Raw genomic sequence first — 113,825 nt, forward strand, 5'->3', positions numbered from 1 at the left:
GTTAAGAACCGGTCGCTCACTCAAAGCTGACAGGAATATGAATCACTTCATAAACCTGACTTACTTTAGTGTGAGACTCTTGATACTTTTGCCATCTGATCCGAGGATCAGCTCGCTTTCATCAAGCGCCCACACTTATCGGCTGTTAATTTTTAAAGAGCATTTCTGCGAGAAACTCCGTGTTTCCCAGCAGCGCCGCGTTTTCAGCAGCAGAGAAGCGAGATTATCAACCGTTTTTTGAGACTCGTCAACAACTTTTTTAACTACTTCGTTGCGACGACTGCGGTTTAATTTCGCGTGCACTGGAATCGATAAAACCGACTTCAACAGTACCGCTTCCCTCTTCTTCCCCCGCGCCGTGTTTCCGTTAGCGCGAAAGAGGCGTGATTCTATGCATCCGCCCCGGTCTCCGCAACCCCTTTTGTGAAATATTTTTGACATGCTATGGCGGGGACCGCCGAGCACTTCCCAGTGCTCATATATAGGCGACACGGCAGGCGCAGTCTCGGTCGCCCGTGAACAGCCCCGCCGCATCGAACGCAACCTTCCGTCGATTACCGCCCCACCATCGCCCTCACCACGCCGTCCCGTCGAATCAGCCCGTGATACAGCGCCGCCGCAAAGTGCGCGAGGAACGTCAGGAAGAACAGATAGGCCAGCACGCGATGCGCAACCCGCAGCCACGCGAACGTCACCGGATCAGCCGATACCAGCGCCGGCAGTTGCACGCCGCCGCCCAGCGTCACCGGATACCCGCCCGCCGACAGCATCGCCCAGCCGATCAGCGGCATCGCGACCATCAGCGCATACAGCACGAGATGCGACCCGTGCGCGGCCACCTTCTGCCACCACGGCAGATCCTCGGGCAACGCCGGCGGCTTCGACAGCATCCGCACCACGATCCGCACACACACCAGCACCAGCACGGCCACACCCAGCGGCTTGTGAATCGCCACCAGGATCTCGTGCCGCCCGGAAACCGACGCCACCATCCCCACCCCGATGAACAGCATCGCGAGGATCATCGCGGCCATCACCCAATGCAGCACCCGCGCCGGCAAGCTAAACGTCGTCGAAGCCTTCATCATCGTCCCTCCCCACTCACTCGCGCCACGCCTGCCACGCCGGCCTCTTCACTCGTGCGCCGCAGATACGAATCCGCATACGCGGCCGAGCGCGCCGCCAGCAATGGATCGCCCGACACCTGGATCCCCTGCGGCAGCACCGTCGGGTCGTAATTCACGTCGCGGCACGGGCCGCTGTCCTGCGCCTCCACGCGGTCGAGCACGAGCGTGCCCGCATCGATCGTCGTGCGCTGCGCGGGCCAGATCTTCGTCGCGTCGTCCACCGGGTCGCCGGGCTCCGCCAGCGTGACCAGCAGCTTCCACTTCTGCGGGCCGGCCGCGATGCGCTGCGTCACGTCCTGTTGCAGCACGTTCGGATCCGCGGCCGTCGCGACGTCGCCGGCGCCCGCCGTCTGCTCGGGCACGACGCGCCACCGCACCGCCTGGCGCTTGCCGGCCGCATCGACGAAGTAGAACGCGTTCAACCCGTAATAGCTTTCGGTGACGTAGCTCGCGCTCGGCTTCGCACCCTTGACCCATTGCAGGAACGCACCCGCTTCCGGATGCGCGCCGAAGAACGCCTTCACCTTCGCCGGATCGGGCTTGCCCGTCTTCGGATCGGGCCGGGTCGCGAGCGTCTGCTCGTAGAACGCCTGCGGCGTCGCCACCGGAAACACCGGCATCGCGTTCATCCCGGTCCGCCATTGCTCGCCGTCCGGCGCGGTGAGCTTCAGCGCGAGGCTGCGGATCGGCACGCTGCTGTCCGGCGCATAAGGATTGCCGCCGGGCAACGCGAATCGCCCGACCACCGGCGTGCGCACCGCCTTGAAGAACGGCGCGACCGAATACGCGCTCGCCGCGCCGTTGCCTTCGAAGTAGCCGGTCACGCACACGCCCTTCGCGTGATTGCGCCGGTAGCCCGGATGGATGCCGCTGTTGGTCTGCAGCGCGTCGACGAGCCGGTGCGGGGTCAGACGCGCCGGCGCGAGCCACCCGCCTGCATACCCGAACGCCGCGGCCACGCCGGCCACCGCGCCGCCGATCACGGCCCAGCGCCACCACCCGCGCCCGGGCTCGCGCTGCGGCGAAGAAGAAGATTGCTTCATGAATGCGCTCCCGATCGTCAGATCATTGTCGAACGCGGGTAGGACGCCGCCCACGCCGCTTTATTCCACGAAGAATTTTTTCGTATGCTGGAGGGAATAACCGATGCCGGCCGGCGTCCTACGCGGCATCTACGACCCTTTCGGCAACCGGCCCGGCCATGCCCTCCACCGCCCTCGACGACGAAGCATTGCGCGAACTCATCCCCAGGCTGCGACGCTTCGCGCTCTGGCTGGCGCGCGACGTCCACGCGGCCGACGATCTCGTCCAGTCGACGCTCGAGCGCGCGCTGTCGCGCTGGACGAGCCGTCGCGACGACGCGTCGCTGCGCAGCTGGCTCTTCACGATCCTGTACCGGCAATTTCTCGACGGCAAACGCAGTGCGAAGCGCTACGCGTGGCTGCTCGGCCGCATCCGCGACGACGACGAAGCGCACTGGCCGTCCGCCGAACGCGAATTCGCGGCGCGCGCGACGCTCGAAGCGTTCGGCCGGCTCTCGGACGAACAGCGCAGCCTGCTGCTGCTCGTCGCGGTCGAAGGCTTCACCTATCAGGAAGCGGCCGACCTGCTCGAGGTGCCGATCGGCACGGTGATGTCGCGGCTCTCCCGCGCGCGCCAGGCGCTGCGCCAGCTCAGCGACGGCGAACTTCCTGCTCCTTCCTTGCGGTTAATGAAGAAATGAACACGCCTCCGAACGAACATGACCTTCAGGCCTATGTCGACGGCCAGCTCGACGACGATGCGCGCGCCGCGGTCGAGCGTTATCTCGCGCTGCATCCGGAGCGCGCGGAACAGGTGAAGCAATGGCAGCAGGACGCGCAGCGGTTGCGGGCCGCGCTGGAGAGCGTGCGGATGCCGGCCGATAACCCTGCGCTGGATCCGGCGGCGATTCGTGGCCGACGGGCCGAGCGCGCGCGGATGCGGTTCGCGATGGCGGCTTCGTTCGTGTTCTGCGTCGGGCTCGGGACGTTCGGCGGATGGCAGGCGCGCGGATGGAACGCGGCGCCGCCCATCGCGCCGATGAGCGATGCGGTCAAGGCTTACCAGATGATGGTGGTCGATCGGACGGCCAAGGTCGATTACCGGCCGACCGGTGCGGGCGATTTACAGGGGTGGCTCACCGAACGCGTGGGCGCCTCGGCGAAGCTGCCGGATTTGAGCGCGGCGGGGTTCAGGCCGGTCGGTGGGCGGTTGTTCACGACGGACAGCGGGGCCACGGCCGCGATGGTGCTCTATCAGGACGATGCGGGGCGGACGCTGAGCTTCTATCTCCGGCCGGCGGAATCGAAACATCGGCTGCTGCCGAACGGGCAACGCGTGGATGGCGCGCTGCTGGCGCGGTATGGATCGGTGAACGGGCTCAACTATGCGGTGGTCGGGCCGGCCGGGAGTCTTGGCGAGAAGGCAGTCGTGCAGGCGCTCGATCAGCAGACTTGAAGTGGTACGATGCGCGCCCGACTGGTGGTCTGCGATGGCCGCCAGCGCCTTTTGTGGCGCGGCTTGGCCGGCTTGAACGGGTGCACGCTCACCACTCGAATGCACAGCGTTTCGACTGACTTTCCTCGGCTGTTATTCACATCGAAACCGCGCCGGCGCCCTCACCTTTAAAATCACAGGGTTTCGAGTCGCCGCGGGGCGGGATATCCACATCGATCATTGCGGTGATTCAGGCTGACCTCGATTGGTCTGCACAGCGTCTCTGGTTGTTTGCAGTATCGATGTCCACAATCCGGATGATTGACCGACCATCTTCGCCAGATTCCACTGCCATCACCAGCTGAATGCACAGGATTTCGAGTGACCTGGGGTAGCGATATCCACAAGGCCATCGACTTTCGAACGTCGCCGGCGATTTGTTCCCTTCTCTCTTCCATTGTCGTCAACGCCTTGCCAGGCAAGGCGTTCGGGCTGACGAGTCCGCCGAAACCGAGACACTCACCTGTCGGATGCACAGGGTTTCAACTGGATTGCTTGCCGGTTGTCCACATGCGGTTATTTCCTGCTCTGCACGAACGTACTGCCGTCATAGCGATACTCACGCGTCGCCGGGCCGGCATCGTCGATGTTCGTCCACGAAACCTCGAAGCCTGCGGGATCGGTGATCCATTCGATCGCCAGGTAAGGCGCTCGATTGCCCCCGTCGGTGTCGAGCGACACGCTATCCACGCAACTCTGCACCGGCATTGCATAGCTCGACGCCGCAGCGCTGCCCTTGATCTGCAGAACGTAGAGCGTGCTTTCCTCGCCCGCGCCGCAATAGCCCATCGGGTTGCGACTCGTCGACTGGCTCACGACGAACAGCACGAACTCCTTTCCATCGATGATGCTCGATCTCGCCGACGGGAAGCCGACGCTCGACGCCGACGCCACCGCCCGACGCAATGCAGCCGGCAACCGCACCGTACTCGTGCGGTGACGGGCGACGTCGACCTCGACCAGTCGCTTCTCGTCTTGCTGCAGTTCACGTCCGTTCGAAAGCCGCACCGCGGCCGGTGCATCGCTTGCCGCGACTGCATTCGCGGCAAGCGCGACGGCTGTCATGCAGAGGGTCCACCTGATGACCGAAGACATGATCGACATGGGAAGTCCGTGTGAGGTGTGGCATTCAAGCATGGGCGAAGCAGACCTGTCTTGCATGATTCGCGTCGATGCTCACCGATCGAACGCACAGTGTTTGGATCTGTTTGGCGGGTCGGTTATCCACACAGCGCCGTCCGCGCTTCGGGTCACTTCGTCCCGAATACACCGAGAATCTCGCCGGTTTCGGGCGCGATGACATAGTGGATCGACTTCCCGAGCCGGTTTGCATTGCCGACCCCACGCATGCCGGGAATCAGCTTCGCCATGAACGTAATGGTCATGACATCGTCGTCGGGCCTCGGATCCACCGTGGATGCCTTTTTATCCGTGATGCAGATCTCGAAGTTGCGCAGATCCTGCCCGGTCGCCGCAAAGTCTTCGTAGGCCGCTTTCAAGCCGAGCAGCGTCGCGGTGTTGAGCGTGACCGAACAGCGGTCGATCGTGCCGAAATTCAACGTGCTCATCGTGTTCTCCGAATTCATGCGTGAGTGCCGGCGGCATAAACGTCAGGGTCGCTCCGGTGTATTCATGTCGGCACGTCGCCGTTGCCGAGGTCGATGCACTTCAACGTTTCGCGCAAACAATCGGTCCCATCACCGGCTTCGTTTGCGAGCATTGCTCGCATCACCCTGCTCGGTTCTCGGTTTCATGTCGCTGATTCAAGGTTCGAGTCGGTTCATCCGGTTCACACCGTGGCGAGTCGTGCGACGATCGCCGCGATATCGTCGTCGGAGACTCGCCCGACACGCTCGACACACACCCCGTAACCCGTTCGCCGGGCCTTTGCATGCTGGATGCCGGCGATTCTACAGACATGAAGGCTCGCGCATCGATCGATGCGCTTCACAGCGTTCCGTTTCGTTTGTCCTCTCGCTGCACGCAGTGCATATCCTGAGCGGAGCACAGTCGACGGACTGTGCTTATCCAAAGGTGTTAACAGGGTTCGTATATATACGTAGTGATAGTTAACAAGCGCTGTGCCCCACAGTGGATAACCTCCGTAACGCACTGAATTTTCAACGCGAAGCGAAATGCATAACCCTGGGTGCGCGACGTGAACAGCAGCCGGCAGCACAGAACAACTTTTCGTCGATTCACAGCCGCGCCGACATATCCTCAATCGTTCCACTGTGAATCCAGAGACTTCCCGGACGGTTATCCAGAGGGCAATGTGGATAACACCACAGCACATCGACGCGTTTTGCTGTGATGCGAACAGGTGAAGCCCGCGCCGCGGGCATCGCCATGCAACATCGATCGTCAGCCCTCGTGCGGCACGTTTCAAAAAATTTTCACGAAGGGGCTTGTGCTCCCCCAAAACCCTCTCTATAATTCGCGGCTTCTTAGGCTCGTAGCTCAGTTGGTTAGAGCACCACCTTGACATGGTGGGGGTCGTTGGTTCGAATCCAATCGAGCCTACCAACGAACAAAATGAAGGGGTCCGGCAGCACAACTTGCCTACAGGCAACGCGGCTCGCCAAACATACAAACGCCACGCGGCAACTTCGCGTGGCGTTTTTCTTTTCCGGTCCGAAACAACGCAAAACAACGCATGAAGCCTCAATGCGTTGCGCGATATTCGGCCCAGCATCGCATCGTCACCGACCATCCGATCCGCCACATAACTGCCGCTGCACGGCGCGTAGAATCGTGTGCGTATCGATGCGGCGGTTTCGCGCGCCGCTCGATCTCCACCGCATCAGAACAACGACGCGCGATCCGCGCGAATGAGAGCACACGTCCATGTCCGAGGTCACAACCGTCGCATCGTCCGAAAGCAACGATGAAATCGCCGCTTACGTCGGCACGAAGGCCAGCTGGTACGAACGAAAATGGGCGATCGCCGACTCGCGCAAAAGCCGGCAGTCGTGGAACTGGGCCGCGTGCGTCCTGGGCCCGGTCTGGTTGGCGTATCGATGCATGTACTGGCAGGCGGCCGCTGTGCTCGCCGTCACGCTCGGCATCACGCTGGTCGAGTTGCTGTACTTCCCGGGATACTTCGAATCGAGCATGCTCGACCCGGCCACGATTGCGATCGCGGTGTCGATCGGCTGGTACGGGAACGGCCTCTACAAGCGGCACGTCGAACGCCAGATCGAAAAACTGCGCCCGAACGCGACGTCCCGCGAATCGTTTCTCGCGCTGCTCGAGGCGCAAGGCGGCACGAACTGGCTCGCGGCGGCCGGTTTCGCCGTCGCGACGCCGCTCCTCGGCGTACTGCTGTTCATGATGGGCAACGCCGGAGGCATGCCGTACTGATCGCTGTAGCCGGCGATCGGCAGCGCAGGGCAGAAGGAAGAGGGCGGACGGCGCCGTCGACATGTATCCACATCGCACACGGCGCATGCTCGCGCCGCCCTCAATGCAGATGCTTCAATTTGTCAGGATTCCGAACGACATAGATCGCGACGATCTTGCCGTCGTCGATCTCGAGCGCAGTCGTCTGCAGCTCGCCGTCGGCTTCCAGCGTGACGAACCCCGGCAGCCCGTTGATGAACCCGGCCCGCACGAGCTTCGACGCATGCGTCGCGAACAGCTCGGCCAGGTATGCATGCACCCGCATCACAAGCTCGAAGCCGAATACCGGCTTGCCGGCCGCCGTGCGCTTGCCTCCGCCATCGGAATGCAGGCTCACGTCCTCGGCGAGCATCGCGCCGAGCGCACGCATGTCGCCGCTGCGTGACGCCGCGAAGAACGCTTCGGCCAGTTCGATCCCGCGCTGCTTCTCGACATGAAAACGCGGCCGCGCGTCGCGCACGTGCGTGCGGGCTCGCGCGGCGAGTTGCCGGCACGCGGCCGGGTCGCGCTGGATCGTCGTGGCCACTTCGTCGAATTCGAGGCCGAACACGTCGTGCAGCAGGAACGCCGCGCGTTCGAGCGGCGAGAGCCGTTCGAGCGCGAGCAGCAGCGGCAGCGTGACGTCGTCCGGTTCGTCTTCCTCGACGACCGGCTCGGGCAGCCACGGGCCGATATAGGTCTCGCGCTGGTGCCGCGCGGACTTCAGCTGATCGAGGCACATCCGCATCACCATGCGGCGCAGGAACGCCTCCGGCACGCGCACGTCGGTACGATCGACGTGCATCCAGCGGATGAACGCGTCCTGCACCATGTCCTCGGCATCCGCGACGGAACCGAGCATCCGGTACGCGACGCGGATCAGCGTGCGACGCAGCGGATCGAAGCTCGCCGCCGCGTCGGCCCGTTCGTCGGCGCTGGCGCTGGAGCCGGCCGGGTCGAGGTTCGGCATCAGGCCACCATCTTCGCGGCGGCGGCCTTCGCGTCGGCCGGGTCGACCCACAGCCCGAAGCCGACGGCGAGCCGGTTCCAACCGTTGATCACGTTGATCATCACCGTGAGTTTCACCTGTTCCTCCTCGCTGAAATGGTCGTTCAGCGCCGCATAGGCCGCTTCGTGCGCCGCATGGCCCTCCGACAGCCGCGTGAGCGCCTCGGTCCAGCCGAGCGCCGCGCGTTCGCGGTCGGTGTAGCAGGGCGCTTCGCGCCACGCGGACAGCAGGTAGATACGCTGCTCGGTCTCGCCTTGCTCGCGCGCCTCGACGGTGTGCATGTTAAGGCAGTTCGCGCATGCGTTGATCTGCGACGCGCGGATCTTGACCAGCTCGATCAGCGTCGGCTCGAGGCTCCCGGCCGCGGCGACCGACACGGTCATCCAGCTCTTCATCAGCGCGGGGGCGGCGGCAAACGGATTGAGTTTCGCAGTCATGGTTCCTTCTCCTTTCGTGTGGGTTCCGCCGATATGACGAGCGAGCACCCCGCGGGTGTGACATCGATGCAAAAAATTTTTCGGAACCGGGGAAGCGCGCGGCGGAAAGCGAAGGGTGGAGCCGCCAAGAAGGACGCGATATCGACTGACGAATCGGCTGCATAAGGCTGCTCCTTCGACGAACGCGCGCCATCGACCTTTCACGCACGCCGGGCGGCTGTCACCGGACGTCAGTAGCAGGCCGCCGCGGGCACGCGCATTGCATCCGTCGGCCGAACCCCGTCACGACAGGCGTCGACGGTTCGTGACCCGCGCGACGCCCACATCGCACATGCTTTCATTTTTCTTTCGCCTACGTTTCACAGGAAATCCGATTCGCGACCTTCACATTTCTGGACCATACTGTTCTGCACGGGCAGATGAAGTGACGCCGCATCCGCGGCCCGGCGCGCGCGCCGGCTGCCCGACGACGCAGCAGCAAATCGCCCGTCAGCCGCGCGCACTCGAGCGCAAGGCTTTCCCTTTTCCGGCAACGCAACGCAGCGAATCGCGACGTGAACGGTAAACCGATGAGCCTTCTTGCATCCCAGCTTCAGCGCCGTTACCAGGACGTGCGCGCCCATAGCGTCGCGTTGACCGCGACGCTGTCCGCCGAAGACCAGGCCGTGCAGTCGATGCCGGACGCGAGTCCGACGAAATGGCATCTCGCGCATACGACCTGGTTCTTCGAAACCGTCGTGCTGATGCGCCGCGTGCCCGGCTACGCGCCATTCGACGACGCCTTCCAGTTCCTCTTCAATTCCTATTACGAAGCGCTCGGCCCGCGCCATCCACGGCCGCAGCGCGGGCTGCTCACGCGTCCGTCGCTCGACGACGTGCATGCGTACCGGCAATACGTCGACGACGCGATGCTGCGCGCGCTGACCGCCGCCGACGCGGCGCTGCTCGACGCGATCGCGCCCGAACTCGTGCTCGGCTTGCATCACGAGCAGCAGCATCAGGAACTGATCGTCACCGACATGCTGCATGCGTTCTCGTGCAACCCGCTGCGGCCGGCATTCCGGCCGCGCACGGGTGATGAAGCAGGAAGCGCGCTCGCCGCGGGCGACGCCGGCCCGTTGCGCTGGCTGCCGCAGCCGGGTGGGCTCGTCGAGATCGGTCACGACGGCGACGCGTTCTCGTTCGACAACGAACGGCCGCGCCACACCGCGCTCGTGCGGCCGTACGAGATCGCGAACCGCCTCGTGACGAACGCGGAATTCGCCGCGTTCATTGCCGACGGCGGCTATACGCGCCCGGAATTCTGGCTGTCCGACGGCTGGGCCACGGTGCAGCGGGAAGGGTGGCAAGGGCCCGCGTACTGGATGCCGGACGACGACGATGCGGCCGCCACGCGCGTGCGGCGCACCTTCGGCCTGCACGGCGTCGAACCGCTCGCGCCCGACGCGCCGGTGTGCCACGTGAGCTTCTACGAGGCGGCCGCGTATGCGGAATGGGCCGGCGCGCGGCTGCCGACCGAATTCGAATGGGAAACCGCGTTCGCGGCCGACGGCATCCGGCAGATGCTCGGGCACGTGTGGCAGTGGACGCGTTCGTCCTACGAGCCGTATCCGGGCTTTCGGCCGCTCGCCGGGGTAGCGGCCGAATACAACGGCAAGTTCATGGTCGGCCAGCAGGTCCTGCGCGGCAGCAGCATCGCGACGCCGCCCGGGCACGAACGGCCGACGTACCGCAATTTCTTTCCGCCGGCGGCACGCTGGCAATTCACGGGGGTGCGACTTGCGCGAGACGTCTGACCTGACGGCCACGAGCGGTGGCCTGCAACCCGCCCGCGATTCGCGGCCGAGCGCGTTCGAGCGCGACCTGATCGACGGACTGTCGCGCACGCCGCGCAGCATCCCGCCGAAATACTTCTACGATGCGACCGGCTCCGCGCTGTTCGACCGCATCTGCGAACTGCCGGAGTACTACCCGACGCGCACCGAGCTCGGCATCCTGCGCGATCGCGCGGCCGAGATCGTGCGGCGCGTCGGCCCGCATGCGGACATCGTCGAATTCGGCGCGGGTTCGCTCGAGAAGATCCGCGTGCTGCTCGACGCGTTCGCGGACAATTACGCGAACGCGCCGGCGCGCTACGTGCCGGTCGACATCTCCGCCGATTACCTGCACGGCGCGGCCGCGCGGCTGCGTGCGGCCTATCCGTGGCTCGACGTCGCGCCGCTCGCGGCCGACTACACGAAGGCGGAGCAACTGGCCGCGCTGACCGAGACGCCGCGGCGGCGCATCGGCTTTTTTCCCGGCTCGACGATCGGCAACTTCTCGCCGGAAGAGGCCGACACGTTCCTGCGCGACGCGGCGCGGCTGCTGCGCGGCGGCGGCCTGCTGGTGGGCGCGGATCTCGTGAAGGACGAGCACACGCTGCATCACGCGTACAACGACGCGCAGGGCGTGACCGCGCAGTTCAACCTGAACCTGCTTGCGCGCGCGAACGCGGAGCTCGGCGCGGATTTCGACGTCGATGCGTTCTCGCATTGCGCGTTCTACGATCGCGGGCGGCAGCGCATCGAGATGCATCTCGTCAGCGACGTCGCGCAGACCGTGCACGTGCGCGGCCACACGTTCCACTTCGAAGCCGGCGAACGCATTCACACGGAGAACTCGCACAAGTTCACGATCGACGGTTTTCATGCGGTCGCGCGCCGCGCCGGGTTCGCACCCGATACCGTGTGGACCGACGCCGACAACCTGTTCAGCGTGCACTGGCTGCGCAGCGTCGACGATATCCGCGCGTAACGCAGCGCTGCTTGCGAACCGCTCGCGCCGCAGGGTGAGGGCGGTTCGCTCCCCGCGCACACCGGTGGCGTGCGATCCGATCGCCGGTTTCGTGCCGAAAATCCCCTTTTTACCGACCCGGTGCATCGCCGCAACGGTGTCTGGAATGTCGCCTTTTCCTTGCTCCATAAGGCTTTGCGGGCACCCGTAAACGTCCGTTACCTGTCTCGCATACCCGTTTCACCTGTGTCAGCGTCCGGTGCCTAGACTCCGAACCGTAGTCACATGACGCACGACACGTGCAGGGAGTCGCGAAATGAGCAAGAAACTTATTCTCGGTGCAGTTCTCGGTGTAGCGGCGCTGGCAGCCTCGGGCGTCGCGTCGGCCCACGTCGACCTGTCGGTCGGCATCGGCGTGCCGGGCGTCTACACGGCGCCGGCGCCCGTCTACGTGGCGCCGCCTCCGCCGGTGATGTACGCACCGGTCGGCTATCGCGACGACGGTTGGCGCGGTGAAGGCTGGCGTCAGCGCGAATGGCGTGAACACGAGTGGCGCCGCCGTGAATGGCGCGAGCACGAGTGGCGCGATCGCGGCGGCTGGCGCGGCGGCCGCTGGGATTGAGCGGCCCATCTGATCGCCGCAAGAGGAGAGTGAAAACATGATGCCCGTGCGATACATCAGGCGGTGTGCCGCTGCCACTGTCGTTGCGCTCGCAACGATCGGCAGCGCGCACGCGGCGGGCTGCATGAAGGGCGCGGTAGTCGGCGGTGTGGCTGGCCACTACGCGGGGCACCACGCCGTGGTCGGCGCGGTTGGCGGCTGTATCGTCGGGCATCACATGGCGACGAAGCACGCGCAAGAGCAGGCCGCGCAGCACAAGGCCGCCTCGCAGGGCATGCAGCCGGCGCAGTAAGCGACCTCGTCACCGGGGGCGATGCCTTGGCGTCGCTCCGGTGCTTCGTTCACGCGGTTCCCGCGTGCACGTACGTCCCGGATTGATCCGACGAATGCGTGCCGCACGCGTCGTTACGATCATTTACAACGTCGTGCGGCGCGAATGTCGCGCGTTCATAAAATGCAGTCACACAAACGCGCTCCAGGGAGCACAAGATGAAACAGCAACGATATCTGTCCGTCCTGACGGCCGCGCTGCTCGCGCTCGGCTCGGTGTCCGCCTATGCGGCGGCCGGCGGCAATGGCGGGGGCAACGGTGGTGGTCATGGCGCAGGCGGCTCGGGCGGCAACGCGGGTGGCATGTCCGCCGGTCACATGAGCGGCCAGGCGCTGAGCAACTCGAACGGCATGCACGCGGGCGACCGCGACAAGGGCCTCGCGCGCGCGGCGGACCGTTCCGACACGATCGCCGATCGCGCCGGCACGCAGCCGGGCCGGGGTCACACGCACGCGCATGGCCACACCGCGCATGCGTCGGCGTCCACGCATCATTCGCATCGCAACGCATTCGGCCGCACGCTGTAAGCGCAGCCGGTGGATGCAGGAGAAGGGCGCTTCGGCGCCCTTTTTTCACGGCGAAAACGCAACGTAACGGGCGGACGAAAACATCGCGCCGGCCCGATTTGCAACCAGCGGTAACTGCGTCAGCCGCCCGCGAGAACACGAATTGCGTTCACGCGGATGACGGAACGAAAACCGGCATGAGGAACAGGCGCCGCGCGGGCACTCGGCACGATCGATAAAGGCCGAGCCACGCCAGTAAAAAAGGCGGCTCGTCGCCGCCCTTCGTCTTACCGCCCCGCGCCCGCCGTCGGCGCCGCAGGTTCGAACAACGCATCCACCTGCCTGACCCGCACGAAGCGCGCCGCGCCGTCGTCATCGACCAGCGCGCGGAAATGCGCTTCGCCGCACGCGAGCTTCGCGCGCTCGTGCTCGCTCGGCACGTGGCCGTCGGCATTCGGCGTATCGACGACGAAGTACAGCCGCTCGCCGCCGTCCTGTTCCGCGAGCACGGCCCAGTCCGGGTGATAGCTGCCGAGCGGCGTCTGCACGCGGAACCACGCCGGCAGCCTCGCGTACAGTTTCACGCCGTCGTGCGCTTCGAGCGCATCGGCAAAGGCACGTTCGGCGTCCGTCTCGCACACGACCGCCTCATGGATCGACTTGCGCGCGTCCGGCCGCAAGTTGCGCAGGTAGCCGGTCAGCGCTTCGCTCTCGAACGATTCGAGCGCATGCACGTGGCGCTCGCCGAGCTTGCGGTACGCGATGCCCGCGACGAGCGCGAGCCGCTTGCAGCGGTTGATCGCGTCGGCCGCCACCGCGATGAACTGCTGCGGATTCACGCGGAAATCGTCGAGCCGGCCGCTGTCGGCGAGGATCGTCGCGAGCGAGCGGCGCGTGAGCTGCGTACGGTCCTGCAACTCGGTGAGCAGGTCGGGCAGCGGCAATTCGCCTTCATCGAGCAGCACGGTGCCGGCGCCGGCCACCTCGATCGCCTCGATGCCGGCCTTGCCGATGTCGATCTCGGCCTTGCGCCACTGCAGCCGCGCACGCGCGATGTCCGGCGCGTCGCGCAGCGCGGCCGTGCAGTCGCGCACGAGCTTCGCGTTGTCGAACTCGACGCGGTACACGGTGCGATGACGGATGCGATCCCACAGCGCGCGGAAATCCTCGCCGAACACGACGGCCTTGCCCGACGCATCGCGCCGCAACGCGATCGCGCGGCGCTCGTCGGCATTGCGTACCGCGAAGCGGCCCGACAGCTTGCGCAGCGTCGCGACGATCGGTGCGCGCAGCCGCTCGAACGCATCCGGCAGCACGAGCGCGCTCTGGCGCAGCGCATCCTTCAGCCGGTCGAGCACCTTGCCCTGCGCGTCGACGTAGCCCTGCTCGCGCAGATGGTTCCACAGCACGCGCGACAGCTCGATGCCGAGCGCATGCGCGGGGCCGTCGTCTTCCTGCACCGGCAGCGCCGCGAACTGGTGTTCCTCGACGATCCCGAACCGGATGCCCGTATCGGCCTCGATTTCCTTCTGCAGGTTCTCCGCGAACGATTCGTAGCGCTCGGTCGCGATCACGGTGAGCGTGTTCACGCCCGCGTCGCGCACCCGTTCGCCGTCCTGGTCGACGGCGAGGCGCAGCCCGCGGCCGAGCGTCTGACGGCGCTCGCGCTCGGTCTGGATGTCGCGCAGCGTGCAGATCTGGAACACGTTCGGGTTGTCCCAGCCTTCCTTCAGCGCCGAGTGCGAGAAGATGAACTTCAGCGGCGTGTCGAACGACAGCAGCGCTTCCTTCTCGCGCATGATCAGGCCGTACGCGCGCTCCGCGTTCTCGCGGGCCGCGGCGCTGCTTTCGCTCGTGTCGGTCCAGCCGCCCTTGCGGTCGATCGAGAAGTAGCCGTTGTGCGCGCGCTCGACTTCCAGCGCGACGTCGACGCCGTCGAACAGCGCACGGTAGGCCGGCACACGCGCCGCGCGCGCATATTCCTCTTCGAAGATCAGCGCGTAGTCGCCCTTCACCGGCGCGCCGTTCTCGTCGTAGCGGCGATAGCGTTCGACCGAATCGACGAAGAACAGCGACAGCACCTTCACGCCGCGTTCGGCGAGGCGCAGCTCCTTGTCGAGATGCTCGCGGATCGTGCGGCGGATCATCTCGCGCTGCACGGCGAGCGTGTCGATGTCGCCGAACGCCTCGCCGAGCGACAGGAACGCCTCGCCTTCCGGATGGCGCAGCTCCACGTATTCGGCGCCCTTGACCGCATGCACTTCGCCGATCCGCAGCCCCGCGTACAGCGCGCGCTTAGTCAGGCGTTCGAGATCGTCGCCGTCGGTCGCCGACACGATCTGGCGCTTCACGCCGGCCGCCGTCGCGACGTCGAGCTCGACGCGCGCGCTGATCGCGCCGCGCCGGTTCGACACGCCGACGAGCCGCACGTACGGCTTGTTGTGTGCATCCTCGACGATCGCCGACGCGATCTCGATCTGCTTGACGAGCTTGCGCTCGTACGCGTCGACCGCATCGAGCCGGTACACCATGTGATGGCGGTCGACGTGCGTGGCCGAATAGCGCAGCGTGCAGAGCGGCGCCATCGCGGCGAGCGCTTCGCGCCCGCGCCCTTCGAGGCCGCCGTCGACGCTTTGCGGCTCGTCGACGATCACGATCGGCCGCGTCGCGCGGATCAGGTCGATCGGCTTCTCGCCGCCGGTTTTCTCGCTGTCCTTGTAGAGGTTGTTGATCTCTTTCTTGTTGATCGCGGCGACCGTCATCACCATGATCTGGATCGCCGCGCTCGCCGCGAAATGGCGCACCTGGCCGAGCTTCGCGGAGTCGTACAGGAAGTAGTCGTACGGCACGCCCGCGTACAGCGCGCGGAAGTGATCCTCGGTGATCGACAGCGTCTTGTGCACGCCTTCCTTGATCGCGATCGACGGCACGACGATCACGAATTTCGTGAAGCCGTAACGGCGGTTCAGCTCGAAGATCGTGCGCAGGTATACGTAGGTCTTGCCGGTGCCGGTTTCCATCTCGACGGTGAAGTCGCGCGAGCCGGGCAGGCCGGACGGCGGCAGCCCGCCGCGCAGCTGCACGTCGGCGAGATTGCGCGCGAGCGCGTCGTCGGTCAGCGACAGCCGGTTGCCGACGCCCTGCTCCGATACCGCGAAGCCGAGCGAGCCTTGCGCGGCGGCCGTCGTGCCGGGCGCGGCGTTCGCGAGCACGCTGAAGTCGCCGCGATACGATTCCTGGCCGCGAAACAGGTCGCAGACGGCGTCGATCGCCTCGCGCTGGTAGTCGAGATCCGCTTCGAAATGCAGGCGCATCACAGGCTCCGCACGCGCTTCACGCCGTGCTGTTCGAGCAGCGCGGCGAGATTGAGCTTCGCGACGTCGTCGACGAAGCCGCTGTCGCGGAACAGGCACGTGACGTCGCGCGACGCGCCGGTCGCGTCGAGCAGGTCGACGATGCCGTCGGCGAGCGGGCCCGCGTCGTCGCGCGAAATGCGCGCGTCGAAGCACGCGACGATTGCGCGGCCGATCAGGTGCACGGTCTTGCCGGCCACCTGGTGATGCTCGACCGGCGTGCACAGATCGAGGCCGAGCTTCAGCGTCAGCTCGGCGAGCAGGTCGTCTTCGGTGCGGCCGGTCTTCACGTGTTCGACGGATGCGAAGAGGGCGTGGTCGAAGTCGTCGCGGCGCGGGTCCCACTCGATCACGTTGGTCGTGTCGAGCCGGTACACGCGAAAACCGAGGTCGCCATAGCTTTCCGGATAGTCGCGCGCGACCTGTTGCGCGGCGCGGCGCAGGCGTTCCTTCGTGATTTCGGCGAGCGTCAGCGGCTTTTTCAGCTTCGCGCAGAAATCGGCGGCCGCCGTCTGCGTCTTGTCGCGGCGGTCGAGCGCCTCGGGCAGCTGCACGAGGATAGTGCGGCGCGCGCCGCCGTCGGTCGCGTTCACCTGCATCACCGCGTGGCCGGTCGAGCCGGAGCCGGCGAAGCAGTCGAGCACGATGTCGTCGCCGCGCGTGCACCAGCCGATCACGGCGGCCGCGAAGTCGACCGGCTTCGGCAGGTCGAACGGGATGCCGAGCGTCTTCAACAGCGCATCGTCGGAGCCCGCGAACGGCAGCACCGACGGCACGTTCTCGTACATGTTCTCGTCGAGGTAGTAGATCCGCTGCGGCTGCGTGGTTTCATCCGGGCCGAATTCGATCTGGCCACGCTCGAGCAGCGCCTGCATCGTCGCGGGCGGGTTGCGCCAACCGCGCGCCGGCATCGCGCACGGCTTGCCGGTGACCGGGTGGATCAGCGGCGTGAAATATTCGTCCGGCGCCTTCTTCTTGTTCGGCCACGCCATCGACACGAGGCGGTACACGCGGCCTTCCGGCGACAGCCGGTCGTACATCACCTCGCCGCCGGACAGGTTGGTCTGCGCCTTCATCCACGCGCGGTACGCCTTCTGCGCGTCTTTCGGGTTGCCGCTGCGGTACACCGCGTCGTGCGCGGCGTCGAGCATGCGCTGCGCGTTGCGCTTCGGGCGCTTGAGCGGCGCCTGTTCGAGCAGCGTCTCGGCGTTGCGCGCGAACAGCACCAGCGATTCGTGCTGATACGCGACGCCGCGCGCGTCGCCCTTCGGGTTGCGCTTGTCCCACACGGCCACGCCGAGCTCGTTTTCCTCGCCGAAGATCTCGCGCAGCATCAGCACCAGCGCATGCACCTCGTGCTCGTCGATGTGCACCGCGATCAGCCCTTCGTCGGACAGCAGCGCGTGCGCGAGCTTCAGGCGCGGATACATCATGTTCAGCCAGTCGGTGTGGAACCGGCCGTTCGCCTCGGTGTTGGTGCTGCGCTTCACGCCGCCTTCGGCCTGGCCCGTCATCGACAGGTAGTGGCGGATGCTGTCGCTGAAGTCGTCCGGATAGACGAAATCGCTGCCGGTGTTGTACGGCGGGTCGATGTAGACGAGCTTCACCTTGCCGGCGTAGCTCTTGTGCAGCAGCTTCATCACGTCGAGGTTGTCGCCCTCGATCACCAGATGGCGCGTGTCGTCCCACGCGACGCTGTCGTCGGGGCAGGGCCGCAGCGTGCCCGTCGACGGCGTGAGCGCGGCCTGGCGCGCCGCGCGCTTGCCGTGCCAATGGAAGCCGTAGCGCTCGTCGGCGTCGCCGACCGTGCGTTCGCCGACCAGCGCCTTCAGCACGTCGACGTCGACCGACGCGCCGTCCGGGCCTTCGGTCACGAGTTCGGGGAACAGCGCCTTCAGGCGCGCGACGTTGTCGGCGGTGAAATCCGTCGACATCGCCTGCGGGCTGGCCGCATCGAGTTTCTGCATCGTCTTTTCCATCGGAGCCCGGCCGCGCGCGCCAGGACGTCGGGCGCGCTCACGGCACCGGCGGCAATGGCCGCCCGGGCAAACCCGAAACGCTAGCGAGTCGGTCGGCGCAGGTCAAGCACCGATGTGAGCCGAACGTGCGGGCATCGGCCGCGATCGCCCGCCGGACGGGCCTTGCGCCGGGTCAGGCCGGTTGTCGCACGGGATGGCCGGCGGGTGCGCGGCGGACATTTGGCGGCGCCGCGAGCAGGGCGAAAGATGGACGAAAAAAAGGGCACGGTCGGCACTGCGCGCCGGCGTGCCCGCATGGAGAATCCCTGATGGAGGGTGCGGCAGGGCCCGACGGGCCCCGCCCGGATGACCGCGCCGGGTCAGAAACGCGTCCGGATGCCCGACGTCAGTTCGAGCTGGTTCTTCGCGCCGAACGTCGACGACACCGTGTAGCCGCCGTGCAGCTTCATGTAGTCGCCGGCCAGATACACCTCGGTGCGCTTGCTCAGGTGGTAGAACACCGACCCGTAGATCGTCTCCTTGAAGCCGCTGGCGACGCCGTTGGTCAGGCTGAACGCGCCGAGGTTGGCGTTCGGCGTGAAGCCGTCCGCGTTGTTCGCGGCGTTCTTGATGCGCATCTGCTGGTAGCCGAGCTCGTAGTCGAGCGCGCCCTTCGGCGCGATCTTCATCGACACCGTCCACGAATCGTCGTGACGCTGGCCGAGCGCGCCCTGGTCGCCGTTGTAGCGGAAGTAGCCGGCATTCAGGCGCACGATGTCGAACGTGTAGTTGCCGCCGACCGAGAACGTCTGGTTCCGGAAGCCGTTGTGGTTCACGTGGTTGTAGAAGCCCGACACGTTGAACGGGCCGCCGTTGTAGCCGAGCGCGGCCTGATACGCGGAGCCGGTCGCGAACGACGTCGAGTTGCTGAACTGGTAGCCGGCGCTCGCGAAGATGCCGTTGCTGAACAGCTTCTTCCACGCGACGCCGTTGTTGTAGCGCGTGCCGGTCGGGCCGGCCGCGTAGAAGATCATCTGCTTGAAGTTGTTCGAGTTGGTCCAGCCGCCTTCCTCGGTCGTCAGCCTCGCGGTGCCGTACGCGTCGCCGTAGATCGTCGCCGCGTCGCGCGCGATCGTGTTCTGGAAGCCGGCCGTCAGCTTGCCGAAGCGCTCGTCCTCGACGCCCACCCACGCGTCGCGGTCGAAGATCTGGCCTTCGTCTTCCATCTGGCCGTTCGCGACCACGAATTCGCTTTCGAGGCGGAAGATGATCTTCGTGCCGCCGCCGATGTCTTCGGCGCCGCGCAGGCCCCAGCGGCTGCCGCTGAACCACGGTTCGCCTTCGTTGCCCATCCCGATCACGTGTTTGCCGTTCGCGTCGGCGTGGGTCCGGTAGGTCGGAAAGCTCAGGTCCATCAGGCCGTAGAGCTGCACGCTCGACTGCGCATGCGCGTGGCCGGCGCACAGGCCCGCCGCCGCGATGGAAAGGGCAAGGGTTTTTCGTTTCAAGATCGTCTCCTCCGAGCTGCCGCATTGGAATCTGGTCGTTGGCAGTACGTAATGTATGCCGACGCTTGCCGGCCACAGCGAGAGGGCCGACGCATAGCATCGTAGAGGGTGCAATCCTTCACGACGCTTTCCCGGAGGAAGGAATCGGATCGGTGAAAACACCGAACGCGCCATCATCGCGAAGCCGGCGGGCAGGCGTGCGGAAGCGTCCTGCCGGATGGCCGGCGGGTTTAGACGACGATCGATTCGTGCTACGAATCGATATGAGGAGGCGTGCAAGCGCGCCGCGTCAATCGTGCGCGCGCTTCATCCGCAGGATGTAACCGAGCCCGCGCAGCGTGATGATCTCGGCCGTGCTGCCGGCGAGATGCTTGCGCAGCCGGTGGATGTAGATGTCGATCGCGTCGGCGCTCGGCTCGTCGTCGAGCGCGAACACGCTGTCCATTAGCCGCGCCTTCGATACCGTCTTGTTCTGCTGCAGCATCAGCGTTTCGAGGATCGCGTGCTCGCGGCGCCGCAGCGCGAGCACCGCGTCGCCGCAGCGGAATTCGCGCGTGCCGAACGCGTAGACGAGGTCGCCGCACACGAGCTGCGCCGTGCCGACGCCGGCCTGCCGGCGGATCAGCGCGCGGATGCGCGCCACCAGCTCGCGCGACTCGAACGGCTTCACGACGTAGTCGTCGGCGCCCGCGCCGAAGCAGTCGACCTTGTCGTCGACCGAGCCGTGCGCGGTCAGCATCAGCACCGGCACGTTGTCGTTGCGGCGCCGCAGCCGCGCGAGCACTTCCTTGCCGCTGATGCCGGGCAGCCGCATGTCGAGCAGCACCGCGTCGTAGCGTTCGGTCTTGAGCACCGTGTCGGCCCGTTCGCCGTCGCCGACGCAGTCGACCGCGAAATCCTCGCCGCGCAGCAGGTTCACGATCCAGTGCGCGAGCTCGGCGTTGTCTTCGACCAGCAAAAGTTTCATGACGGCGTTCTCTTCAATCGAAAGCGGGCAGCCGCACGGTCACGACGATCCCGCGATTGCCGGGCCCCGGCGCGAGCGACGCGCTGCCGCCGTGCGCCTGCGCGATCTCGCGGACGATCGCGAGCCCGAGGCCCGAGCCCTCGGTATCGGCCGACACACGGTAGAACCGCTTGAATACGTGCGGTCGCGCTTCGGCCGGGATGCCGGGGCCGTCGTCGACCACGTCGAGCACGATCGCGTCGCCATCGCGCCGCGCGCAGACGGTCACGCAGCCGCCGGGCTGCGTGTAGCGCACCGCGTTGTCGACGAGGTTCATCACCAGCGCGGTGAGCAGGCTGTCGCTGCCCGCGACGTCGAGCCGCTCGCCGAGATCCGCGCCGAGGTCGATGTCGCGCCGCTGCGCGAGCACGATCGTCTCTTCGAGCACGCTCGACACCACCGCGGCCAGATCGACGCGGTGGGTCAGCAGCGTCGACGGCGTCGCTTCCGCATGCGCGAGCAGCAGCAGCTTGTCGGTCACGTCGGCCATCTTGCGGCTGCTGCGCTGCATGCTGTCGAGCACCGACGCGAGTTCATGATCGTCGTTGCCGCGCTGCTGCGCGTACTGGATCTGCGTGTCGAGCACCGCGATCGGCGTGCGCAACTGGTGCGCGGCATCGGCGATGAAACGGCGCTGCGTGGCCGTATGCATGTTCAGCCGCGCGATGCACTGGTTGATCGCGTCGACGATCGGCCGCAGCTCGTGCTGCAGCCGCTCGGGGCGGATCGGCTCCAGTTCCATCGGCCCGCGGTCGGCCACGTCGTCCTTCAGCTTCATCAGCGGGCGCAGCTCGAAGGTGAGGCCGAGATAGACGAGCACCACCGCGAGCACCAGCATCAGCGACAGGCGCACGAGCTGCGGCCGCCAGATCGTCGCGACCATCGCACCGTACGAACGCGTCGTCTTCGCGACGACCACCGTCACCGTCTCGACCTGCCCTTCGTCGTACAGCTGGCGGTCGTAGGCCACCGCGCGCAGCGGCACGCCGTCGAGCGACGTGTCGTACAGCGTCGGCTCGATGCCGTGCCGCGCGGTCACATCGAGCGCCGGATTGCCGGCGAGCAGGCGGTCGTGGCCGTCGATCACCTTGTAGAACACCGAGTCGCCCGACGGCGATTCGAAGATTTCCAGCGCGGCGGGCGGCACGTCGGCCGCGGGCCGCCCGTTGCGCCATTCGACGTCCTCGCCGATCGTGCGCGCGGACGCGACGAGCGCGCTGTCCTGCACGAGCGCGGCCGTGGTCCGCGCGGTGTCGTACGACATCGCGCCGGCGATCAGCACGAACACCGCGAGCGGCAGCAGTAGCCACCACAGCAGCCGCCCGCGCAGGCTGTGCGCCATCCTGTTGCGCTCCTTGTCCGCAATGCCGAACCGCGCCAGGGGCGCCGGCGCGGTCGGAGGTGTCATGTCAGGCGCCGGCCGGCGGCGTTCAGAACGCCGCGGGGCGCCACTTCAGCAGCCGCTTCTCGATCCGCGTCAGCAGGTAGTCGGCGGCCAGCGCGACCACGGCCAGCACGATCATCGCCGCGAACACGCCGCTCGCGTTGAAAGCGCCCTGGGCGGTGGAGATTAACAGGCCGATGCCCTGCTTGGAACCCAGGAATTCGCCGACCACCGCGCCGACCAGCGCGAAGCCGAAGCTCACGTGCAGGCTCGCGAGAATCCAGCTGAGCGCGGACGGGATCACGACCGACGTGGTGATCTGCCGGCGCGACGCGCCGAGGATCTGCGCGTTCGCGATCAGGTAGCGATCCGCTTCGCGCACGCCCTGGAACGCGTTGCCGAACACGACGAAGAACACCATCACGACGGCCAGCGCGATCTTCGACGCCATCCCGAGGCCGAGCGCGATCACGAACACCGAGCCGAGCACGACGCGCGGAATCGAGTTCGCGATCTGGATGTACAGGCCGAACACGTCGGCCATCAGCTTGTTGCGGCCGAGCACGATCCCGCAGATCACGCCGGCGACCGAGCCGATCAGGAAGCCGATCGTGGTTTCCTCGAGCGTGACCCACACCTGCGTGAGCAGCGGGCCCTGCGACGTGCCGTTCACGAACCAGTCCTGGATCTGCGCGAAGATCAGCGTCGGCTGCGAGAAAAAGAACGGATCGATCCACTTCAGCCGTGCGGCGAGTTCCCACCCGCCCAGCACGATCACGAGCACGGCGATCCGCAGGCCGACGATCAGTTGCCGGCGGCGGCGCAGGCGGGTTTGAGCGGCGCGCGACTCGTCCTCGAGCGACGTCGCCGGAATGGCGGTGGGGGGAAGCGTCATGTCGGTCATGCTCCTGTCCTTGCTGTTTCTTGCCATGGCTCGCCGTAGCGTGCCGTGCGGCCGGTGCGTCAGCCGATCTGCACTTCTTCGCGCAGGTCGTGCCAGATGTCCCTGGAAATTTCGATGAAGCGCGCGTCGTAGCGCACTTCCGACATGACGCGCGGGCGCGGCAGGTCGATCTCGACCACGCGCTTGAGCGTCGCGGGGCGTGCGGTCAGCACGAACACGCGGTCGGCGAGCGCGATCGCTTCCTCGAGGTCGTGCGTGACGAACACGACCGAGCCCTTGTTCGCGGACCACAGCTGCAGCAGCTCGTCCTGCATCAGCGTGCGGGTCTGCATGTCGAGCGCGGAGAACGGCTCGTCCATCAGCAGGATTTCCGGCTGGTTGATGAAGGTCTGCGCGAGCGCGACGCGCTTTCTCATCCCGCCGGAGAGCTGGTGCGGGTAGTGCTTCGTGAACTTGTCGAGGCCGACCTTGCGGATCCATTCCTCGGCCTGCGCATACGCGACGTCCTTCGAGCGGCCGCGGAACAGCGGGCCGGCCGCGACGTTGTCGATCACGTTGCGCCACGGGAACACCGCGTCCGCCTGGAACACGAAGCCGATGCGCGGGTCGATCCCGTCGACCGGGCGGCCCATCACGCGCACTTCGCCCGACGCGGGCTTGAGCAGCCCGGTGATCAGGTTCAGCGTGGTCGACTTGCCGCAGCCGGTCGGGCCGACGATCGCGATGAATTCGCCGCGCGCGACGCTCATGCTGAAGTCGCGCAGCGCGACGGTGGCCTTGCCTTCCGGCGAAATGAAGCGGCACGACACATTGCGAAACTCGATCGCCGGTGTGCTCGGGGAAACTGCCTGGTTCATCGCATTGATCCTGCGGGTGAGGAAGGCGTCGCAGCGGGGCGGCGCCGGGCCGGTCAACCGGGCCGGAACGGGGAACGCACGGCGGCGGGATCGCCGCCGCCGGCGCGACTGCCGAGCTCGATTACTTCGCGTTCACGAAATCGTTGGTGTAAGTGCGCGCCAGGTCGATGTGCTTGCCCTTCACCGACGGGTTGAACGCCGACAGCACCTTCAGCACGATCGCCGGGCCGTCGGCCGGCATCTTCGCATCGGCCGTATACATCGGCAGCGACGCCTTCAGCGCGGACACGTACAGCGCCTTGTCCTTCTGGTAGTCGGCCGGCATCTTCGCGGCGATCTCCTCGGCGCTGTGCGTGTGGATGAACTGCATCGTCTTCGCGAACGCGTGCGCGAGCTTGGTCGCTTCGGCCTTGTGCGAATCGGCCCAGGCCGACTGCACGTACAGGCTCGCGGCCGGGTAGGTGCCGCCGAGCGCGGCGCGCGTGCCGTCGACGGTGCGCATGTCGACCAGCACCTTCGCGTCGCCCATCTTCTCGAGCGCGGACACCGTCGGCTCGGTCGTCATCCCGGCGTCGATACGGCCCTGCTTGATCGCGGCGATGAAGCTCGCGTCGGCGCCGACCGGCAGCATCGTGTACTGCGTCGACGGCACGCCGTGCTGCAGCGCGAGGTATTGCGTGAGGAAGCTCGTCGACGAGCCGAGGCCCGTCACGCCGAGCGTCTTGCCCTTCGCGTCGGCCATCGACTTGAAGGCCGGCGCGGCCTTGGTCGACACCACCTCGACTTCGCCCGGCACCTGGCACAACACGGCGATCGCCTTCACGTCCTTGCCCTTGCTCTGCAGGTCGACCGTGTGGTCGTAGAAGCCGACGACACCCTGCACGGCGCCCGCGAGCAGCTCGTTCTCGGCGTCGACGCCGGCCGGCTGCGACAGCAGCTCGACGTCGAGCCCTTCGGCCTTGAAGTAGCCGAGCTCCTGCGTGAGCCGCGCGGGCAGGTAGATCAGCTTCGCGATCCCGCCGACCATGATCGTGATCTTGCCGCCGTCGTCGGCGAAAGCGGGGCGAGCGGCGAGCGCGCAGCTGAGGCTGGCTGCCACGGCGAGGGTGCGCAGGATGGGTCGCATCGGGGTCGTCTCCTTCGTTGTATTCGTATGGCGCGATGCTTGCTGCATCGTCGTCACGAGTATAGGGAGGCGAAACCTTCCGCAACCTTTCGCGGGTGGGCGGTTCGTTTAGGGGTTTTCCAGCAATCCGATCGAAGTCAACGGCATCTCCTGCCCGCCACGCTGCGCGTCCTGCAGACGGCCGCAGGACCTTCCTGCCATCACGCGACGCGCGTATTCCCCTCGTCGTGCGATGCGTCGATCAAAGCCGGCGCGCGCCGATGCACGATTAGACCGGGCACCGGAATCCATCGGCAGCGCCAGAAACTCCCTTTCCGAATCAGCGCTCTATATCGATATTAATCGTACAAATACTATTGATTAACGATGTCGAGATATTAATACTTTGCTTTCGATGAGTTATTTAAGGTGATATTCATTTTTGTTTTATCTATTTAACATTATTGGACTTGCTTCATGACCGCAATCACTATCGCGATCGCCGACGATCATCCCATCGTCGCGGATTGGCTCACGAGCCTGCCGCACTGGCCTCCCGGCTATCGCGTCTTGCATTGCAGCACCAGTGGTGCAATGCTCGTCGAGTCGTTGATGCGAGCGCCGGCCGATATCGTCATCAGCGATTTTGCGATGAGCAGGGGAGACCGGTCGCTCGATGGATTGATGTTGCTGCGCAAGCTGCGCGAGATCGTGCCGGATGCCCGGCGCGTATTGTTCACTGCCCAATCGAACCCCAGCGTGTTCACGGCCGCGACGAAACTCGGTGTGAGCGCCATCGTCAGTAAGGAGGATGCGGCAGAGGAGATCGTCCGCGCGTGCCGCCATCTTTGCTCGGGCGGCATCTGCTATTTCTCGCCGACGGTCCGCTCGATCATCGAGCAAACCGGGTCGCTTCCGGACAGTGTCCAGCCCACGCTCAGCCGAAGGGAGCTGGAAGTCGTACGCCTGTTCGCCTCGGGTCATTCGCTCGTCAGCATCGCCGAGCAACTCGGCTCCTCCGTGAGTACCATTTCGACGCAGAAGCACACGGCGATGCGAAAGCTGCAGGCCGAGACGAACGTTCACTTGCTGCGCTATGCGTACGAGAACGGGCTCGTCTAATGGCGTCTGGCACATTACCGGTAGATGATCGTAAACGTAGCCGTGCCGTTGGCAGTGCCGGGTTTCGCGGTCGCATTGGCCTGATAGTAGCGGACGGACAGCGGCACCGAGAAATTCGACGACCTGACCTGCGACGACGGTGAATCGGCGATCTTCCACGGCGTACCGAGCTGCACCGGCTGACCGTCAGACTTCAGCAACTGAATCCCGACGCCCGATGCGTTGCTCCCCGACGACAGCGCTACCACGCCGTTCGCTGCATCGAGTGCATTGCCCTCAAGCATCATGTTGACGACGAAGTCGCCGGCAACGCCGGAGTCACACTGAATCCCGACCGCGAAACCCTTCGACGGCGACGTCGAGCCGATCCCGGAACCGATTCCGCCCGCCTTGCCCAGCGTGTGCGTGCCGAGCTCGACCTGGAGCGAAGGGGTCGTCGTCGTGCAGGTCGTCTTCTGAAATGAGACATTCTCGAACCCGACCAACAGATAGCGCGCACTGTCGGACTGTTCGTTCGGCGCGGCGATCACCCCGGCCAGCACTGACCTCATCGGGAGATCCGTCGGCGTGGACGGCGTCGCGCCGACTTTGACCAGCTCGATGTCGACCGTCGCCGTTACCCTCGCCTCGCCGGTTCGCGGGATCATCGTGCCCGTCGGAATCTCCGCGCTCCCGTGTCCGCGATTGCCGTTGTAGGTCACGTACAGCGCGATGCCGTTGGCGGTCAGCAGAGGATCGTCCAAGTATCGATAGAATATCGCCTCCATGCTGCCCGACATAGGCAGCACCTGCCAGCACCTCGCGGAAATCTGGATCCCGCTCTGCTTCCATAGGACCGTGTTGACCGGCGCATCCCATGAAATCTTCAGGTTGTCGGGCAGCGTGGCCAGTATGCCGCCGGTCAACGACTCGCACTTCGCCAAAGCGGCCGCTTGCGCGGAGCCGATGCCGGCCGTCCCGATCAGCAGCGCAGCCGCGGCCGCGCGCAGCGTCGGGCCGAATCGGCCCGGGCCGTGCATCATTCTTGTCGTGTTGCGTTTCATTCAGTGTTCTCCTGCAATCCGCGGTCGAACGGACGGACGCCGTTGCGCGCGGTTGTCGACATCGGCACGCTGTTCAGCGATTTCGCATGGTGCGTCGATGCGCTCGATTCCCGAGGGCGCTGCACGTTCGTCGAGCGAAGGCAATACAACCTTGATCGAACATTGCCATGCATCGGCGTGCCCCCATTTCACGGTGAGCCGCTCGGCCGGCCCCGACAGCCTCGCGTAGATCTGCCCGCCCTGCGACACCATCCCGACGTTGTTGCCGTTGCCGTCGAATACGGGCGCGCCCAGCGGGAGTTCCGTGCCGTCGGACGCCTGCGTCTGAATCAGTACCGGGCGCCCCGTCACGGTCGGGTAGCGCAACATCACGACCGCACCGTGGTGCGGTGCGACCTGCTGACTCGTCGACTGTAGTTCGACGTCGGCCGGCAGGCCGCGCGGATCGATCTCGATCTCGTTCAGCCGGTAGGGACTGAGGTACGGCACGACCGCGTAGCCGCGTGCGTCGAGCCGGACGCCGCCATAGCCGGACACCGTCGCGCCGTGCGCTCGCGGGGCCTCAACGATCGCCATCGTGTCGGATGCGTACGGTGTCGCGGTCACCCCGCCCGGATGCGCGACGATCGTCCCGCTCAGGCCGAACGAGGCCGACCCGTAGCCACTTCCCTTGCCGAACGCGCCATGCACCGCCGAGTATGGCGTCCGGTACTGGGCGGCGACGTTGCCGGCATAGGTGGGGCCGGCATTGCGCGAGGCCGACACCGAATAGCTCCCCTCGCTGCCGGCACCGATCAGGCCGGTTACGCTCGCCATCGACGTGACGCCGCTCGCGCCGTCGCGTGCGACGTTGACGCTCATCCGCGGCGCACGTGCCTTCGGCCCCAGCGGCATTGACACGGTCAGCATGTATTGCGTGTCGGCGACGCCGGAGAATGAACGCGAGCGGTTCGCCGACAGGTTGTAGTCGAATACGCGATAACGGTTGCTGTAGCCGGCCTGGAACTGCGTGTCGGTGCCGCCGCGCCCCCAATAGTTCTGCGTGTAACCGCTCACGTAGAGCTGGCCGCCGCGCTCGCCGAAGCGCTGGCTCGCGGTGATCGACACGCGATTGCGCGCGCGCCACGCAGGGAGCGCGGCGTTGTCCGTCAGGTTGCGTTGCACGTTGTCGACGAACGCCATCGCGTTGTTCAGATCGAGGTAGCCGGACGACGAGAAGCGGTACGCGGCCACCGAGACGTTACTGTTCGTCGCCTCGATCGTTTTGCTGTACGTGACGCGCACGCTCGTCCCGTTCATCCGCTGGCCATACTTCGACGTGAACGCGCCGGACACGTCGATCGCCAGCGCACCGATCGGCAGGTTGAACGCGCCGCCGAGCAGCACGTTCCGATAGTGCTCGTTGGCGAGCACGCCGCCGTACAGCGTCAGCAAGTTGTTGATGCCACGCGTATAGGTGGCCTGAACGATGCGCGGCATGCGCGACAGGTTCTGGTCGCGCACCGTGCCGGCGACGAAGCTGAACCGGCTCCGGCCGGGGCGCAGCGATTGCGGGACCGCCGCATACGGCACCTTGAAGCGGCGCTCGGCGCCATCCGCTTCGGTGACGGTCACGTCGAGATCGCCGCCATAGCCGGTCGGATACAGATCATCGATCACGAACGCGCCGGGCGGCACTGACGCGTCGTAGATGATTGCGCTGTTCTGGCGCACCGTCACGCGCGCGTTCGAATTCGCGATGCCGCGCACGACGGGCGCATAGCCGCGCTGCGAGTCGGGCCACATCCGGTCGTCGGTCGCGATCTGCACGCCGCGGAACGCGAAGGTGTCGAATATCTCGCCGGACGTGTTCGCGTCGCCGATCCGCACCCGCGCGTCGACCGCGTGGATGTCGCGCTGCACGTACGTGTTGATCGCGCCGTAGCGCCGGCCTTCGTGCTGTTGCCAGTTCAGTGCGCCATCGTGCCGGAAGTACCAGCCGCCGATGTTCAGCCCCGCATTCACGCCGACATACGCGGAGTTCGCGCTTTCACCGTGCGATACGTTGCGGTAGACGTTCGCGTTGTAGCCGAAGATTCCAGCGGTGACGCCCCGATCCCACATCGACGGGTCGACATAGCCGCGCGCGGTGCGGCGCAGAAGTGCCTGGGGGATCTGCGCGTCGACGCGCGCGGCTGCGGGATCGAGCGACAGCGACGCGTCGGGCACCAGTTCGTCCAGCGATACGCATGCGTGTGCATCGTCGAGCGCCGCGCGCTGTTCGGCAGGAATCCGGCCGAGGTCGAGCTCGAGCTTGTCGAGCAGACGACGGGCGACACAGACTTTCGTGACGCCGCTGCGCACTTCCCGCACCGTCACGTCGACGCGATCGAGCAGCGTGCCGTTCAGATAGAGATCGACGCGATACTGGCCGGGCCAGACGGGATTGCCTCGTTCGTAGCGCGAAAGGTCGATCGGGCTGCCGGGCTCGGACAACACGAAGTCCGGATTGAATTGCACGCCCGATGGGGTGTCCGGCGTGGCAGTGCGTTCTCCGATGGCGGGTTGCCGGTCGGGGGTGGGCGCGAGCGTGTTCGCCGCGACGCCGAACGGCATCGCGGAACACGCGAACAGCACCATCGCGTACGTGCGGCGCAGAGCGGGCGCAGACGGGCCCGCGCACGGCTCCGCCGCGCGGCATGCGTGTTCCATGATTGTGTTCCTGATAGTCGGTGCGAACGCGCCGGGCGGGCCGGCGCGACAACTGCGGGAAGGCTCCCGCGCGTTCGAGTCAGGGCGCGGGCGTGATCGCCGCTTCCCACTTCGACTCGGAGCCGAAGTCGTTGATCGTCGAGTAGCCGAGCGTCGTGCCGGCCGGCAGATCGGCGAGCGGGGCGTCGGATGCGAACGTCAGGGAGGCGCCCGGTGCGATCATCGCGCCGTCCTTCGTCGTGAACAGGCGGCCGTCGTGTTCGACTCGCGCGTTCAGCACCGTGACGTTGAACGCCGACGGATTCGTCGCGCGCAGCACACGACCTTTGCCGTCGGCGGCCGGCACGACGGACCACTCGATGGCCTTCGCCGCGGCGGCCGCGCCATCGCCATCAAGCCCGGCCGGCCGGAAGAACAGCTTGATTCGCGAGCGGAATGCGAGCTGCAGCGCGGTCGTCGACGTCGACTCCTCGACTTTCGGTGGAATGTCGAGCACGTTCAGCCAGAACACGGACTCCTTGTTCTGCGGGAGCGGATCGCCGGTGTAGACGATTCTGACCGTCTGCCCCTTTGCGGGATCGACGCGGAATACGGGCGGCATCAGCACGAACGGGACCTTCACGGTGCCCGGGCGCGACTTGATATCGCCGGCGTCGATCCATGCCTGAACGAGCGCCGGCTGCTTGCCGGTGTTGTCCATCTTGACCGTGATTTCACGATCGGCCGCCGGATAGATCACGCGCGTGCCGGAAATGATCACGCTTGCCGCCGCCTGCTGCACGAAGCAGGCAAGCGCGATGCAAACACATGCCGCGACACGGCGCGAAATGAACGAGGAAATTGGAAACATGGTGCGTGTACTCAATGGGCGGGAAACACCGGCAAGCGGGGTTTCCCGCGGTACGCAGTCGACGGCCATCGGGTGATGCGTCGACCGGCTGTCCCGCGCGGCGTCGTGCCGTACCGGCTACGATGCAGCGCGTGCGCCGACGCTTACAGGTAGTCGATCGAGTACGTGACCGACGTGCTCACGCTACCCGCGGTGGTCGCGGCCGTCGCGTAGTACTGCGCGCCATAGACGAGCGTCGCGGCATTGTTCTTGAGTGCGACCGGCGTAACGGTGCGCTGGCTGTCGTGGCCGGCTTTCAGCACGTTGCCGTACGTATCGAGCAACTGCACCGCGACATTGGTCGCGGCGTTGGTGGCCGCGCGATTGATCAGCGTGCCGTTGGAATTGTCGACGTTCGGGCCAGCTTCGAAGAATGCGCGAACCGATTCGCCTGCGTTCTGGCACTTGCTCAGTTCGATCGTGAAGTTCGTCGCGCCCGCCACCTTGCCCGGGGCACCCAGCTGGGCTGAGCCTACCGTCGGAAGCTGGACCGTGCCGTTGTTGTCGGCGCCGTTGACCTTGATTTCGCACGATGCACCGCTCAGCGCGCCGGAGAAGTTCACCGTGCCGTCGTAGGCATGCGCGGCCAGCGGCGCGAACGCCGCGATTGCCGTGGCGATCGACGCCAGGGTAAGTTTTTTGTTCATGTTTTGGTTTCCTTGAGAGTCTCTGAAAAACGCCGACTTTGGATTGTTTCGGCTCGGTAAATTTATTTCGAGGACAGCACCGACCACAATCGCAATCCGTCCAGAAACGAACCGCGGCAACGCGAACGGCGATTCGTCATCAAGCCGTATTCGCCTGATGGAGCAGGACTGCGAATCATGTCGATCGCACGAAACTCCGCCGACGAAGCTGCCTACCGGTTCGCTGCCAGCCGGAACATCGCTGCGATGCCCGTGAGCGCCGCCACGACGATGATCTTTCCGATCGTCTTGATCACGTTCATGTCGGCGCTATCGCTGGGAAACGGATTGACGTAGTCGCCGTTGGGTTTGGGCCGCAGGAGGTTTGAGATCCAGTCCTGCACGTCGCTGGTCGTCAATCCGCCCGAAACGGCTGCATGCTCGGTGTGGTTCAGTTCACGCATGATTTGATTCTCGATTGAATGGGAAACGCGCCCCACCGCTCGTCGGGGCGGGCCGTGGGGCTGCGATATCGTCCTGCCTGCGGAAAACCGCGGCTGAACGTGTCCGTCATTACTTCGGGGTCGGCGACAGCCAGTTGAAGATGTTCTCCATCAGCGTGTTGAAGAGCTTGACCGTCTGCTTCTCGTCATTGACCGCGCCATAGATGACACCGCCGATCGTACTGACCACCGCGCCGATGATCATGCCGGCGGCGCCGGTGATCAGGCCGACGCCGAGCAGGCCGCCCTGCGCCCCGCCCACCACGGCCCCCTTGGCAAGGCCCGAGATGAAGCCGGTGAGCCCACCCAGCCCCATTGCGCCGACGCGGCTGAAGAATCCGCCGCCGCTCACCTCGTTGATTTCCATCATGGTCAATTCACGCATTTAGGCTCTCCTTGAGTAGCGTGTTACCGGTCTTGACGGGCCGGACCGGCAGCGGCCGCCGTCGCGGTATGCGACGGCAATTGAGGATGCGGCAACGCGCTATGCCGGTTCGGCCGCGAACAAGGCGCCGACGTCGGCTTCCCGCGCGCGTCCCCCTGCGAGCAGGACCACCCGGTCCGCGCTGCGTATGGTTTCCGGGCGGTGCGCAACGATGATCCGGGTGATGTTCATTGCCCGCACCGCGTCGCTGATGAGCCGCTCGCGCTCGACGTCGAGATGACTCGTCGCCTCATCGAGGATCAGGATGGCGGGCTTGCGATAAAACGCACGCGCGAGCAGCACGCGCTGGCACTGGCCGCCCGACAGGGACGAACCCATGTCGCCGACGAGGGACTGATATGCCATCGGCATCGCGGTGATGTCGTCGTGAATCTGCGCGAGCCGCGCGGCCTCTTCGATGCGCGCCTGGTCGGGTTGAGGATCGAAGAAGCAGATGTTGTCGGCGATCGAGCCGGCGAACAGGATGTCGTCCTGCATCACGCAGCCGATTTGTTCGCGATATCCGTGTAGCCCCAGCTTGCGGATGTCGACGCCATCGATCGTCACGCTGCCTTGTTCCGGGGTCAGCAGCCCGAGCAGGATCTTCGCCATCGTCGTCTTGCCCTGACCCGACGGACCGACGAGCGCGACCGATTCACCGGGCGCGATGGAGAACGAGCAGTCTTCGAGTACCCACGGTTCGGTTTCCGCGTAGCGGAAGCTCACGCCCGACACGTCGACCGCCGGCGCCGGATCGCGGCCCGCGCACGCCGGCTCGCGCACGACCTTCGCTTCCATATCGGCCTCGACATCGGTCAGCACGATGTCGGCCAGACGCTCGCCGTGCAGGCGCAGCATGCGGAAATCGATGATCGTGCCGACCAGGCCCGCTCCGCGTGCCATGAATTGATCGGCGAAGCTGACGAACGCGACGAGCATGCCCGCCGAGAACTGGCCGTCGAGCACCTGCTTCGCGGCGAGCCACACCAGCACCACGCGGCCCGCGCCCGAGATCACGCCCTGCAGCGTCGAGAAGCCGATCGACAGCCGCTGGATCGCAACGTTCTTGTTGGTGGTCTCGACGACTGCATTCGCATAGGTGGCGACGCGCGCCTCCTGCTTGTTCGCGAGCTTGATCGCCTGCACGCCGCGGATCGATTCGAGCAGGTTCGACTGCGCGCGCGCGTCATAGATGATCTGCTCCTCGTTCGCCTGACGGAACGGCCGGTACGCGACCCACCGGATCAATGCGTACGTGGCGAACAGGCCAATCACGAGCCATGTCAGCGTCGTGCTGTAGACGAACAGCATCGCGAGCGTGACGATCGCCATTACGCCGTCGAGCAGCGCGCCGACGAACTGTGTGGTCAGCGTGCTCTGAATCGAGCCGATCGCACCGAAGCGCGACACCACGTCGCCGATATGGCGCTGCTCGAAATACGTCATCGGCAGCTTGAACAGGTGCGCGCAGACGTTCGCGGTCCATTGCACGCCGAGCAGGCTGGAGAACCACGTGACCACCCAGGAGCGCAGCGCCGACACCGCGTTCTGGAACAGCACGACGAGCAGGAAGCCGATGCCGAGCAGGGTGAGCAGATCGGCGTCGGCCGATACCAGCACCTGGTCCATCACCCATTGCATGTAGAACGGCGTGATGATGCCGAACACCTCCAGTGCCGCCGACAGCAACAGGACCTGCGCCAGCGTCGCGCGAATGCCGATCACGCCGCCGACCAGCTTCGCCATCGAAATCGACTCGCGTGCCTGCGCACGCTTGAACGAAGGCGAGGGCATCAGCTCCAGCGCGACACCGGTGAAGTGATCCGAAACCTCCGCGAGCGGGACGTCGCGGATGCCGCGCGCCGGATCGTGGATCGTGATCTTGCCGCGCGACACCGACTTCAACACCACGAAGTGATTCATGTCCCAATGCAGGATGCACGGGCGGCGCAACTTGCCCAGCTCGTCGAGCTCGAGCCGCAGCGCACGCGACGCGAGGCCGAGCCGGTGCGCGATCAGCATCACGTCGCCGAGCGTCGCGCCCTTCAGCGACGGGGGGAAGCGGCGGCGCAGACTGACCAGGTCGATGTCGTGGCCAAAATAGCCCGCAACCATACCGACGCAGGCAAGGCCGCATTCGGCCGCCTGGGTTTGCAGCATGTTCGGCAGTCGACGGCGCCAGCCGAACTGCAGGGCATCCATCCATTTCATCGTTCAATCAGCTCCGTAGCGAATACGTGTGTGCGTGGCAGCGCGTGGCCCCGCTGTCATGCGGAAGCCCGTCGGCCGAGTGCGTACAGCGGTTCGAGGACCCATTCGATCAACCGGCGCTTGTCGATCAGCACGTCGGCCTCCAGCGCCGTGCCGGGCCGCAATTGCTCGCGCTTGCCGTATGCGTCGATGCTTTGGCGGTCGAGCGCGACGGTCACGCGGTAAAGCTGCTCCTGCACGTTGTTGCGGCCGGTGAGATTGGCGACCTCCTGCGGCGACAAGGCGGTGCGCGACACCTCGGTCACGCGACCGAACTGCTGGCCGAATTTCTGGAACGGGTAGGCCTCGTAGCGCAATACGACGCGCGCACCGGTACGCACGAAACCGATCGCGCGGCTCGGCACCATCAGTTGTGCTTCCAGCTGCGCGCCCTGCGGCAACAGCGAGACGGCCGACTGGCCGGCGTTGACGATCTGTCCGGGCTTCGCCAGCAGCGCGGCGACGACGCTTGCCTGCGGCGCGCGCAGAATCACCGCTCGGCGCGCTTCGTTTTCCGCGATCGACTGGTCGACCTCGGCGAGCTTGCGCTCGATGTCGTTTCGCTGGCTGCGGGTGTTGAGCGGCAGCTCACGAAGTTGCTGGCGCACCTGATCGAGCTGCTGCATGACGTCGAGCCGCTGGCGCGCGAGATCCTGCAGCCTCGCCCGGGCGTCGAGCAACACGCCTTCCTGCTGTTCGACCTGGCTGTTCGACGCATAGCCTTGCTCGCGCATCGATTGCAGCTTGGCGAGCTGGCGCTCGGTGAGTTCGGCCTGGCGTGTCCGCTGGTCCTTTTGCAGTGCAATTTGTGCGAGCTGGTCGTTGAGCGCTTCCGCGCGCGCCAGCAGGCCGCGCCGCGCTTCGCCGCTCAGTTGCGACTGGCTGGCAATGTCGGTTTCGAGCCGGGAGCGCTGGAACTTCAGCTGCCGACCGACCATCTCGCGCGTACCGCCGAGTTCCGTCGCTACTTCGGCCGATACGGCCATCAGCTCGTCGCCGGCCGCGACGGCCTGACCTTCGCGTACCCGCACGTCGATCACGGTGCCCATCAGCGGCGGCGCAACCGACAGCAGGCCCGTCACCGGCAGCAACTGACCCTGGACGCGCTCGCGTTTCGTATAGGTGCCGAACACGAGAAACGCGACGATCGCGAACGTCAGCGCGGTCGCGACGCCGATCATCAGCCATCGCCACGGGGGCGAATAAAGGCTGACGGTGCCCATCAGCTTGTGCTTGGTCGCGTCGAGCGCTTCCTGCCGGAACAATGAATCAGTCATGAGCCATCGGGAAACAGTGATCGATTGAAGGGGATGCGGAAGGGGGGGCGGCCGCTCAGCAAGCGATGGCGGATACGTCGGCATCGCCGAGCGTGCCGAGCGCGGCGGACAGCTGCAACCGTGCGCGCAGGTAGCGATAGCGCGCTTCGGCAAGGTCGCGGGTCGCCTCGAAATAACGCTGCTGGGCGTTCAGCTCGTCGATCTGCGTACGCAGTCCCACTTCGCGGCCGAGATGGGTCGACCGGACCATGCCGGCCGCAGACGCGAGCGCACGCTCCCGAGCGCGGATCAGCGCCATGCCGTTGGTGATGCCGAGATGCGCGCTGCGTGCGTGTTCGCGCGCCTTGCGACGGACATCCTCGAGCGCGTCGCGCGCCTGGTTGCGCCGCCGATAGGCTTCACGGCTGGCCGACAACTGACCGCCGCCGGCAAACAACGGAATCGTGACGGTCACGCCGATCATGGACGAGCGCGTCTTCGACGTCGTGCCGAAAATGTCGTCGAGACCGTTTTGATTGGCGCCGCGGCTCCAGTTGGTTCCGTAGCTGGCCTGCAGATTGACAACGGGCAGGTTGGCGCCCGTGGAGGCAACCACGTCGGCGCTCGACTGATCGAACTGCTTCTCGGCAAGACGTACGTCGACGTTGAAGCGGGCGGCTTCGTCCATGGCTGTCGCCAGATCCACCGGCGCCACCGGCGCGGTGCACTGCCACGCGATCGGCGCGATGTCGGCCGAGGCCAGTCCGGTGAGTCGTCGCAACGTGCCTGCCGCGATCTCCAGATCCGTCTGCGCGCTGACCTTGCGTGCGAGCGCGTCGTCGAGATTCGCGCGTGCTTCGTCGACGTCGGTGCGCGTGCCATCGCCGACCGCCAGCGCGGCCTGCGCCTGGTCGAGTTGCTTCTGGAATGCCTGCCGTGCGGCGTCGGAAGCCTGCAGTACGTCGCTCGCGTAGAGCGTGTCGAAGTACGCGTCGGAAACGTCGACGAGCAACGTTTGCTCGGCCTTCTCGTATTCGATGTCAGCCTGTGCGGAAAGCGTGCCACCGCGCCTGAAATCCGCGATCCGCGTCACATCGAAAATCGGCTGCGTGAGCGTGGCCGCCATGTTGTGGCGCCGGACGGCCGCTGCGTATGCCGCGGTGGGCTGATCGTGCCGCGTGTAGCTGCCTTCGAGCTGAACACGCGGCAACAGCCCGGCGAGACCTTGCCAGCGTTTTTCCCGGCCTGCGAGCCGCGCCTCGCGTGCCGCGGCAATGCCCGAATCGAACGTGCGGGCGGCATTCACCGCGTCGAGAAGCGTGGCGGCGTGAGCCGGCAATGCGGCGGCAAGCCAGCCGAGCGCGGCAAACAATCGTATGACTCGAATGAATATCATCTGTAACAACACGCGACGACTGTCTAGTCGAACACGTTGCGATCTCTGCTTCGTCCGTAAAGGAACGCATTATTGAGGGTCGCAAAACACAGTGATATCGCAATTCGTCCATTTTGGAATACGGTTCACTCGATGTCGATCGGACACCGAAGCTATCGCCTACCGCCACCCGATCAGCACCCGCCCCATCGCATCGAGCCCCATGTCGAACAGGTGCGACACGAACGGCACCAGGTTCGGCACCATCAGTTGCACGAGCAACAGTCCGACGAGCATCGTCACCGGAAAGCCGACCTGGAACACGCCGATCTGCGGCGCCGCGCGGTTCAGGATGCCCAGCGCGAGGTTCGCGATCAAGAGCGCCGCGACCACCGGCAACGCGAGCAGCAGCCCCATCTCGAACACGGTCGCGCCGAATGCGGCGAGCGTGCGCCAGCCCGGCGCGTGCAGCAGGTCGCCCGACACCGGCAGCGACTGGAACGACGCGGCGAGCGCCGCGAACACCTGCAGGTGGCCGTCCACCGCGAGGAACGCGAGCATCGCGACCGCGTTCAGGAAGCGGCCCATCGCCGGCGTCGCGCCGCTCGTGTGCGGATCGAAGAAGGTCGCGAAGCCGAGCCCCATCGACAGCCCGATGAAGTCGCCGGCCGCTTCCACGGCCGCGAACACGATCTGCATCGTGAAGCCCATCGCGACGCCGATCAGGAATTGCGTGACGAGGATCCAGATGCCCGGCGCGGAGAACACGGTGACGTCCGGCATCGCACCGAGCGTCGGCGCGACGACCAGCGCCATGAACGCGGCCAGGCCGATCTTCGCGCGCACCGGCACCGCCGCGTGGCCGACCACGGGCGCCGTCGCGACGAGTGCGAGCATTCGCACGAACGGCCACAGGAAAGCCGTCAGCCAGCCGTTGAGCTGCGCGTAGGTGACCGAGAACATCGTCGTGGAACGGAGCCGGGCGCGCCGCTCAGCCGGCGCCGAGCGTCGCGACGTGCAGCAGCGTCTGCCGCAGGTAGTCGAGCATCGTCGTCAGCATCCACGGGCCGGCGATCACGAGCGTCGCGGCGACCGCGAGCAGCTTCGGGATGAACGACAGCGTCGCTTCGTTGATCTGCGTCGCGGCCTGGAACAGGCTCACGACGAGGCCGACCGCGAGCGCGACCAGCAGCAGCGGGGCCGCGAGCAGCAGGCCGACCATCATCGCCTGATGGGCGAGGGTCATCACTTGTTCGGGCGTCATCGCGCGTGTTCCTCCGCTTAACTGAAGCTCTGCGCGAGCGAGCCGATCAGCAGCTGCCAGCCGTCGACCAGCACGAACAGCATCAGCTTGAACGGCAGCGACACGGTGGACGGCGACACCATCATCATCCCCATCGACATCAGCACGCTCGCGACGACCATGTCGATGATCAGGAACGGGATGAAGACCGTGAAGCCGATCTGGAAGCCGGTCTTCAGCTCGCTCGTGACGAACGCGGGCACCAGCAGCGACAGCGGCACGTCGTCGGGGCCCTGCATCGGCGCGGCCTTCGAGATCTTCGCGAACAGCGCGAGATCGGTCTCGCGGGTCTGCTTCAGCATGAAGGTCTTGAACGGTGTGACGCCGCGCTGCACGGCCTGCTCCATCGGCATCGAGCCGTCGGAAAACGGCTTGTAGCCGTCGTTGTACGCGCGGTCGAGCACCGGCGACATCACGAAGAAGGTGAGGAACATCGCGAGGCCGACGAGCACCTGGTTCGGCGGCGTCGTCGCGGTGCCGAGCGCCTGGCGCAGCAGCGACAGCACGATGATGATGCGCGTGAAGCTCGTCATCATCAGCAGCATCGCCGGCAGGAACGACAGCATCGTGAGCAGCAGCATCGTCTGCACGCTCAGCGAATAGGTGGTGCCGCCGTGCGGGCCCGGGCTCGCGTTGAACGCGGGCAGGCCGTTCGCCTGCGCATACGCGAGCGCGGGGGCGAGACAGAGGATCAGCACGGGCGCGACGCGCGCCGCGCGCCGCAGGAATGCATGTTTCATCGGAATGCGAGATCGGAAAGAGGGCGCGGCGCCATGTCAGCGGTCCCTGCCGCGACCGAGGCGTTTCGCGGCTTCGCCCGCGAGCGCGTCGCGAAACCGCGCGCCGAACGTGCCGGGCAAGCCGGCGTCGGACGCATGGCCGCTGGCGGGCGCATCGGCCGATGCGGAACCCGCGGCGGCGGCCGCCGAACCGGCCGGCAGCGTGTGCAGCAGCCGCACGTTGCCCGGCGCAACGCCGAGCACGAGCCAGGTGTCGCCGATCTCGACGATCGTCGCGCTTTCCTTCGCGCCGAGCCCGACGCTCGACACGACCTTCAGCGGGCCGCCGCGTCGCGCGGGCTGGAAGCCGAAGCGGCGCGCGAGCCACGCGCACGCGAACACGAGGCCGATCACGACCGCGAGCCCGACGAACGTCTGCAGCACCGCGCCGATGCCGAGCGACGGCGCGGCCGAACCGACCGTCACGCTCGACGCGATCGAACCGGCGTGGTTCACCGCGTTCATGTCGGCGGCGCCGGCCGGCGCGCCCGCCAGCGACGCGGCGACGGCAAGCGCCGTCGCTGCAATCGCGCGGCACACGCGGCGGCCAGGCTTCACGACGTTCATCGATTCAGCTTACGGATACGTTCAGCGGGCGTGATGATGTCGGTCAGGCGAATACCGAACTTGTCGTTGACGACCACGACTTCGCCTTGCGCGATCAGGCAGCCGTTCACGAGCACGTCCATCGGCTCGCCGGCCATGCCGTCGAGCTCGACGACCGACCCCTGCGCGAGCTGCAGCAGGTTGCGGATCGCGATCTTCGTGCGGCCGAGCTCCACGGTCATCTTGACCGGGATGTCGAGGATCATCTCGATGTCGTTGTGCGTCGAGCTCGCCGCGGCCTTCGACAGCGGCTGGAACACGCCCGCGCCCGTCGCGCCAGCGGGCACCGGCTGCTCGTTCTGCTCGGCGAGCGCGGCCGCCCAGTCGTCCATGCCCGGATCTTCGTCGGCCGCGACCGGCGCCTTCGCGTCGGCGGCCGACGCCGCGAGGGCTGCATCGGCCATCGCCTGCATGTCGTCGTCGGGCGTCTGGTTCAGCTCACTCATATCCACCTTCCTTCATCGAATCGCTCGCGCCGATCATCTTCTGCACGCGCAACGCATATTGACCATTGAAAATTCCGTAGCCGCATTCCATCACCGGCACGCCGTCGACCTTCGCGGTGATCGTGTCCTCGATCTCCAGCGGCAGCACGTCGCCCGCGCGCAGGTTCAGGATCTTCTCGAACGTCGACGAGATCTCGGCGAGATTCGCGGTCAGCTCGACCTCGGCCGCCTGCACCTGCTGCGACAGCACGCGCACCCAGCGGCGGTCGACTTCGAGCGCCTCGCCCTGGATCGGCGAGCTGAGCACGTCGCGGATCGGCTCGATCATCGAGTACGGCATGCAGATGTGCAGCGTGCCGCCCGTCGGCCCGAACTCGATCGAGAACTGCGTGACGATCACGATCTCGTTCGGCGTCGCGACGTTCGCGAACTGCGTGTGCATCTCCGAGCGCACGAATTCGAACTGCAGCGGCCGCACGCTCTTCCACGCGACCGTGTAGTGCTCGAACACGAGGTTCAGCAGCTTGCCGATGATCCGCTGCTCGGTGGCCGTGAAATCGCGGCCCTCGACGCGCGTGTGGAAGCGCCCGTCGCCGCCGAACAGGTTGTCGACGACGAAGAACACGAGGTTCGGGTCGAACACGAACAGCGACGTGCCGCGCAGCGGCTTCACGTGCACCAGGTTCAGGTTCGTCGGGATCGGCAGGTTGCGGGTGAATTCGCTGTACTTCTGCACCTTCACCTGGCTGACGGAGATCTCCGCCGTGCGCCGCATGAAGTTGAAGATGCCGATCCGCAGCAGGCGCGCGAAGCGGTCGTTGATGATCTCGAGGCCGGGCATCCGGCCGCGGACGATCCGCTCCTGCGTCGCGATGTTGTAGGGGCGGACGCCCGATGTGTCGCGCTGCTCGTCGACCGCATCGGTTTCGCCCGTGACGCCCTTGAGGAGGGCATCGACCTCCTCCTGGGACATGAACTCCTGGTGACCCATACGCGCTCCTTTCGCGGCCGCGTTACTGGACGACGAACTCGGTGAACAGCACGTCGTCGACCTTCGCGCGCTGGTTGCCCGGCTGCGTCGGCTGCTCGATCAGCTCCCGCAGTTCCGTCGCGAGCGAACGTTTGCCGTCCGGCGTCGCGAGTTCCTCGGGATGCTTGTTCGACAGCGCGAGCAGGATCCGGCTGCGGATTTCCGGCATCCGCGCGGTCAGTTGCTCCTGCGCCTTCGGGTCGGTGAGCTTCAGCGACAGGCCGACGCGCAGGTAGTGCTGCGCGCCGTCGTCGGACTGCAGGTTCACGGTCAGCGGGTCGAGCGGGAAGAACACCGGCGCGGCGAGCGGCGCCGGCTCGGCGGGCGCGCTCGGATGGCCGACGCCTGCCTTGCCCAGGAACACGTACATGCCGCCGGCGGCGGCGGCAGCCGCGCCCAGCGCGATGACGGCGATGAGCGCGATGCGCTTGAACTTGCCGGAGGAAGCCGGCTTGTCGGCGGTCGGGGTTGCAGTCGTGGCCATGTGAATGCGTGCGTGATGTCTCGTAGCATGCATTGTTCGGCATCCGGGCCGAGGCCGATGGGCGGAAAAGAGGGGGGAATTGCGGCTATCTCCGCCGATGGCCGGCCGGGTGTCGGCGCGATGCAGGGCGGGAACGGAGGGGGAAACGATCAGGCGGAGGCGGGGCCGAGCGCGGCCGGCGGGAACCGGGGCCGTCAGGCAGGGAGCGCGGCGAGGCGGCCAGCGGCGCCCGCCCGCGCATCCATCGTCAGATCGGCAGCAGCGACAGCAGCGGCGCGATCAGCACCATCGCAACGCCCGCGATCATCATCGTCAGGCTCGACACGACGCCTTCCTCGCTGCCGATCTCGCGCGCCTTCGCGGTGCCCACGCCGTGGGCGGCCGCGCCGAACAGCGCGCCGCGCGCGAGCCGCGTGCGCATCGGCACGAGCGCGAGCACCAGTTCGCCGAGCAGCATCCCGCAGATGCCGGTCGCGATCACGAAGAGGGCCGTGAGGTCCTTCGGTGCGTGGATCTTGTCCGACACGGCGAGCGCGAACGGCGTCGACACCGAGCGCGTCATCAGCGAGCGCTGCAGCTCGGGCGACAGGTGCAGCAGCTTCGCGAGCAGCAGCGACCCGCACACGCCGGCGGCGATTCCGACCGCGACGCCGACCGACAGCGACAGCCAGTGCCGGCGGATCAGCTCGCGATACTCGTAGATCGGCACCGCGAACGCGATCGTCGCCGGGCCGAGCAGCCACATCAGCCAGCGCGTGTCGCGGAAGTAGACCGAATACGGGATACCGGTCAGCAGCACGAGCAGCACCAGCACGCCCGGCACGAACACGAGCGGCGAGAACAGCAGCGTCTTCTTGTACGCATAGAGCCGCTTCGACGCGAAGTACAGCACGACCGTCAGCACGAAGCAGCCGACCGAGATCGCGGTATTCACCCGGTCGGCGGGCAGGTTCGATAGCGCGGCGAGCATGGCGGCTCCGGCTCAGTGAGCGATGCTCAGCCGCGCGCGGCGGCGCTCGGCGAACACGCGTTGCGCGGCGAGCCGGCGTTCGAGCTTCGCGGCGAGATCGACCGCGACGGCCACCGCGACCATCACGAACGCGGTGCCGGCGAGCATCACCAGCGCGATGCGCCAGCCGTCCTCGCGGAACAGCCCGCCGTACTGCACGGCCGCGACGGCGGCCGGCACGAAGAACAGCAGCATGTCGGACAGCAGCCAGTTCGCGCCGTCCTTCACCCACGCCGGCGCGACGCGGCCCGAGAACAGCAGCACGAGAAGCACCGCGAGGCCGATCACGCCGGACGGAATCGGCAGCCCGATCTTGCGCACGGCCCAGTCGACCGCCATCCACAGCACGCCGAGCGCGGCGGCCTGCAGCACGATCCGGCCCGTATGCGCGAGGCTGCCCGAAGCGGCAGGGCGGGCGGCGGCAGTGGCGGTCGGCTTGTTCATGGCGGGCTCCCTACAGATGTTTCTGTCAATGGAGCAAGTATAGGGTTTCCCCTAACCATAAATAAAATGACTTGTCTCTATCCTTGTCATTCCAATTCGGAATTCGCTTTAAATTCAGCTGCACCAATCTGGGGAGTGATCGATGGAATTGCGCGCGCTGCGGTACTTCGTCGAGGTGGTTCGCCAGCAGAGCTTCACCGCGGCGGCCGACAAGCTGTTCGTCACGCAGCCGACCATCAGCAAGATGGTGAAGGCGCTGGAAGACGAGATCGGTTCGCCGCTGCTGCTGCGCGACGGCCGGCAGATGGTGCTGACCGACGCCGGGCGGATCGTGTTCCAGCGCGGCCAGGACGTGCTCGCCGCGCAGGCGCAGCTGCAGTCGGAGCTGAACGATCTCGGCACGCTCGGGCGCGGCGAGCTGACCATCGGCATCCCGCCGCTCGGCGGTTCGCTGTTCACGCCGATCATCGCCGCGTACAAGCAGCGCTACCCGAACATCGAGCTGAAGCTGTTCGAGCAGGGCGCGCGGATGATCGAGGCCGCGCTGATGTCGGGCGAGCTGGAGCTCGGCGGGCTGCTGGAACCGGTCGATCCCGGCACGTTCGAGCGGCTGCCGATGGTGCGCGCGCCGCTGTGGCTCGTCGCGCCGCGCGAGTCGCGCTGGGAGGACCACGCGGCCGTGCCGCTTGCGGATCTCGCGCGCGAATCGTTCGTGTTCTATGCGGAAAGCCTCGCGCTGCACGACGCGGTGCTCGATGCGTGCCGGCAGGCCGGCTTCACGCCGTCGATCGTGAGCCGCAGCGGCCACTGGGATTTCATGGCCGCGCTCGTACACGCGGGCGTCGGCATCGCGCTGCTGCCCGAGCCGTATTGCCGGCGGCTCGACGCGAGCCAGTTCACGTGCCGGCCCATCGTCGAGCCGGAAATCACGTGGGCGATCGCGCTCGGCTGGCTGAAGAAGGGCTATCTGTCGCACGCGGCGCGCGCATGGCTCGACGTCGCGCGGGCGACGCTGCCGCTCGCGCCGGCCGACGATCTGGCGTTTGGGGGATTGCGGGCGAGGGAGTGATGGCGGGGCCGCCGGGCGATGAAGCGAACGGTGAAACAAAAAGGGCGGCCGTGATGGCCGCCCGTCGGGTCCTCAATGCCCCATCGCCGGCCCCGCGCCCTTCTTCGGCTTCGTGATCCACACGAGCGCCGCAAGCGCGATGAACATCACCGCCGACAGGTGGAAGAAGTCGTTGGTCGCCATCATGAAGCCCTGCTGCGTGACGAGCTGGTTGAGCTGCGCATTGGCCGTCTGGCCGACGATGCCGAGCTGCGCGAGCGCGCCCTGGTAATCGGTCGTGTTCTGCGCGTAGACGCTCACCGATTCCGACAGCCGCGCATGATGGTAGATCGCGTCGTTCTCCCAGAACGTCGAGCTGGCTGCGGTGCCGATCGCGCCGGACAGCGTGCGCAGGAAGTTCGACAGCCCCGACGCGCTCGCGAGCCGCTCGTCGGAAATGCTCGACAGCGTGATCGTCGTCATCGGCACGAAGAAGCATGCGACGCCGATGCCCTGCACGAGCCGCGGCAGGATCACGTGGTTGAACGGCACGTCGAGCGTGAACGTCGCGTTCCACAGCGACACGCCCGCGAACACGATGAACGCGAAGCTCGCGACCATCCGCAGGTCGAGCCGGTGCATGTTGCGGCCGATCAGCGGCGACAGCACGAGCGCGAGCAGCCCGACCGGCGCGGTCGCGAGGCCGGCCTTGCCGGCCGTGTAGCCCATCACCGTCTGCAGCCACAGCGGGAAGATCACGACCGAGCCGAAGAACGCCATGAAGCCGAACGAGATGATCAGCGCGCCGAGCGCGAAGTTGCGGTCCTTGAAGAGCGTGAGGTCGACCACCGGCTCCTTCTCGGTCGCCTCCCACACGAGCATGAATGCGATCGACACCACCGCGATCAGCGCGAGCGCGACGATGAACGACGAGTTGAACCAGTCGCGGTCCTTGCCGAGGTCGAGCATCATCTGCAGGCACGACACGCCGATCACGAGCAGCGCGAGGCCGATCGCGTCGATCCGCTGCTTCGACGTCTTCGTCTCGCGGCCGCGCAGCAGGAAATACGCGCAGGCCGCCGAGAACACGCCGATCGGCAGGTTGATGTAAAAGATCCACGGCCACGTGTAGTTGTCGCTGATCCAGCCGCCCAGCAACGGGCCGAAGATCGGCGCGACGATCACCGTCATCGCCCATAGCCCGAGCGCGAGCCCGCGTTTCGCGGGCGGATAGCTGCGCATCAGGATCGTCTGCGACAGCGGCACCATCGGCCCCGACACGAGGCCCTGCAGCAGCCGGAACGCGATCAGCGTCTCGAAGTTGGTCGCGAGGCCGCACAGCGCCGACGCGATCGTGAACGCGAGCACCGACAGCGTGAAGAGGCGCACTTCGCCGACCCGGCGCGCGAGCCAGCCGGTGAGCGGCACCGCGATCGCGGACGCGACCGAGTACGACGAAATCACCCACGTGCCTTCGCTCGTCGCGACGCCGAGGCTGCCCGAGATGGTCGGCACCGCGACGTTCGCGATCGACGTGTCGAGCACTTCCATGAAAGTGCCGAGCGCGAGCCCGACGGTCAGCAGCGCAAGCGCGCCGCCGGTCAGCGGCGCCGGTTCGGCAGCGGGGGAGGGGGCGGATGCCGTGGTGGCGGACATCGGAATCTCCTAGATGCGGCGCGCGGGGCGCGTCGGCACAACGCACGGGCGCGCGACGCAGCGCGGCCCGGCCGGGTGGAATGGAAAAGGGGAAAAGCTGAGCGGGTGCCCTGTCATCTTCTGCCCAGACAGAGAAATAAGCGAATGTTTAAACCGGGACATGGGGGCTCCGCGCGCATCAGCAGTCGGATTCGTCGGGCTTCGGGCAGCCGGTCGAATCGAGCCCGTTGGCGATGAAGCGTTGCAGCAGGCCGGTGAGCGTCGCGAGTTCGTCGGCCGAAAAGCCTTCGAGCTGCGCGTTCAGCACGGTCGCGACCAGCGACGGCAGCGCGCGGGCGGCTTCGCTGCCGCGCTCGGTCAGCGTCAGCTCGATCATCCGGCGGTCCTGCTCGCTGCGCGTGCGTGCGATCAGCCCCTTGCGTTCGAGCCGGTCGAGCATGCGCGTCATCGAGCCGCTGTCGTACGACATCTTGCGCGACAACTCGAACGGCGTGCGCGCGTAGCCGCGCGACAGCAGCAGGATCACGCCGATCTGCTGCGCGGTGAGATCGAACGGCGCGAGCGCGCGATCCATCCGCTCGACGAGCGCCTGCTTCGCCTTCGACAGGTAATAGCCGAGGCTCGTTTCCAGCGCGATGTTCTCGGGATCGTAGAGGCCGCCGGTCATACGATTGCGCGCGCAGCAATAGTGCGTTTCGGGTTTAAACGCGCCCAGTATCTTGAAAAATGATTGCTTAGTCAATATTATTTCAGTCAACCAGTTACGACGTGCATGTTGCACCGCCGGAGACTATGTTCTGACCGATCGGCCCGCACTGCGGGCACCCGAGGATGTTCGCGATGCTGTTCCTGAAAAATGCCGCCGGCGCGCTGCGCCGCAACCTGACCGATACCGCTCATCATGTGTTCTCCGGGCCGCACCGCGGCTGGAAGATCGCGCTGTACGTGACGATGCTGGTCGTGCCGGGCGGCTCGCTCGCGGCGCTCGGGTTCGCGTGGTTCGATCATCGCCGGCAGCGCCACGCGAAGGGCGGCGCCCGCCGCACGAGCCAGCCGGCCTCGTCCGTGACGGAGCCGTCGACATGGCGGGCCGCCGCCGAACCCGTCGCGGTGCCCGCGCGCTGCCACTGACGCCGCGGCGCTACCGCGCTCCACACGCTCCCGCCTGACCGCCGGCCGCGTCCCGCGCGGCCGATGTCGTACGCCCGTTCGTACGCCCGTTTTCCCGCAAGCCGGCCGTAATGGCCGGTAAACCGGCCGGCCGCGCCGGTAACACATCCGGGCCGCCGCCCACCGTACCCTTAGGGCTGCGCAGCTTTCCCGCCGTCAGTTACCATTTGTCCGCCAGCGGCACGACGACCGCATCGCGCGGCGCCGCTCGCCGGCCGTCACGCCCAGACAGGAAAACCACCATGCCGTACGCTCCCCTCCCGCGCGCCGTTCGCCCGCTGAGCGCCGCCGTCGCCATCGCGACGGCCGTGCTGCTCGCCGGCTGCGCCGTCGGGCCCGACTATCACCGGCCCGACACGTCGATCCCCGCCGCCTTCAAGGAAGCGCCGGCCGGCTGGAAAGTCGCGCAGCCCGCCGATCGCGCCGACCGCGGCGCGTGGTGGACGGTCTACAACGATCCGCAACTCGATGCGTTGATCGGCAAGCTCAACGCGTCGAACCAGACCATCGCGCAATCGGCGGCCGCCTACCGGCAGGCGCGTGCGCTCGTCACCGAGGCGCGCGCCGCATATTTCCCGACCGTCGGGCTGACCGCGTCGGGCTCGCGCGCGCGGACGCCGCGCACGTCGCTGTCGTCGAGTTCGTCGTCGAATTTCGGCAGCGGGTCGACCGGGTCGATCAACAACAGCTACAGCGTCGGCCTCGACGCGAGCTGGGAACCCGACCTGTGGGGCAAGGTGAGCCGCACCGTCAGCGCGCAGCGCGCCGGCGAAGCGGCCGCCGCGGCCGATCTCGCGAACGCGCGGCTGTCGCAGCAGGCGCTGCTCGCGCAGACCTATTTCCAGTTGCGCACGTCCGATGGGCTGCAAAAGCTGCTCGACGACACCGTGAAGTCGTACGAACGCTCGCTGCAGCTCACGCAGAACCAGTACGCGCAGGGCGTCGCCGCCCGCGCGGACGTGATCCAGGCGCAGACGCAGCTGCAGAGCGCGCAGGCCGCGCAGATCGACAACGGCGTCGCCCGCGCGCAGTACGAGCATGCGATCGCGACGCTGATCGGCGAGCCCGCGTCGACCTTCTCGCTCCCGCCGAACCCGCTCGCGGCCGAGCCGCCGATCACGCCGGTCGACGTGCCGTCCACGATCCTCGAGCGCCGGCCGGACGTCGCGGCGGCCGAGCGCCGCGCGGCGGCCGCGAACGAGCAGATCGGCGTCGCGATCGCTGCGTTCTTCCCCACGCTGACGCTATCGGCCACCGGCGGCTTCCAGAGCTCGGTGTGGTCGCAGCTGTTCACGCTGCCGGCGCGGTTCTGGACGGTCGGCCCGCAGCTCGCGGCCACGCTGTTCGACGCGGGGCTGCGCGCCGCGCAGACCGACGCCGCGCGCGCGACCTACGACCAGGACGTCGCCGCCTATCGCCTCGCGGTGCTCACCGCGTTCCAGGACGTCGAGGACAACCTCGCGTCGCAGCGCATCCTCGCGCAGGAAATCGACGTGCAGCGGCAGGCCGTCGACAGCGCCGAGCACGCGCTCGCGATCGTCACGAATCAGTACAAGGCCGGCACGGTCGCGTACCTGAACGTGCTGACCGCGCAGACCACCGCGTTCACCGCGCAGCAGAAGCTCGCGACGATCGCCGGCCAGCGGATGGTGTCGTCGGTCGGGCTCGTGAAGGCGCTCGGCGGCGGCTGGGACGTATCGGAGATGGCGCGCGAGAACGGCGACATGGCGGCGCCGGCGCCTGTGCCGGCGTCCGGTGCGGCCGCGCCCGCGCCCGCGGCCACCGCACCGTCGGCCGCCGCGCCGCTCGCGCAGAAGTAGGAAAGGAAGCGGGCGACGCGCGCGTTCAGCGCTGCGCGTCACCGAAGATCAGCGACACCTGGTTGTTGCCGATCGGATGGCCGAGCAGGTTCAGCAGCCCGGCGAGGTTCGCCTGCTGCTCGGGCGCCGCATGCGCGGTCCCGCGGAACGATCCCTGGCCGGGGCCGAAGCTGCCATGCCCGTCGAGGAACAGCGGGCCCTGCGTCGTCGACAGGTCGAGATCGGCGCCCGCGCCCTTCGCCTGCACTACCGCGCGGTACGAACCGAGCGGCTTCACGCGCGACACGCGCGAACTCATCGAATCGATCGTCACCGTCAGCTGGCCGAACGCGTTGCTGCCGATGAGCCGCCAGTCGCTCCAGCCGACCCGGACGTCGCCCTGCAGGTCGAGCGTGTTGAACGGCGTGCCGAGCCCCGCGAGCAGCGAGGCAGGCACGGCCATCGTGCCCGCCGACAGCACCGCGCCGCGCCACGTCGCATCGAGCGTGACCGCATCGGGCATCGCTTCCGTCTGCCGCATGCGCATCTGCACGCGCCCGGTCAGCAGCGGCCAGAAGCGCGTGGTCCATTCGACCCGGCCCGGCAACAGCGTCGCCGCGCTCTGGTCGGCACCCGGCGCGAGCATCAGCGTGCCCGAGCCGTGCCACAGCGACCCGTCCGGATCGACCAGATTCACATGGCCGCCGGTCGCGCGCGCGAACTGCGGCGCGATCCACGCGGCCGGCGCGAGCGCGACGAGCGTCACCGCCGTCGCGAGGCCGCCTGCCAGCACCCACGGCAACACGGCGACGAGCCGCCTTGCCCACGGCCGCATCGGCCGGCCTTCGTTTGCGTCATCCACTGCCGTCATCTATTTCTGGGCGGAAGGTTGCATCACGGCCGTCAGGTCCACCTGGCCGTCTTCCTTCAGCGCCGTGGCATGCGCTTCGCCGACCTGCACCTTGAACTGCCGGCGCGCATCGTCGAGCCACTGGGTCCATGCCGGGAACGACACGTTCTTCATCTGGATCTGCACGCCGTTGCCGACGATCTGCACCTGCGCGCCCTGCAGCCCGTGATCGGACAGCGACGCGGTCAGCGCGTCCTTCAGCGCAAGGCCGGTCGGCGCGACGCCCTGCGCGGCGGCCGTCAGCGATTTCGCCTCGTTCGCCTGCGCGGTCATCTGCGCGAGTTCGTGACGCATCGTCGGCAGCTCGCGCAGGATCCGCGCGCGGCCTTCCTGCGCGGGCGACCACAGGACCGAATACGCGATCGCGACCGCCAGCACGGCGCCGCCCCAGCCGAGCAGCGTCTTCTCGCGCGGCGAGCGCTCGCCCCAGAACTGGGCCAGCGTCTGGTTCAGTTGTTCGGTTTTCATGAGCGGCTCCGGATCGTCCATTTGCCCGTGTTGCTGTCGACTTCACCGGACAGTCCGTTACGCGCGAGGCGCTGCGTGAAATCGGGATCGACCTTGACCTCCGGCTTGAAGCCGACGTCGAGCCGCCGGTCGTGATAGTCGAGCGACGCGATGCCGTTCAGCGGCAGCGCGCCCATCGAGCGCGACAAGCCGCTCGACAGCGCGAGGAAATCGTTCGGCGACAGCTCGCCGGCCGCCAGCCGAAGCTGGTCGAGCTGGCGCTGCATCTGCGCGGGCGGGTCGAGCACGGTGGTCGTCTTCGGGAACGCGGACAACAGCGTCTCGGTGATCTGCGCGGACAGCGCATCGCGTTCGCGCGACAGCTTCCACCAGTGCAGGTTCATCCCGATCACCGCGACGCCGAGCGTCGCCGCGGCGAGCGCGATCGGCACGCGCAGCCGCTTGAGCGTCGCGCGGTCGAAGCGCCAAGGCTGCGATTCGAACTCGAACTGGCACAGATCGAATGGCTCGGCGAGCGCCCGGCGCGCGAACGTGTCGAACGACAGCGGCGCGGCGCCCGGCAACAGCGGCGCGTCGGTGCGGCCGACCGACGCGAGCCGCGGCTCCGCGCCCGGCTCGCCGAGTTCGTACAGTTCGATGTCGCCGCCGCCCGCGAGCGCGGCCAGCGTGCCGGCCGCGCGCGACGCGGGCGCCGCGAAGCCTTCGCCGAGCGCGCCGCGCGCGACCGCGAGTTCGAGGCGTGGCGCACCTGACGCAGCCGACAGCGCGCCGGCTTCGACGAGCACCGGTTCGACCGACGTCGCGAGCCCGAGCACCGCAGCGACCGTCGCCGGGCGGGCAGGCGGCACGGTAACGTCCGCGACCAGCGCGGCGGCGTCGGTGGGCTCGCCGTCGGCCGGCACGGCGGACGCCGCTTCGGCCGACGCGCGCGGCGCCGGCAGGCAGCGGGTCGCGGGCACCGCGCTCAGGTGCCGGTGGCCGGCCGCGGTGAACGCGTCGCAGATCGTTCGGAACCATGCGCGATCGACGACGGCCAGCACGCGGCGCCCGTCCGGTAGCGGAGCCGGGTCGAGCGCGATGTGGCAGCCGAGCGGATCCTGGATCAGCTGATCCTCGACGATGTTGGGCAGCGCCTGGCGCAGCTTCGGCCCCTTCAGCGGCGGCACGGTCGCGGCCAGCAGCAGCACGTCGCGCGCGGCGACGATCAGCACCGTCGCGTTCGCGCGCGGCAGCAGCGCGAGCGCGGCGCGACCCGCGCGCTGCACGTGGCCGGCCTTGTCGACGAGCGTGAACGGCAGCTCGGGCCACTGCCATTCCTGCAACGGCACGGCAGGCTCGCGCGGCGGCAAAGAAACAATCAACGTGCTCACAAGAGCTCCTCTCCCGATTGGCGTCGTTATAGCTGGTCGCGGATGCGTACGACCCGCGTCGAGTGCGTGGTCGGATCACGATACACGAGCGAGGTGCGGTCGACCTCCGCGCGTTCGTGCTGGATCCGGCCATGCACGATGAAATAGCTCGAATTGACGTCGACGAGGCTCGAGTCGATCGTCACGTTCGGCGGCGCGCCGGCGCCGCGCAGCGCGAGCTGCACGTCGCCGACGTTGCGGAAAAACACCGTCTCGCGGCGCGACACGAGCGCCTGCGCGGACGACACGCTCATCCCCGGCACCAGCGCCGCGATCACCTCGGCCGGCGCGGTGTTCATGTTCACGGGCGTCGTGGTCGGCAGCACGGTGACGAACGGGCGCAGCCGCGCGACCATCTCGGGCGTCACGCCGTCGACGTCGAGCAGGCTGTCGACGCGCGTCATCATCAGCGGCGCGGGCCCGCGGTCGCCGCCGGCCATCCCCGGATCGTCGGTGAAGCCGCTGCCCTGCATGTCGCCGCTCGTCACCGGTGCGGTCGCGGCGTTCGCGGCGGTCCCGCCGCCGCCGGGCAGGTTCGGCATCTGGAATCGCGTGGCCGAATGCAGCAGCCCCGCGCGCACCTGCAGCGCGATGCGCTTCGCGAACGCGCTGTCGTAGCCGAGCGTCGTCAGCAGACGCTGGAATGCCTGCATCTGCGTGACGTTCAGCTGCAGCACGCCGGGCGCCGGCGACGACACGAGATTGCGCAGGTTGAACTTCGCCTGCGCGTCCTCGATCGAGCCGGACAGATAGGTATCCTCGCCGGCCGTGTCGTTCGGCGCGCCGATCCGGCCGAGGAAATCCGACAGCTTCGTCTTCGCGATCGGCACGCCCCAGATCCCGCCCAGATACGTGATGCCGGGCGCCGTATCGCCTTCGGAGCGCAGGATCATCCGGGTCCAGTCGAGCGCGCCGCGCGCGACCCACTGCGCCTGCGCGATCACGCGCTGGTTCTCGATGCGGCGGATCTGCACCTGCTGGCGCCACAGCATCCCCGACACCAGGATCGCCGACAGCGCGACCACGAGCAGCGCGGTGATGATCGCGGCGCCGCGCTGGCGGCGGGCGGGCATTCGGCGGGAAGGGCGCGCACGCATCGTCATTCCCCGACGAGGAAGATGCGCGTGACCGGCACGCGCAGCGACGTCGCGCCGATGCTGACCTGCAGCCCGGTCACCGCGCGCGCCGGCGGCGCGTTGCCGATCTGCGGCACCTTCAGCGCGTCGTTGTTCTGCGCGAGCGCGTCGTCGGCCGTCTGCACGTTGGTGGTCCAGCCCACGCGCGGCACGTACAGCTTCGCGTCGATCGCGCCGACGCCGCCCATCAGCGCGACCCAGCTCCAGCCGTCGACGCTGCTGTCCTTCAGCACGGTGCGCAGCCGGTTCGTGTCGTCGATCGGCGGCGACGCATAGCGCACGACGCGCCCGCCGGCGATCCGGTAGCGGACCACCTGCAGCCGCGGCGCGATGCCCGGCACGTCGAGTTCGCGCACGATCTGCAGCGTATTGCCGGCGACGCCGATCGCCGGCTGGCCGGCCTCGTCGTCGGTCGCGGCGAGCCGCGCGTCGATGCGCATCTGGTCGAACATCTGCGCGAACACGCGCTCGTCTTCCATCGCGGAAGCGACCTTGTCGCGGCCGCGCATGATCTGGTCGAGCCCGCGCCACGCGAGAATCGCGACCACCGCGAGGATCGCGATCGCGATCATCAGCTCGATCAGCGTGAAGCCGCGGGCGGCGGGGCGGGCCGGGAGGGCGGACGGGCGGCGCATCGGCGCGTCAGAGCGGACGGCTGGTTTCATTCGCGACCACCGTGACCATCTGCGCGAGCACGCCGGCGCGGCCGGGCATGCTCACCGAAATCCGCACGCGCCGGAACACCGGGTTCGGCGTGGTGCTCACGCGCTGCGTGCAGACGAGCTGCACGTTGCCTTGCGAGCAGTCGAAGCTTTGTTCGCCGACCTCCGGCCACGCATGCGTGAGCCGCAGCTGCGCGAGCGCGTTGTCGGCGCTCCAGCCGGCGAGTAGCCGGCGATGCAGGTCGGACGCATTGGTCGCCATCGTGCCGACCGCGCGGATCGACGCGGCGAGCGCGACCGCGATGATCGCGAGCGCGACCAGCACCTCGATCATCGTGAAGCCGCGGGCGGAAGAAACGGGAAAGGGCAGGCGACGACGCATCGTCATTGCACCTCGTAGCGGCCGTTGCCGGTGCCGACGATCGTCGCGCTGCCGGCGGCCGAATGCAGCGTCACGCGCACCGGCGTGTCGATGCTCTCGGTGCCGAACACGACGCGGCTCGCGCGCGCGTCCGACCCCGGGTAATCGATGTCCGCGCTCGTGACGCCGCCGTCCCAGTCGCGCGGGCGCAGCAGGTCGTCGCGCAGCGTGCGCCAGCCTTCGGGCGAGCTCACGTCGAACTGGAAACCGTGCGCGGTCGGCTGCCATGCGATCGGCCGCGCGCGCACCTGCGCTTCGTCGCCGGCCGTCTCGAACAGCAGCGCGAGGCGCTGCGCTTCCTCGCGCAGGTCGGTGCGCGGATTGCGCGTCAGCGACAGCGACGCGAGCGACACGAGCAGCCCCGCGATCACGAGCACGACCAGCATTTCGAGCAGCGTGAAGCCGCGCGCGCGACGCCGCGCCGCGCGATGCTTCGTCAAGCCGCCATCGGCACCTGCCGGTACGGACGGCACCGCACCGCGACGCACACGGCAATCGCGGCCGCAGCGGGAGGTCGTGCGAATGGCGAGCATGAAGAACGGGAATGAAACGTCGGGCCGATCAGCGCCGGCCTACTGCCACGAGCCGATGTCGGAGTCGTTGCTTTCGCCGCCTTCCTTGCCGTCGGCGCCGTAGCTGAACACGTCGATCTCGCCGTGCACGCCCGGGTTCAGGTACTTGTACCCGTTGCCCCACGGATCGTTCGGCAGGCGCTCGAGATAGCCGCCGTCCTTCCAGTTGTTCGGGATCGGATCGTTGGTCGGCTTCTGGATCAGCGCGTTCAGGCCCTGCTCCTGGGTCGGATAGCGGCCGTTGTCGAGACGGTACAGCTTGAGCGCCTGCATGATCGTGCCGATGTCCTGCTTCGCGGCGATGCGGCGCGCCTCGTCCGGGCGGCTCATGATCTTCGGCACGATCAGCGCCGCCAGGATCCCGAGGATCGCGACCACCACCATGATCTCGATCAGCGTGAAACCGCGCTGACGACGCACGGCCGCGTTGCGGCGAGTGATCCACGTTTGCATGACTGACTACCTCTTTCCAAAAAATGTCGTCGATTGAGTGACGCACCCGGTGTGCATGCCGGACGCCTGCCTGACGACAAGCTTCCGATACCCCGGGCGCGGAGCACGCATTGTAAGGCGCGCATCGCCGAGGGCTTTCACCCAACGCAAATTTCATATACATCCGTACAATAGCGCGCATGAACGCGCTCTCGATCCGGATCCTTTCCCTCGCCCTCTTCGCGGGTTTGTGCGCGACGGCCACCTACTGGGTCGTCACGCTGTCCGCCCGCGAAGCGCCGCTGCCCGCCGCCGCCGCGCGGCTGCCGATCCGCACCGAGGACGCCGCCGCGCTCTTCGGCGGTCAGCTCGACAAGAATCCCGTCCAGGACATCCACCTGTTCGGCATTCTCGCGCTCGACCATGGCGGCGCGGCAATCGTCAGCGTCGGCGGCGAACCGCCGCGCGCCGTGTCGCTCGGCGCGGACGTCACCTCCGGCGCGAAGCTCGCCGAAGTGCGCCCGCGCTCGATCATCGTCGATCGCAACGGCGCCCGCGCCGAAATCCAGCTCCCGGCGAACACGCCGTCCCCCGCGATCTACATGCGCTGAACGGCGGCGGCCCGGCAAGCGGAAGCGGGCCGCGCCGTCACTGCACCATGTTGTTCAGCTCGATGATCGGCAGCATCACGGCCAGCACGATCACGAGCACGATGCCGCCCATCGCGAGGATCAGCAGCGGCTCCAGCAGGCTCGTCAGGAACATCGTGCGGCGCTCCAGCTCGCGCGCTTCGCCTTCGGCCGCGCGATCCAGCATCGTCGTCACGTCGCCCGTCGCCTCGCCCGAACGAATCAGGTGCACGAGCACGGGCGGAAACGTCTTCACGTTGTTCAGCGCGCGCGACAGCGCGGAGCCTTCGCGCACGCGCACGATCGCATCGTCGATGTTCGCGCGCATCGCGCGGTTCGACAGCGTCTCGCCGGCCGCCTGCAACGCACGCAGGATCGGCACGCCGGCCGCGGTGAGAATGCCCAGCGTGCTCGCGAAACGCACCGTGTTGTAGCCGCGCACGAGCTTGCCCGCGAGCGGCGCGGTCAGCACCCAGCGATCGAACGCGAGCCTCGGCCCGGCGCGCGACAGCGTCGCCTTCACGAACCACACGACGAGCGCGACCGCGATCAGGATCGCCCACCACCAGTGCCGCACGAATTCGGACAGCGCCATCATCACGACCGTGAGGATCGGCAGCTGCTGCTTCGTGCTCGCGAACACGTTGACGACCTGCGGAACGACGTAGCTCAGCAGGAACGTGACGATGCCGAACGCGATCAGCGTGACGATGCCCGGATACGTGAACGCCAGCAGGATCTTCTGCTTCAGCGCATTGCTCTGCTCGATGTAGTCGGCGAGACGCGACAGCACGATGCCGAGCTTGCCGGTGTGCTCGCCCGCCGCGACGAGCGCGCGGTAGATCTCCGGAAAATCGCGCGGATGCTGGCCCAGCGCATTCGCGAGCGAATGGCCGCCGAGCACCTCCGCGCGGATCGCGGCCATCAGTTCGCGGATGTAGTCGCGCTCGGCCTGCTCGGTCAGCACGCCGAGCGCCTCGTCGAGCGGCAGCCCGGCGATCAGCAGGCTCGCGAGCTGGCGCGTGAGGATCGCCTGCTCGCGCTGCGACAGCTTGCGGCCGAACGCGAGCCGCTGCGAACGCGCGCCGCGCGTCGCGCTCGCGGCCGGCTCGACGACGAGCGGCGTGAGCCCCTGCGCGCGCAGCTGGCCGCGCGCGGCGCGCGCGCTATCGGCATCGATCACGCCTTTCTGCGCGCGTCCCGCCGAATCGATTGCTTCGAAACGGAATGCCGGCATCGCGCTATGCGCCTCCCGTCACGCGCAGCACTTCCTCGAGCGACGTCGCGCCGGACGCGAGCCAGCGCTCCGCGTCGTCGCGCAGCGTGCGCATCCCTTCCGCGCGGCCGGCGGCCAGGATCTCGGCATCGGCCGCGTTGCGGTGGATCAGCGAGCGGATCGACTCGTCGACCAGCAGCAGTTCGTAGACGCCGCGCCGGCCCGCATAACCCGAATGCCCGCACTTGTCGCAGCCGACCGGATGCCATACGGCGCGGCCGTCCTCGTGCCGCTCTTCCTTGCAGACCGGGCAGAGCTGGCGCACGAGGCGCTGCGCGAGCACGCCGAGCAGCGACGACGCGAGCAGGTACGGCTCGACGCCCATGTCGGTCAGGCGCGTGACGGCGGATGCCGCATCGTTCGTGTGCAGCGTCGCGAGCACGAGGTGGCCCGTCAGCGACGCCTGCACCGCGATCTGCGCGGTTTCGAGGTCGCGGATTTCGCCGATCATGATCACGTCCGGGTCCTGGCGCAGGATCGAGCGCAGCGCGCGGGCGAAGGTCATCCCGATCCGCTCGTTCACCTGCGTCTGGCCGATGCCGGACAGGTCGTATTCGATCGGGTCCTCGACGGTCATGATGTTGGTCGTCGCGGTTTCGAGCCGCGACATCGACGCGTACAGCGTGGTCGTCTTGCCCGAACCGGTCGGGCCGGTGACGAGCACGATGCCGTGCGGACGGCCGATCAGCTTGTCGAACTGGACAAGCGTGTCGCGCCCCATCCCGAGCGCTTCGAGGTTCAGCCGCTGCGCGTCCTTTTCGAGCAGACGCAGCACCGCGCGCTCGCCGTGTCCGGTCGGCAGCGTCGACACCCGCACGTCGACCGGCCGGCCGCCGACGCGCAGCGTGATGCGGCCGTCCTGCGGCAGGCGTTTCTCCGCGATGTCGAGCTGCGCCATGATCTTGATCCGCGAGATCAGCGCGCCATGCAGCGCCTTCTTCGGGCGCACGACGTCGCGCAGCGTGCCGTCGACGCGAAAGCGCACGACCGACGCATTCTCGAACGGCTCGATGTGAATATCCGACGCCTGTTCGCGCGCCGCTTGCGTGAGCAGCGCGTTGATCATCCGGATGATCGGCGCGTCGTCTTCCGATTCGAGCAGATCCTCGACTTCGGGGATGTCCTGCATCAGCCGCGACAGGTCGACTTCGCCTTCGACCTCGCCGACCACCTGCGCGGCGCTGCCGTCCTGGCGCGCATAGGCCTGATTGATCGCCTGCGCGAGCTCGTCGGCCGGCACGCGATGCACGGCGATCGAGCCGAAGTTGCGCGCGATCTCCGCGAGCGCGGCATCGCTCGTGCGTTCACTGATCCACACCTCCAGCGTGTCGTCGAGCTGATGCGCGATCAGCACCTGGCCGCTCTTCGCGAAGCCGTACGGCAGCAGGCGCGCAGCGAGCGGCGACGGCGGCTGGCGTTCGCCCGGCGCGCCGTCGTGGGCGGAAGACGCGAGCACGTCGCTCACTGCGACGCTCCCGGGGCGGTGGTCAGCGGCTGTTGCGGCACCGATTGCTGCGGCACGCCTTGCGGCTGCGCGGGCGTCGCTTCCGGCAACGGCTGGGCCGGCACGGGCACGACCTGACGCTGGACCTGCTGGCGGCGCATCTTGTCGAGATCGAACAGGTTGCCCGCGGCCGTGCCGCCCTGGCTCGGACCGATCGGCATCGGCGGGACGACCGGATCGTCCTTGTCGCGGATCACGTTGTTGTCCGACTTGTACGCGCCCGTCACGCCCTGGATGTAGTCGTAGCGGTTGGCCGTGACTTCCTGCGCGGTATTGCGATCGGAAATGATCACCGGGCGCAGGAACACCATCAGGTTGGTTTTCGCGCGGACCTTCGATTCCGAACGGAACAGCTGGCCGATCCACGGAATGTCGCCGAGCAGCGGCACCTTGCTGTTCGATACCTGGTAGTTGTCCTGCATCAAGCCGCCGAGCACGATGATCTCGCCGTTGTCGGCCAGGATCGTCGACTGGATCGAGCGCTTCGTGAAGGTCGGGCCGGTCTGCGCGCTGGTCGTGCCGGCGACGACCGCCGAATCCTCGGTATAGAGCTGCAGCTTCAGGATCCCGCCGTCGGTGATCTGCGGCTTCACGTGCAGCGTCAGGCCGACGTCGCGACGGTCGTAGGTGTTGAACGCGTTGCTCGTCGTGCCGCTCGTCAGGTTCGAATACGAGCCGGTCGCGATCGGCACGTTCTGGCCGACGACGATCTTCGCTTCCTCGTTGTCGAGCGTGATCAGGTTCGGCGTCGACAGCACGTTCGCGTCGCTCACGCCCGCAAAGTACTGCAGCAGCGCGCCGAGCCCCTGCACGCCGAACATGTTGTGCAGCCAGCCGATGTTGAGCCCCTGGGACAACTGCCCGAGGTTGGACGCAAGCCCGCCGCCGGTGACCCCGCCGGCGGCGTTGGTCACACCGCCCGCCGTCAGGTTGATGATGCTGTTGCCCAGGCCTAGCCCGGGGTTCAGGTTCGTGCCGCCGAGAAACTGGCCGCTCGCGACCTGCCACTGGATGCCGAGGTTGCCCTGCGACGTCGAGTTCAGCTCGACGATCAGCGCTTCGATATAGACCTGCGCACGCCGCGCATCGAGCTGGTCGATCACCGAACGCAGGTTGCGGTAGACCGGATCGGACGCGGTGATGATCAGCGAGTTGGTGGCCGAGTCGGCCTGGATCATCCCGCCCGGCTGGTTGTCGTCGCCGCTCTTGTCCTTGTCGCCGCCGAGCAGGCCGCCCGTGCCGAGGCCGCCGCCGGACGAGCCGCCGCCATACCCGGACGAGGACGACGAACCGCCGAGGCCGCCCGACGGCAGCGGCGGGGTGCCCGACGTGCCGGTCGAGAAGTTGCCGCTCGACGACGAGCCGCCGTTCTGGTTGAAGCTGTTCGCATCGTTGGACGACGCCGACGAGCCGCTGTCGTTGCCGCCGCCCTTGCCGAGCATCCCGCGCAGCGTCTTCGCGAGCTTCACCGCATCGGCGTTGCGCAGCGGCACGACGTGCATGTTGCCGGGCACCGCGCTCGGCGCATCGAGCTGCTGCACGAGGCGCTTCGCGGCCGCGAGGCGCGCGCCGTTCGAGGCGCGCAGCAGCAGTGCGTTGGTGCGCGGGTCGGCCGTGACCGATACCTTCAGCGTCGCGTCGCTGTTGCCGATCGCGCCCGGATCGAGCATTTTCTGCAGTTGCGCGGCGAGGTCGATCGCGTTCGCGTTGCGCAGCGGCACGACCTGCACCTGCGCACCCGCGGCGCTGTCGACGCCCGAGATGATCTGCGCGATGCGGCGCACGTTGTCCGCATAATCGGTCACGACGATCGTGTTGTTCGCCGGGTAGGCTGTCACCGTGTTGTTCGGCGAGATCAGCGGCCGCAGCACGGGCAGCAGGTTGTTCGCCGATTCGTTGTGCAGCTCGAACACCTGCGTGATCACCTGGTCGCCGCGCGCCTGCGGCGCATTGCCGATGTAGGTCGGCACGCCCTGCAGCTTCGCGTCGGCTTCCGGCACGACCTTCAGCACGCCGTGATCCTGCACGAGCGCGAAGCCCTGCATGCGCAGCGCCGACTGCAGCGTCTTCAACGCCTGGTCTTCCGGCACCGGCCGTTCGGCCACGAGGTTGAGCTGCCCCTTCACGCGGGGGTCGACGATGATGGTCTTGCCGGTCGCGGCGCCGATCGCCTTCGCGACCTGGTCGATGTCCGCATTCACGAAGTTGAGCGTGACCTGAGCGTAGGCGGCCTGCGAGACGATGATGCCGGCCACGAGCAGGGTCGTGGCGATACGCCGCATAACGAAGCGATTTCTTGTCATGGATGAATGGGTCGATGCCGGCTCAGGCCACTTCCGGCGGTAGTGCTGGGATCCAAGTCCGAAAGAGGCGACATTAGCAGTTTTTCATGTCCGAAATATCACATTGATCCGAAGACTGTCTCACATACGACATGTGTCCGGCGAACCGTATGCAATATGTAAGGATCGGCGTGACCCCTCGCATGCCAGCCCGCGCCTTCGTTTTCGCGATGAACCGACACGGAAATGCGGTATAACCGGACTGCCGTATTCCTGCCTGTCGCAATCGGACGGTCTGCCGGTATGATACGGGCGGCGCGTTTCTCGTCGCACGAATAACAGGCACGGGTTTTCCCGAGCTTCGCGCAATTCCCTTTCGTTTCCGCACGATGAACAGACGGTTCGCTTCGATCGCGTTGCTCGCCGCCGGCGCGTGGTTCGCCAGCGGCAACGCACGCGCGGACTGTTTCGACGAGGCGGCCAAATATCAGCAGGTCAATCCGCTGATCCTGCGCGCGATCGCGTGGCAGGAGTCGCGCAACCGGCCCGAGGCGCTGAACAAGAACACGAACGGCTCGGTCGACTACGGTCTGATGCAGATCAATTCGATCCACCTGCCGACGCTGTCGCGCTACGGGATCGGCCGCGACACGCTGATGGAACCGTGCAAGAACGTGTACATCGCCGCGTGGCATCTCAGACAGAAGATGAATCGCTACGGCAACACGTGGCAGGCGGTCGGCGCCTATCATTCGGAAACGCCGTCGCTGCGCGACAAGTACGCGCGGCAGATCGCCGGCATCCTGACGCAATGGAAGCTGCTGCCGCCCGCGCAGACCACTCAGGCCGCTCAGGTCGCGCAGCCCGCTCAGTGAGTCGGCGCCGCGTCGCCGGCTGACGCCGTGCCGGCCGGCCGGCGCGCGTTTGATGCACAATGCGGGCTGACGCCGCCGTTTCGCCCGCGTGCGGGCCGATCGCGCCCCGGCAGGGCGCCGCGGCCGCTTTCTCCTCTTTTCCGTTGGTGCATATCATCATGAATCCGGCAATGAAACAGCCGTTGCCCGTCACCGTGCTGTCCGGTTTCCTCGGCGCCGGCAAGACCACGCTGCTCAACCACGTGCTCGCGAACCGCGCGGGCCTGAAAGTCGCGGTGATCGTCAACGATCTCGCGGCGGTCAACATCGACGCGTCGCTCGTGCGCGATGCGCAGGCGCTGTCGCACGTCGAGGAACGCCTCGTCGAAATGTCGAACGGCTGCATCTGCTGCACGCTGCGCGACGATCTGCTCGTCGAGATCCGCAACCTCGCGTCCGAAGGCCGTTTCGACGCGATCATGATCGAATCGACCGGTATCGCGGAGCCGATGCCGATCGCCGAAACGTTCACGTTCGTCGACGACGACGGCGCGTCGCTGTCGGCAATCGCGCGGCTCGACACGCTCGTCACCGTGGTCGACGCGTACAACTTCCTGCGCGACTACGGCTCCGACGACGCGCTCGCGACGCGCGGCATCGCCGCGTCGGAAGAAGACGACCGCACGCTCGTCGAGCTGCTGATCGAGCAGATCGAATTCTGCGACGTGCTGGTGATCAACAAGGCCGACTTGGTCGGCGCGGACGATCTCGCGCGTCTGCAGCACATCCTTGCGCGCCTCAATCCGCGCGCGCACCAGGTCGTGTCGACGTTCGGCAACGTGCCGCTCGACGAAGTGCTGAACACCGGCCGCTTCGATTTCGACGAAGCCGCGAACGCGCCGGGCTGGCTCGCGTCGCTCGACCACGGTCACACGCATTGCGACGACCCCGACTGCCATGACGAGCATCATGCGCACGTGCACGGCGAAGCCGACGAATTCGGCATCGGCAATTTTGTTTACCGCGCGCGCCGGCCGTTTCACCCGGCACGGCTGTGGGCGCTGCTGCATCAGGAGTGGCCGGGCGTGCTGCGCAGCAAGGGTTTCTTCTGGCTCGCGACGCGCAACGACATCGCGGGTTCGCTGTCACAGGCGGGCGGCGTGTGCCGGCATGGTCCGGCGGGTTTGTGGTGGGCGGCGCAGGATCGCGCGGAATGGCCGGACGACGACGAGCTGCTCGCTGAAATCCGCACCGAATGGCTCGGCGATCTCGACGATCGCACGGTCGGCGATCGCCGGCAGGAACTCGTGCTGATCGGCATCGCGCTCGACGCCGACGCATGGCGCACGAAACTCGACGCGTGCCTGCTGACCGATGCGGAGTTCGCACTCGGCGCAGCGGGATGGGCCGCGTTCGACGATCCGTTCCCGGCGTGGGACGTCGATTCGCACGACGACGATCACGGCGACACGCAGATCGTGCATGCGTGATCGTGCACACATGAGCGCGTGGTAACGGCTTGTAAAAACAACCGTTAACTTTTGCAAGAGCGGCGCGAACTGTGGCGAAAATGCCGCGCGCGCCCAACAAAAAACCCGCCGAGAGGCGGGTTTTTCCTGGAACAGGCGCGGGTTTAACGCTTGTTGACGGCGTCCTTGAACGCCTTGCCAGCCGTGAACTTGACCGTCTTGGCTGCCGGGATCTTGATGGTTTCGCCCGTCTTCGGGTTGCGGCCCGTACGTGCTGCGCGCTTGCCCGAACCGAAGCTGCCGAAGCCGATCAGCTGAACCGCATCACCCTTCGACACGGCCTTCTTGATGACTTCGAGCAGCGTGTCCAGCGTTTCGCCGGTTTGAGCCTTGCTGGCGCCCGTTTGGGCGGCGACGGCGTCGATCAGTTCCTGTTTGTTCATTAAGGTTCCTTTATCAGGTTAGGTTGACACGAACAGCGCGAACGCGCCGATTATACGTGCGCGAACCGTGCCGTCGAGAGTCAGACTCCGACGACACAGCGCCGAATCCTGGCCCGCGCGACGCGCCCTCCGGCTTGCCGGCGGCCACCCCGCGGTACGGCGTTGCTATGATAGCGCAGCGCAAACCCAATAACGACAAGGGTTTCAAAGATTTTCATCGGTATTTCGCCGAATGAATCGTCGATTGCCCGTTTTTTGACCTGCGCCAACCGGACAGGATACGCAGCGTGGTCCACCCGCCCGTCGCCCCGTTGCCCTTTTCCAACGGCCGATCGGACCGCCTGCCGCAATCCCTTGCCAGGCTTGGCTGCCACGTTTTTTGTTTCGCATGCCCGACCGACTTGTTTACGCCACGCTCGCGCTTCGCGACGACGGCACGCTCGTCTCGCCCGAGTTCGGCGAGCTTCATCGCGGTGCATCCGGCACGCTCGCGCACGCGCATCGCGCGTTCGTCGCGGGCAACGGGCTGCCCGCGCGCTGGCAGCGCCGCCGCACGTTCACGATCGTCGCGACCGAGTTCGGCGCGGGCGCCGGCTTCCTCGCGGCATGGGCCGCGTGGCGCGACGATCCGGCGCGCTGCGAGCGGTTGCACGTCGTTGCAGTCGAGTCGCACCCGTTCTCGCGTGACGACCTGCGTCGCGCGGTTTCGCACATGGTTGCGGACACAACCATATCGGCAGACGCCGATGCGTTGATTGATGCATGGCCGATGCTCGTGCCGGGCGTGCACCGGCTCGAATTCGACGAGGGACGTGTGGTGCTCACGCTCGCGTTCGGCGATCCGATCGACCTGTTGACGAAACTCGTCGCGCGCGCCGATGCGTTTTTTCTCGACGGCGCCGCGGCATCGGGCGACGGGATCCGCGCACTCGCGAAACTCGCCGGCGAACACGCGACGTTTGCGACGCATGCAACCTCCGACGTCGTGAAACACGCGCTCGGCGAAACAGGTTTCACGTTCCGCGAAGTCGACGATCGTCTCGTCGGCGACTATGCGCCGCGCTGGCGCGCACGTCGGCATGAGCCGCCGCGTGCGCTGCCCGTGGCGACACGCCGCGCGATCGTGATCGGCGCGGGCCTCGCCGGCTGCGCGGTCGTCGAACGTCTGGCCGCGCGCGGCTGGGACGTCACGCTGATCGAGCGGCACGAACGGATCGCGAGCGAAGCGTCGGGCAATCCGGCCGGGGTTTTCCACCCGCTGATGACGCGCGACGACAACGTCGCGAGCCGCCTCACGCGCGGCGGCTTCCTGCACGCGATCGCACGCTGGCGCGCGCTCGAACGCGCAGGACATGCATTCGCTCGCAGCACGCATGGGATGATCCATCTCGCCGAATCGGCCGACGATTTCGCGCGGATGCGCGACGCCTTCGACGCGTTCGGCGCGCCGTCGGACTACGTGACGCTGCTCGACGCCGATGCCGCGCGGGCGCACCTGAATCTGCCGGTCGCGCACGGCGGCCTGCTGTTTCCGCACGGCGGCGCCGTCTGGCCGGCCGGGCTGTGCGCCGCGCAATATACGACGGCCGGCGAGCGCGTGCGCCTGCTTGCGTCCACCTGCGTCGCGCGGCTCGAACGGCGGGGCGACACCTGGCATGCGCTCGACGATACGGGCGCCACGCTGGCCGATGCATCGGTCGTCGTGCTCGCGAACGCGGGCGACGCCGCGCGTCTTGCCGGGCTGCAGCATGTCGCGCTGCAACCGGTGCGCGGCCAGCTCACGCTGCTGCCGCCGGGCACGACGGCGCCGCTGCCGTGCCCGGCGATCGGCGACGGTTACGCCGTCCCGCTCGATGACGGCACGCTGCTGATCGGCGCCACGTTCGAACCCGACGACACCGATCCCGCGATGCGCGCGGCCGGCCACATCGAAAACCTCGATCGCGTGCGGCGCCTGCTGCCAGGCCTGATCGGCGACCTGCCGGATCCCGCGACGCTGCAAGGCCGCGTGGCGTTCCGCTGGGTGGTCGGCGACCGCCTGCCGCTTGTGGGCCCGCTCGCCGACGAAGCGCAGGCCACCGCGAACGCACGCGCGCTGGGTGGTGCGCAAGCGCGCGACCTGCCGCGCATGCCCGGCCTCTACGGCGCATTCGGCTTCGGTTCGCGCGGCCTCGTGTGGGCTGCGCTCGGCGCCGAGCTGATCGCCTCGCAACTCGAAGGCGAACCGTGGCCGCTCGAGCGCGAACTCGCCGACGCGGTCGATCCCGCCCGCTTCCTGATCCGCGCGCTGCGCGCACGCCGCGTCGGTTCGACTAGCTGACCGGCCGCACGCCTCCCTCACAGTTTCCCGATTTTTCCGTGCAAGGTTATCCACGCGATGCTGTGGATAACCGCGCGGAATCCGTGCGCACACCGTGTGTAATCACAGTGGACGTAAACTGGGCAACTCGGCACAGCTGTGACGCGGCCCGAAAGTTGCTCAACTCAAACTTCTGTGCACGAACAGCCTGTGCAACCGGTTATGGTTTCGCCAACACCTTGATCTGCCAGCGTAAACCGGAGTTATCCACAGAACTGTGCGTCCTTTGTTAACTTCTACTACGTATATATACAGGTAAACCTTTGAAACCAAAGACCTGAGGTGCCGCACAGCGCCGCGAGTCGATTCAGTCGGTTCCGGAACGAAAAAGCTGTGGCACAATCGGTTTCCTTCGCGTTCGTTCGGCCCAGCGCCGGACATGCTTCAATGGAACGGTCGGCACGATTTCGAATCTGAATCTTCGAGACTGCGCAGTCCGTTCACACATCAGGCCGACAATCCAGATCGGCAACCTGAACGACGTTCCGCCCTGTGGCGGAACAGGCGGACCCCATGTACCGCCATCGTCGAGCACAACAATCACATTCGGGGCAATACCCAGCCGGCGCGCATCCATTCCTGTCGCTTGACCCCGCGTCGCTGGCGGTTGCTTCCAAAGGAGAAGTCACCACGATGAAGTCGGCGTTTTCTTTCCTGCCCAACTGGCCGCTCGTGCCGGATGCCGTGTTCTGGGCCGGGCTCGCGCTGTTCGCAGCCGGCCTGTGCGGCGAGCTGTGCTATCGCGCGTGGCGCCTGCCGCGCATCACCGGCTATGCCGTGATCGGCCTGATCGCCGGTTCGTTCGGATTCGGCGTGATCGACACGAGCACCGACGAAACCTCGCGGCTGCTGATGGACGTCGCGCTCGGCCTGCTGCTGTTCGAGCTCGGCAGTCGCCTCGACCTGCGCTGGATCCGGCGCAATCCGTGGCTCGTCGCGTCGAGCCTCGCGGAAGCCACGCTCACGTTCGTGCTCGTGCTGTTCGTGATGCTCGCGCTCGGCGTATCGGGGATGGTCGCGCTGGTGCTGTCGGCGATCGCGATCGCGACGTCGCCGTCGATGGTGATCCAGCTCAAGACGGAACTGCGCGCGGAAGGGCAGGTGTCGCAACGCCTGATCACGCTCACCGCGCTCAACAGCGTGTACGCGATCGTGCTGACCAAGCTCGTGACGAGCTGGCTGCACCAGGAAGCGTACGGCAACGTTTTCGCGACGATCCTGCAACCGCTCTACCTGCTCGCCGGGTCGTTCATCGTCGCGTATCTCGTCGCGCGTGCGTGCAACTATCTGTTCCGCCACATGACCGCGACGATGCGCGACGAGCATTCGTTCGTCGCGCTGTTCGGGCTGGTGATGCTCGCGATCGCCGTCGCGCAGGCGCTGAAGCTGTCGACGCTGCTCACGCTGCTGCTCGCCGGCATCATCGTGAAGAACCTCGAAGCGCGGCCGCAGCTGTGGCCCGAGCACTTCGGCACGGCCGGCTGGCTGCTGACGGTGGTGCTGTTCGTGCTGACGCTCACATCGTTCACGTGGGGCGACATCGCGCTCGGCGGGCTGCTCGCGATCGTGCTGATCGTCACGCGGCTCGCCGCGAAGCTGGCCGGCGTCGTCGCGTTCGCGAAGCCGAGCGGCCTCGGGATGAAGCAGGGCGTCGCGCTCGGCATCGCGCTCACGCCGATGTCCGCGCTGTCGTACCTGCTCGTCGACGACACCTACCAGCTCTATCCGAATTTCGACCCGCACCTGCGCGCGATCGTGATGTGCTCGATCGTGATCCTGCAGCTCGTCAGCCCGTTCGTCGTCTACCGCTGCCTGTCGGCGGTCGGCGAACGCAGCGACGGCAACTGATTCCGGAACCTGCCATGGCACTCGAAACCTTCGTCAATTCCGAACCGTTCACGTTCGGCGTCGAACTGGAGATCCAGGTCGTCAACACGCACAACTACGACCTGACCAAAGCGGCGTCCGACCTGATGCGCCTGATCCAGGGCGAAACCTTTCCGGGCAACATCACGCCGGAAATCACCGAAAGCATGATCGAGCTGTCGACCGGCATCTGCCATTCGCACGAGCAGGCCGTCAGCGAATTGCATGCGATCCGCGACGTGCTCGTGAAGGCGGCCGACCAGCTCAACGTCGGGCTGGCCGGCGGCGGCACCCACGCGTTCCAGCAATGGAGCGACCGGCAGATCTACGATGCGCCGCGCTTCCAGTACATCTCCGAGCTGTACGGCTATCTCGCGAAGCAGTTCACCGTGTTCGGCCAGCACGTGCACATCGGCTGCCCCGATCCCGACAGCGCGCTGTTCCTGCTGCACTCGATGTCGCGCTTCATTCCGCACTTCATCGCGCTGTCCGCGTCGTCGCCGTTCGTGCAGAACGTCGACACGGGCTTCCATTCGGCACGCCTGAATTCGGTGTTCGCGTTCCCGCTGTCGGGCCGCGCGCCGTTCGTGCTCACCTGGGACAGCTTCGAGGAGTACTTCACGAAGATGGTCAACACGGGCGTCGTGAACTCGATGAAGGACTTCTACTGGGACATCCGGCCGAAGCCCGGCTACGGGACGATCGAGGTGCGCGTGATGGACACGCCGCTGTCGGTCGATCGCGCGGCGGCGATCGCCTGCTACATCCAGACGCTCGCCCGCTACCTGCTGACCGACCGGCCGCTGAAGCTGTCGGAGGACGATTACCTGGTCTACACGTTCAACCGCTTCGAAGCGTGCCGCTTCGGGCTCGAGGGCACCTGCGTGAATCCTCAGACGGGTGAGCGCCGCACGATCGCGGAAGACATCCTCGACACGCTCGACCGGATCGCGCCGCATGCGGCCGCGCTCGGCTCGCGCGCGGCGCTCGACGAGATCGGCGCGCTCGCGAAGGCGCGCGTGAACGACGCCTCGTGGTTGAGAACCGTTTTCAAACAGGAAAAATCGCTGAACGAGACGGTCCGGCAGCAGTGCTTACGTTGGCGCGAGTGAAAAAATGTTTTGCAGATTGCAGGCTCGACCGCGTCGCGATTCACTGAACGCAGGCCGGCGCCGCGTCGCGCCGAAATCGTTGCCGGGCGTCCTCAAAATCTGTGGATAACCCGATATTCCACTGCAAAGTCAATGCTCTGCGGGCGGGATAACCCGGTGGATCATTACCGTGCGGCCGATGGCCGATTCGAACAGGAAAATGCCGGTGCGCCCCGTTTCGCGGGCGCGCGACATTGCGCGCACAACGAAAAATTCCGGTTATCCAGCGATTTTCCACAGAATGCAGGGGATAACTTAGCTGTGCGATTTTCCGCTCTCGCTTAGAATGTCGGCTTTGCGGACACCGGAACGATGCGTGTCTCTCCGGTCGCCGCGAACGCGACCGCCGCGTGTGCCTCGCGACGGCCGTGTTGACGCACTCGAGAGCGTGCGTCTGTTTTTGAGATAGATTCGATCTCCACACTACGGTCGCTCGGCCATCCGGGCGGCGGCAAAGCGAAAAGACTATGAGCGAAGGCGTTTACGGGAACCAGGCTGCGGGACGTGTGACCCACAGCCTGCTGCGGTTGAGCACGGCCATGCGGAGCGAGGCATGGGATTGGGCGGAAGGCGCTGGCCTCACGCCGACGCAAGGCGAGATCCTCGTGCTGCTGCTGCAGCGCAAGGGCCCGATGCGGCTTGGCGAGATCGCGCGCGAGACGCAGCTCACCGCGGCCACCACGAGCGATGCGGTCAGCACGCTCGAGACGAAGGGGCTCGTCGAGAAGCGCCGTGCGCTGGACGACGGCCGGGCCCTGGCCGTGCGCCTGTCGGCGCGTGGCCGCACGGCCGCGAAGAAGGCGCTGCAATGGCCTGAATTCCTGACGAAAGCGGTCGGCAAGCTCGGCGCGGACGAGCAGGGCACGCTGTATCGCGCGCTGCTGAAGACGCTGCGCGAGCTGCAGGTGGCCGGCGCGACGCCGCCGCAGCGCATGTGCCTGACGTGCGCTCACTTCCAGCCGGGCAAGCCGTCGAAGAAGACCGTGCATCACTGCGCGGCGCTCGACATCTCGATGTCCGACAGCGATCTGCGTCTCGACTGCTCGGTGCAGGAAGAAGCCGACGCGGCGACGCAGAAGAAGACCTGGAAGATTTTCGCAGGCTGACGTCCTGACGTCCGTCGATCGACCGGGAGGCCGATGGTGAACGCTGAAGTCGTGGCGATCCGCCACGTGCATTTCGAGGATCTCGGAAGCTTCGAGCAGGTGCTCGGCGAACGCGGTCGACGGGTGCGCTACGTCGATGTCGGATCGTCGCGGGTCGAGGTGCTCGACGTGCGCGAGCCGTCGCTGCTCGTCGTGCTCGGCGGGCCGATCAGCGTGTACGACGATGCGCAGTATCCGACGATCGCGCCGCTCTTGGCGCTCGTGCGCCAGCGCATCGACGCGGGGCTGCCGATCCTTGGCATCTGCCTCGGCGCGCAGTTCATCGCGCGGGCGCTCGGGGCGCGCGTCTATCCGGCCGCGCAGCACGAACTCGGCTGGGCGCCGCTGACGCTCACCGACGCCGGCCGCGCGTCGCCGCTGCGCCATCTCGACGGCGCGACGACGTCGATGCTGCACTGGCATGGCGATACGTTCGACCTGCCAGGCGGTGCGATCCACCTCGCAGCGACGCCGGCCTGCCGCCACCAGGCATTCGCGTGGGGGCAGCACGTGCTGGCGCTGCAATGTCATCCCGAGATCCGTGCCGATCGCTTCGAACCCTGGCTGATCGGCAACGCCGGCGAAATCGCCGCGACGCCCGGCGTCGACGCGCGCCAGTTGCGCGCCGATACCGCACAGCACGGCCCCGTGCTCGAGACGGCCGCACGGCATATGTTCGCGGAGTGGCTCGGCAGCGTCGGGCTCTGACGGCGCGGGCGGCTCCGTGCGCTGCAAAGGATTGGCCCGGCCTGCGTCCGTCGCGCGCCGGCGCATCGCCGCACATTCCGTTTGTTCCGCACTCAGCCGGCATCCGGCCCACCGTACCTGACCATCCGCTTACTGCCGATCGCGCCGTCTGCACGCTTCAAGCGTGCGTGCTACGCTCGTCCGCTCTTTCCCTTTCCTGGCGAGCGGCTCCCATGACTGCGCTGTTTTCTCCGTTCACGCTGCGCGGCGTGACCCTTCCGAACCGGATCGTGATTTCCCCGATGTGCCAGTACTCGGCCGAACGCGGCGAAGCGACCGACTGGCACATGATTCACCTCGGCCATCTCGCGCTGTCGGGCGCGGGCCTGCTGTGCATCGAAGCGACCGCGGTCGAACCCGACGGACGCATCACGCATGGCGACCTCGGCCTGTGGGACGACGTGACCGAAGCCGCGCTGAAGCCGGTGCTGGCCGCGATCCGCAAGCATTCGCCGGTCCGCGTCGCGATGCAGTTGTCGCATGCGGGGCGCAAGGCGTCGAGCGCGGCGCCGTGGGAGGGCGGCCAGCTCGTGCCGGTCGCCGACGGCGGCTGGCTGCCGCACGGCCCGTCGGCCGTGCCGCACAAGGACGGCGAGACGCCGCCGCTCGCGCTCGATGCAGCGGGCCTGAACCGCATCCGCGAAGCGTTCGCGGCGTCGGCCAAGCGCGCCGCGCGGCTCGGCATCGACGCGATCGAAGTGCACGCGGCGCACGGCTACCTGCTGCATCAGTTCCTGTCGCCGCTCGCGAACCGGCGCACCGACGAATACGGCGGCTCGCGCGAAAACCGGATGCGGTTTCCGCTCGAGATCTTCGAGATCGTGCGCGCCGCGTTTCCGGAAGACCGGCCGGTCGGCGTGCGCGTGTCCGCGACCGACTGGGTCGAAGGCGGCTGGGAGCTCGACGATACGATCGCGTTCGCGCACGAACTGAAGCGCCGTGGCTGCGACTGGATCGACGTGTCGTCCGGCGGCGTGTCGCCGCTGCAGAAGATTCCGCTGTCGCCCGGCTACCAGGTGCCGTTCGCGCAGGCCGTGAAGCGCGCGGTCGGCATGCCGACGATCGCGGTCGGCCTGATCAACGAACCCGAGCATGCGAACCGGCTGATCGAGGCAGGCGACGCCGATTTCGTCGCGATGGCGCGCGCGATGCTGTACGACCCGCGCTGGCCGTGGCACGCGGCGGCCGAGCTCGGCGCGCAGGTGACGGCGCCGCCGCAGTACTGGCGTTCGCAGCCGCGCGAGCACAAGGCGCTGTTCGGCGACGTCTCGTTCGGCCAGCGCTGAGCGCATCGCGCAATATTGCGCGCGATGTTGAACGAAGCAATATCGAACGTGTAGGATGCGGGTGATTCGCCGCATGCCCCGACGCGGCACCGACCGGTGCCGCGTTTTCGTTTGGCGCGGTGCCCGGCCGCGATCGCGGTCGTTTCCCTTCAAGTCGTCTTCACAAGGATTGGTTCGATGAGTTCACGCAGGATCGCGGTGCGCCGCTCGGGCGTACACGGCAAGGGTGTGTTCGCCGTGGCGCCGATCAAGGCCGGCGAGCGCGTAGTGGAATACAAGGGCGAGCGAATCTCGTGGAAGGAAGCGCTGCGCCGCCATCCGCACGACCCGAGCGAACCGAACCATACGTTCTACTTCGCACTCGACGAAGGCGGCGTGATCGACGGCAAGATCGACGGCAACAGCGCGCGCTGGATCAACCATTCGTGCGCGCCGAACTGCGAAGCCGAGGAAGTCAAAGGGCGCGTGTACATCCATGCGCTGCGCGACATCGGGCCGGAAGAGGAGCTGTTCTACGACTACGGCCTCGTGATCGACGCGAAGCTGACGAAGAAGCTCAAGCGCGAATACGCGTGCCACTGCGGTGCGGAGTCGTGCCGCGGCACGTTGCTCGCGACGTCCGACGAAGGCGGGAAAAAGAAAAAGAAGAAGGACAAGAAGGACGGCAAGCCGGCGTCCGGTTCGAAGGACAAGAAGAGCAAGAAGTGAAGCAGGCGGCAGCGCATCGCGCGCTGCCGCGGTCGTTTCGGCTGGCGGATGCCGCGTCGTGGCGGCCTGTCGTTCGCTGCCGTCTTTCCGTTCCCCTTCCGTTCCTTTTCCGGCGGGCCGCCCGGTCGACGGGCGTGCGGGTGCCTGCCGCGAATCGTTCAGCGATCTTCAGTAATCGCCTGGTGATCGCTCAGTGCGTCGGCGCGGCAGCCGGCGTTTCGCTGGCCGGCTTCTCCGTACGCGTAGCGAGCGGCACCCGCACCACGAAGCGCGAGCCGCCTTCCGATGCATCCTCGTACGACACGGTGCCGCCGTGCATCGCGATGATGTCGTGCACGATCGCGAGCCCCAGCCCGGCGCCGGTCTCGACGCCGTTGCCGCTTTGCGCGTCGCCGCGGAAGAAGCGCTTGAACAGGTCGGCCTGCTGGTTCGCGGGCACGCCGGGGCCGTTGTCCTCGACGACGATCTCGGCGGCCGGCTGGCTGCCCTCGAGCGCGGCGCGCGCGACGTTCACGGTGATCCGCGCGCCGTCCGGCCGCGCGAGCGGCACGTACTTCAGCGCATTGTCGAGCAGGTTCGCGATCACCTCGCGCAGCAGCACCGGGTTGCCGCGCACGATCAGCTTCTCGTCGTCGCCCGGCTCGTCGCTGCGCTGGAAGCCGAGGTCGACGTGCGACGCGAGCGCGCGCGGCACCCATTCGGCGCCGGTCTCGAACGCCATCGCCGCAAGGTCGACATCGACGAAGCGCGCGGCCTGTTCGCCCGGCTCGGCACGCGCAAGCGACAGCAACTGGTTGGACAGCCGCACGGCCCGGTCGGCGGCCGCGCGCAGCTCGCGCACCGCGGCGAAGGTCTGGTGCGGGTCGCGCGCGACGGCCGCCTGCTCGGCATGCAGCTTCACCGCGGTGAGCGGCGTGCGCAACTGGTGCGCGGCATCGGCGATGAACTTGCGCTGCGCGTCGAGCGCGGTCTTCAGGCGGCCGAGCAGCGCGTTCATCGCGCTCGTCAGCGGCCGGATCTCCAGCGGCACGTCGGTTTCGTCGACCGGTTCCAGCGACGTGTGGGTCTGCCGGTTCAGCGAATCGGCGAGATGCGTGAGCGGGCCCAGCTGCTGGTTCACGACGCGCCACACGATGCCCCAGCCCGCGAGCAGCAGCAACAGCAGCGGCATCATGATCGCGACGAGGAATTCGGCCGCGATCCGGTAGCGGTGCCGCACCGGCTGCGCGACCTCGACGACCATCGGCTTGCCGCCCTCGACATTGTCGACGCGCACCTGCGCGACCCGCACCGCGCGATTGTCGTATTCGGCCTCGAACACGTACGCGTGATGCATGCGCCGCACGTTGATGCCCTGCAGCGGCAGCTTCGGATCGCCGGCGAGTTCCTCCTCGCCGTCGCTGATCCGGTAGATCAGCGCTTCGGCCGGATCGGAGAACATCGCCTGCGCGAGCGGCGGCACCGTGAACTGCGCGTCGGGGCCGGCAATCTGGATCTGCTTGGAGATGGCGGTGGCGAGATCGGCGAGCGAACGGTCGATCACGTGCTGCGTGTATTGCCACGCGAGCCAGTAGGCGATCAGGCCGCTCATCAGCGCGAGCATCGACAGCGGGGCGGCGAGGCGCCGGAGCAGCGAGCGGCGCAGGCTGGTGGTCACAGCCGGATCAGGAGACATTTCGACGGGCAAATGGATAAGCGCCGCTCACGGGGAGCGGCGCGGTCGTGCGCCGGCAGCGGCGACGCGGGGCGGCACGCATGCGCCGGCGGCACGCGGCCGGCCGGCGCGCGGCACCGCTCAGACGCTCGCCGTCTGGCGGATTTCCTGCAGCAGGTAGCCGAAGCCGCGCACCGTGACGATTTCGACGCGGCACTGCTCGAGTTTCTTGCGGACGCGGTGCACGTAGACTTCGATCGCGGTGTCGCCGAGATCGCCGCCGAAGTGCGTGAGGTGATCCTGCAACTGGGCCTTGCTGACGACGCGGCCGTGACGCAGCAGCAGCATTTCCAGCACCGCGAATTCGCGCGGCGACAGTTCGAGCGGCTTGTCGTCGTTGAAGATGCGGCGGTCGACGCCCGACAGGCGGACGCCGCCGAGCGACACTTCCGGACGCGGCATGTCGCTGTGCGGGCCGCTGCGGCGCATCACCGCGCGGATGCGCGCTTCGAGCTCGGCCGGCTCGAACGGCTTGAGCATGTAGTCGTCGGCGCCGGAGTTCAGGCCCTGGATCCGGTCGTTCAGCTCGTCGCGGGCGGTCAGCACGATCACGGGCGTGTGGCGGTTGGTCTGGCGGAAGCGCGTGAGCAGCGTCATCCCGTCGATGCCCGGCAGGCCGAGGTCGAGGATCACGAGTTCGTGGCGGTTCTGTGCCAGCGCCTGTTCGGCAAAGATGCCGTCATGCACCATGTCGACGGTGAAGCCAGCCTGCTCGAGGCTGCTCTGGATACCGCGTGCGATGGGGCGGTCGTCTTCGATCAGAAGGAGTCGCATGAAGTTCGCTCAAGTACAATGGGTTGGCGGTTCAGGCACGCGGACAGCACGAAGCCGTTTCCACAGGGACGCCGCATCGCCTGACATCAAGCATGGCGGCCAGCGAACGATTAAATCCAATCATGTCCGATATTTCGATCCACGACCTCGAAGCCGCGATCAATTTCTGGCGCGCCCGCTCGCCGTCGAGCGGCGACGAACTCAAACTCTGCGAAGAGGCCAGCGCGCTCTCCAAGCCGTATGCGCTGCTGATTGTACAGCGCGAAAGCGCGCTGCAACTGGAAGGTTTGGACCCCAAGGCGCGGAAAGCGTACGAGACTTACGTGCGCCTTAAGGATGGCTTGGAAAGCTGAAGGCTTTCGCTGAGTACATCCTAGAAAACGTTCAGCGAAATGAAAAGTTGACGCGCCGCGCACGGAAACATGCGCGGCGGCAGAGGCGGGACTCGGGACTCAGGCGCCCGGTTGCGCGTGCGTGGCGGCGCCGTCGATGAACCGCGCGAGTTCGATGTCGCGCTCGGTCAGGCCGTCGGCGTCGTGGGTCGACAGCGTGACGTCGACGCGGTTGTACACGTTGAACCATTCCGGATGGTGGTTCATCTCCTGCGCCTTGATCGCGACACGCGTCATGAAGCCGAATGCCTCGTTGAAATCGGCGAAGCGCAGGCGGCGCTGGATCGCGTCGCGGCCCGGCACGGCCGTCCAGAGCGGCAGGCCTTCGAGCCGGGTCTTGCGTTCTTCGGATGTGAGCTTGTGGATCATCTTGCACCTCTCGTTCGGTAACGGCGCCGCGCGCGGTTGCACCGCGCGGCGAAGCCGGCATCGTTCATTGTTTCATAGTTGCGCAAAGGGAGTCGGCCGCCGGTGCCGCGGCGCCCGGCGCGTCACGCGTCGGCGTCGTCGGACCAGCCTTCGCCCGTGCCGCGATGCAGCACGCGGTCGGTGTCGAGCACCGCGCCGGCCGCGAATTCGGGCAGCGCCGCGAGCCGGTCGGCCAGTGCGCGGCCGTCGACGTCGGCGAGCGCGAACAGTTGCGCGAAATCGTCGATCACGAAGTAGGTCTTCTGGAACGTGTCGATCCGGTACTTTGTGCGCATCACGCGCTCGAGGTCGAACCCGAGCCGGTTCGGCGCCGCGCTTTCGAGGCTGTACAGGCTTTCGCCCTTGCTCGACACGATCCCCGCGCCGTAGATCGACAGCCCGTTCGTGCCGCGCGGGTCGCGGATCAGCCCGAATTCCACCGTATACCAGTAGAGGCGCGCGAGCCGCGCCAGCGCCGCTTCGTCGTCGGCGACCGCGAGCGCGGTGCGACCGTACGCCTGCATGTAGTCGGCGAACACCGGATCGATCAGCAGCGGCACGTGGCCGAACAGGTCGTGGAAGCAGTCGGGTTCCTGCAGATAGTCGAGCTGGTCGGGGCGGCGCATCCACCAGGTGACCGGGAAACGCCGGTTCGCGAGGTGTTCGAAGAACACGCGATCGGGCACGAGGCCCGGCACCGCGACGATTTCCCAGCCGGTCGCGGGCTTCAGCTGGCGGTTCACGTCGGCGAACGACGGCACGCGATCGGCCGGCAGCTCGATCTTGCCGAGCCCGGCGACGAACGCGTCGCACGCGCGGCCGCGCAGCAGCGCCGACTGGCGCGCATAGAGCTGCTGCCACACCGCGTGGTCGACCTGGCCGTAGCGCTGCAGCGGCTGGTCGATGGTGAAATCGGCGCGGGTTTCGAGGCCCGCGTCGAACTGCTCCTGCAGTTTCGCGGTGACGACGGTGGACATGATCTGGCTCTGCACGCTGTGGTTGGGACCATGCAAGTGTAGAGCGGGCTGCGCGCGGATTGGGCGCATAGTTGGCATAGATTCGATCGATGATGCGATAATCGAGCATCAAATCACGAATCAATGCGGAGAATGCTCATGGTGGAACTCGATCACTTCGATCTCGCGCTGCTGGACGTGCTGCAGCGCTTCGGTCGCGCGACGCATCAGCAGCTGGGCGAGGAGGTGCCGCTGTCGCCGTCGCAGATCGGCCGGCGGCTGCAGCGGCTCGAGGCGGCCGGCGTGATCGAAGGCTACCGCGTGATGCTGCGGCCCGAAAAGCTCGGGCTCGGCGTGACTGCGTTCACGAGCCTGAAGCTCAAGCATCACGGCGATTCGATCATCGAGCAGTTCCAGCAGCAGATCGACGTGCTGCCCGAGGTGCTCGAATGCCATGCGGTGGTGGGCGATGCCGACTATCTGCTGCGGATCGTCGCGCCGGATCTGAACGCGCTGTCGCAGTTCGTGATGAAGAAACTGATGCGGGTGCCGGGCGTCGACAGCGTGCGCTCGAACATCGTGCTGACGACCTTCAAGCGCAACGGTGCGCTGCCGCTCGCGCATCTGGCGCCCGGCGCCGCGTGACCGGGAGGCGGCTGCGGCATCGGCGCTGAAGGCGGCCCGCGCGGCGCCGCCTTCGATGGGGCTGGATCAGGCCGTTTCGGGCTGGGCGTCGGCGTTCAGCAGGTCGACGTACGCGATCGCGACGAGATCGTCCTGCGCGACGCCAAGCTTCGCGAACACCGCGTGCGCTTCCGTTTCGCCGCCGGCTTCGTCGTCGTCCGGGCCGAGCACCACTTCCAGCTCGATGAAATCGCCGAGGCCGTCGACGCGGTCGAGGTGGATGCGCGTGCGGCCCGCGAGGTACACGTGCCGCTCCTTCGTCACGATCCCGCGCGTGGTCAGCGCGGTCGCGAGCAGCGAGTGCATCGCGTCGGGGTTCGTCACCGGGCTGCGCGTGTAGTACGACGCCTTCGGGCCGTCGCGGTCGTCGCGCTGGTAGAAGATCAGTTCGGCCGGCGTGCCGTCCTCGAAGCGGCGCAGCTTCAGCCGGCCGCGCGGCACGTCATAGAAGAAATCCTGCTGGCGGTAGAACAACGGTGCTTCGGTCGCGAGCTGGGCCGCCCGTTCGCGCAGCCGGTCGAATTCGCGGGCGCGGGCTTTGATCTCGATGTTGCGGGCCATGCGGGTCTCCTTCAATCGGGGTCTCGCGGTGTGCGAACGCACAATCTAGCAAAAAGCCTGCGATGGTGGCGTGACGAGCGAGCGGGGCGCGGCGACACGACGCGGGGCAAGCGATTCGGCTCGCGCGTGGTTTGGCATCGTGATGCGGGGGCGCGGCGTTGTCGTTAATCCGCAAGACGGGCAGGATCCGCAGGGCGCGTCAGTGGCCGACGTCCCGTGCACGACGCGTCGCATCGACATCAGCCACGCTCATATCGCCCACTGCGCTTCGATCAGCCGCAGCGCGGCCGCGATCGCCGGTTCGTCGCGCCGCTCGGCGAGCGTCACGAACGTCAGTTCGGTCGGCACCGTCACGCGCTCGACGATCGTCAGCGCATGCGCGTGCGCTTCGGCCAGCGCGGTCGAATCGCGCGCGAGCGTCAACCCGATCCCCGATTTGACGAGGTCGAGCATCGATTGCTCCTGGTCGACCTCGGCGACCTTCACCGGCTGCGCGCCGGCTTCCGCGAAACGCCGCGACAGCAGCCGGTGGTGCGCGGACGCCGGCGGCGTCCAGATCCACGGCAGCGCGGCGAGCGCGCGCCAGTCGTGCGCGCGCTGCACGCGCTCCTTCCAGCCGGCCGGCGCGAGCACGCGGTACTCGAAGCGCGTGAGCGTGACGGTGTGGAACAGCGCGCCGTCGTGCGGCGATTCCTCGTCGGGCCGGCCGATGTAGTAGCCGACGTCGAGCGCCTGCGCGCGCACTTGTTCAATCACCCAGCCGGACATCCCGTGCCGCAGCGCGGTCTCGATCTGCGGATGGGTCTCGACCAGCGCGCGCAGGAAGCCGCCGAGCCGCAGGAACCCCGGATCGAGGATCGTGCCGATCCGCAACCGGCCGCGCACCTCGTGCCGCAGCGCGGCAGCGGCGCGCTGCACGTCGGCGGCCGCGGCGAGCGCGCGTTCCGCATGCGGCAGCAGCGTCTGCCCGTCGCGCGTGAGCGCGAGCCCGCGCGACGTGCGCGTGAACAGCGCGACGCCGAGCGTTTCCTGCAGATGCTTGATCTGCAGGCTGACGGCCGGCTGCGTCAGGTGCAACTGCGCGGCGGCGCGCGTCAGGTTGCCTTCGCGCGCGACCGTCGCGAACGCGCGGAGCAGGGTGAGATCCATCGTCGTGATATGAGCGCGGCTTATAACGCAGTTCAGCATAACTCATTGGATCGGCGGCCGGGCGCGGGAGTACGCTTCATCGGGCCGTCATGGCGCGCGGGGCTGCAGGTGCGGCGCGCGACGCGACGCACTATGCTGAAAATGACGCGCGGCATCGCGCCGCGGTACACAACAATGCGCTTCGCAGGCGGCCGAGTCAGCGCTGAAGCGCTCATTCGGGCCGACCGCGAAGCATGGGACCCGAGTAAGTGCTAAAGCACTCACTCGGGTCGACAGGAGACACGCTGTGAGTACTGAACGCACGCTCGAGGGCGAATTCGACTACGTGATCGTCGGCGCGGGCACCGCGGGCTGCGTGCTCGCGAACCGCCTGACCGAGGATCCCGACATCAGCGTGCTGCTGCTCGAAGCGGGCGGCAAGGACGACTATCACTGGATTCATATCCCGGTCGGCTATCTGTATTGCATCGGCAATCCGCGCACCGACTGGCTGTACAAGACGCAGCCCGAAGCGGCGCTCAACGGCCGCGCGCTGTCGTATCCGCGCGGCCGCGTGCTCGGCGGCTGCTCGTCGATCAACGGAATGATCTACATGCGCGGCCAGCGCGAGGACTACGACAACTGGGCGCAGGAAACCGGCGACGCCGGCTGGTCGTGGGACAGCGTGCTGCCGATCTTCAAGCGCAGCGAGGATCACCATGCGGGCGCGAGCGACGCGCACGGCTCGGGCGGCTACTGGCGCGTCGAGAAGCAGCGGCTGCGCTGGGAGATCCTCGAATCGTTCGCGCAGGCGGCGCAGCAGACGGGCATCCCGGCGACCGACGATTTCAACCGCGGCGACAATGCGGGGGTCGGCTACTTCGAGGTGAACCAGAAGCGCGGCGTGCGCTGGAATACGTCGAAGGCGTTCCTGCGGCCCGCGATGGCGCGGCCGAACCTGACCGTGATCACCGGCGCGCATGCGCAGCGCGTGACCTTCGACGGGCGGCGCGCGGTCGGCGTCGAGTACCACGGCGGCGGCACCGATTACGTCGCGCGGGCGCGAGCGGAAGTGCTGCTGACGTCGGGCGCCGTGAATTCGCCGCAACTGCTCGAACTGTCGGGTGTCGGCGATGGCCGGCGGCTGCAGGCGCTCGGCATCGACGTCGTGCAGGATCTGCCCGGCGTCGGCGAAAACCTGCAGGATCACCTCCAATTGCGGATGGCGTTTCGCGTCGACGGCGTGCGCACGCTGAACACGCTGTCCGCGCGCTGGTGGGGCAAGCTGATGATCGGCGCCGAATATGCGCTGCTGCAGCGCGGGCCGATGTCGATGGCGCCGTCGCAGCTGGGCGCATTCGCGAAATCGGATCCGGACGATCCCGCGCTCACGCGCCCCGATCTCCAGTACCACGTGCAGCCGCTGTCGCTCGAACGCTTCGGCGAGCCGCTGCACGGCTTCAACGCGTTTACCGCGTCGGTCTGCCATTTGCGGCCGAGCTCGCGCGGCAGCGTGCATATCGCGAGCCCCGATGCGGGCGTGGCGCCGGCGATCGCGCCGAACTATCTGTCGACCGACCACGATCGGCACGTTGCCGCGAATGCGCTGCGCCTCACGCGCCGGATCGCCTCCGCGCCGGCGCTCGCGCGCTATCGTCCCGAGGAAATCCTGCCGGGCACGCGGTACCAGACCGAGGCCGAACTGATCGACGCGGCCGGCGTCGTCGGCACGACGATCTTCCACCCGGTCGGCACCTGCCGGATGGGGCGCGCGGATGATGAACGCGCGGTGGTCGACAGCCGGCTGCGCGTGCGCGGCATCGCGGGGCTGCGCATCGTCGATGCGTCGGTGATGCCGTTCATCACGTCCGGCAACACCAATTCGCCGACGCTGATGATCGCCGAGCGCGCGAGCGACATGATTCGTGCCGACCGCCGTGCGGCGCGCGAAGCGACGCCGGTGCGCACCGAGGCCGCGGTGACGGTTGCATGACGGTCCGCTGACCCACGCGCCAGCGGGCCGTCATGCGAACGCCCGCTGATTCGCTATGCGAAACAAGCCGCCGGCGTGTGCACGCGTACGGCAAGATCCGTGCAAGCCGCGCCGTCGCGCGGCTTTTTTCATCGTGTGCGTGCCAGGGCCTGCGGCAGGTCAACACATGATGATGCACGCGTCAAAAAAGCGCGGTGAATAACCGCGTGCAGTCGCGGCCGATATGGCGGCCAGCCCTATAAGTGCAAATCCCGATGATTGCACTGCACCAACGGCGCGACAATGTTCTGTAATGTGCATACGCGTCGGCGCGGGAGACCACCCTCGAGGCGTACCACGGCGCCCGGGGGCAGCCCGCTGATCCGCTGACCTGTTCGCGGCCGCTTGCGCCAGGCATCCCGGTGCTTCGCCTGACTTCGTACGGAAGGGAACATGATTCTCGGCGACACGATTCTGGAAACACGCGGACTGACGAAGGAATTCAGGGGCTTCACCGCCGTGAACGGTGTCAACCTGCGTGTGCGCCGCGGCGCGATTCACGCATTGATCGGGCCGAACGGCGCGGGCAAGACCACCTGTTTCAACCTCCTCACCAAATTTCTGACGCCGACGGCCGGCCAGATCGTCTTCAACGGCATCGACATCACCGACGAGCGGCCCGCGCAGGTCGCGCGGCGCGGCATCATCCGCTCGTTCCAGATCTCGGCCGTGTTCCCGCACCTGACCGCGCTGCAGAACGTGCGCATCGGCCTGCAGCGCGCGCTCGGCACCGAATTCCATTTCTGGCGCAGCGAACGCACGCTGAAGCGGCTCGACGATCGCGCGATGGATCTGCTCACGCAGGTCGGCCTCACCGATTTCGCGCACGTGCCGACCGTCGAGCTGGCCTACGGCCGCAAACGCGCGCTCGAGATCGCGACGACGCTGGCAATGGAGCCCGAACTGATGCTGCTCGACGAGCCCACGCAGGGGATGGGCCACGAGGACGTCGACCGCGTGACCGCGCTGATCAAGAAGGTCGCGAGCGGCCGCACGATCCTGATGGTGGAACACAACATGAACGTGATCGCGGGGATCTCCGACACGATCACCGTCCTGCAACGCGGCGAGGTGCTGGCCGAAGGCTCGTATGCGGAAGTGTCGAAGAATCCGCTCGTCATCGAGGCCTACATGGGCAGTGCCGACGCGGCGCTCGCGGGGGCGCACGCATGAAGCACAGCGAACGGGAGGAACGCGAATTGAGCGGCGTCGAGAGCGGTACGCCTGCGCTGGAGATCACGGGCCTGGAGGCCTGGTACGGGGAATCCCACATATTGCACGGTGTCGACCTGACCGTGCATCGCGGCGAGGTCGTCACGCTGCTCGGCCGCAACGGCGCGGGCCGCACGACGACGCTGCGCGCGATCATGGGCCTCACGGGCCGCCGCAGCGGGTCGATCAAGATCGCGGGCCACGAGACGATCGGCCTCGCGACGCACCGCATCGCGCATTACGGCATCGGCTATTGCCCGGAGGAGCGCGGGATCTTCTCGAGCCTGTCGTGCGAGGAGAACCTGATGCTGCCGCCGCTGATCGGGCCGCGCGAGCACGCGATGTCGCTCGACGAGATCTACGCGATGTTCCCGAACCTCGCGTCGCGCCGGCAGAGCCAGGGCACGCGGCTGTCCGGCGGCGAGCAGCAGATGCTCGCGGTCGCGCGGATCCTGCGCACCGGCGCGAACCTGCTGCTGCTCGACGAGATCTCCGAAGGCCTGGCGCCGGTGATCGTGCAGGCGCTCGCTCGGATGATCGTCGCGCTGAAGGCACGCGGCTACACGATCGTGATGGTCGAACAGAATTTCCGCTTCGCCGCGCCGCTCGCCGACCGCTTCTACGTGATGGAGCACGGCAGCATCGTCGAGCATTTCCGCGCATCCGAACTGGAAAGCAAGATGCCGACCCTGCACGACCTGCTCGGCGTGTGACGCCGCCTCGTTTCCCTTGCCGCTAGCCGTGGCGGCCCTCGAACAACCACAACGCATCAGAACAACAGGAGACGTCAATGAAAATGAAGACCCTCGCACAGGCCTGTCTCGCGCTCGCGACCGCCGCGCTCACCGCCGGCGCCGCCCACGCGGCGGATACCGTGAAGATCGGCTTCATCACCGACATGTCGGGGCTTTACGCGGATATCGACGGGCAGGGCGGTCTCGAGGCGATCCGCATGGCGGTCGCGGACTTCGGCGGCAAGGTGCTCGGCAAGCCGATCGAGGTCGTCTATGCCGACCACCAGAACAAGGCCGACATCGCCGCGTCGAAGGCGCGCGAATGGATGGACCGCGGCGGCCTCGACCTGCTGGTCGGCGGCACGAACTCGGCCACCGCGCTGTCGATGAACCAGGTCGCGGCCGAGAAGAAGAAGGTCTACATCAACATCGGCGCGGGCGCCGACACGCTGACCAACGAGCAGTGCACGCCGTACACGGTCCACTACGCATACGACACGATGGCGCTCGCGAAGGGCACCGGGTCGGCGGTGGTGAAGCAGGGCGGCAAGAGCTGGTTCTTCCTGACCGCCGACTACGCGTTCGGCAAGGCGCTCGAGAAGAATACGTCGGACGTCGTGAAGGCGAACGGCGGCCAGGTGCTCGGCGCGGTGCGTCACCCGCTGTCCGCGTCGGATTTCTCGTCGTTCCTGTTGCAGGCGCAATCGTCGAAGGCGCAGATCCTCGGCCTCGCGAACGCGGGCGGCGACACGATCAACTCGATCAAGGCCGCGAAGGAATTCGGCATCACGAAGACGATGAAGCTCGCCGCGCTGCTGATGTTCATCGACGACGTGCACAGCCTCGGCCTCGAAACGACGCAAGGCCTCGTGCTGACCGACAGCTGGTACTGGAACCGCGACGCGGCGTCGCGCCAGTGGGCGCAGCGCTACTTCGGCAAGATGAAGAAGATGCCGTCGAGCCTGCAGGCGGCCGACTACTCGTCGGTGACGACCTACCTGAAGGCCGTGCAGGCCGCCGGGACGACCGATTCCGACAAGGTGATGGCCGAGCTGAAGAAGATCAAGATCAGCGACTTCTACGCGAAGGGCTACATCCGCCAGGACGGCAGCATGATCCACGACATGTACCTGATGGAAGTGAAGAAGCCGTCCGAATCGAAGGAGCCGTGGGACTACTACAAGGTGCTCGCGACGATTCCGGGCGAACAGGCGTTCGGCACCAAGCAGGAAACGCGCTGCGCGTTGTGGAAGTAAGCATCGTGTAGCGGCGCGCACGGGCGCGCCGCACGGCGGCGGTGGCAGCGATGTGCCCGTTGCGCCGCCCGCGTGCGCGCTGCATCAAGGTTGCGCACGCAACCAAACTCATTCTGACGGCTAAGTCGATGGAAATCTTTGGCATTCCGTTGCCGGCGATGCTGAGCCAGTTGCTGCTCGGGCTCGTCAACGGCTCGTTCTACGCGATCCTGAGCCTCGGGCTCGCGGTGATCTTCGGGCTGCTCAACGTGATCAACTTCGCGCACGGCGCGCTGTTCATGCTGGGCGCGATGCTCGCGTGGATGGGGCTGTCGTATTTCGGGCTGCCGTACTGGGCGATGCTCGTGCTGGCGCCGGTGCTCGTCGGCGCGTTCGGGATCGCGATCGAACGCTCGATGCTGCGCTGGCTGTACAAGCTCGATCACCTGTACGGGCTGCTGCTCACGTTCGGCCTCACGCTGGTTGTCGAAGGCGTGTTCCGGTCGATCTACGGATCGTCGGGCCAGCCGTACGACGTGCCGTCGCAGCTGTCCGGCGCGACCAACCTCGGCTTCATGTTCCTGCCGAACTACCGCGCGTGGGTCGTCGTCGCGTCGCTCGCGGTGTGCCTCGCGACGTGGTTCGTGATCGAGAAGACGCGCCTCGGCGCGTATCTGCGCGCGGGCACCGAGAACCCGAAGCTCGTCGAGGCGTTCGGCGTGAACGTGCCGATGATGATCACGCTCACCTACGGCTTCGGCGTCGCGCTCGCCGCGTTCGCGGGCGTGCTGGCCGCGCCGGTGATCCAGGTGTCGCCGCTGATGGGCCAGCCGATGATCATCACCGTGTTCGCGGTGGTCGTGATCGGCGGGATGGGCTCGATTCTCGGCTCGATCGTCACGGGCCTGCTGCTCGGCGTGATCGAGGGCTTCACGCGCGTGTTCTACCCCGAAGCGTCGGCCACCGTCGTGTTCGTGATCATGGCGATCGTGCTGCTGTTCCGCCCGGCGGGCCTCTTCGGCAAGGAAAAATGATGCAGAGAAAAGTGCTCTACGGCGTGCTGCTCGCCGCACTGCTCGCGGCGCCGTTCGTCGGCGCGTATCCGGTGTTCGTGATGAAGGTGCTCGCGTTCGCGCTGTTCGCGGCCGCGTTCAACCTGCTGATCGGCTATACGGGGCTGCTGTCGTTCGGCCATGCGATGTTCCTCGCGACGGCCGGCTACGCGACCGGCTATTCGATGCAGACGCTCGGTTTCACGCCGGAGCTCGGCGTGCTGGCCGGCACCGTCGCCGCGACGCTGCTCGGGCTCGTCGTCGGGCTGTTCGCGATCCGCCGGCAGGGCATCTACTTCGCGATGATCACGCTCGCGTTCGCGCAGATGGTCTACTTCATCTATCTGCAGGCGCCGTTCACGCACGGCGAGGACGGCCTGCAGGGCGTGCCGCGCGGCCGCCTGTTCGGGCTGCTCGACCTGTCGAACGACGTCGCGCTGTACTACGTCGTGCTGGCGGTGGTCGTGGCCGCGTGCGCGTTCATCGTGCGGGTCGTCCATTCGCCGTTCGGCCAGGTGCTCGTCGCGATCAAGGAGAACGAAGCGCGCGCGATCTCGCTCGGCTACGACACCGACCGCTTCAAGCTGCTCGCGTTCATCCTGTCGGCCGGGCTCGCGGGGCTGGCCGGCTCGCTGAAGGTGCTGGTGCTCGGCTTCGAGACGCTGTCGGACGCGTACTGGACGATGTCGGGCCTCGTCGTGCTGATGACGCTCGTCGGCGGGATGGGCACGCTGTTCGGGCCGCTGCTCGGCGCCGCGCTGATCGTCGCGCTGGAAGACCGGCTCGGCGACATCGGCGAATGGCTCGCGTCGACGACCGGCGTCGCGTGGTTCCATTCGCTCGGCGAATCGGCGACGATCGTCACCGGGCTGATCTTCATCGCCTGCGTGCTGGCGTTCCGGCGCGGCATCGTCGGCGAGATGGTCGCGCGGATCAAGCCGCTCAGGGCCTCGTCGTGAGCATGCGGTGCGCGTCGCTCGCGTTGATGCGAAGCACCATCCGGCGCGCCCGGAACGGGCGTCGCAGCGAGCTCGCGCCGTCGCCGCGCGGCAGATTGGTGCCCCATTTTCGTGCGGCAATGCACCATAGGGGTAAATGCTAAGTTGTCGTGGTGCTTAAGCCTCTTTAAGATTCACCCTAGTTCTGATGCACCGCGAAACGAATTTGCAGGTGGAGAACGAGGAGACAATCGAGGCACAAAGTGCCCGGACCCCAAAGCGCTGTTGGACGGAATCCAACAGCGCTTTTTCATTTGCGTGCACGGATTCCCTCGATGGTGCATCGGCCCGCGTCACGGCCACCTTCCGCGTTTGCATTCGCACCGCGTCTTTCCGCGCTTCGCCGCATTCCCCGTTGTTCCGTTTCCCGCGATCCGTTCGCAGACGATGCGCAATCCTGCACAGGCGCTCCGGGCTTACCCGGTTGGCGTGCGCGAAATGCGTCCGTTACACTTGGCTTTCGCCGACCGTGCGGTCGGGAAAATCGGTCGGCAGTTCTCCTACAAGCACAATGCAGAAGAGGGAGTACGGTTGGATGAGCAGCGCAGCACGGTGGATCGGGGCAGGAGAGGCGGCGGGCGCCGTTCGTTCGTCATCGGGTGCGCGATGGGGCATCGCGGCGTTCCCGAGCCGTTCCGCGGCCTGTATGCGCGTCGCTGTGCCAGCGTGGGTCGTTGCGCTCGCATCCGTATCTGCATCCGCTTTCGCATTCACACTCGCATGAGCGGCCGGCTTCCCGATGTTTCATTGCTCGCCGTGCGCGCCGACCATCGATGCGCGCGCAACCAGCTTCCGCGCGCTTTCTCATTTCTTCGCCTTCTTCATCCTGACGACACCGCTGCTGCGCATCGTGACGGTCGAATGACCGTTTCGGCCGGCATGCGGCGCATGGGTGCGGCGCTTCACGGGAAAACGAGCATGGGCGCGGATGAGCGAGATAATTAAGATATTAACTTGTTTGGGGACCGGGAGCCGCCCGAGCAACCGTGGTTTTTTCGAGCAGCGTTTGGAGACAACGTAAATGAAGATGAATCGATGGATGGAGGCCCTGCTTGCCGCGGGCCTCGTGTGTGCGGCGGCCACCGCGTCGGCGCAGGTGAAGATCGGCGTGACGCTGTCGGCCACCGGGCCGGCCGCGTCGCTCGGGATTCCGGAAAAGAACACGATCGCGCTGCTGCCGAAGGAAATCGCGGGCAAGAGCGTGCAGTACATCGTGCTGGACGACGCGTCCGACACGAGCCGCGCGGTGCAGAACGTGCGCAAGCTGATCGACGAGGACCACGTCGACGCGATCATCGGCTCGTCGGTCACGCCGAATTCGCTCGCGATGCTCGATCCCGTGTCGCAGGGCAAGACGCCGACGATCTCGCTGGCGGCGAGCGCGCAGATCATCGCGCCGATGGACGCGAAGCGCGCATGGATGTTCAAGGTGCCGCAGAACGATCAGCTGATGGCCGACGCGATCGCCGGCTACATGGCGAAGCACGGCGTGAAGACGGTTGGCTTCATCGGCTTCGCCGATGCGTACGGCGACAGCTGGTACAAGACGTTCGACGCGGCGGCCGCGAAGAACGGGCTGAAGCTCGTATCGAACGAGCGCTTCAACCGGACCGACGCGTCGGTGATGGGGCAGGTGCTGAAGCTGCTGGGCTCGAACCCGGATGCGGTGCTGATCGCCGGCGCCGGCACGCCGGCGGCGCTGCCCGCCAAGACGCTGAAGGAGCGCGGCTACAAGGGCAAGGTGTACCAGACGCACGGCGTCGCGAACAACGACTTCTTGCGCGTGTGCGGCAAGGATTGCGAAGGCGAGATCCTGCCGGCCGGCCCCGTGCTCGTGACCGACCAGTTGCCCGATTCGAACCCGGTGAAGAAGCCGGCGCTCGGCTACAAGGCCGCGTACGAGAAGGCCTACGGCGCAGGGTCGCTGGCGACGTTCGGCGGTCATGCATGGGATGCGGGCCTGCTGCTGCAGCGGGCGATCCCGGACGCGCTGAAGAAGGGCCAGCCGGGCACCGAGGCGTTCCGCGAGGCGCTGCGCGCGTCGCTCGAAAGCGTGAAGGATCTGCCCGTCTCGCACGGCGTGATCAACATGACGGCGACCGATCACAACGGCTTCGACACGCGTGCGCGCGTGATGGTGCAGATCGTCGACGGCAAGTGGAAGCTGCAGGCCGAGTAAGCATCACGTGAAACCGGCATGCGCGGCGCGAACGGCGCCGCGCATGCCGTCGGCAGGGCGGCGCGCGTCACGGCCGCATCCGTGCCGCCTGGGACTTGCCGGGGCCCCCGCCGCGCGCCCCGGCCGTTTCCGCCTTTCGTTTCTCCGCAGCATTCTCTCGATACACGAAACGTATGGATCTCTCGATTGCGGCGATCCTCGCGCAAGACGGCATCACGACGGGCGCCATTTATGCATTGTTGTCGCTGGCGCTCGTACTGGTGTTTTCCGTCACGCGGGTGATCTTCATTCCCCAGGGCGAATTCGTCGCCTACGGTGCGCTGACGCTGGCCGCGTTGCAGACGCAGAAATTCCCCGCCACCTGTTGGCTGCTGTTCGTGATGGGCATCGCGTGCTTCCTGCTCGAAGTCGGCAGCCTCATCCGGCATCGCGAACGCCGCCATCAACTCGGCCGCACGCTCGCGACGCTCGGCAGCCGCTACATCCTGCTGCCGCTCGCGGTGTTCGCGATCACGCGCAGCTTTGCCGCGCAGCCGATGCCGATGCTCGCGCAGATCGCGCTGACGCTCGCGATCGTCGTGCCGATGGGGCCGTTCGTCTACCGGCTCGTGTACCAGCCGATCGCCGAAGGCACGACGCTGCTGCTGCTGATCGTGTCGGTCGCCGTCCATTTCGCGATGGTCGGCCTCGGCCTCGTGATGTTCGGCGCGGAAGGCTCGCGCACCAACGGGTTCTCGGACGCGTCGCTCGCGATCGGCGGCATGACGGTGTCGGTGCAGAGCATCCTGGTCGTCGTCACGGCGCTCGTGCTGATCGGCGCGCTCTACGTGTACTTCGGCCGCACGATCGCCGGCAAGGCGCTGCGCGCGACGTCGGTGAACCGGCTCGGTGCGCGGCTCGTCGGCATCGGCACGACCGAAGCCGGGCGGCTCGCGTTCACGTTCGCGGCAGGGCTCGGCGTGCTGTCCGGGATCCTCGTCGGCCCGCTGACGACGATCTACTACGACTCGGGCTTCCTGATCGGGCTGAAGGGCTTCGTCGGCGCGATCATCGGCGGGCTCGTCAGCTACCCGCTCGCGGCCGCCGGCTCGCTGCTCGTCGGCGTGCTCGAATCGTATTCGTCATTCTGGGCGAGCGCCTACAAGGAGGTGATCGTGTTCACGCTGATCATTCCGGTGCTGCTGTGGCGGAGCTTCGTGACGCCGCATGCGGAAGAGGAAGAGGAGTGACGCGATGAAGACGATGGTACGCAACAAGACCTTCTGGCTGTTTCTCGTGGTGCTGTTCGCGCTGCCGGTGCTGCCCGGCGCGCTGCAGGTGCCCGAATACTGGATCACGCTGCTGAACTACATCGGCCTGTATGCGATCGTCGCGATCGGGCTCGTGCTGCTGACGGGCGTCGGCGGGATGACGAGCTTCGGGCAGGCCGCGTTCGTCGGCATCGGCGCATATGCGACCGCGTTCCTGACGACGCGCTACGGCGTGTCGCCGTGGCTCGCGCTGATCGTCGGCGTCGTGCTGACGGCGCTCGTCGCGCTCGTGCTCGGCGCCGTGACGATGCGGCTGTCCGGGCACTTTCTGCCGCTCGGCACGATCGCGTGGGGCCTCGCGCTGTTCTACCTGTTCGGCAACCTCGAACTGCTCGGCAAGTACGACGGGATCAACGGGATTCCGGCGCTGAACCTGTTCGGCATCGTGCTCGGAAGCGGCCGCAGCCTGTACTTCCTGATCTGGGCCGTCGTGCTGGCTGCGATCGTGTCGGTGCAGAACCTGCTCAACAGCCGGCCCGGCCGCGCGATCCGCGCGCTGCGCGGCGGCGGCGTGATGGCCGAGGCGATGGGCGTGAACACCGCGTGGATGCGCGTCGTGATCTTCGTCTACGCGGCCGTGCTCGCGGCGGTATCGGGCTTCCTGTACGCACACCTGCAGCGCGCGGTGAACCCGACGCCGTTCGGCCTGAACCACGGGATCGAATTCCTGTTCATGGCCGTGGTGGGCGGCGTGTCGCATGTGTGGGGCGCGGTGCTCGGCGCGGCGATTCTCACCGTGCTGCAGGACTACCTGCAGACGCTGCTGCCGAAGCTGCTCGGCTCGGAAGGCAACTTCGAGATCATCGTGTTCGGCGTGCTGATGGTGCTGCTGCTGCAGTACGCGCGCCAGGGCGTATGGCCGTTCGTCGCGAGGCTGTTTCCGCGCGGGCCGCGCGCGCATGTGCCCGAGCAGGCCGACCCGTTGCCGCAGCGCGCGAAGCCCGTGGCCGGCGAGCCGCTGCTCGTCGTCGACAACGCACGCAAGCAGTTTGGCGGCCTCGTGGCCGTCAACGACGTCAGCTTCGACGTGAAGGCGGGGCAGATCATCGGGCTGATCGGCCCCAACGGCGCGGGCAAGTCGACCACGTTCAACCTCGTGACCGGCGTGCTGAAGCCGACCGGCGGCGAGATCACGTTCCGCGGCGAGCGTATCGACGGGCTGACATCGCGTCAGATCGTCCGCCGCGGCATCGGCCGCACGTTCCAGCACGTGAAGTTGCTGCCGACGATGACGGTGCTCGAGAACGTCGCGATCGGCGCGCATCTGCGTGGCCATACGGGCGTGTGGCGCAGCATCGCGCGGCTCAATGCGCACGAGGAAGCGCAGTTGCTGGCCGAAGCGGCGCGCCAGATTCGCCGCGTCGGGCTCGAGAAGCACATGGACGACGAAGCGGGCAGTCTCGCGCTTGGCCAGCAGCGGACTCTCGAAATCGCGCGCGCGCTGTGCTGTGATCCGACGTTGCTGCTGCTCGACGAACCGGCCGCGGGGCTGCGTTACCAGGAGAAACAGCAACTCGCCGACCTGCTGCGGCGGCTGAAGGCCGAAGGGATGAGCGTGTTGCTCGTCGAACATGACATGGATTTCGTGATGAACCTCACCGACCGGCTGGTGGTGATGGAATTCGGCACGCGGATCGCGGAAGGGCTGCCGCAGGATGTGCAGCAGGACCCGGCCGTGCTCGAAGCGTATCTGGGCGGGGTGGAGTGATGACGGACACGACGATGCCGATTCTCGACGTACGCGGGCTGGCGGTCCGGTACGGGAAGGTGGAGGCGCTGCACGATGCCGCAATCAAGGTCGGGACGGGGCAGATCGTCAGCGTGATCGGGCCGAACGGCGCCGGCAAGTCGACGCTGCTGAACGCGATCATGGGCGCGCTGCCGGTCACGGGGCATGCGTCGGGCGCGGTCGTGTATCGCGGCAACGACGTCGGCGCGTTGCCGGTCGAGCAGCGCGTCGCGCGAGGGATGTGCCTCGTACCGGAAAAGCGCGAGCTGTTCAGCACGATGACGGTCGAGGACAACCTCGTGCTGGGCGCGTATCGGCGCAAGCAGGCAGGGGAATCGAACTTCCTCGATCAGCTCGATCACGTGTTCGCGCTGTTTCCGCGACTGAAGGAGCGCCGCAGGCAGGCGGCCGGCACGCTGTCCGGCGGCGAGCGGCAGATGCTGGCGGTGGGCCGTGCGCTGATGGGCAAGCCCGACCTGCTGATGCTCGACGAGCCGAGCCTTGGCCTGGCGCCGCTGATCGTGAAGGAGATCTTTCATATCATCAGCGCGTTGCGCGGCACCGGTGTTGCGACGCTGCTGATCGAGCAGAATGCCCGCGCGGCGCTGCAGATTTCCGACTACGGCTATGTGCTGGAGACGGGCGAGTTTGCACTGGAAGGGCCGGCGGCCGAGCTCGCGCAGAATCCGCAGGTGATCGAGACGTATCTCGGGTTGGCGAAGAAGACGGCTTGATTGATGGCGCGGTGGATGGGAAACGGGCGGCGTGTTTCACGTGAAACACGCCGTTTTTGTTTGTGGAGCCGGACTGGAGTGTCGAAGCGTCGACGGCTCAGAGGCTGGGGGATAAGTCGTGCGGGAACAGTGGGAAGCGCTGTGCGGTGCGGGCGGCTTGGTCCACGGACGCTGACGAGGCACCGCACCTCAGTGGATAAGTGCCAGGACAATCGACGGAAACGCTGTGCGGAGGAGGGGCACAGGGCATCGCGTCCGCCTGTTGTGCCGGGCACAGGCGCCGGTCAAGTCGGGCGTTCGACACATGCTGTATGGCTAGCAACCCGGTTTTTGCACAGGCCCGACGATGTGTGCTGAATCGCTCCAAGGCATTGCCACGGCGGCTCGGAACGACAAATCCGCCCGCCCACAGCCAAAAAATCGCGCAAATACACAGACCCTACCATTCGGACGGCCTTCGGGCGAAAAGCGAACCCGCTATAATTCGGCCCATACATTTCTCAGATAGGTTCGTGCGCCGCTCCGCGTACGGAATCCACCATGCTTTTTCCCACAGAATTTGACGTCATCGTCGTCGGTGGCGGCCATGCCGGCACGGAAGCCGCGCTGGCGTCCGCCCGTATGGGCGCAAAGACACTGCTGCTGACCCATAACATCGAAACGCTTGGGCAGATGAGCTGCAATCCGTCGATCGGCGGCATTGGCAAGGGCCATCTGGTCAAGGAAGTCGACGCGCTGGGCGGCGCAATGGCCGCCGCGACGGACGAAAGCGGTATTCAGTTCCGGATCCTCAATTCGTCGAAGGGCCCGGCCGTGCGTGCGACGCGTGCGCAGGCCGATCGCATCCTGTACAAGGCCGCGATCCGTCACCGGCTCGAAAATCAGCCGAACCTGTGGCTGTTCCAGCAGGCCGTCGACGACCTGATGGTCGAAGGCGACCGCGTGGTGGGCGCCGTCACGCAGATCGGCATCCGCTTCCGCGCTCGCGCAGTCGTGCTGACGGCCGGGACGTTCCTCGACGGCAAGATCCATGTCGGCCTGAACAACTACACGGGCGGTCGCGCGGGCGATCCGGCGGCCGTGTCGCTGTCGTCGCGCCTGAAGGAGCTGAAGCTGCCGCAGGGCCGGCTGAAGACCGGTACGCCGCCGCGTATCGACGGCCGCACGATCGACTTCTCGAAGCTCGACGAGCAGCCGGGCGACCTCGATCCGATCCCGGTGTTCTCGTTCCTGGGCCGCGCGGAGCAGCACCCGCAGCAATTGCCGTGCTGGGTCACGCACACGAACGAGCGCACGCACGACATCATTCGCGGCGGTCTCGACCGTTCGCCTATGTATACAGGCGTGATCGAGGGGGTCGGGCCGCGCTATTGCCCGTCGATCGAGGACAAGATCCACCGGTTCGCATCGAAGGAATCGCACCAGATCTTCCTCGAGCCGGAAGGCCTGACGACCAACGAGTTCTACCCGAACGGGATTTCGACGAGCCTGCCGTTCGATGTCCAGCTCGAGCTCGTGCATTCGATGCGTGGCCTTGAGAACGCGCACATCCTGCGCCCCGGTTACGCGATCGAGTACGACTACTTCGACCCGCGCGCGCTGAAGGCGTCGCTCGAGACGAAGGCGATCAACGGGCTGTTCTTTGCGGGCCAGATCAACGGCACGACCGGCTACGAGGAAGCGGCGGCGCAGGGTCTGCTGGCTGGCCTCAATGCGGGCCGCTACGTACAGGAAAAGGATGCGTGGTGCCCGCGTCGCGACCAGGCGTATCTGGGCGTGCTGGTCGACGATCTCGTCACGCGCGGCGTGGCCGAGCCGTACCGGATGTTCACGAGCCGGGCCGAGTATCGCCTGAGCCTGCGCGAAGACAATGCCGACATGCGCCTGACCGAGATCGGCCGCGAGCTTGGGCTGGTCGACGATGCGCGCTGGGACGCCTTCAGCCGGAAACGCGACGCTGTTTCACGTGAAACCGAACGCCTGAAGTCGACGTGGGTTACGCCGAAGACGCTTCCGGCGGAAGAGGCGACCGCGTTGCTCGGCAAGGCGATCGATCACGAATACAGCCTCGCCGAGCTGCTGCGCCGCCCGGGCGTGAGCTACGACGGCGTGTGCGGGCTGAAGGGCGGCGAGTGCGGCCCCGCGGAGCCGTTGGCCGACGATCCGGTGCTGCTCGAGCAGATCAAGGAGCAGGTCGAGATCGGCATCAAGTATCAGGGCTATATCGAACGCCAGGCATCCGAGATCGAGCGCAACGACGCGAACGAGAATACACGTCTGCCGGACGGAATCGATTACCGCGAAGTCCGCGGGCTGTCGTTCGAGGTGAGCCAGAAGCTCAACGAGTTCCGGCCGGAAACGATCGGGCAGGCGTCGCGCATCTCGGGCGTCACGCCGGCGGCAATCTCGCTGCTGATGGTGCACCTGAAGCGTCGCGGCCTGGGCCGCCGTAACGGCACGGCCGCAGAGGCTGCAGAGGCCGCGGAGCAGGGGGACGGCACCGTCCCGACGCAACAATGACGGCGCGTCGCGCGCCGGCGGTGAATCGGGACGTACTGGAGGGGATGCTCGTCGAAGGCACGGCGGCGCTCGACCTCACGCTGACGGATACACAACGCAACCAGCTGCTCGACTACGTCGCGCTGCTCGGCAAGTGGAACGCGGTCTACAACCTGACCGCGATCCGCGACCCGAAGCAGATGCTGATCCAGCACATCCTCGATTCGCTTTCCATCGTCCCGCATCTGCGCGGCCGTACGTCGGCGCGCGTGCTCGACGTCGGTTCGGGCGGCGGGCTGCCCGGCATCGTGCTGGCGATCGTCGAGCCGGGCTGGCAGGTCACGCTGAACGATATCGTGCAGAAGAAGTCTGCGTTCCAGACGCAGATGCGCGCGGAGCTGAAGCTCGCGAACCTGTCGGTCGTCACCGGTCGGGTCGAATCGCTGCAGCCGGGTGTCGAAGTCCCGGAAAAATTCGACATGATCGTATCCCGCGCTTTCGCGGACCTGTCCGACTTCGTTAAACTTGCTCGACATCTGGTTGCGCCGGGCGGATCGATCTGGGCGATGAAGGGCGTTCACCCGGACGACGAGATTGCGCGGTTGCCGGAAGGCAGCCGCGTGAAGCAGACGATCCGGCTGGCGGTGCCGATGCTCGATGCGGAGCGGCATCTGTTCGAAGTGGCCGTCGACGACGCGAATTGAAGGCGCGCGGTAGCGCGCCGTTTGTTTGAAGGTAAAGGGAACACACCAACGATGGCAAAGATCTTCTGCGTTGCGAACCAGAAGGGGGGCGTCGGCAAGACGACGACATCGGTCAATCTCGCCGCAAGCCTTGCAGCGCAGGAGCAACGAGTCCTGTTGATCGATCTCGACCCGCAGGGCAACGCGACGATGGGCAGCGGGATCGACAAGGCCGCCTGCGAAGCGACCGTGTACGAAGTGCTGGTCGACGGCGTGTCGGTGACCGATGCACGCGTGCGTCCGGAAGGCGTCACTTACGACGTGCTTCCCGCGAACCGCGAGCTGTCCGGCGCCGAGATCGAACTGATCAGCATCGATAACCGCGAACGCCGCCTGAAGGCCGCGCTCGAGCACGTGGCCGACGACTACGATTTCGTGCTGATCGATTGCCCGCCGACGCTGTCGCTGCTGACGCTGAACGGGCTGTGCGCGGCCCATGGCGTCGTGATTCCGATGCAGTGCGAGTACTTTGCGCTTGAAGGGCTGTCGGACCTCGTCAACACGATCAAGCAGGTTCACGCGAACATGAACCGCGACCTGAAGATCATCGGCTTGCTGCGCGTGATGTTCGATCCGCGCATCACGTTGCAGCAGCAAGTCTCCGATCAACTGAAAGCGCACTTCGGCGACAAGGTGTTCGACGCGGTGATTCCGCGCAACGTGCGTTTGGCGGAAGCGCCGAGTTACGGGTTGCCGGGCGTCGTGTTCGATCGCAGCTCGCGCGGTGCGCAGGCGTATATCCAGTTCGGTGCCGAGATGATCGAGCGCGTGCGCGCGTTCGAGGTGTCGTGATCCGGACATGAGCGAAGCGAGGAAGAAAGACATGAACGCGGTACCAAAGAAGAAGGGCTTGGGACGTGGCCTCGAAGCGCTGCTCGGCGGCAGTGCCGATATCACCGAAGCGGTGAAGATCGAAGGCGCACCGAACACGCTCGCGCTCGGCAAGCTGCAAGCCGGCAAGTACCAGCCGCGCACGCGGATGGACGAAGGCAGCCTGCAGGAGCTCGCGGCAAGCATTCGCGCACAGGGCGTGATGCAGCCGATCCTGGTACGGCCCATTTCATCAGACAAATACGAGATCATCGCGGGCGAGCGGCGTTTCCGTGCGGCGCGCCTGGCCGGCCTCGATGAAGTGCCGGTGCTCGTGAAGGACGTATCCGATCAGGCCGCGGCCGCGATGGCGCTGATCGAGAACATCCAGCGCGAGGACCTGAATCCGCTCGAAGAAGCGCACGGCATCCAGCGCCTGCTCGACGAGTTCGGTTTCACGCACGAACAGGCGGCCGAGTCGGTCGGCCGTTCGCGCAGCGCGGTGTCGAACCTGCTGCGCCTGCTGAACCTCGCGTCGCCGGTGCAGACGATGCTGCTGGCCGGCGATCTCGACATGGGGCACGCACGTGCGCTGCTCGCGGTCGATGCGGCCACGCAGATCACGCTCGCGCATCAGGTGGTCAACAAGCGCATGTCGGTGCGGGAGACCGAGAAGCTCGTCTCGCATACGACGAAGGAAGCGCCGGCCGTGAAGGCGCGTGCGAAGGACGATGGCGGCCGCGATACGCGTCGCCTCGAAGAGGAGTTGTCCGACCTGCTCGCGTCGACGGTGAAGATCAAGCTCGGCCGCCGCGGGCGAGGGCAGGTGCTGATCGACTTCGGCAACCTCGATGCGCTCGAGGGCATTCTCGCGCGACTGCGCGGCAACGTCGCAACAGAAGAATAACGGGGCAGGTATGGAGGAAACGGGCGTACCGGCGCCGCGCCGGTGGCTCGGATGGCTTGCGCAGGAACCGGTGCTGTCGGTGCTTGCGCTTGGCCTGATCGTGCTGCAATGGGTGCGTCCGCAACCATTTTCGGTACTCGCCGATCGCGTCGACTGGCAGACGGTCGCGACGCTCGCGGGCCTGCTGATGTTGACGAAGGCGCTCGAGCTGTCCGGCTGCCTGATGTGGCTCGCGCATCGCATCGTGCATCACGTGCATTCCGAGCGCGGGCTCGCAATGCTGCTCGTCGGCTTCGCCGCGATGTTGTCGATGTGGCTCACCAACGACGTCGCGCTGTTCGTCGTCGTGCCGTTGATGGTGTCGCTGCGCGCGCTGACACCGCTGCCATTCCGGCGGCTCGTGATCGTCGTCGCGCTGGCCGTCAATGCGGGGTCCGTCGCGACACCGCTCGGCAATCCGCAGAATCTTTTCCTGTGGCAGTTGAGCGGCGTGTCGTTCGGCCGTTTCGTGGTCACGCTCGGGCCGCTCGCCGTCGCGCTGATGGCGCTGCTGCTCGTGCTGACCGCCTTCATGTTTCGCGCGAAGCCGCTCGACCTGTCCGGCGACGCCGCGGCCTTTCCCGTGCAACGCATGCACGCGCTGATCGCGGCGGTGCTGTTCGCCGCGTTCGTGCTGCTCGCCGATGCGCACCATCCGCTGCCGGGCCTCGTCGGGGTCGCGATCGTGCTGCTCGCCGTCAAACGTGACGCAGTCCTGAAGATCGACTGGCTGCTGCTGCTGATCTTCGTGCTGATGTTCGTCGTGTTGCGCAGCGCGGCTGCGCTGCCCGTCGTGCACGACGCGATCGCGCACGCGCAACTCGATTCGCCGCTGCGCGTCTATGCCGCCGGCGCCGTGTTGTCACAGGTGATCAGCAACGTGCCGGCCGCGATCCTGCTGTCGGAATTCACGCACGACTGGCGCGCGCTCGCATTCGGCGTATCGATCGGCGGCTTCGGTTTCGCGATCGGCTCGCTCGCGAACCTGATCGCGGTGCGTCTCGCGAAGGAGCCGCGCATGTGGCTGCCGTTCCACGTCGTGTCGATTCCGTTCGCGCTGGTGAGCGCGGCGCTCGGCGCGTGGCTGCTCATGCACGCTTGAGCGGGGCCGGTGCGTGCGGCACAGGCGTGCCGTTCGGGCGGCGGGCAGCGCGCACAGCGTGTGCAGTGATCAGGATTGTTGATAAGTGCTGCAACTCACAGTCGAGCATCTGTGGCGGCGCGACAACTGATTGAATGAATCGATGCGCGAACATCCGGTCGAATTTCACGCGTCGCGCGCGGTGGCTCCGTCACGGCGTTCCGCTTGTTCCGGCGCGTCCCGCCGAGTCGTTCCAGACGACTGCATTGCAGCGAATTCGCGGCGGCGATCGCACCGCTTCCTTCTGGCCCGCATCGGGCATCGTTTCCCCGTCATTTACCCCGTCATCGGACTTTTTCGCGCAAGAAATACCGGTGCAGGAAACCGACCTTACAACTGTCATCGTACGTCGTCGAATCGGGTGTTTTTTCACATCATGAGGCGTCGTTTTATGCAGGTTTTTGTCGCGTCTAAAGCCTTGAATCACTTGCAACTATCGCTTACAATCGCCCGGATTTGTTAGCTAGGCACCCCTGAAAGCTTTCAGAAAGCTTGGGGTCGGGTTCGAGGATTTCAGCGGAAGATTGCGATGGCGGGTCAGGCGCCGAACGACAGGCACGATGATCAGCGCACGCAACGCACCGCTTCGGCGGCTGCCGAGCGGCGCGAATCCGACGATGACTGGGATGTCGAGCAGCAAGATAACAACATCGTTCCGCTCACGCGGACGGAGGCCGAAAGGCTGTTCGGTCCGAACGTGAGCAAGCCCTCGCGCGTGACCCCCTACAAGGTGGTGTTCGCGCAAGTGGTCCTGTCCCTGGTTGCAACGCTGGCGTGGTGGCTGTTTTCGAAGTCGCCGGGCGCCGCTGCGCAATCCGCGTTTCTGGGCGGAGCGATCGGCTGGGTGCCCAGTGCGGTATTCGTGGCACGACTGAAGGCAGGTGGCTCGGCCACCGTGATGAGCTGGGTGATGGGCGAAGCCCTGAAACTGGCTCTGACGATCGGGATGTTCACCGCGGTGGCGTTCGGCTGGGCCGGCGTGCACTGGGTGCCCTTCCTCGTCACGTACCTCGTCGTGCTGAAGACGTACTGGATCGCGCTGGCCTGGCGGTAAGAAACAAGCAGCGTGCGGTTTCGACAACGAACCGCACCGGCCCGTTCCCGCAATAGCGTGTTGCGGAACGGGGCAAAACGATTTTCGACAATTTGGGTGGCATTAACGATATGGCAGCTAGCGAAGGCACGCGCGGTCCGGATCCGTCCGAGTACATTGCGCACCACTTGCAGAATTTCTCCACCTCGCATCAGACGTCGATTTTCGATATCCACGTCTGGAATATCGACACGCTGTTCTGGTCGATCGTCTGCGGCATCGTGACGATCCTCCTGCTGCGTCTGGCCGCCCGCAAGGCGACGTCGGGCGTGCCGGGCCGTTTCCAGTGCGCGATCGAGATGCTCGTCGAAATGGTCGAAGACCAGTCGAAGGCCATCGTCCACGGCAATCGCACCTTCATCGCGCCGCTCGCCCTCACGGTGTTCGTGTGGGTCGCGCTGATGAACTCCCTCGACTTCCTCCCGGTCGACCTGCCGGGCCGCGTGATCGGCCTGCTCGGTCTGTCGGACGTGATTTCCCACCATCGCATCGTCCCGACGGCCGACCTGAACGGCACGCTCGGCATCGCGCTCGGCGTGTTCGTCCTGATGATCTACTACAGCATCAAGATCAAGGGCGCGGGCGGCTTTGTGCATGAGCTGCTGTCGGCCCCGTTCGGTGCCCACCCGCTGCTGTGGATCCCGAACCTCGCGCTCAACATCGTCGAATATCTCGCAAAGACCGTTTCGCTCGGCATGCGGCTGTTCGGCAACATGTACGCGGGTGAGCTGTTGTTCCTGTTGATCGCCCTGCTCGGCAGCATGTGGAGCTTCGGTGGCGACGCAACGTTCCTCGGCTTCGTTGGTCATGTGATCGCGGGTAGCGTCTGGGCAATCTTCCACATTCTGATTGTTCTGTTGCAGGCATTCATTTTCATGATGCTGACGCTGGTGTATCTCGGCCAAGCGCACGACACGCACTAAGCGCGGCGTGCAACAAAGAGTCTTCGTTTTAGTTTTTTAAATCTCAGTTCCAAGTCTTTTCACAAAGGAGTGATCATGCAAGCTTACATCGCCAACATCCAGGGTCTGACCGCCATCGGTATCGGCATCATCATCGGCCTGGGTGCAATCGGCGCCTGTATCGGTATCGCGCTGATGGGTGGCAAGTACATCGAAGCCTGCGCACGTCAGCCGGAACTCATCAACCCGCTGCAAACGAAGATGTTCCTGCTGGCTGGTCTGATCGACGCTGCATTCCTGATCGGCGTTGGTGTCGCAATGCTGTTCGCGTTCGCGAACCCGCTCCTGTCGAAGCTCGCAGGCTAAGGTTCCTCGGAAATATGCGTCCGGCGTGAGCCGGCGCAGGGCGGAACGGAGACTTGGGGCGCTGATCGAATGCAACTCGATGAGCGCCTTACCGTTTCATTTTTCCGGAATAGCAGATAAGGAAACACCGTGAATCTCAACGCAACTCTGTTTGCGCAAATGGTCGTGTTCCTGGTCCTCGCGTGGTTCACGATGAAATTCGTGTGGCCGCCGTTGATCAACGCCCTCGACGAACGTTCGAAGAAGATCGCCGACGGCCTCGCCGCCGCGGAGAAGGGCAAGGCGGAACTCGACGCAGCGCACAAGCGCGTGGACCAGGAACTCGCGCAGGCCCGCAACGACGGCCAGCAGCGCATCGCCGACGCCGAAAAGCGTGCCCAGGCGGTCGCCGAGGAAATCAAGGCCAACGCCCAGGCTGAAGCCGCCCGCATCGTCGCCCAGGCGAAGGCGGAAGCAGAACAGCAAATCGTGAAGGCGCGCGAAGCGCTGCGTGGCGAAGTCGCCGCGCTGGCCGTGAAGGGCGCCGAGCAGATCCTGAAGCGCGAAGTCGATCAAACGGCCCACGCCCAACTGCTGAATCAACTGAAAGCCGAGCTCTGATCATGGCCGAACTTGCAACCATCGCCCGCCCTTACGCAGAAGCGCTGTTCCGCGTGGCCGAGGGCGGTGACATCGCCGCCTGGTCCACGCTCGTGCAAGAGCTGGCCCAGGTTGCGCGTCTGCCGGAAGTCCTGTCGGTCGCGTCGAGCCCGAAGGTGACGCGCACGCAAGTAGCCGAGTTGCTGCTTGCTGCGGTGAAGTCGCCCGTCGCGGCCGGCGCCGAAGCGAAGAACTTCGTGCAGATGCTGGTCGACAATCATCGCATCGCGCTGCTGCCGGAAATTGCCGAGCAGTTCGAGGCGCTCAAGAACGAACGTGAAGGTGCCGCCGACGCCGAGATCGTGAGCGCGTTCCCGCTGAACGGCGCGGATCTCGACAGTCTCGTCTCGGGCCTCGAACGCAAGTTCAAGCGCAAGCTGAAACCGACGGTCGAAGTCGATTCGTCGCTGATCGGCGGCGTGCGCGTGACGGTCGGCGACGAAGTGCTCGACACCTCGGTTCGCGCGCGTCTCGCATCGATGCAGGCTGCCTTGACCGCCTGAGCGCCACGCCGGCACGCAACAGAATTGACTATCAGGAGCGAATAATGCAACTCAATCCCTCTGAGATCAGCGAGCTGATCAAGAGCCGGATCCAGGGCCTTGAAGCGAGCGCAGACGTTCGCAACCAGGGCACCGTGATCTCCGTGACCGACGGTATCGTGCGTATCCACGGCCTGTCGGACGTGATGCAGGGCGAAATGCTCGAGTTTCCGGGCAACACGTTCGGTCTCGCGCTGAACCTCGAGCGCGACTCGGTCGGCGCGGTGATTCTCGGCGAATACGAACACATCTCGGAAGGCGACATCGTCAAGACGACGGGCCGCATTCTCGAAGTCCCGGTTGGCCCGGAACTCGTCGGCCGCGTGGTCGACGCGCTCGGCAACCCGATCGACGGCAAGGGCCCGGTCAACGCGAAGCTGACCGACGCGATCGAAAAGATCGCCCCGGGCGTGATCTGGCGTAAGTCGGTGTCGCAGCCGGTGCAGACGGGCATCAAGTCGATCGACGCGATGGTGCCGATCGGCCGTGGCCAGCGTGAGCTGATCATCGGCGACCGTCAGTGCGGCAAGACCGCGGTGGCGCTCGACGCGATCATCAACCAGAAGGGCAAGGACCTGATCTGTATCTACGTCGCGATCGGCCAGAAGGCTTCGTCGATCATGAACGTGGTTCGCAAGCTCGAAGAAACGGGCGCGATGGAATACACGATCGTCGTCGCCGCCTCGGCATCGGATTCGGCTGCGATGCAGTACCTGGCACCGTACGCCGGCTGCACGATGGGCGAATACTTCCGTGACCGCGGCCAAGACGCGCTGATCATCTATGACGACTTGACCAAGCAGGCTTGGGCATACCGTCAGATCTCGCTGCTGCTGCGCCGCCCGCCGGGCCGTGAAGCGTACCCGGGCGACGTGTTCTATCTGCACTCGCGTCTGCTCGAGCGTGCGGCTCGCGTGTCGGAAGAGTACGTCGAGAAGTTCACGAACGGCGAAGTGAAGGGCAAGAGCGGCTCGCTGACGGCACTGCCGGTCATCGAAACGCAGGCTGGCGACGTGACCGCGTTCGTTCCGACGAACGTGATCTCGATTACCGACGGCCAGATCTTCCTGGAAACCGACCTGTTCAACGCAGGCATCCGCCCGGCAATCAACGCCGGCGTGTCGGTGTCGCGCGTCGGTGGCGCCGCTCAGACGAAGGTCGTGAAGAAGCTGTCGGGCGGTATCCGTACCGACCTCGCGCAGTACCGTGAACTGGCCGCATTCGCGCAGTTCGCATCGGACCTCGACGAAGCGACCCGCAAGCAGCTCGAGCGCGGCCGCCGCGTGACGGAACTGCTGAAGCAGCCGCAGTACCAGCCGCTGCAGGTGTGGGAACTGGCCGTGTCGCTGTACGCCGCGAACAACGGCTACCTCGACGATCTCGACGTCAAGCAAGTGCTGTCGTTCGAGAAGGGCCTGCGCGACAACCTGAAGACCAGCCACGCTGACCTCATCAAGCGCATCGAAGACACCAAGGATCTCTCGAAGGACGACGAAGGCGCGCTGCGCGCGGCGATCGAATCCTTCAAGAAGTCCGGTGCCTATTGATCCGCGAGTGACACACTGAGGCCGCGCGGGCGCGCATGATGCGCCCGCGCCGCTTCGGTCAAGGAGCAAGCTATGGCTGGAATGAAGGAAATTCGCGGCAAGATCAAGAGCGTGCAGAACACGCGCAAGATCACGAAGGCGATGGAGATGGTGGCTGCATCGAAGATGCGTCGCGCGCAGGAACGCATGCGCGCCGCTCGTCCGTATGCAGACAAGGTCCGTGCCATCGCCGCGCACATGAGCCGTGCGAACCCGGAGTACCGCCACCCGTTCATGGTGGCGAACGACGGCGCGCAGACGGCCGGCATCATCCTCGTCACGACGGACAAGGGTCTGTGCGGTGGTCTGAACACCAACGTGCTGCGTGCGACGGTGCAGAAGTTCAAGGAGCTGGAAGAGAAGGGCCAGAAGGTCGAAGCCACCGCGATCGGCGGCAAGGGCCTCGGGTTCCTGAACCGCTTCGGCGCGAAGGTGATGTCGCAGGTCGTGCACCTCGGCGACACCCCGCACCTGGACAAGCTGATCGGCGCCGTGAAGACGCAGCTCGATCTGTACTCGGAAGGCAAGCTGTCGGCGGTTTATATCGCTTACACGCGCTTCGTCAACACGATGAAGCAGGAAGCCGTGATCGAGCAGCTGCTGCCGCTGTCGTCGGAACACTTCGAAGCCGATGACGGTACGCCGGCGACGTCGTGGGACTACATCTACGAGCCGGACGCGCAGGCCGTCGTCGACGAACTGCTCGTGCGTTACGTCGAGGCGCTGGTGTACCAGGCCGTCGCGGAAAACATGGCGTCCGAGCAATCGGCGCGCATGGTCGCGATGAAGGCCGCGTCCGACAACGCGAAGACGGTGATCAGCGAACTGCAGCTCGTATACAACAAGAGCCGTCAGGCCGCGATCACGAAAGAACTGTCGGAGATCGTCGGCGGCGCAGCCGCTGTTTAAGCGCGCGCCCGGGACGACAACTGCGCCTTTGCGCGAGTAAAGAATCAGGTATTTAAAGGAAAAGCGATGAGTACTGCTGCTTTGGTAGAAGGCAAGATCGTACAGTGCATCGGCGCCGTTATCGACGTGGAATTCCCGCGCGACAGCATGCCGAAGATCTACGACGCGCTCATTCTCGATGGCTCGGAGCTAACGCTCGAAGTCCAGCAACAGCTGGGCGACGGCGTGGTCCGTACCATTTGTCTGGGTGCATCCGACGGCCTGCGCCGCGGCCTGACCGTGAAGAACACGGCGAAGCCGATCTCGGTGCCGGTCGGCAAGCCGACCCTCGGCCGTATCATGGACGTGCTCGGCCGTCCGATCGACGAAGCCGGCCCGATCGAGAGCGACGTGACGCGTTCGATCCACCAGAAGGCACCGGCGTTCGACGAACTGTCGCCGTCGACCGAACTGCTCGAAACGGGTATCAAGGTCATCGACCTGATCTGCCCGTTCGCGAAGGGCGGCAAGGTTGGCCTGTTCGGCGGTGCTGGCGTGGGCAAGACCGTCAACATGATGGAGCTCATCAACAACATCGCGAAGGAACACGGCGGTTACTCCGTGTTCGCGGGCGTGGGCGAGCGTACCCGTGAAGGGAACGACTTCTACCACGAAATGAAGGACTCGAACGTTCTCGACAAGGTCGCGCTGGTGTACGGCCAGATGAACGAGCCGCCGGGCAACCGTCTGCGCGTCGCGCTGACCGGCCTGACGATGGCCGAGCACTTCCGTGACGAAGGCCTCGACGTGCTGTTCTTCGTCGACAACATCTACCGTTTCACGCTGGCCGGTACCGAAGTGTCGGCACTGCTCGGCCGTATGCCGTCGGCAGTGGGCTATCAGCCGACGCTGGCTGAAGAAATGGGCAAGCTGCAAGAGCGCATCACGTCGACCAAGAAGGGCTCGATTACGTCGGTTCAGGCCGTGTACGTCCCTGCGGACGACTTGACCGACCCGTCGCCGGCAACCACCTTCGGCCACCTGGACGCAACCGTCGTTCTGTCGCGTGACATCGCTTCGCTGGGTATCTACCCGGCGGTCGACCCGCTCGACTCGACGTCGCGCCAGATCGACCCGAACGTGATCGGTGAAGAGCACTACTCGATCACGCGTCGCGTTCAGCAGACGCTGCAGCGCTACAAGGAACTGCGCGACATCATCGCGATTCTGGGCATGGACGAACTGTCGCCGGAAGACAAGCTGTCGGTCGCACGTGCGCGTAAGATCCAGCGTTTCCTGTCGCAGCCGTTCCACGTCGCTGAAGTGTTCACGGGCTCGCCGGGCAAGTACGTGCCGCTGAAGGAAACGATCCGTGGCTTCAAGATGATCGTCGACGGCGAGTGCGACCACCTGCCGGAACAGGCGTTCTACATGGTCGGCACGATCGACGAAGCCTTCGAAAAGGCCAAGAAGATCCAGTAAGGGCTGAGTGAGTCGCAAGCCGGCGAGCGCCGGCCGGAACAATAAGTCAGCAATGACTTGTATTCCGGCCGCCTGCGCCGGCCGCAATACGCTCAACCCGTGGATGAGATTGGAGTCGATATGGCAACCATCAAAGTAGACGTCGTCAGCGCGGAAGAGCAGATCTTCTCGGGCGAGGCGAAATTCGTCGCGCTGCCGGGCGAAACGGGTGAGCTGGGCATTCTGCCGGGTCACACGCCGCTCATTACCCGGATTCGTCCGGGTGCGGTGCGCATCGAAGTCGAGGGCGGCAACGACGAATTCGTGTTCGTCGCGGGCGGCATTCTCGAAGTGCAGCCGGGCGCCGTGACGGTGCTCGCCGATACCGCGATCCGCGGCAAGGACCTCGACGCGGCGAAAGCCGAGGAAGCGCGCAAGCGTGCCGAGGAAACGCTGCAGAACGCGAAGTCGGACCTCGACCTCGCAAAGGCGCAATCCGAGCTCGCGACCGCGATGGCGCAGCTCGAAGCAATCCAGCGTCTGGCGAAGATCCGCAGCCGGCACTGAGCCGTGCCGCGTATCCCGCGAAAGAAAGCAGCCTTCGGGCTGCTTTTTTTTCATTCGTCGTTTTTGTCTGTCTTTTTGCGGGCCGGATCGTATCGTTCGGTCGTGCTATTTCAGCCGCCCGCCGCGATTTAATGTCAGAGTGTCGTCAGCGGAGCGCGGCATCATGCGCTCAGCGGTTCGCCGCCGCGAGCACGGCGGGCGCAGGCACGCGCGTCAGCCGCGTGTCGCAGCCGATCAGACAAAAACGGACGGAGACATCGATGGCAGCAGACCTTGGCAAGGGGGCGCTGATCGCGCCCGAAAACGGACTGTCGTACGTGCGCGGCGCGACCGACGTGCCGTTATCCGACGCGACGATCAGCCGGTTCCTGCTCGACACGGCCGGCCGCTTTCCCGACCGTCCGGCCGTCGTGTTCCGCGAGCAGCAGGTGCGCTGGACCTGGCGTGAATTCGCGCACGAGATCGACGTGCTTGCGGCCGGCCTCGCCGCGCTCGGGATCGTGAAGGGCGATTGCGTCGGCATCTGGTCGCCGAACCGCAGCGAATGGCTGCTCACGCAGTTCGCGACCGCGCGGATCGGCGCGGTGCTCGTCAACATCAACCCGGCCTACCGGCTGTCGGAACTCGAATACGCGCTGAACAAGGTCGGCTGCAAGGCCGTGATCGCGGCCGAGCGCTTCAAGAGCTCCGCGTACGTCGAGATGCTGCAGACCATCGCGCCGGAGCTCGCGAGCGCGACGCCGGGCGACCTGCACGCGGCGCGCGTGCCGAACCTGCGCACGATCGTGTCGATGGGCGAGACGGCGCCCGCCGGCATGTTCCGCTTCGCGGACGTGATGGCGCGCGGCCGCCAGGCGGTCGATCCGGCGCTGCTCGATGCGATCGGCGCGACGCTCGCGGCCACCGATCCGATCAACATCCAGTTCACGAGCGGCACGACCGGCAGCCCGAAGGGCGCGACGCTCACGCACCGCAACGTCGTCAACAACGCGCGCTCGATCGCGATGGCGATGCGTTTCACCGAACAGGATTCGCTTTGCATCCCGGTGCCGCTCTATCACTGCTTCGGGATGGTGCTGGCCGTGCTCGCCTGCGTGTCGACGGGCGCCGCGATGGTGTTCCCCGGCGAAGCGTTCGACCCGGTCGCGACGCTCGCGGCGGTGGCCGAAGAACGCTGCACCGCGCTGCACGGCGTGCCGACGATGTTCATCGCGGAGCTCGATCATCCGGAATTCGCGAGATTCGACTTGTCGACGCTGCGCACCGGGATCATGGCCGGCTCGCCGTGCCCGATCGAGACGATGAAGCGCGTCGTCGCGCAGATGCATCTGTCGGAGATCACGATCGCGTACGGGATGACGGAGACGAGCCCCGTGTCGTTCCAGAGCTCGACCGACGATCCGCTGGAAAAGCGCACGACGACGGTGGGCCGCATCCAGCCGCATCTCGAAGTGAAGATCGTCGATCCGGGCGGCGACATCGTGCCGGTCGGCGCGACGGGCGAGCTGTGCACGAAGGGCTATTCGGTGATGCTCGGCTACTGGGACGACGACGCGAAGACGCGCGAGGTGCTGGTCGACGGGTGGATGCACACGGGCGACCTCGCGACGCTCGACGCGGACGGCTACTGCAACATCGTCGGTCGCCTGAAGGACATGGTGATTCGCGGCGGCGAGAACGTCTATCCGCGCGAGATCGAGGAATTCCTGTTCCGGCATCCGAAGATCCAGAGCGCGCAGGTATTCGGCGTGCCCGATGCGAAGTACGGCGAGGAGCTGTGCGCGTGGATCGTGCTGCGCGCGGACGAGCAGATGACCGAGGACGACGTGCGCGCGTTCTGCCAAGGCCAGATCGCGCACTACAAGATTCCGCGCTATATCCGCTTCGTCGACGAGCTGCCGATGACGGTGACGGGCAAGGTGCAGAAGTTCGTGATGCGCGAGCGGATGATCGAGGAACTGAAGCTCGACGTGCAGAAGACTGCTTGAAGCGGGACGGTACGGGACAATGCTGAAAAAACGTGGCGGCCTGCAGGTCGCTACGTTTTCGACGGACGAAAAAAAGCGGGCTTATTAGCCCGCTAAAAACCACACGCTACGGGGTTAGCGCGAGGAGACCAAAGATGAAACCGGATCCGGCGGGGAGCCGGAAACGACTCCAACAGGGATGCCCCTCGGAAGGGCTTCGGTACGTGACCGACTGGCTCGCAGCGCTTCGCGTCCGCTCACACTTGGCACACGAGACCGCATCCGTGTTGAAACCGTTGAGGCCATTGTGGGCGAATTAATGACCCGTCGCGGTAACAAAGTGTTTCAGGTTGTAACGCCCGCCAGATAAGGCTTTCCGGGATTTTTTGCTGTTTTCGGGGTCCTGAAAAAGGTCATTTTTACCCATACTTTCCGCTGCGTTTTCAAGGTATGCGCGCGATGCGTTTTTCACGTGTATCGGGCGCGATGAATTGCCGATTTTCACGCGAGAAAGTGCACGGCGCGATCGATACCGCGCATGACGATTCATTCGTCAGAAAGATTTTGAAACGTGATCGGAATGCGGGGAAGTCGGCCATTCGGCCAATTCGGCGGGTTTTGCGCCGCTGGAAGGCCCGGCGCAGCGACGGCAATGTGTAACGGCGCGCGCGGCGGCTGCGGGGTCGGTGCCCATGATCGGTCGCCGCGGCGCGGGTCAGCTTACTTCAGCCACTTGTCCGAAATCACCTGGTACTCGCCGGTGGACAGCGCGAGATGCAGCCACTGATCGACGTATTGCTGGAACACGACGTCGCCGCGCGGCACCATGTACGCCTTTTCGCCGAACTGGAACGGCTTGTCCGGATGCACCGAGCAGAGGCCCGGATTCAGCTTTTGCTGCAGCTGCGTCTCGGACGCATCCGTCACCATCACGTCGGCGTTGCCCGCGAGGATCTGCTTGAAGATCGTCACGTTGTCCGGGTAGACGGTCAGGTTCGCGTGCGTGAAGAACTGCTTCGCGAAGCGCTCGTTGGTGCCGCCCGGATTCACGATCACGCGCGTGTCGGGCCGGTCGATCTGCGCGACGGTCTGGTACTTGTCGGCATCCGCGCAGCGCACGATCGGCGTCTTGCCGTCGACCACGTACGGCTGCGTGAAGAACACGCGCTTCTGGCGCTCGAGCGTCGTCGACACGCCACCCACCGCGATGTCGCACTTCGCAACGAAGTCGTGGGTGAGGTTCGGCCAGCTCGTCTTCACGTAATCGGTCTTCACGCCGAGCGATTTCGCGAGCGATTCGGCCATGTCGATGTCGATGCCCTCGAAGCGGCCGTCCGCGCGGTAGTACGAATACGGCTTGTAGTCGCCGGTCGTGCACACGCGCAGCGTGCCCCGCGCGAGCACGTCGTCGAGCCGCGAGCCGGCGGCCGCGGCGCTCGCGGGCGCGGGCGCGGTCGTCCCCTGTGCGTGCGCGGCAGCGCAGCAAAGCGCGGTGGCGGCAGCAAGCGCGGCGAGCGTGGCGAATGTCTTCATCGGTCTCCTCCTTCGTTCGGTTCGATATGAGCGTCCGATCATAACGGAGCCATCGCGCGCGTCATATGGCCGCCATCGCATCGGCATGCGCAGCCCGATCGCGGCTGTCCGGTAAAATGCCGGTTTGCCTTCGCATCGTCGCTCCTACCGTGGCCCATAACCTGCTCAACGACACCTTCCTGCGTGCGCTTCTGCGCGAGCCGACCGACTACACGCCGATCTGGCTGATGCGCCAGGCCGGCCGCTACCTGCCCGAATACAACGCGACGCGCGCGCGCGCCGGCAGCTTCCTCGGTCTCGCGAAGAATCCCGACTACGCGACCGAGGTGACGCTGCAGCCGCTCGAGCGCTTTCCGCTCGACGCCGCGATCCTGTTCTCGGACATCCTGACGATTCCCGACGCGATGGGGCTCGGCCTCGACTTCCAGGTCGGCGAAGGGCCGAAGTTCGCGCATCCGGTGCGCACCGAGGCCGACGTCGCGAAGCTCGCGGTGCCGGACATCGAGGAGACGCTCGGTTACGTGACGGGCGCCGTGCGCGAGATCCGCCGCGCGCTCACCGACGGTCAGGGCCGCCAGCGCGTGCCGCTGATCGGCTTCTCGGGCAGCCCGTGGACGCTCGCGTGCTACATGGTCGAAGGCGGCGGCTCGGACGATTTCCGCACGGTGAAGTCGATGGCGTATTCGCGCCCCGACCTGATGCACCGGATCCTCGACGTGAACGCGCAGGCGGTGGCCGCGTATCTGAACGCGCAGATCGAAGCGGGCGCGCAGGCCGTGATGATCTTCGACACGTGGGGCGGCGCGCTGGCCGACGGCGCGTATCAGCGCTTCTCGCTCGATTACATCCGCCGCGTGGTGTCGCAGCTCAAGCGCGAGCACGACGGCGAGCGCGTGCCGGTGATCACGTTCACGAAGGGCGGCGGACTGTGGCTCGAGGAGATCGCGGCGACCGGCGTCGACGCGGTCGGGCTCGACTGGACGGTCAACCTCGGCGCCGCGCGCGAGCGCGTCGCGGGGCGCGTCGCGCTGCAGGGCAACCTCGACCCGACGATCCTGTTTGCACCGCCGGCCGCGGTGCGCGAACAGGCGCGCGCGGTGCTCGACAGCTACGGCAACCATCCGGGCCACGTGTTCAACCTCGGGCACGGCATCTCGCAATTCACGTCGCCCGATCACGTCGCCGAACTCGTCGACGAAGTCCATACCCACAGCCGCGCGATCCGTAGCGGAGCGGCGGGCTGAACGCAAGCGCCGTCATGCTGCACTGCGGGATGGTGATGTTTCGTTTCTGAAACTAAACAGGACGCAACCCCGCTCCGGTTGCCGATTCGGTGCTTGTCAAGACTTGACTTATACACATTTTCCACGTTGCAGCGCGGTAGAGCCCCGTATCGGTCAATTTGTCTCGCTATGGTTCGGTAATTTGAATAGCAGCCTTATGGAATAAGGCTTCGCGGGGCACCGCCGCAAGCGGCGAAAAACAGCGGAAAGCACGGCCCGGCGCGCGTTGCGGCCGTTGAGCGGCGAGTTCTCAACAAAGTTATCCACAGGCTGGCCAGGGTATACGGCGATTCCTAATGCGAATCCAAAACTTAGCGCCGAATCTGAAGTTTTACTTTAAGTCCGCCGTCGCGATACGGGCGCGGGTGCAGGCCGTCCGTATGCTGCGTGCCGCCGCTGCCGGAGCGCGCGGATGAGCGACACCTATCTGCGCGTGGCGCTCGACCATCCGCTCGCGACCCTGTTCGACTATCGCTGCGACGCGCAGCCGGCGCCCGGGCCGGGCACGCTCGTGCAGGTGCCGTTCGGCAAGCGGCAGGCCGTCGGGCTCGTCTGCGAAGTCACCACTCACACCGATGTACCGCCGTCGCGGCTGCGCGCGGTCGATGCGATCTGCACGGAGCTGCCGCCGCTGTCGGCGGACTGGCTCGCGCTCGTGTCGTTCGCTGCCGACTACTATCAGCGCGGGCGCGGCGAAGTCGCGTTGCCGGCGCTGCCGCAGGCGCTGCGCGACGCCGGGCGCTGGGGGCGGCTGCTCGCGCCGGAAGTGCGCTACCGGCCGACCGAGGCCGGCCGCGCGGCGCTGCCCGATGCGTTGCCTGCGCGCGGCGCCGCGCTGCGCCGGCTCGCGCAGGCACTCGTCGATACCGGTTCGCTGACGCTGCCCGACGCACGCGCGCTGCACCCGAAGGCGGCCGCGACGCTCGACGACTGGGCGGCGCGCGGCTGGGTCGACGTCGAGGAGATCGGCTGGGCCGATACGCCTGTGGTCAACCCTGTGGATAACCTGTCGACAAGCGGTGGACGCGCTGTGCCGCCGGCGTTGACGGACCAGCAGGCCGAGGCGCTCGACGCGATCCGCGCGGCGCAGGGCTTCGCGCCGTTCCTGCTGCACGGCGTGACGGGCAGCGGCAAGACCGAGGTGTATCTGCATGCGCTCGCGTCGCTGCTCGACGCGCGGCCGGACGCGCAGGCGCTGGTGCTCGTGCCCGAAATCAACCTGACGCCGCAGTTCGAGGCCGCGTTTCGCGCGCGCTTCGCGGGGGCGCTCGCCGACGACGCGATCGTCACGCTGCACAGCGGGCTCGCCGAAGGCGAACGGGCGCGCAACTGGCTCGCCGCGCACACGGGCCGCGCGCGGATCGTGCTCGGCACGCGGCTCGCGGTGCTCGCGTCGATGCCGACGCTCGCGCTGATCGTCGTCGACGAGGAGCACGAGCCCGCGTACAAGCAGCAGGAAGGGCTGCGCTATTCGGCGCGCGACCTGGCCGTGTGGCGCGCGAAGCAGCTCGGCATCACCGTCGTGCTCGGCTCGGCCACGCCGTCGCTCGAAAGCTGGTGGCAGGCCGAGCAGGGGCGTTACACGCGGCTCACGCTGTCGCGTCGCGCGGTGGCCGACGCGACGCTGCCGACCGTGCGGCTGATCGACCTCGAAGAGGAACGGCGGCGCGGGCGCGCGTCGATGGGCGGGCTGTCGGGGCCGCTCGTCGCCGCGCTGAAGGCGCGGCTCGAACGCGGCGAACAGAGCCTCGTGTTCCTGAACCGGCGCGGTTACGCGCCGCAGCTCGCGTGCGACGCATGCGGCTGGGTGGCCGGCTGCCCGCGCTGCAGCGCGTACGTCGTGCTGCACAAGCCCGAGCATGCGCTGCGCTGCCATCACTGCGGCTGGGAAGCGCGCATTCCGCGCTCGTGCCCCGAGTGCGGGAACGTCGACATCGCGCCGCTCGGGCGCGGCACGCAGCGCATCGAGGAGGCGCTCGCCGAGGCCGTGCCGGGCGCGCGGATCCTGCGGATCGACGCGGACAGCACGCGCCGCAAGGGCAGCGCGCAGGCGCTTTTTTCCGACGTGCACGCGGGCGAGGTCGACATCCTGGTCGGCACGCAGATGATCGCGAAGGGGCACGACTTCCAGCGCGTGTCGCTCGTCGGCGTGCTCAATGCCGATACCGCGCTGTTCTCGCACGACTTCCGCGCGAGCGAGCGGCTGTTCGCGCAGCTGATGCAGGTGAGCGGCCGCGCGGGGCGCGCCGGCCTGCCGGGCGAGGTGATGGTGCAGACGCGCTACCCGCGTCATGCGCTGTATCACGCGCTCGGGCGGCAGGATTACGTGGGCTTCGCGAATTCGCAGCTCGGCGAGCGTCGCGACGCGCACCTGCCGCCGTTCGTCTACCAGGCGCTGCTGCGCGCCGAAGGGCGCACGCTCGATGCGGCGCTCGCGTTCCTGCAGCAGGCCGCGGCCGCGTTGCCGGGGCTGCCGGGCGCCGATCGCGTGACCGTGTACGACGCGGTGCCGATGACCATCGTCAAAGTCGCGAACGTCCATCGCGCGCAGCTGCTGCTCGAAAGCGC

The 113,825-nt window shown here is 66.5% G+C and carries 106 protein-coding genes and 1 tRNA gene (1 of these 107 running past the window's edge); 54 read left to right on the forward strand and 53 right to left on the reverse strand.

Annotation, left to right across the window (positions count from 1 at the left end; translation table 11 throughout):
• The coding region (locus HWX14_RS36320) for a hypothetical protein (protein ID WP_208456196.1) at positions 1 to 241 on the forward strand (241 nt) is incomplete at its 5' end.
• A gap of 313 nt (positions 242 to 554) precedes the next feature.
• Here the strand turns inward: HWX14_RS36320 and HWX14_RS31785 are convergent.
• Positions 555 to 1,088 (reverse strand): cytochrome b, encoded by a 534-nt coding sequence (locus HWX14_RS31785; protein WP_041489150.1) that lies wholly within the window; start codon positions 1,086 to 1,088, stop codon positions 555 to 557.
• On the reverse strand, positions 1,085 to 2,170 hold the full coding sequence (locus HWX14_RS31790; protein WP_027812172.1) for a catalase family peroxidase: 1,086 nt from the start codon (positions 2,168 to 2,170) through the stop codon (positions 1,085 to 1,087). The genes HWX14_RS31785 and HWX14_RS31790 overlap by 4 nt, the downstream gene beginning before the upstream one ends.
• A gap of 158 nt (positions 2,171 to 2,328) precedes the next feature.
• Between HWX14_RS31790 and HWX14_RS31795 the strand changes: the two genes are divergently transcribed.
• Positions 2,329 to 2,850, forward strand: coding sequence for a sigma-70 family RNA polymerase sigma factor (locus tag HWX14_RS31795; RefSeq protein ID WP_175886166.1), 522 nt, complete (start codon positions 2,329 to 2,331; stop codon positions 2,848 to 2,850).
• The gene (locus HWX14_RS31800; protein ID WP_175886167.1) at positions 2,847 to 3,605 is read left to right on the forward strand and encodes an anti-sigma factor; all 759 of its coding nucleotides are present in this window, start codon (positions 2,847 to 2,849) and stop codon (positions 3,603 to 3,605) included. Before HWX14_RS31795 ends, HWX14_RS31800 begins: the two co-directional genes overlap by 4 nt.
• A 555-nt stretch (positions 3,606 to 4,160) precedes the next feature.
• Here HWX14_RS31800 and HWX14_RS31805 read toward each other — a convergent pair.
• Both HWX14_RS31805 and HWX14_RS31810 read right to left on the reverse strand, forming a co-directional pair.
• Positions 4,161 to 4,805, reverse strand: a complete 645-nt coding sequence (locus HWX14_RS31805; protein ID WP_175886168.1) for a hypothetical protein — start codon at positions 4,803 to 4,805, stop codon at positions 4,161 to 4,163.
• An 89-nt stretch (positions 4,806 to 4,894) separates the two neighbouring features.
• Positions 4,895 to 5,212, reverse strand: a complete 318-nt coding sequence (locus tag HWX14_RS31810; RefSeq protein WP_175886169.1) for a hypothetical protein — start codon at positions 5,210 to 5,212, stop codon at positions 4,895 to 4,897.
• Between the two features lie 881 nt (positions 5,213 to 6,093).
• On the opposite strand from HWX14_RS31810, the gene HWX14_RS31815 reads away from it, so the two are divergent.
• Together HWX14_RS31815 and HWX14_RS31820 are read left to right on the forward strand one after the other, a co-directional pair.
• Positions 6,094 to 6,170: transfer RNA gene (locus HWX14_RS31815), tRNA-Val, on the forward strand.
• A gap of 321 nt (positions 6,171 to 6,491) precedes the next feature.
• A complete protein-coding gene (locus HWX14_RS31820) occupies positions 6,492 to 7,007 on the forward strand; it encodes a DUF2628 domain-containing protein (protein WP_175886170.1) in 516 nt (171 codons plus the stop codon).
• 100 nt (positions 7,008 to 7,107) lie between these two features.
• Here the strand turns inward: HWX14_RS31820 and HWX14_RS31825 are convergent, their stop codons facing one another.
• A complete protein-coding gene (locus tag HWX14_RS31825) occupies positions 7,108 to 7,995 on the reverse strand; it encodes a sigma-70 family RNA polymerase sigma factor (protein WP_175886171.1) in 888 nt (295 codons plus the stop codon).
• The gene (locus HWX14_RS31830; RefSeq protein WP_011544480.1) at positions 7,995 to 8,471 is read right to left on the reverse strand and encodes a carboxymuconolactone decarboxylase family protein; all 477 of its coding nucleotides are present in this window, start codon (positions 8,469 to 8,471) and stop codon (positions 7,995 to 7,997) included. The genes HWX14_RS31825 and HWX14_RS31830 overlap by 1 nt, the downstream gene beginning before the upstream one ends.
• Before the next feature lie 569 nt (positions 8,472 to 9,040).
• Here HWX14_RS31830 and egtB point away from each other — a divergent pair.
• The 5 genes from egtB to HWX14_RS31855 all read left to right on the forward strand — a co-directional run bounded on the left by egtB (position 9,041) and on the right by HWX14_RS31855 (position 12,723).
• Entirely contained in the window at positions 9,041 to 10,267 is a 1,227-nt protein-coding gene (gene egtB, locus HWX14_RS31835; RefSeq protein WP_175886172.1) for an ergothioneine biosynthesis protein EgtB, read from the forward strand.
• Positions 10,251 to 11,264 (forward strand): L-histidine N(alpha)-methyltransferase, encoded by a 1,014-nt coding sequence (gene egtD / locus HWX14_RS31840; RefSeq protein ID WP_175886173.1) that lies wholly within the window; start codon positions 10,251 to 10,253, stop codon positions 11,262 to 11,264. The genes egtB and egtD overlap by 17 nt, the downstream gene beginning before the upstream one ends.
• 295 nt (positions 11,265 to 11,559) lie before the next feature.
• Positions 11,560 to 11,865, forward strand: a complete 306-nt coding sequence (locus tag HWX14_RS31845; RefSeq protein ID WP_175886174.1) for a hypothetical protein — start codon at positions 11,560 to 11,562, stop codon at positions 11,863 to 11,865.
• A gap of 37 nt (positions 11,866 to 11,902) precedes the next feature.
• Positions 11,903 to 12,157: a hypothetical protein gene (locus HWX14_RS31850; protein ID WP_175886175.1), complete on the forward strand. Its 255-nt coding sequence runs from the start codon at positions 11,903 to 11,905 to the stop codon at positions 12,155 to 12,157.
• A 197-nt stretch (positions 12,158 to 12,354) separates the two neighbouring features.
• On the forward strand, positions 12,355 to 12,723 hold the full coding sequence (locus HWX14_RS31855; protein WP_175886176.1) for a hypothetical protein: 369 nt from the start codon (positions 12,355 to 12,357) through the stop codon (positions 12,721 to 12,723).
• Between the two features lie 266 nt (positions 12,724 to 12,989).
• Here the strand turns inward: HWX14_RS31855 and HWX14_RS31860 are convergent, their stop codons facing one another.
• The 8 genes from HWX14_RS31860 to HWX14_RS31895 form a co-directional block, all read right to left on the reverse strand.
• Complete coding sequence (locus HWX14_RS31860; protein WP_175886177.1) at positions 12,990 to 16,016, reverse strand: DEAD/DEAH box helicase family protein; 3,027 nt, start codon at positions 16,014 to 16,016, stop codon at positions 12,990 to 12,992.
• Positions 16,016 to 18,034, reverse strand: coding sequence for a site-specific DNA-methyltransferase (locus HWX14_RS31865; protein WP_175886178.1), 2,019 nt, complete (start codon positions 18,032 to 18,034; stop codon positions 16,016 to 16,018). The genes HWX14_RS31860 and HWX14_RS31865 overlap by 1 nt, the downstream gene beginning before the upstream one ends.
• Positions 18,035 to 18,393: 359 nt before the next feature.
• The gene (locus HWX14_RS31870; RefSeq protein WP_175886179.1) at positions 18,394 to 19,521 is read right to left on the reverse strand and encodes a porin; all 1,128 of its coding nucleotides are present in this window, start codon (positions 19,519 to 19,521) and stop codon (positions 18,394 to 18,396) included.
• Between the two features lie 289 nt (positions 19,522 to 19,810).
• Complete coding sequence (locus tag HWX14_RS31875; RefSeq protein ID WP_175886180.1) at positions 19,811 to 20,488, reverse strand: response regulator; 678 nt, start codon at positions 20,486 to 20,488, stop codon at positions 19,811 to 19,813.
• Between the two features lie 13 nt (positions 20,489 to 20,501).
• The gene (locus HWX14_RS31880; RefSeq protein ID WP_175886347.1) at positions 20,502 to 21,869 is read right to left on the reverse strand and encodes a sensor histidine kinase; all 1,368 of its coding nucleotides are present in this window, start codon (positions 21,867 to 21,869) and stop codon (positions 20,502 to 20,504) included.
• Between the two features lie 88 nt (positions 21,870 to 21,957).
• Positions 21,958 to 22,815, reverse strand: a complete 858-nt coding sequence (locus tag HWX14_RS31885) for an ABC transporter permease (RefSeq protein WP_175886181.1) — start codon at positions 22,813 to 22,815, stop codon at positions 21,958 to 21,960.
• 59 nt (positions 22,816 to 22,874) lie between these two features.
• Entirely contained in the window at positions 22,875 to 23,672 is a 798-nt protein-coding gene (locus HWX14_RS31890) for an ABC transporter ATP-binding protein (protein WP_006477226.1), read from the reverse strand.
• 121 nt (positions 23,673 to 23,793) lie between these two features.
• Complete coding sequence (locus HWX14_RS31895; protein ID WP_175886182.1) at positions 23,794 to 24,798, reverse strand: ABC transporter substrate-binding protein; 1,005 nt, start codon at positions 24,796 to 24,798, stop codon at positions 23,794 to 23,796.
• A 456-nt stretch (positions 24,799 to 25,254) separates the two neighbouring features.
• Between HWX14_RS31895 and HWX14_RS31900 the strand changes: the two genes are divergently transcribed.
• Entirely contained in the window at positions 25,255 to 25,899 is a 645-nt protein-coding gene (locus HWX14_RS31900; RefSeq protein WP_175886183.1) for a response regulator transcription factor, read from the forward strand.
• Between the two features lie 14 nt (positions 25,900 to 25,913).
• Here the strand turns inward: HWX14_RS31900 and HWX14_RS31905 are convergent, their stop codons facing one another.
• The 18 genes from HWX14_RS31905 to HWX14_RS31990 all read right to left on the reverse strand — a co-directional run bounded on the left by HWX14_RS31905 (position 25,914) and on the right by HWX14_RS31990 (position 43,057).
• The gene (locus HWX14_RS31905; protein ID WP_175886184.1) at positions 25,914 to 26,942 is read right to left on the reverse strand and encodes a fimbrial protein; all 1,029 of its coding nucleotides are present in this window, start codon (positions 26,940 to 26,942) and stop codon (positions 25,914 to 25,916) included.
• On the reverse strand, positions 26,943 to 29,633 hold the full coding sequence (locus HWX14_RS31910; RefSeq protein ID WP_175886185.1) for a fimbria/pilus outer membrane usher protein: 2,691 nt from the start codon (positions 29,631 to 29,633) through the stop codon (positions 26,943 to 26,945).
• Between the two features lie 79 nt (positions 29,634 to 29,712).
• Positions 29,713 to 30,483, reverse strand: coding sequence for a fimbria/pilus periplasmic chaperone (locus tag HWX14_RS31915; protein ID WP_175886186.1), 771 nt, complete (start codon positions 30,481 to 30,483; stop codon positions 29,713 to 29,715).
• Positions 30,484 to 30,626: 143 nt separating this feature from the next.
• Positions 30,627 to 31,169 (reverse strand): fimbrial protein, encoded by a 543-nt coding sequence (locus tag HWX14_RS31920; protein ID WP_175886187.1) that lies wholly within the window; start codon positions 31,167 to 31,169, stop codon positions 30,627 to 30,629.
• Between the two features lie 212 nt (positions 31,170 to 31,381).
• Positions 31,382 to 31,612, reverse strand: a complete 231-nt coding sequence (locus tag HWX14_RS31925; protein WP_175886188.1) for a hypothetical protein — start codon at positions 31,610 to 31,612, stop codon at positions 31,382 to 31,384.
• Positions 31,613 to 31,721: 109 nt separating this feature from the next.
• Positions 31,722 to 32,036 (reverse strand): hypothetical protein, encoded by a 315-nt coding sequence (locus HWX14_RS31930; RefSeq protein ID WP_175886189.1) that lies wholly within the window; start codon positions 32,034 to 32,036, stop codon positions 31,722 to 31,724.
• Positions 32,037 to 32,135: 99 nt separating this feature from the next.
• Positions 32,136 to 34,277, reverse strand: coding sequence for a peptidase domain-containing ABC transporter (locus tag HWX14_RS31935; protein WP_244130386.1), 2,142 nt, complete (start codon positions 34,275 to 34,277; stop codon positions 32,136 to 32,138).
• 65 nt (positions 34,278 to 34,342) lie between these two features.
• Positions 34,343 to 35,602: an HlyD family efflux transporter periplasmic adaptor subunit gene (locus HWX14_RS31940; protein ID WP_175886191.1), complete on the reverse strand. Its 1,260-nt coding sequence runs from the start codon at positions 35,600 to 35,602 to the stop codon at positions 34,343 to 34,345.
• Positions 35,603 to 35,657: 55 nt separating this feature from the next.
• The gene (locus HWX14_RS31945; RefSeq protein ID WP_244130387.1) at positions 35,658 to 36,953 is read right to left on the reverse strand and encodes a TolC family outer membrane protein; all 1,296 of its coding nucleotides are present in this window, start codon (positions 36,951 to 36,953) and stop codon (positions 35,658 to 35,660) included.
• Between the two features lie 183 nt (positions 36,954 to 37,136).
• Positions 37,137 to 37,919, reverse strand: a complete 783-nt coding sequence (gene fliR / locus HWX14_RS31950; RefSeq protein ID WP_175886193.1) for a flagellar biosynthetic protein FliR — start codon at positions 37,917 to 37,919, stop codon at positions 37,137 to 37,139.
• 28 nt (positions 37,920 to 37,947) lie between these two features.
• Positions 37,948 to 38,220 carry a flagellar biosynthesis protein FliQ gene (fliQ, locus tag HWX14_RS31955; RefSeq protein ID WP_006401718.1) on the reverse strand — a complete coding sequence of 91 codons (273 nt, stop codon included), beginning with the start codon at positions 38,218 to 38,220 and terminating at the stop codon, positions 37,948 to 37,950.
• A 17-nt stretch (positions 38,221 to 38,237) separates the two neighbouring features.
• Positions 38,238 to 38,999: a flagellar type III secretion system pore protein FliP gene (fliP, locus tag HWX14_RS31960; RefSeq protein WP_175886194.1), complete on the reverse strand. Its 762-nt coding sequence runs from the start codon at positions 38,997 to 38,999 to the stop codon at positions 38,238 to 38,240.
• A 36-nt stretch (positions 39,000 to 39,035) separates the two neighbouring features.
• Positions 39,036 to 39,605 (reverse strand): flagellar biosynthetic protein FliO, encoded by a 570-nt coding sequence (gene fliO / locus HWX14_RS31965; protein WP_175886195.1) that lies wholly within the window; start codon positions 39,603 to 39,605, stop codon positions 39,036 to 39,038.
• Positions 39,602 to 40,090 (reverse strand): flagellar motor switch protein FliN, encoded by a 489-nt coding sequence (gene fliN, locus HWX14_RS31970; RefSeq protein ID WP_175886196.1) that lies wholly within the window; start codon positions 40,088 to 40,090, stop codon positions 39,602 to 39,604. The genes fliO and fliN overlap by 4 nt, the downstream gene beginning before the upstream one ends.
• On the reverse strand, positions 40,083 to 41,081 hold the full coding sequence (fliM, locus tag HWX14_RS31975) for a flagellar motor switch protein FliM (protein ID WP_175886197.1): 999 nt from the start codon (positions 41,079 to 41,081) through the stop codon (positions 40,083 to 40,085). The genes fliN and fliM overlap by 8 nt, the downstream gene beginning before the upstream one ends.
• 22 nt (positions 41,082 to 41,103) lie before the next feature.
• A complete protein-coding gene (gene fliL / locus HWX14_RS31980) occupies positions 41,104 to 41,604 on the reverse strand; it encodes a flagellar basal body-associated protein FliL (protein ID WP_175886198.1) in 501 nt (166 codons plus the stop codon).
• Between the two features lie 247 nt (positions 41,605 to 41,851).
• Positions 41,852 to 42,574, reverse strand: coding sequence for an LrgB family protein (locus HWX14_RS31985; protein WP_175886199.1), 723 nt, complete (start codon positions 42,572 to 42,574; stop codon positions 41,852 to 41,854).
• A gap of 12 nt (positions 42,575 to 42,586) precedes the next feature.
• The gene (locus HWX14_RS31990) at positions 42,587 to 43,057 is read right to left on the reverse strand and encodes a CidA/LrgA family protein (protein WP_175886200.1); all 471 of its coding nucleotides are present in this window, start codon (positions 43,055 to 43,057) and stop codon (positions 42,587 to 42,589) included.
• A 142-nt stretch (positions 43,058 to 43,199) separates the two neighbouring features.
• On the opposite strand from HWX14_RS31990, the gene HWX14_RS31995 reads away from it, so the two are divergent.
• Positions 43,200 to 44,126, forward strand: a complete 927-nt coding sequence (locus tag HWX14_RS31995) for a LysR family transcriptional regulator (protein WP_089488012.1) — start codon at positions 43,200 to 43,202, stop codon at positions 44,124 to 44,126.
• A 72-nt stretch (positions 44,127 to 44,198) separates the two neighbouring features.
• Here the strand turns inward: HWX14_RS31995 and HWX14_RS32000 are convergent, their stop codons facing one another.
• Together HWX14_RS32000 and HWX14_RS32005 are read right to left on the reverse strand one after the other, a co-directional pair.
• Positions 44,199 to 45,761: a DHA2 family efflux MFS transporter permease subunit gene (locus HWX14_RS32000; protein WP_175886201.1), complete on the reverse strand. Its 1,563-nt coding sequence runs from the start codon at positions 45,759 to 45,761 to the stop codon at positions 44,199 to 44,201.
• Positions 45,762 to 45,939: 178 nt separating this feature from the next.
• Positions 45,940 to 46,428, reverse strand: coding sequence for a MarR family transcriptional regulator (locus HWX14_RS32005; RefSeq protein ID WP_175886202.1), 489 nt, complete (start codon positions 46,426 to 46,428; stop codon positions 45,940 to 45,942).
• Positions 46,429 to 46,601: 173 nt separating this feature from the next.
• Here HWX14_RS32005 and HWX14_RS32010 point away from each other — a divergent pair, with 173 nt between their 5' ends.
• Both HWX14_RS32010 and HWX14_RS32015 read left to right on the forward strand, forming a co-directional pair.
• Positions 46,602 to 46,892 carry a multidrug ABC transporter ATPase gene (locus tag HWX14_RS32010; RefSeq protein ID WP_175886203.1) on the forward strand — a complete coding sequence of 97 codons (291 nt, stop codon included), beginning with the start codon at positions 46,602 to 46,604 and terminating at the stop codon, positions 46,890 to 46,892.
• A gap of 281 nt (positions 46,893 to 47,173) precedes the next feature.
• Entirely contained in the window at positions 47,174 to 48,751 is a 1,578-nt protein-coding gene (locus tag HWX14_RS32015; RefSeq protein WP_175886204.1) for an efflux transporter outer membrane subunit, read from the forward strand.
• A 25-nt stretch (positions 48,752 to 48,776) separates the two neighbouring features.
• On the opposite strand, the gene HWX14_RS32020 is transcribed toward HWX14_RS32015, so the two are convergent.
• The 8 genes from HWX14_RS32020 to gspG are packed head-to-tail and all read right to left on the reverse strand — an operon-like array spanning position 48,777 to position 54,761.
• Positions 48,777 to 49,565: a type II secretion system protein N gene (locus tag HWX14_RS32020; protein WP_175886348.1), complete on the reverse strand. Its 789-nt coding sequence runs from the start codon at positions 49,563 to 49,565 to the stop codon at positions 48,777 to 48,779.
• Positions 49,566 to 49,601: 36 nt separating this feature from the next.
• Positions 49,602 to 50,108: a type II secretion system protein M gene (locus HWX14_RS32025; RefSeq protein WP_175886205.1), complete on the reverse strand. Its 507-nt coding sequence runs from the start codon at positions 50,106 to 50,108 to the stop codon at positions 49,602 to 49,604.
• The gene (gene gspL / locus HWX14_RS32030; protein WP_175886206.1) at positions 50,105 to 51,478 is read right to left on the reverse strand and encodes a type II secretion system protein GspL; all 1,374 of its coding nucleotides are present in this window, start codon (positions 51,476 to 51,478) and stop codon (positions 50,105 to 50,107) included. The genes HWX14_RS32025 and gspL overlap by 4 nt, the downstream gene beginning before the upstream one ends.
• A 26-nt stretch (positions 51,479 to 51,504) precedes the next feature.
• Complete coding sequence (gene gspK / locus HWX14_RS32035; protein WP_175886207.1) at positions 51,505 to 52,614, reverse strand: type II secretion system minor pseudopilin GspK; 1,110 nt, start codon at positions 52,612 to 52,614, stop codon at positions 51,505 to 51,507.
• A 2-nt stretch (positions 52,615 to 52,616) separates the two neighbouring features.
• Positions 52,617 to 53,318, reverse strand: coding sequence for a prepilin-type N-terminal cleavage/methylation domain-containing protein (locus HWX14_RS32040; RefSeq protein WP_175886208.1), 702 nt, complete (start codon positions 53,316 to 53,318; stop codon positions 52,617 to 52,619).
• The gene (gene gspI, locus HWX14_RS32045; RefSeq protein WP_175886349.1) at positions 53,296 to 53,697 is read right to left on the reverse strand and encodes a type II secretion system minor pseudopilin GspI; all 402 of its coding nucleotides are present in this window, start codon (positions 53,695 to 53,697) and stop codon (positions 53,296 to 53,298) included. Before gspI ends, HWX14_RS32040 begins: the two co-directional genes overlap by 23 nt.
• A 2-nt stretch (positions 53,698 to 53,699) precedes the next feature.
• Positions 53,700 to 54,269: a GspH/FimT family pseudopilin gene (locus HWX14_RS32050; RefSeq protein ID WP_175886209.1), complete on the reverse strand. Its 570-nt coding sequence runs from the start codon at positions 54,267 to 54,269 to the stop codon at positions 53,700 to 53,702.
• A 39-nt stretch (positions 54,270 to 54,308) separates the two neighbouring features.
• Positions 54,309 to 54,761, reverse strand: coding sequence for a type II secretion system major pseudopilin GspG (gspG, locus tag HWX14_RS32055; protein ID WP_012492990.1), 453 nt, complete (start codon positions 54,759 to 54,761; stop codon positions 54,309 to 54,311).
• Positions 54,762 to 54,940: 179 nt separating this feature from the next.
• On the opposite strand from gspG, the gene HWX14_RS32060 reads away from it, so the two are divergent.
• Entirely contained in the window at positions 54,941 to 55,351 is a 411-nt protein-coding gene (locus HWX14_RS32060; protein WP_011544450.1) for a type II secretion system protein N, read from the forward strand.
• A gap of 37 nt (positions 55,352 to 55,388) precedes the next feature.
• Here HWX14_RS32060 and gspF read toward each other — a convergent pair whose 3' ends face one another.
• The 3 genes from gspF to gspD are packed head-to-tail and all read right to left on the reverse strand — an operon-like array spanning position 55,389 to position 60,452.
• Entirely contained in the window at positions 55,389 to 56,606 is a 1,218-nt protein-coding gene (gene gspF, locus HWX14_RS32065) for a type II secretion system inner membrane protein GspF (protein ID WP_175886210.1), read from the reverse strand.
• A gap of 4 nt (positions 56,607 to 56,610) precedes the next feature.
• On the reverse strand, positions 56,611 to 58,101 hold the full coding sequence (gene gspE / locus HWX14_RS32070) for a type II secretion system ATPase GspE (protein WP_347879887.1): 1,491 nt from the start codon (positions 58,099 to 58,101) through the stop codon (positions 56,611 to 56,613).
• 5 nt (positions 58,102 to 58,106) lie between these two features.
• Entirely contained in the window at positions 58,107 to 60,452 is a 2,346-nt protein-coding gene (gene gspD / locus HWX14_RS32075) for a type II secretion system secretin GspD (protein ID WP_175886212.1), read from the reverse strand.
• Between the two features lie 368 nt (positions 60,453 to 60,820).
• On the opposite strand from gspD, the gene HWX14_RS32080 reads away from it, so the two are divergent.
• Together HWX14_RS32080 and HWX14_RS32085 are read left to right on the forward strand one after the other, a co-directional pair.
• Positions 60,821 to 61,306 carry a lytic transglycosylase domain-containing protein gene (locus HWX14_RS32080; protein WP_175886213.1) on the forward strand — a complete coding sequence of 162 codons (486 nt, stop codon included), beginning with the start codon at positions 60,821 to 60,823 and terminating at the stop codon, positions 61,304 to 61,306.
• A 158-nt stretch (positions 61,307 to 61,464) separates the two neighbouring features.
• Entirely contained in the window at positions 61,465 to 62,775 is a 1,311-nt protein-coding gene (locus HWX14_RS32085; protein ID WP_279611851.1) for a GTP-binding protein, read from the forward strand.
• A 143-nt stretch (positions 62,776 to 62,918) separates the two neighbouring features.
• On the opposite strand, the gene HWX14_RS32090 is transcribed toward HWX14_RS32085, so the two are convergent.
• Positions 62,919 to 63,197 (reverse strand): HU family DNA-binding protein, encoded by a 279-nt coding sequence (locus tag HWX14_RS32090; protein ID WP_006401505.1) that lies wholly within the window; start codon positions 63,195 to 63,197, stop codon positions 62,919 to 62,921.
• 388 nt (positions 63,198 to 63,585) lie between these two features.
• Here HWX14_RS32090 and mnmC point away from each other — a divergent pair, with 388 nt between their 5' ends.
• From mnmC to HWX14_RS32125, 7 genes are all read left to right on the forward strand, one after another.
• Complete coding sequence (gene mnmC / locus HWX14_RS32095; RefSeq protein WP_175886215.1) at positions 63,586 to 65,517, forward strand: bifunctional tRNA (5-methylaminomethyl-2-thiouridine)(34)-methyltransferase MnmD/FAD-dependent 5-carboxymethylaminomethyl-2-thiouridine(34) oxidoreductase MnmC; 1,932 nt, start codon at positions 63,586 to 63,588, stop codon at positions 65,515 to 65,517.
• 672 nt (positions 65,518 to 66,189) lie between these two features.
• Complete coding sequence (locus HWX14_RS32100) at positions 66,190 to 67,404, forward strand: cation:proton antiporter (RefSeq protein ID WP_175886216.1); 1,215 nt, start codon at positions 66,190 to 66,192, stop codon at positions 67,402 to 67,404.
• Between the two features lie 14 nt (positions 67,405 to 67,418).
• On the forward strand, positions 67,419 to 68,534 hold the full coding sequence (locus tag HWX14_RS32105) for a YbdK family carboxylate-amine ligase (protein WP_006490006.1): 1,116 nt from the start codon (positions 67,419 to 67,421) through the stop codon (positions 68,532 to 68,534).
• Between the two features lie 506 nt (positions 68,535 to 69,040).
• Positions 69,041 to 69,679, forward strand: a complete 639-nt coding sequence (locus tag HWX14_RS32110; RefSeq protein ID WP_175886217.1) for a MarR family winged helix-turn-helix transcriptional regulator — start codon at positions 69,041 to 69,043, stop codon at positions 69,677 to 69,679.
• Positions 69,680 to 69,715: 36 nt separating this feature from the next.
• The gene (locus HWX14_RS32115) at positions 69,716 to 70,426 is read left to right on the forward strand and encodes a glutamine amidotransferase (protein WP_175886350.1); all 711 of its coding nucleotides are present in this window, start codon (positions 69,716 to 69,718) and stop codon (positions 70,424 to 70,426) included.
• A 212-nt stretch (positions 70,427 to 70,638) separates the two neighbouring features.
• Entirely contained in the window at positions 70,639 to 71,751 is a 1,113-nt protein-coding gene (locus HWX14_RS32120) for an NADH:flavin oxidoreductase/NADH oxidase (protein ID WP_175886218.1), read from the forward strand.
• Positions 71,752 to 71,928: 177 nt separating this feature from the next.
• Entirely contained in the window at positions 71,929 to 72,459 is a 531-nt protein-coding gene (locus HWX14_RS32125) for an SET domain-containing protein-lysine N-methyltransferase (RefSeq protein WP_027808863.1), read from the forward strand.
• Positions 72,460 to 72,649: 190 nt separating this feature from the next.
• Here HWX14_RS32125 and HWX14_RS32130 read toward each other — a convergent pair whose 3' ends face one another.
• Together HWX14_RS32130 and HWX14_RS32135 are read right to left on the reverse strand one after the other, a co-directional pair.
• Positions 72,650 to 74,134, reverse strand: coding sequence for a sensor histidine kinase (locus tag HWX14_RS32130; RefSeq protein ID WP_175886219.1), 1,485 nt, complete (start codon positions 74,132 to 74,134; stop codon positions 72,650 to 72,652).
• Between the two features lie 120 nt (positions 74,135 to 74,254).
• Positions 74,255 to 74,947 (reverse strand): response regulator transcription factor, encoded by a 693-nt coding sequence (locus tag HWX14_RS32135; RefSeq protein WP_006401494.1) that lies wholly within the window; start codon positions 74,945 to 74,947, stop codon positions 74,255 to 74,257.
• Positions 74,948 to 75,069: 122 nt separating this feature from the next.
• Here HWX14_RS32135 and HWX14_RS32140 point away from each other — a divergent pair, with 122 nt between their 5' ends.
• A complete protein-coding gene (locus HWX14_RS32140) occupies positions 75,070 to 75,300 on the forward strand; it encodes a DUF3717 domain-containing protein (protein ID WP_006401493.1) in 231 nt (76 codons plus the stop codon).
• Positions 75,301 to 75,399: 99 nt separating this feature from the next.
• On the opposite strand, the gene HWX14_RS32145 is transcribed toward HWX14_RS32140, so the two are convergent.
• Together HWX14_RS32145 and phhA are read right to left on the reverse strand one after the other, a co-directional pair.
• On the reverse strand, positions 75,400 to 75,708 hold the full coding sequence (locus HWX14_RS32145; protein WP_175886220.1) for a 4a-hydroxytetrahydrobiopterin dehydratase: 309 nt from the start codon (positions 75,706 to 75,708) through the stop codon (positions 75,400 to 75,402).
• Positions 75,709 to 75,830: 122 nt separating this feature from the next.
• A complete protein-coding gene (gene phhA / locus HWX14_RS32150) occupies positions 75,831 to 76,724 on the reverse strand; it encodes a phenylalanine 4-monooxygenase (RefSeq protein ID WP_244130388.1) in 894 nt (297 codons plus the stop codon).
• 138 nt (positions 76,725 to 76,862) lie between these two features.
• Between phhA and HWX14_RS32155 the strand changes: the two genes are divergently transcribed.
• Positions 76,863 to 77,348, forward strand: a complete 486-nt coding sequence (locus HWX14_RS32155; RefSeq protein ID WP_060310246.1) for an Lrp/AsnC family transcriptional regulator — start codon at positions 76,863 to 76,865, stop codon at positions 77,346 to 77,348.
• Positions 77,349 to 77,414: 66 nt separating this feature from the next.
• Here the strand turns inward: HWX14_RS32155 and HWX14_RS32160 are convergent, their stop codons facing one another.
• Positions 77,415 to 77,948 carry a class IV adenylate cyclase gene (locus tag HWX14_RS32160; protein WP_175886222.1) on the reverse strand — a complete coding sequence of 178 codons (534 nt, stop codon included), beginning with the start codon at positions 77,946 to 77,948 and terminating at the stop codon, positions 77,415 to 77,417.
• Between the two features lie 249 nt (positions 77,949 to 78,197).
• Positions 78,198 to 79,097: a LysR family transcriptional regulator gene (locus HWX14_RS32165; RefSeq protein ID WP_175886223.1), complete on the reverse strand. Its 900-nt coding sequence runs from the start codon at positions 79,095 to 79,097 to the stop codon at positions 78,198 to 78,200.
• Between the two features lie 286 nt (positions 79,098 to 79,383).
• Between HWX14_RS32165 and HWX14_RS32170 the strand changes: the two genes are divergently transcribed.
• The 26 genes from HWX14_RS32170 to HWX14_RS32295 all read left to right on the forward strand — a co-directional run bounded on the left by HWX14_RS32170 (position 79,384) and on the right by HWX14_RS32295 (position 108,462).
• Positions 79,384 to 81,069 (forward strand): GMC family oxidoreductase N-terminal domain-containing protein, encoded by a 1,686-nt coding sequence (locus HWX14_RS32170; RefSeq protein ID WP_175886224.1) that lies wholly within the window; start codon positions 79,384 to 79,386, stop codon positions 81,067 to 81,069.
• A gap of 432 nt (positions 81,070 to 81,501) precedes the next feature.
• Positions 81,502 to 82,281 carry an ABC transporter ATP-binding protein gene (locus HWX14_RS32175; protein WP_006477266.1) on the forward strand — a complete coding sequence of 260 codons (780 nt, stop codon included), beginning with the start codon at positions 81,502 to 81,504 and terminating at the stop codon, positions 82,279 to 82,281.
• Positions 82,278 to 83,033, forward strand: a complete 756-nt coding sequence (locus HWX14_RS32180; RefSeq protein ID WP_175886225.1) for an ABC transporter ATP-binding protein — start codon at positions 82,278 to 82,280, stop codon at positions 83,031 to 83,033. The genes HWX14_RS32175 and HWX14_RS32180 overlap by 4 nt, the downstream gene beginning before the upstream one ends.
• A 77-nt stretch (positions 83,034 to 83,110) precedes the next feature.
• Positions 83,111 to 84,310, forward strand: a complete 1,200-nt coding sequence (locus HWX14_RS32185; RefSeq protein ID WP_006496321.1) for an ABC transporter substrate-binding protein — start codon at positions 83,111 to 83,113, stop codon at positions 84,308 to 84,310.
• 128 nt (positions 84,311 to 84,438) lie between these two features.
• On the forward strand, positions 84,439 to 85,323 hold the full coding sequence (locus HWX14_RS32190) for a branched-chain amino acid ABC transporter permease (RefSeq protein WP_027783150.1): 885 nt from the start codon (positions 84,439 to 84,441) through the stop codon (positions 85,321 to 85,323).
• Entirely contained in the window at positions 85,323 to 86,300 is a 978-nt protein-coding gene (locus HWX14_RS32195) for a branched-chain amino acid ABC transporter permease (protein ID WP_175886226.1), read from the forward strand. Before HWX14_RS32190 ends, HWX14_RS32195 begins: the two co-directional genes overlap by 1 nt.
• A gap of 264 nt (positions 86,301 to 86,564) precedes the next feature.
• Entirely contained in the window at positions 86,565 to 87,284 is a 720-nt protein-coding gene (locus HWX14_RS32200; protein ID WP_175886227.1) for a hypothetical protein, read from the forward strand.
• 76 nt (positions 87,285 to 87,360) lie between these two features.
• Positions 87,361 to 88,518 carry an ABC transporter substrate-binding protein gene (locus HWX14_RS32205; RefSeq protein ID WP_175886228.1) on the forward strand — a complete coding sequence of 386 codons (1,158 nt, stop codon included), beginning with the start codon at positions 87,361 to 87,363 and terminating at the stop codon, positions 88,516 to 88,518.
• Between the two features lie 173 nt (positions 88,519 to 88,691).
• Positions 88,692 to 89,747 carry a branched-chain amino acid ABC transporter permease gene (locus tag HWX14_RS32210; RefSeq protein WP_175886229.1) on the forward strand — a complete coding sequence of 352 codons (1,056 nt, stop codon included), beginning with the start codon at positions 88,692 to 88,694 and terminating at the stop codon, positions 89,745 to 89,747.
• Between the two features lie 4 nt (positions 89,748 to 89,751).
• Positions 89,752 to 91,536, forward strand: a complete 1,785-nt coding sequence (locus HWX14_RS32215) for a branched-chain amino acid ABC transporter ATP-binding protein/permease (protein WP_175886230.1) — start codon at positions 89,752 to 89,754, stop codon at positions 91,534 to 91,536.
• Complete coding sequence (locus HWX14_RS32220; protein WP_175886231.1) at positions 91,536 to 92,291, forward strand: ABC transporter ATP-binding protein; 756 nt, start codon at positions 91,536 to 91,538, stop codon at positions 92,289 to 92,291. Before HWX14_RS32215 ends, HWX14_RS32220 begins: the two co-directional genes overlap by 1 nt.
• Positions 92,292 to 92,831: 540 nt before the next feature.
• On the forward strand, positions 92,832 to 94,811 hold the full coding sequence (gene mnmG / locus HWX14_RS32225; RefSeq protein WP_175886232.1) for a tRNA uridine-5-carboxymethylaminomethyl(34) synthesis enzyme MnmG: 1,980 nt from the start codon (positions 92,832 to 92,834) through the stop codon (positions 94,809 to 94,811).
• The gene (rsmG, locus tag HWX14_RS32230) at positions 94,808 to 95,494 is read left to right on the forward strand and encodes a 16S rRNA (guanine(527)-N(7))-methyltransferase RsmG (RefSeq protein WP_050015822.1); all 687 of its coding nucleotides are present in this window, start codon (positions 94,808 to 94,810) and stop codon (positions 95,492 to 95,494) included. The genes mnmG and rsmG overlap by 4 nt, the downstream gene beginning before the upstream one ends.
• A 51-nt stretch (positions 95,495 to 95,545) precedes the next feature.
• A complete protein-coding gene (locus HWX14_RS32235) occupies positions 95,546 to 96,325 on the forward strand; it encodes a ParA family protein (RefSeq protein WP_050015824.1) in 780 nt (259 codons plus the stop codon).
• A 31-nt stretch (positions 96,326 to 96,356) separates the two neighbouring features.
• The gene (locus HWX14_RS32240) at positions 96,357 to 97,250 is read left to right on the forward strand and encodes a ParB/RepB/Spo0J family partition protein (protein ID WP_011546803.1); all 894 of its coding nucleotides are present in this window, start codon (positions 96,357 to 96,359) and stop codon (positions 97,248 to 97,250) included.
• A gap of 10 nt (positions 97,251 to 97,260) precedes the next feature.
• Positions 97,261 to 98,391 carry an SLC13 family permease gene (locus HWX14_RS32245; protein WP_175886233.1) on the forward strand — a complete coding sequence of 377 codons (1,131 nt, stop codon included), beginning with the start codon at positions 97,261 to 97,263 and terminating at the stop codon, positions 98,389 to 98,391.
• A 568-nt stretch (positions 98,392 to 98,959) separates the two neighbouring features.
• On the forward strand, positions 98,960 to 99,484 hold the full coding sequence (locus HWX14_RS32250) for an ATP synthase subunit I (protein WP_175886234.1): 525 nt from the start codon (positions 98,960 to 98,962) through the stop codon (positions 99,482 to 99,484).
• 110 nt (positions 99,485 to 99,594) lie between these two features.
• The gene (gene atpB, locus HWX14_RS32255; protein WP_050015830.1) at positions 99,595 to 100,446 is read left to right on the forward strand and encodes a F0F1 ATP synthase subunit A; all 852 of its coding nucleotides are present in this window, start codon (positions 99,595 to 99,597) and stop codon (positions 100,444 to 100,446) included.
• A 75-nt stretch (positions 100,447 to 100,521) separates the two neighbouring features.
• On the forward strand, positions 100,522 to 100,791 hold the full coding sequence (gene atpE / locus HWX14_RS32260) for a F0F1 ATP synthase subunit C (RefSeq protein ID WP_006482730.1): 270 nt from the start codon (positions 100,522 to 100,524) through the stop codon (positions 100,789 to 100,791).
• A 129-nt stretch (positions 100,792 to 100,920) separates the two neighbouring features.
• Complete coding sequence (locus HWX14_RS32265; RefSeq protein ID WP_006477283.1) at positions 100,921 to 101,391, forward strand: F0F1 ATP synthase subunit B; 471 nt, start codon at positions 100,921 to 100,923, stop codon at positions 101,389 to 101,391.
• A 2-nt stretch (positions 101,392 to 101,393) separates the two neighbouring features.
• Positions 101,394 to 101,933 carry a F0F1 ATP synthase subunit delta gene (locus tag HWX14_RS32270; RefSeq protein WP_006477284.1) on the forward strand — a complete coding sequence of 180 codons (540 nt, stop codon included), beginning with the start codon at positions 101,394 to 101,396 and terminating at the stop codon, positions 101,931 to 101,933.
• Positions 101,934 to 101,977: 44 nt separating this feature from the next.
• On the forward strand, positions 101,978 to 103,519 hold the full coding sequence (atpA, locus tag HWX14_RS32275) for a F0F1 ATP synthase subunit alpha (protein WP_006756467.1): 1,542 nt from the start codon (positions 101,978 to 101,980) through the stop codon (positions 103,517 to 103,519).
• 72 nt (positions 103,520 to 103,591) lie between these two features.
• Positions 103,592 to 104,467 carry a F0F1 ATP synthase subunit gamma gene (gene atpG / locus HWX14_RS32280; RefSeq protein WP_034209645.1) on the forward strand — a complete coding sequence of 292 codons (876 nt, stop codon included), beginning with the start codon at positions 103,592 to 103,594 and terminating at the stop codon, positions 104,465 to 104,467.
• A gap of 66 nt (positions 104,468 to 104,533) precedes the next feature.
• On the forward strand, positions 104,534 to 105,928 hold the full coding sequence (atpD, locus tag HWX14_RS32285) for a F0F1 ATP synthase subunit beta (RefSeq protein WP_006477287.1): 1,395 nt from the start codon (positions 104,534 to 104,536) through the stop codon (positions 105,926 to 105,928).
• A gap of 120 nt (positions 105,929 to 106,048) precedes the next feature.
• Entirely contained in the window at positions 106,049 to 106,474 is a 426-nt protein-coding gene (locus HWX14_RS32290; protein WP_006477288.1) for a F0F1 ATP synthase subunit epsilon, read from the forward strand.
• A 260-nt stretch (positions 106,475 to 106,734) separates the two neighbouring features.
• Entirely contained in the window at positions 106,735 to 108,462 is a 1,728-nt protein-coding gene (locus HWX14_RS32295; RefSeq protein WP_175886235.1) for an AMP-binding protein, read from the forward strand.
• Positions 108,463 to 109,161: 699 nt separating this feature from the next.
• Here the strand turns inward: HWX14_RS32295 and HWX14_RS32300 are convergent.
• Positions 109,162 to 109,974, reverse strand: coding sequence for a transporter substrate-binding domain-containing protein (locus tag HWX14_RS32300; RefSeq protein WP_175886236.1), 813 nt, complete (start codon positions 109,972 to 109,974; stop codon positions 109,162 to 109,164).
• 149 nt (positions 109,975 to 110,123) lie between these two features.
• Between HWX14_RS32300 and hemE the strand changes: the two genes are divergently transcribed.
• Both hemE and HWX14_RS32310 read left to right on the forward strand, forming a co-directional pair.
• Positions 110,124 to 111,218, forward strand: a complete 1,095-nt coding sequence (gene hemE / locus HWX14_RS32305; protein ID WP_279609113.1) for a uroporphyrinogen decarboxylase — start codon at positions 110,124 to 110,126, stop codon at positions 111,216 to 111,218.
• A 451-nt stretch (positions 111,219 to 111,669) separates the two neighbouring features.
• Positions 111,670 to 113,825 carry the 5' portion of a primosomal protein N' gene (locus HWX14_RS32310; protein WP_175886238.1) on the forward strand. The gene runs 106 nt beyond the window's last position, so 2,156 of the gene's 2,262 nt are visible here — the first part of the coding sequence; it begins with the start codon at positions 111,670 to 111,672; the stop codon falls past the right edge of the window.

It is taken from the genome of Burkholderia sp. BCC0044 (genome assembly GCF_902832955.1).
GTDB lineage: Bacteria > Pseudomonadota > Gammaproteobacteria > Burkholderiales > Burkholderiaceae > Burkholderia.

Coding starts and splice junctions, on each gene's coding strand:
- HWX14_RS31785 (WP_041489150.1), bottom strand. CDS start 1,088: ATGATGAAGGCTTCGACGACGTTTAGCTTGCCGGCGCGGGTGCTGCAT.
- HWX14_RS31790 (WP_027812172.1), bottom strand. CDS start 2,170: ATGAAGCAATCTTCTTCTTCGCCGCAGCGCGAGCCCGGGCGCGGGTGG.
- HWX14_RS31795 (WP_175886166.1), top strand. CDS start 2,329: ATGCCCTCCACCGCCCTCGACGACGAAGCATTGCGCGAACTCATCCCC.
- HWX14_RS31800 (WP_175886167.1), top strand. CDS start 2,847: ATGAACACGCCTCCGAACGAACATGACCTTCAGGCCTATGTCGACGGC.
- HWX14_RS31805 (WP_175886168.1), bottom strand. CDS start 4,805: ATGCAAGACAGGTCTGCTTCGCCCATGCTTGAATGCCACACCTCACAC.
- HWX14_RS31810 (WP_175886169.1), bottom strand. CDS start 5,212: ATGAGCACGTTGAATTTCGGCACGATCGACCGCTGTTCGGTCACGCTC.
- HWX14_RS31820 (WP_175886170.1), top strand. CDS start 6,492: ATGTCCGAGGTCACAACCGTCGCATCGTCCGAAAGCAACGATGAAATC.
- HWX14_RS31825 (WP_175886171.1), bottom strand. CDS start 7,995: ATGCCGAACCTCGACCCGGCCGGCTCCAGCGCCAGCGCCGACGAACGG.
- HWX14_RS31830 (WP_011544480.1), bottom strand. CDS start 8,471: ATGACTGCGAAACTCAATCCGTTTGCCGCCGCCCCCGCGCTGATGAAG.
- egtB (WP_175886172.1), top strand. CDS start 9,041: ATGAGCCTTCTTGCATCCCAGCTTCAGCGCCGTTACCAGGACGTGCGC.
- HWX14_RS31845 (WP_175886174.1), top strand. CDS start 11,560: ATGAGCAAGAAACTTATTCTCGGTGCAGTTCTCGGTGTAGCGGCGCTG.
- HWX14_RS31850 (WP_175886175.1), top strand. CDS start 11,903: ATGATGCCCGTGCGATACATCAGGCGGTGTGCCGCTGCCACTGTCGTT.
- HWX14_RS31855 (WP_175886176.1), top strand. CDS start 12,355: ATGAAACAGCAACGATATCTGTCCGTCCTGACGGCCGCGCTGCTCGCG.
- HWX14_RS31860 (WP_175886177.1), bottom strand. CDS start 16,016: ATGCGCCTGCATTTCGAAGCGGATCTCGACTACCAGCGCGAGGCGATC.
- HWX14_RS31865 (WP_175886178.1), bottom strand. CDS start 18,034: ATGGAAAAGACGATGCAGAAACTCGATGCGGCCAGCCCGCAGGCGATG.
- HWX14_RS31875 (WP_175886180.1), bottom strand. CDS start 20,488: ATGAAACTTTTGCTGGTCGAAGACAACGCCGAGCTCGCGCACTGGATC.
- HWX14_RS31880 (WP_175886347.1), bottom strand. CDS start 21,869: ATGGCGCACAGCCTGCGCGGGCGGCTGCTGTGGTGGCTACTGCTGCCG.
- HWX14_RS31885 (WP_175886181.1), bottom strand. CDS start 22,815: ATGACCGACATGACGCTTCCCCCCACCGCCATTCCGGCGACGTCGCTC.
- HWX14_RS31890 (WP_006477226.1), bottom strand. CDS start 23,672: ATGAACCAGGCAGTTTCCCCGAGCACACCGGCGATCGAGTTTCGCAAT.
- HWX14_RS31895 (WP_175886182.1), bottom strand. CDS start 24,798: ATGCGACCCATCCTGCGCACCCTCGCCGTGGCAGCCAGCCTCAGCTGC.
- HWX14_RS31900 (WP_175886183.1), top strand. CDS start 25,255: ATGACCGCAATCACTATCGCGATCGCCGACGATCATCCCATCGTCGCG.
- HWX14_RS31905 (WP_175886184.1), bottom strand. CDS start 26,942: ATGAAACGCAACACGACAAGAATGATGCACGGCCCGGGCCGATTCGGC.
- HWX14_RS31910 (WP_175886185.1), bottom strand. CDS start 29,633: ATGGAACACGCATGCCGCGCGGCGGAGCCGTGCGCGGGCCCGTCTGCG.
- HWX14_RS31915 (WP_175886186.1), bottom strand. CDS start 30,483: ATGTTTCCAATTTCCTCGTTCATTTCGCGCCGTGTCGCGGCATGTGTT.
- HWX14_RS31920 (WP_175886187.1), bottom strand. CDS start 31,169: ATGAACAAAAAACTTACCCTGGCGTCGATCGCCACGGCAATCGCGGCG.
- HWX14_RS31925 (WP_175886188.1), bottom strand. CDS start 31,612: ATGCGTGAACTGAACCACACCGAGCATGCAGCCGTTTCGGGCGGATTG.
- HWX14_RS31930 (WP_175886189.1), bottom strand. CDS start 32,036: ATGCGTGAATTGACCATGATGGAAATCAACGAGGTGAGCGGCGGCGGA.
- HWX14_RS31935 (WP_244130386.1), bottom strand. CDS start 34,277: ATGGATGCCCTGCAGTTCGGCTGGCGCCGTCGACTGCCGAACATGCTG.
- HWX14_RS31940 (WP_175886191.1), bottom strand. CDS start 35,602: ATGACTGATTCATTGTTCCGGCAGGAAGCGCTCGACGCGACCAAGCAC.
- fliR (WP_175886193.1), bottom strand. CDS start 37,919: ATGTTCTCGGTCACCTACGCGCAGCTCAACGGCTGGCTGACGGCTTTC.
- fliQ (WP_006401718.1), bottom strand. CDS start 38,220: ATGACGCCCGAACAAGTGATGACCCTCGCCCATCAGGCGATGATGGTC.
- fliP (WP_175886194.1), bottom strand. CDS start 38,999: ATGAAACATGCATTCCTGCGGCGCGCGGCGCGCGTCGCGCCCGTGCTG.
- fliO (WP_175886195.1), bottom strand. CDS start 39,605: ATGAACGTCGTGAAGCCTGGCCGCCGCGTGTGCCGCGCGATTGCAGCG.
- fliN (WP_175886196.1), bottom strand. CDS start 40,090: ATGAGTGAGCTGAACCAGACGCCCGACGACGACATGCAGGCGATGGCC.
- fliM (WP_175886197.1), bottom strand. CDS start 41,081: ATGGGTCACCAGGAGTTCATGTCCCAGGAGGAGGTCGATGCCCTCCTC.
- fliL (WP_175886198.1), bottom strand. CDS start 41,604: ATGGCCACGACTGCAACCCCGACCGCCGACAAGCCGGCTTCCTCCGGC.
- HWX14_RS31985 (WP_175886199.1), bottom strand. CDS start 42,574: ATGCTCGCCGCGCTATCGAACCTGCCCGCCGACCGGGTGAATACCGCG.
- HWX14_RS31990 (WP_175886200.1), bottom strand. CDS start 43,057: ATGAACAAGCCGACCGCCACTGCCGCCGCCCGCCCTGCCGCTTCGGGC.
- HWX14_RS31995 (WP_089488012.1), top strand. CDS start 43,200: ATGGAATTGCGCGCGCTGCGGTACTTCGTCGAGGTGGTTCGCCAGCAG.
- HWX14_RS32000 (WP_175886201.1), bottom strand. CDS start 45,761: ATGTCCGCCACCACGGCATCCGCCCCCTCCCCCGCTGCCGAACCGGCG.
- HWX14_RS32005 (WP_175886202.1), bottom strand. CDS start 46,428: ATGACCGGCGGCCTCTACGATCCCGAGAACATCGCGCTGGAAACGAGC.
- HWX14_RS32010 (WP_175886203.1), top strand. CDS start 46,602: ATGCTGTTCCTGAAAAATGCCGCCGGCGCGCTGCGCCGCAACCTGACC.
- HWX14_RS32015 (WP_175886204.1), top strand. CDS start 47,174: ATGCCGTACGCTCCCCTCCCGCGCGCCGTTCGCCCGCTGAGCGCCGCC.
- HWX14_RS32020 (WP_175886348.1), bottom strand. CDS start 49,565: ATGCGGCCGTGGGCAAGGCGGCTCGTCGCCGTGTTGCCGTGGGTGCTG.
- HWX14_RS32025 (WP_175886205.1), bottom strand. CDS start 50,108: ATGAAAACCGAACAACTGAACCAGACGCTGGCCCAGTTCTGGGGCGAG.
- gspK (WP_175886207.1), bottom strand. CDS start 52,614: ATGCGTGCGCGCCCTTCCCGCCGAATGCCCGCCCGCCGCCAGCGCGGC.
- HWX14_RS32040 (WP_175886208.1), bottom strand. CDS start 53,318: ATGAAACCAGCCGTCCGCTCTGACGCGCCGATGCGCCGCCCGTCCGCC.
- gspI (WP_175886349.1), bottom strand. CDS start 53,697: ATGCGTCGTCGCCTGCCCTTTCCCGTTTCTTCCGCCCGCGGCTTCACG.
- HWX14_RS32050 (WP_175886209.1), bottom strand. CDS start 54,269: ATGCTCGCCATTCGCACGACCTCCCGCTGCGGCCGCGATTGCCGTGTG.
- gspG (WP_012492990.1), bottom strand. CDS start 54,761: ATGCAAACGTGGATCACTCGCCGCAACGCGGCCGTGCGTCGTCAGCGC.
- HWX14_RS32060 (WP_011544450.1), top strand. CDS start 54,941: ATGAACGCGCTCTCGATCCGGATCCTTTCCCTCGCCCTCTTCGCGGGT.
- gspF (WP_175886210.1), bottom strand. CDS start 56,606: ATGCCGGCATTCCGTTTCGAAGCAATCGATTCGGCGGGACGCGCGCAG.
- gspD (WP_175886212.1), bottom strand. CDS start 60,452: ATGACAAGAAATCGCTTCGTTATGCGGCGTATCGCCACGACCCTGCTC.
- HWX14_RS32080 (WP_175886213.1), top strand. CDS start 60,821: ATGAACAGACGGTTCGCTTCGATCGCGTTGCTCGCCGCCGGCGCGTGG.
- HWX14_RS32085 (WP_279611851.1), top strand. CDS start 61,465: ATGAATCCGGCAATGAAACAGCCGTTGCCCGTCACCGTGCTGTCCGGT.
- HWX14_RS32090 (WP_006401505.1), bottom strand. CDS start 63,197: ATGAACAAACAGGAACTGATCGACGCCGTCGCCGCCCAAACGGGCGCC.
- mnmC (WP_175886215.1), top strand. CDS start 63,586: ATGCCCGACCGACTTGTTTACGCCACGCTCGCGCTTCGCGACGACGGC.
- HWX14_RS32100 (WP_175886216.1), top strand. CDS start 66,190: ATGAAGTCGGCGTTTTCTTTCCTGCCCAACTGGCCGCTCGTGCCGGAT.
- HWX14_RS32105 (WP_006490006.1), top strand. CDS start 67,419: ATGGCACTCGAAACCTTCGTCAATTCCGAACCGTTCACGTTCGGCGTC.
- HWX14_RS32110 (WP_175886217.1), top strand. CDS start 69,041: ATGAGCGAAGGCGTTTACGGGAACCAGGCTGCGGGACGTGTGACCCAC.
- HWX14_RS32120 (WP_175886218.1), top strand. CDS start 70,639: ATGACTGCGCTGTTTTCTCCGTTCACGCTGCGCGGCGTGACCCTTCCG.
- HWX14_RS32125 (WP_027808863.1), top strand. CDS start 71,929: ATGAGTTCACGCAGGATCGCGGTGCGCCGCTCGGGCGTACACGGCAAG.
- HWX14_RS32130 (WP_175886219.1), bottom strand. CDS start 74,134: ATGTCTCCTGATCCGGCTGTGACCACCAGCCTGCGCCGCTCGCTGCTC.
- HWX14_RS32135 (WP_006401494.1), bottom strand. CDS start 74,947: ATGCGACTCCTTCTGATCGAAGACGACCGCCCCATCGCACGCGGTATC.
- HWX14_RS32140 (WP_006401493.1), top strand. CDS start 75,070: ATGTCCGATATTTCGATCCACGACCTCGAAGCCGCGATCAATTTCTGG.
- HWX14_RS32145 (WP_175886220.1), bottom strand. CDS start 75,708: ATGATCCACAAGCTCACATCCGAAGAACGCAAGACCCGGCTCGAAGGC.
- phhA (WP_244130388.1), bottom strand. CDS start 76,724: ATGTCCACCGTCGTCACCGCGAAACTGCAGGAGCAGTTCGACGCGGGC.
- HWX14_RS32155 (WP_060310246.1), top strand. CDS start 76,863: ATGGTGGAACTCGATCACTTCGATCTCGCGCTGCTGGACGTGCTGCAG.
- HWX14_RS32160 (WP_175886222.1), bottom strand. CDS start 77,948: ATGGCCCGCAACATCGAGATCAAAGCCCGCGCCCGCGAATTCGACCGG.
- HWX14_RS32165 (WP_175886223.1), bottom strand. CDS start 79,097: ATGGATCTCACCCTGCTCCGCGCGTTCGCGACGGTCGCGCGCGAAGGC.
- HWX14_RS32175 (WP_006477266.1), top strand. CDS start 81,502: ATGATTCTCGGCGACACGATTCTGGAAACACGCGGACTGACGAAGGAA.
- HWX14_RS32180 (WP_175886225.1), top strand. CDS start 82,278: ATGAAGCACAGCGAACGGGAGGAACGCGAATTGAGCGGCGTCGAGAGC.
- HWX14_RS32185 (WP_006496321.1), top strand. CDS start 83,111: ATGAAAATGAAGACCCTCGCACAGGCCTGTCTCGCGCTCGCGACCGCC.
- HWX14_RS32190 (WP_027783150.1), top strand. CDS start 84,439: ATGGAAATCTTTGGCATTCCGTTGCCGGCGATGCTGAGCCAGTTGCTG.
- HWX14_RS32195 (WP_175886226.1), top strand. CDS start 85,323: ATGCAGAGAAAAGTGCTCTACGGCGTGCTGCTCGCCGCACTGCTCGCG.
- HWX14_RS32205 (WP_175886228.1), top strand. CDS start 87,361: ATGAAGATGAATCGATGGATGGAGGCCCTGCTTGCCGCGGGCCTCGTG.
- HWX14_RS32210 (WP_175886229.1), top strand. CDS start 88,692: ATGGATCTCTCGATTGCGGCGATCCTCGCGCAAGACGGCATCACGACG.
- HWX14_RS32215 (WP_175886230.1), top strand. CDS start 89,752: ATGAAGACGATGGTACGCAACAAGACCTTCTGGCTGTTTCTCGTGGTG.
- HWX14_RS32220 (WP_175886231.1), top strand. CDS start 91,536: ATGACGGACACGACGATGCCGATTCTCGACGTACGCGGGCTGGCGGTC.
- mnmG (WP_175886232.1), top strand. CDS start 92,832: ATGCTTTTTCCCACAGAATTTGACGTCATCGTCGTCGGTGGCGGCCAT.
- rsmG (WP_050015822.1), top strand. CDS start 94,808: ATGACGGCGCGTCGCGCGCCGGCGGTGAATCGGGACGTACTGGAGGGG.
- HWX14_RS32235 (WP_050015824.1), top strand. CDS start 95,546: ATGGCAAAGATCTTCTGCGTTGCGAACCAGAAGGGGGGCGTCGGCAAG.
- HWX14_RS32240 (WP_011546803.1), top strand. CDS start 96,357: ATGAACGCGGTACCAAAGAAGAAGGGCTTGGGACGTGGCCTCGAAGCG.
- HWX14_RS32245 (WP_175886233.1), top strand. CDS start 97,261: ATGGAGGAAACGGGCGTACCGGCGCCGCGCCGGTGGCTCGGATGGCTT.
- HWX14_RS32250 (WP_175886234.1), top strand. CDS start 98,960: ATGGCGGGTCAGGCGCCGAACGACAGGCACGATGATCAGCGCACGCAA.
- atpB (WP_050015830.1), top strand. CDS start 99,595: ATGGCAGCTAGCGAAGGCACGCGCGGTCCGGATCCGTCCGAGTACATT.
- atpE (WP_006482730.1), top strand. CDS start 100,522: ATGCAAGCTTACATCGCCAACATCCAGGGTCTGACCGCCATCGGTATC.
- HWX14_RS32270 (WP_006477284.1), top strand. CDS start 101,394: ATGGCCGAACTTGCAACCATCGCCCGCCCTTACGCAGAAGCGCTGTTC.
- atpA (WP_006756467.1), top strand. CDS start 101,978: ATGCAACTCAATCCCTCTGAGATCAGCGAGCTGATCAAGAGCCGGATC.
- atpG (WP_034209645.1), top strand. CDS start 103,592: ATGGCTGGAATGAAGGAAATTCGCGGCAAGATCAAGAGCGTGCAGAAC.
- atpD (WP_006477287.1), top strand. CDS start 104,534: ATGAGTACTGCTGCTTTGGTAGAAGGCAAGATCGTACAGTGCATCGGC.
- HWX14_RS32290 (WP_006477288.1), top strand. CDS start 106,049: ATGGCAACCATCAAAGTAGACGTCGTCAGCGCGGAAGAGCAGATCTTC.
- HWX14_RS32295 (WP_175886235.1), top strand. CDS start 106,735: ATGGCAGCAGACCTTGGCAAGGGGGCGCTGATCGCGCCCGAAAACGGA.
- HWX14_RS32300 (WP_175886236.1), bottom strand. CDS start 109,974: ATGAAGACATTCGCCACGCTCGCCGCGCTTGCTGCCGCCACCGCGCTT.